The sequence below is a fragment of the Flammeovirga agarivorans genome (assembly GCF_012641475.1).
GTDB classification, from domain to species: Bacteria; Bacteroidota; Bacteroidia; order Cytophagales; family Flammeovirgaceae; genus Flammeovirga; species Flammeovirga agarivorans.
Map to the genome: position 1 here is coordinate 1 of NZ_JABAIL010000016.1, position 95,901 is coordinate 95,901.

The window sequence follows — 95,901 nt, forward strand, 5'->3', positions numbered from 1 at the left end:
AAAAAAAAAGCTGCACCCGTAAGTACAGCCCTTATATGAAGCGTTATGCGTTATTTCAAAGACTCTGAATGACCAAAGCACGAAGTACCGTGAATCGGACAGGAATCCATAAGCTTTAAGCGGTATGGGGTTGGAGTCGAAGTTGGGGAAGTTTCGAAATTTACCTCCTCATAAATTGGGGTAATTTTCTCTTCTTGTCTGTTATTTTCACACGCGCAAAGTAGGGTGATCGCAATAGTCACCGAGATAAGTTTTTTCACTGTTTAGTGTAGTTTTAAATAGTAGTACTTTAAAATATTTGTGTAATACAAAGATACAAATATTAGACCTACTACCCTAACCATTGTCATCAACATACGATAAATATTCTTCAGCGAAGTTGATTAACTCCTTATATGTGAATTGTTTGTGATTTTCATCGAGTACTGTAAAACTAAAAAAGCTCCTGAAGAAGTTCTCAGCAGTAACCTTTTCGTCAACTAGATTTGTGGAAAACTCCGCATCCTCTAGTCTGGGTGCTTTAATTAAGTCCCAAGCTTCAGTCAGTTCTTTAGTTTCTATAGACCCTTCTAATATCGATTGCTGTAGATCCTCTACTACTGCATCATCTTTTGAATGTTTTTTTATTTTAGAGAACGATTCTAACTGTGTTGGTGTAGCTACAGTTCTTAAAATATCTTGTGGGTTATCCGACTCTAGTATATCAAGAAAAGTATTTGTGGCTTTAAATATACGCCAAATGTAGGATTGGGCGATTTCGGTTACATGTGATAGATAAATCACAAATTGAGTAAAGCTACTAAACCTAGACCCTTCCTCCAGATATAATTTATCCCGCTTCACTATGTACATCATCTCTCCAATTTTTTTCCACGAAGCTTTATCTTTTTTGAGCATAGAGATGATTTGATTTTCTAGGGGTTTTAATCTAGACATATTTAGTAAGGTTATTTTGGTAGTAAAAAGTAGAGTGACCTCGTTCAATTCATCGATAAGTGGTACATAAAGATCACTCTACTTTGTGGAGTACCCAAGGTACAAAAAAAAGCATTAAGCTGCTACATTTGAAAACTTATTTACCTCCAAGGAACTCGTAAACGGCTTTATTTTACCCTCTACATAACTTGCTCCAAAGTAAAAGCCAAGGATCAACATAAAAGCTCCCCACATCGCAGCAACAGTTTGCGTTACGAAGCTCTCCTTCCCTGCAGGAATGTCTACAAAGATTAAAATATAAGTCACGAAAAAGACATTGAATCCAACAAGCAAAGCAAGGTATGCTGCAATATTCTTTGTCAACTTCGTTGCTTTATCGGCTTGGTTGATCAGTTCAGTCATTCTTCGTGCTGAATCTCTATCTTGAACTTCATACGAAACAATTTCTGACTCCTGCTCTTTGAGGGCAATTGCTATCTGTGCTTCTAGCTGTTCTCTATTAAAAGCATCCTGAGCTTTTTCGGCTTTTGTATAAACAAAGGTATCAGCTCCCTTGACTAATGTCTCAGCAATACCTTTAATCACGTTTAAACCAATAGGCATTTTGACTATAGTTTAAATTAAATATTAGCATAGTAATCTATGCGAGTTTGAGTAGTATTCTACTTTACGAACTAACTAGGTTTACAAAAGGCATAACCTCTGAAAGTTCAACTCCTTTTTTCATTGCTAGCATCACTACTTCATCTTTAAGCCTACGAAATTTTGAAGTAGGTTTTCTATGAGCGATAAAGTCAGTGATTGTTGCTTTTTTAGACTCAAGTTTACCCAAAACATGTACAGCTCCTTCCTGAATTATTAAGGTGTTGGCTGGAGGAAGTTCAATAAACTCCCCTACTGTTTCTCTTAAAATGAAGTTTCTATTGAATACAGAAATATTCGCAGGGACGTTCAGTTTTGGAACATACACCTCAAGTTCATATTCTGATTCTCTATAAATAGATTTTAGGTACATGGTTATACGATTAAAATAGTTTCTACGTAAATGTATTTAGTCGGGACTACATTCAGCCTCGAATATATTGTATTTTTATATCTGTAAAGTGCGTTGTGGTGATTTGATACTAAAGGGGCGCCATCTACTTCCAAGGTTGTGCTATACGATCCTGAAGAGTCGCCAACACTAGTACCTGGTAAGACTACTTTTCCAAGAACATCTGAGCTACCCCCAGGTATTTTGAATAAAGCTTCTCCTGCAACAAGTGGTTGTAAAAAATTTCCCGATACTTTGATTCTACCTCTAAGTAAAATAAAGATGCCATACTTTCTATACTTCAGTCCTGTTAGGTCTACTGTCGCATTCGAAAGAACTGCACTATTGGAGAAGGATGTCCAATTTGAATCAACAATTTTATTGTTTGCAATAGCTGACCATACTCCTGATGCAGTCGCTAAATCTGTACTTCTACTTGAAGATCCAATGTAACTTGATGGTGAATATCCAGAGTTTTTAGGATTGCCCGAAGCATCTGTTCCCATAAAGCTCCAATTTTTTCCAATAGCAGACTTGTTAAGCTTATTGGAATTTAATGAATTGTATACCTCGTCTATCTTTTCTGAGACAAGTCTTGAAGTAGGTATTCTTGTAGAGTTTGTAGAAAGGGATCCTGTATGAGAAATAGAAAAATCTGTAGCAACAACTTTTCCTGCTACTGAAGTGACTAGCTTGCCTCCCGCGTCTGGTATATCCGACTTTTTTACAGAAGTTTCTTCCAAAGAATTGATATGCTCGGTTAGTGTTTCCGCATACCTTTCAAGAGAAGAAACTCGATCTACTGCAGAACCTATAGCACTGTCTTGGGAAGTATTCTTATCTTCTGCGGTCTTCAGCCTATCACTTAAGGAGCTAGAGATGTCTGTGAGGTCTGAGATGTTCAACTCATTCGTTTTTACGCGATTTTCAATAGAGGAAACCTCGCTGTTGACTGAACTTAAATTTGTGTGCAGGTCATTCACCTTAGCAAACAGGGAAAGTTCCTCCAATGAGTGAAAGCATGGTTTTCGGTCCTTAATAAGATATGTTCCAAATGCACCTGAAGGAAGTTCCCCTACTCCAACGGTTACACTAGTAGCTACATCTACTTCACAAGTTTTTTTATAACCTACGTCTGGAAGATTAACTCCTGTAAGTTCCCTTGGATCCGCTACATTTTTATATGCTTCAGATTCAAAGTTAAATCGGGTAACTTCTAAACTGATATACACATCATCAGACCCTACACTTATGTTCGAGTCTTCAGCAAGAGCGATATAAACACCTTGAACCCAAAGTTTAGCTGAGTTAAAAGAAAGCTCTCCATTATTATAAACAATGGATCCTTCAGAAACCAAAATGCCAAGACCCTTATAATAATCATATAGTGGAGTCTTTATATTTTCGATCTCTCTATTAAGATCTTCTGCTAAGAAAATGTGAGGATGGGCTTGAAATACTGTACGTATTACCTGATCTGTTTTTGTATATGCTTTTGCTGACATAGTTTACCAATTTTTTTGTAAAGTAAAATTCGTAATAATTGAGAGGTGTATCAACAAAGTGTCCCGTTACGTCACAAGATACACTATTTATATACTTTTTTAAGTATATTGCTACAAAAAAGTAAAGGTATGAGTACTAAACATGTAATAGAAAGAATAAAAATAGCTCGTAAAATAAATAAACTTACGCAGAAGCAGATGGCTGAAAAGCTTGGCGTATCAGATACTACCTACAAGAAGATCGAGCTGGGGCAACAGAACATTGAAATATCAAGACTTACGAAAATTGCAGATATATTAAACCTAGATTTAACCGAATTATTTGCTGAAGTCCCTTCTAAAGTAATCACTTTTGTAAACCAAAAAGGTGGTACAGGAAAATCAACTCTAAGTGTGATTACTGCAACAAACCTTAAGGAAAGGCATCCTGAAAAACGTATTGCAATCTTAGACTTAGACTTTCAGAGTAGTTCTGAATTTGTTCATAAGATTTCCGAAAATCCCCTGGTAGAGGTTTTTAGAGTAGACATTCACGAATCAACCTCTCCTGTCGTTGACTTCTTAAATACATTAAAGAAAGTAAAGAAGGAATGTGAGTACGTGATTATAGATACAGCAGGATCCGTTGTATTAGCTCAGTTCATCTCAGCGGTACTTTCAGAAACCAATCTAGCAGTCGTTCCTCTTGAGCTGACAGACTTAACCGTTCATGGCACACTGCCAACAATCACTCTGATTGAAGATGCAGCTAGTAGAAGAAAAGAGCAGAGTAAGACTTTCAAAGCACTTGCTGTAGCTAATAAAATGAAAGCTAATGTAAGTGAGTTGAAATACCGTAAAGATTTAAAGCTTGGCGACCATATCGAGATGATGGATGCTTATTTAACATCTAAAGTAACTTATGGTAGAGATCTATCATTAGATCGAGCATTGACAAATAAGGAAGTGGAGGCATTTATAAACGAAATTGAGAGTTGGGTATGAAATCTTTAGGAAGATTAGATCGATTAAATAAGATAAAGGAAGATAGCTACGAGGAAAGTAGTGAGAAAATAAATGCACAGAAAGAGTTAAATAAACAAGAAGAAGAACTCATGTTAGTGCTTGGGGGAGCTTTCCCTCTGAACGTTGAGAAGATAACAATATCTACAGAACTAGAGAAGTACATAAGGCAGCAGAATGAGCTTGAATACATGGATTTTTTCGACTCTGTAAAGGTAGAGGGAGTTAGGGATCCAATTGTAATTTTCGAGGATCCTGAGTCTGGTGAAACTATCCTTGTTGACGGACATCATAGAGTAAAAGCAGCGAAAGAATTAAACATAAAATCACTGCTTGCAAAGAAGCTAAATGTAGGGTCATTTTCGGAGGTAAAACTATGGATGCTCAAGAACCAATTAGGTAGAAGAAACCTCACAGATGGGGAAAGAATTTTCTACGGATTAGAGGTAACTAAGAGTATTGCAGAATTAGCCAAAAAAAAGAAGAAAACCGCGTTTTTGGATACGTCAGTCGTAAGTGCAAATTTGCACTTATCGAGAGAAAAGAAAATTGACAGGATGCAAGTAGCAGCAAATTATGCTAATGTTTCAAGAAGACAGACCTTCAAATTCACAAAAATTCTCAACTCTGGAAAGGCCGATTTAATTAAGAAAGTAATGGGTGGAAAAGTGTCCATTCACAAGGCGTATTTGGAGGTGACAGAAGAGAATAAAGAGAAGAAAAAACCTACAAAAAAAGGACATGAAGAGTTAGATAAAATCACAGAGAAAATATATAACTCAATCAAGCCCTTTTTAAAATCTCATGATCCTAACGAGGTGCTAGAAAGAATAAAAGATTCTATTGCATAAAGTAAGAGCAGCATTGCTCAATACCCTCCTCTCTATAAGAATCCCATAAACTTTTTTTATCTGGGAAATCCTGAAGTAAACGACTATAAAGTAAGTCTACTAAATCTAGAGCTTGCTTGTAGTCGTTTTCTATTATTCTCTTTAACCCCCAAATGTGAGTTACTGAAGTCTGTCTGCTTTCTCTAAGCATATTTTCTAAAAACATTTCTTTTGGTCTACCCAATTCTGTAAATGTTTCGTACATGATGCCTTGCTCCGCGTAACACATTTCAATAATCTTAAATGGGTCTATTGGATTCTTCCCCTTCCAAGAACGATCTCCATAAAAGGGCTTTTTCATATAGGCTATAGATCTTGCGATATATTCTTTTAAATGCTCTTCATCCCAAAACGTAATGAAAGCTGCATTACATCCAATGCCTGCGTTAGCTCCTGTATACACTCCGTTATCTGCGTGTACATAGGTAAGATTAATTTTGTTGGTAGCTGATCTTTTAAACTTTTCGGGGTACTTGTCCCAAAAAATAAAATCAGCATCTATGAAGCTATCACCTTTAGAAGCTTTCTTATAAGCAAACAACTTACCGCAAGCCCAAAAAGTATTAGTGTCAATGTCTTTTGAATTTTCTTTGAAGTCCTCATACCAAGTTGTATCTATTTCGTCAAAGAGTTCCTGATCAAATTTTGAGGGGTCGTCAGTATGTAATACTACTCTACCGTTCTTCTTTCTCCAAGTTTGGGAAGAAAGAGCCAGACATAGTTTACCCCAAACTTTCCAATGCGGAAATTTTTTTCCAATGCCTCCTGCACAGACATCTCCATAAATTGTATATCTCCCTGTCATACTTAGATTAAATCGATTCCATAGACAATTGTATCATGCTCAAATATTTTAGGTACGGTGTATTCTTGAAATACCTGAAGTTTGTCCCCTTTGATGCATGCGAAACCTTTTGCTTCTTTAAAAATTTTGTAGTTAGCGATAAAGGCAATTTTTGTCGGAGAAAGTTGGAGTAGTTTTACATGTTTGTTTCCTCCGGCTACTGACTTTACGGGTTTTGGTAGATCTAACTCAAAGTAGTTAGTATAGTGAGGTAGATTTGGTAACTGTATTTTAATCATAGTATGAAAAATGCTAACCCCCAAAAGAGAGGGTTAGCAATTAGTTATTTAAGATTACCTTATGATGTAGGAATCCAAACTTTGTTCGGATTTCTTGAAGAGTACTCTGTAGTAGAGTATTTCACATCAACTGAATAATGCTTGATCTCGTTTACAGGTTCAATCCTGTGTGTCTCTGCGACAGGCAAGTTATTCATTACTGAATTGTTGAAGTTAAACGCACCATTCAATTGAATGTCGAACGTTTTAACCATACCAACATCTCTAAGAGGAAGGTCGCTACTTCTATAGTTAACACCATAGGTAACTTTTACTTCCATAGCAAAGAATCTGAACGCACCCGAATGGTAACCCGTAGAACTTGCTTTGAACATATTAGGTACTTTACCCAAAGTCTCAATCAGCTTGTGACTCGGAACTTGAGAGGCTAACATGTAATCATCTTTGAACTTTTCTAGTCCTTCGAATTTTACAGGAGTACCTAAATTCTGATAGCCACTAGTTGCTGTCATTGCTTTTAATTGCAACTCTATTTTGATAGGTCTAGTATAGACATATCTAATGTCAGGAACTTGGGTTGAAGGCCAAATCCCTAACATCTTCGCTAGAGCCTCTGTTCTAAAGCTGTTCGAATCATGATCAGAATACATATGAACTAAGTTCACTAAGGCTTCTTTTGAACCACCAATCGAGAATCTTGGTTCCGTAATACCTGCTCCACCAATCTGATTAGTGTTTTTAGTACGACCCATCAATTGAATGTAGACATGGCTGGCTCCAATGATAGAGTACGCAGTTAATGTTTTTGTATATTCAATAACTACTTTTGTACCGTTTCTAGTAGAAGAAGTGAAAGCAATAAAAAGCTCGTACTCCCCTGATCCAGAAACACCCGATTTTTGGAATTCAGCAAAGAAGAATGACCAAGCAGAATATGCCTGAATGTTTCTTGATGTTGCTTCTCCATTACCTGCATTCTCAACAAGAACTTTATCCCCACTGATATGCTTAAGGTATACTGTGATGTCTTTATCAAGTGCCGCCTGCTTCATTCCGAAAGGATCCATCGATGCACTTGGTAAAGGAATTTCTAATGAAACTCGATCTAAACCATTTGATGAATGGAAAGATCCATTGTAGCCCGAAATAAGTACATCTTGAGGAGTTTCAGTACCCACGATTTCAAATGAAGTCTGAACCGTATTAAATGTGAAATACTCGTTAAGACCATCAAAATCTTGTTGGTATAATCTAAGATAGATCTTACCTGCAGGAATGCTTTCTCTTGGCTCCAACTCAACACTATAATGTTTAGTGACATTTGAGTTACCCGCAGCATTAACCTTATTCGCAGGATTCCAATTTTTTTGATCTAACGACCACTCTACCTGAAAAAAGTCTGCGTTGATTTCTGTAGACGTACTCCACTTCAGCAACACATGGTCAGTCATGACATATGCATTAATTGACGAAAGAGTTACAGGAAGATCCGCAGGAACCGAGAAAAGGAATTCCTCATGCGTTGTAGACGTAGCACCCGAAGTATCTGCGGGATCAACAATCGTCCACTTAAAGTACATGTTCCAAGTCTCGCTAACAGGTTTAGATACAGATTTTACGATGTTCCAAGCATTTTCAAAATCGCACTCAGTATCCGAAGTTGGGTTTACATCTCCGGTAGCTACCACATCACCCGACTCATTTCTGTATTCAAAAATCAAGTTAGGTTTTAATAGGTTTGCAGCAGAATTCGCAGAAGCTTCAGAAGAAACACTGCCAAATTCATCCTGTCCATAGTCAATTGTAGGCGCCCCTTCTGATGCTGTATCCGAGTAGAACGTAGCACGGAATGAAGTTCTAAAAGCGGGGTTGGATTCCTGTTGGTAATACGGAGTATATACGAAGTGTCCCTCTAACGCAACTCCGTCACCTGAGAATGCAGCATCGACTAAATCTTCATCGAATCTAACTGTAAGCTTAGACTGACCTTCATTTGACTCTACTACACCATCAATGACTAAGCCTTCTACGCCAAGCCATGCGACAGTTTGTTTATTGGCATTGTAGTAGTCTGCATCCATACCTGATTGTAAACCATCAGTGACAAAATAGACTTTACCAAAAACGGAAATTGGGGCAAGGTTTGTCCCTTGTAATGTGACACTCGTACCCTTCATGAAGCTCACGCTTGTACCTGCGTGAAACGAAGGATATGCACCTAAGTCATCTCCTTGCTCAATGAAATCTCTAAGTGAATCTGGGGTAGAGGCATTTAGCTCTGAACCCGAAGTAATCGTTCTAAGAACGGGAATAATAGTAGACATGTTTGTTTTTGAAAGTATTAAATACTTAACGCTGTTTTAATGTTCGTTGCCTGTGAAGCATTAAGAACTCCTTCACTCTCTAGAGTATTTACTAAAGAAAGGAAGTCATCTTTTACGAATTTTTTATTGACAAGGGAAAGATCTGTGTACTGTGCTGAGTAGTCAGCATCGTATTCTAATCCCTTATTGTTCTGTGCATCTCTAACACGCATAGCAGTTGCGGAAATCTCTATGTATTTTGGATCTCCAGAGGCTACTTCTTTGATACCAACATATGCAGTACCCGCACCCCCTGTAATGATGCCTTCGTTTACTCCGTCAGTGGCACTTAGCGTAGCACCATTAAACGCATTGGCAATGATCTTTGCAGAGTATCCTAAAAGAAAGCTATCTGTAATTTCAAAACCATAGTCAGAAGAGCCGTCATGCTGTGTAGTAAAGTACCCCGAAAACGCTTCCGTAATAAAACCCGCATCATTGGTAAGCTCTGATGTAGATGAAGGAATTGAAGGTTTATCAGTCAAGTCATTATAGCTTGAGATACCTGGAGTATCTTTACCTACTTCAGTCCAATTTTCTGTGTTAGTCCACGAATCGTCTGAAAGGTCTGTACCTTCATATCTAAAAGTTGTGTAGGTATTGTCCGCATTTTTTACCGAAATCAAAACGCCATATCCTCTTTTTTGTAAGGGTATGTTATCTCTCTCAGTAGTACTAAATACAGACTTGTATCCTCCTTGCACATCCTCCGAACTAATAATTGGATAATCGCTATTTGCGTGTACAAGTTTTTCGGGAAATGGTAATCCACTCATCTTATTCAAACTCAAGTTTAGTCCCTACATTAAATGCCCCAGGAGCATTACTTTTGTATACTCTGTAGCTAGCAGTGACTCCATATGAATTTGTATAATCAAAGTCGCCTACTTTAGTAAAAGCTGAGAGTACCGGAGATGACCCGTCTTGAGTGACTTGAGATAAGTCTCCATAACTCGCGGGGTAGATATAATAAGTAAAATGGTCCCCTGCATCTTCAGTAGCTTGAGTACTATTGATCGTTAAGTTTTTAGAAGTTGCTAGGGATCTTGAAGTAGATATTCTATCAATCACCTCAGTAACTTCCGCATTTGTTGGTGATGCAGGAAGTGGGTAGTTTGTACCTCCAAAAAAGCTTCTTTGACGAATGCTAATAGAGAAAGTTCTCGATAAGTTATCTCCACGATCCCCTATTGCAGTCAATGTCCACGAAATTATCCCTGGAGTTAGGCTCTGAACTTTTGAGCCAACTAATGCTGTAAGTGAACGGTCAACATCATTGATCGGCTGACCACTAAAACCTGTACCCACTAGATTAAACGTAGTTGGTTCATTGCCTTCACTATCTACAACTGTAGTCCAAGAAGCAGACTGTACCGTAATTTCTACTCCAACCTCAAATACACTCCCCGACTCAGCGAAACTTACCTGAAGAGAAGAGAGTGACGGTTTAATGTATGGGGAAATCATTTCTCTAAGGATCGTCTCTAGTGTTGTGCCTGCAACAAAGGTTCTTCCTTGCGAAATATTTCCTACAGTAAGTGTTGCTGTAAGGTCTGCGGTAAGTTGTGCGTTTTGGATAATGTTTCCATCTCCGTCAACGTCTTGTGTGATGTCCTTCCAATTAAGAGCATCTTTCCAATCGGTATCAAGAATGTAATCAGGAAAAACGCCCGGAGCAGTTGGATGTTCTTTTTTGTCATCCCCCTCATATCGGTATGTTGCAGCGATCACTTTACCTTCCCCATCTTGGGATGCAACCGTAACTACTTGCCCCAATCTTCTTGCGTATTGGGGGATTAAATCACGTTCTGCAATAGACCCAACCGTAAAGGATGCCCCTGAAACACTTTTTGAATCTACAATCGGATAATTGTCATTCGAGTGTACAAGTTGATCTGGAAAACTTAAAGCCATTTTTAAAATATTTGTGTGTGTGTGACATGGGGGGTGTCATCTTATTACAAATTAACTTGTAAAAGTGCGGTGCATCAAGTCGTTTTGATTTTCAAAGCTGATTCAGTACTAAACACGCTAGGAGCGTTGGACTTATAAACGTGAAGCGTTAAAGGTTTTCCTTTGTACTTAAACTCTTTCATGCCTTCATACGTGAATGCCTTCAGTATATCTCCCGCGTAGTAGTTGTCTGGCTTTATTGCTCGAATGTCCGTAAGCATCGGTTCCGACTCGGAATACATAATGTAGGTAAAGCCCTCTGTGTGGGAGCTGTCAAATGATTCCAAAACCATCTCCTCCGTATTTTCTGCGATTAGTACGGAAGCATCGTCTAAAAATGTTTCGGGGTCTATTTGAACTCCCCCTTTGTAAAATACATGTGCCATAAATTTTATTTCAAAATTGATTGTATCAACTAATTTATTTTCTGAATAGGCTTTAATCGAAGAGTAGATAACTGAAGGAGTATTCCGAATAATTGTATGATCAAGACTTTCGGGACTCTGTACGTTAGAGAATAGTTCAGTACCTAACATAGCATCTACTCTATCCGGTAGATTGTAATTTCCGTCTGCGTTTAGCTGGTATACTAACTCGTCTAAGTAAGCCTCATATGAAACGGGATATACAAACTCATTTTGATTATCAATTGAAAAGCTTTTAATACCCATACTTCCGCCAATATTTTCTTCTATATCCGAGAAGTCATAAAAGTATCCTTCATAGTGGTATTGGTAGTCCGTGAAGTATAATTCAATTGTGGTATTGCTAGAAGTAAAAGGAAGAAAGTCTAATATGTTTTTTAATACATACTCTCTAAAGCTTTGACTGTTTGCAAATGGAGTAAGCATTGCAGCTTTAAATACCGAGTTTACACTATCATCAAGAGTGATATTAAAAAGACCATACTGACCGCTTGAAGGATCCCCAACATTCAGCGGTTTTGCTGATTCTTTATTTACTGAAGGAGTAATAAATGGATACCCCGCATACAGTTGAGACATATCAATTAAAACATCTCCGTCACTGATAGCTTTTAAGTACAGCTCAATGCCCTTCTTTGTACCTTTCAAACTCTGTATAGCAAAAAGATTGATGAAGAAATGTCTAAGTATTTCGGGATGTGTCTCTGAAGGAAGGTCTACATTTGAAGCATCTAAAATATACTTTCTCACATACTCAAAATTCTTTGTAAGAAATGGGTTTGTAATTGCCTGTATATTCGAAAGTACTTCTGCCTTCTCTAAATTCATCGCATCAAAAAGAGCGATAAATTTTGAGGTGTTTTGTATCTCAAGAATTTGTTCCGGAATGTAGTCCTTAATCTGCTTCATTATATTGAGATGGCTTTAATAGTTAAGTTACCTTTTCTAAATATTGTTTCTGTTGAAGATCTCTCAAAAGTCTCTTCATCTTCTTCAGCGTAAATGTCTGTCAGTAACTCAAACTCAGAGATTGAAAGATTACTGATAGCTTTATTATTTATGGAATCTATTGAGATATTGGTAAAGCCCCTCACTTTTGCTGCTAAGGCATTTCGGATAGTTGTAGCATCTACTCCAACACCATATCCTCCGTCAATATATCTTGCAATAGAATCCTTAATAACAATGGATGCAGACTTACAAGCTTCTTTAATATCTACAGAAGAAATGACATATAGAGTTACAGTTAAATCTTCTAATTCAACATACTCATTTTTTGAGGTGTAGAAGTCATACCCCGCAGGAATGAAGTCCGCGATTTCCGATAGTAGATTTTCTCTATCCTCTTCTGTAGCTTCTTCTGTGCTGGTCAGCAGTATTCTTACCGTTACAGTATTCAATACAATCTGTGCATTTGACTTTAAGATTTCGGGAATAGAGTTTACTAATATCTCACACGATTTTTTATTAGTTATTCCATTTCGAACACTAACACCAACAGCACAATTTTTTTTGAGGTCTGCTAGAGTTTCTTCTTCTGTCTGTTTAGTTGACGAGACTACTTGAATAAGGCTTAAATCTCTTTCTGAAGAAGGATTTGAAACTACAGATACATTTGAAGTCGGATCAACATAAGATACTCTATCGGGAGCCGTGAGGTAGTCTACTTTAACCAAGGAACCAATGTTAGGTCTTTGACCAAAAATGTTATCTCCAAAGTGTAGGTTATAGCTAGCTTCTGAACGAGGAAATGCAGTAAACACCTTTGAAGAAGCTTCGCCAAAAAAGTCTTCTAGAAAAGTCCAATTTTCCCCCTCGATCTCTACTGAGATTGTTTTATAATCAATATCCGTATCGGGCAAGAAAATTTCTTTTCCAAGGTATTCTGCAGAATACGTGTTGAACTCCCCTACTGAGAAAAACGCATTCATAGTTCTTGATACATTAGACTCGACTAGTTTTATTGGGTCCCGATTTACTGCAATCAACCCTAGATCATCTAGTGAAAGTCGCAGCTCTCCTTTTGGTATCAGGTATTCTTCGCCAGCACTAACCGTCATTGAGATATTTAAAATTACAGGAGAGTACCTTTTCGGTGTATGTCCGTAATATATCGATCTAATGAATGCTGTTGTATAGTCATTAGTATTATAGACTAAACTATTCGAAGCAAAATTATTTAGATACCAAAAATCCTTCTCACTGAATTGAGCAAAAATTTCGACAAGAAACTGACCAAAGTCAGAAGCACTCCTATCCGTCCACTCTGGAAAATGAGTATCTGCATATTCATGTGCTTTCTCTACTAACTGTTTTGAAGTGACCGAAGTTAAATTGGCAAGAGAAGGTTTTAAACTTAAAGTAGAGTAATCATATATTTGTTTGATTACCTCATAGTCAAGTTTTGATATTCTTGATATAAGTTCATTTTTAGTCATCCTACAGAGCTATTAAAAGTAAGTAATAAAGTGAAAGAGGAATTAATATGGATGCTCCTCCGATAGCAGTAGCAAGCAAGTCATACCAATCAAACACACCATAGTCAGCTTCGTTATACAGCTCCCTAAACAGGCCAGCAATAGCACTAACAGCAATCGCAAGGCAGTAGCTTGAAATTCCTTCAAAAATAAATGTCTTACTTGCTACGTATGTAATCAAAGCAATCGTAAATCCTGCAAGCAAGTGTAGTTGTTTATCTCTTTTTATCATGATATTGCTATAAATCCTTTTGTATTGCTTGAGTTATCCAACTCGGCTTTTTTGTATTTATATTGGAACACTGCACCATGTTCATTGAGGGATTCTTTGATGATTTTTACCTCTTCAAGTACTGCTCCCGTATGTTTGCTAATAATCTTTTGTAATTGATTTGCATACATTCCTGCTAAGGATTCACGGTTGGGATTTTGGAGAACTTCAGAAAGGTTTGGGACGACTTCATTAAAGTAAACTCTAACCTGGTCTGAAGAATGAAAAATAAATTTCACTCCGTCATCAATCTTACTTTTACCTTCTAGTAGATTAATCTTACCTCCCTTGATCTCGCAGTTGAAAGACATTCCTTTTCGTATCATAGAACATTGATTAGTTTATGTGTTTGAAGTGATACTTTCCATTTCGGATTTTTTAATGCTAAATCCATACAATGATTTATTGCTTCGGGGTCGGGGTAATTGCCCCTAAAATGAGGAGATAAAAAGTATAGGTTTGAATCAATCGAGGGGTTAGGTAGTGAGGAGTTTTTATGTAGGACATATCGTACTTCATCTACTCTAGTATCTCCTATTTTTTTAGCCAATACGTGTTCTGCGATTTTTGGACTTACGGCAACATAATCAATGCCTAAAGGAATAGGATGAATGCCGGAGGTTTCGATGCAGATAAAGTATCCATTTTCTTTAAGTATATGAATTAACTCATCATCTAACTGATCCAAAGGCTCTCCTCCTGTCAACACTAACTCTTTGCAGTTTATTTCTGACAGAATATTTAAGATCTCTTCAGCAGTACGTTCTACGCTGCTTTCAAAATTTGTATCACATTCTACTCCCATTTTCGCACATGCGAACTTTGTTAAGCATCCCGAAAATCTGATGAAGATTGAAGGGTGTCCCGTTCTTGCTCCTTCACCTTGTACCGAGTAAAATATTTCGCTAATTAGATATTTTTTCATGACTCTTATTTTTTTATTCTAGTTTTCCAATGCCGATTTCTGTGGTTGTCCCTGATTGTGCAGCTGCACTTCCCGTTGTAGCAACCGGTATTCCTTTATTGACTTTTACTGTTGCAGACTTTACGTATGTCTCGATGGCATTGGCTAGTGAAGAAGAGAACTTTTCTAAAGCATCCCCTTGCGAGTTACCGTCATCCATTTTTGACAATTCTGTCAGCAAACTTTTGATGTTAGTGGTGAGCGTTGATTTATCTAGCATTATTTTAGGAGTTTAGAGATGTTTACTTTTGCTTTTTCTATCGCTGTAATTGTTGTTGGTATTGGTGTTCCACTTACTCCTACAGGAGTGGTAACTTGTATCTTTGATATAATGCTGAGTACATCATCAAGCAAGGATTTTACAGAAACACTTCCCTCCGTAATACTAATCTTATCCGAGATAGAAACCTCCCTTGAATCCACACTAGCAGTTACCGTATCTTTCGTAAGTGATACTTTGGTTTTATCTCCCTTTCTAAGTTCGATACTCGATGGATCAATACCGATGCTGAATGTTTCTTCGACATCTTTGATCTCGATTTTTTTGTTTTCATCATCGATAGTTATGTTATAGTTACTTGTAAAAATGCTATTGGTCCCAGTAGTATTTTTGTTGTATAATGTTGAGTTATTTTTCGGGGTGCATCCAACAATTACAGGGGCGTTTGGATCTCCATCGACAAAGGATACATAGAAAAAAACTTCATTACCTATAGTGTCTAACCATTTCTGCGTTGGAGTAAAAAAGTGCGGAAATGAATAGGACATTCGAGCGTACACAACAATACCGCTTTCAAGTCGAAGCAGTAATTTTATACCCTCGCTTGATTCGAGTTGTTTACCTAAGAAGGTAGCTCGCAATACTCCGATCTGTTCATCTCCATGAAGCTCTCGCATTATCTTCTGAATTTTAATGTTGTAGTAAAACCTTCTTTATCGCAATTGTGTAGTACAGATACTAACAAAAAACGAGCATCCGTTGTGGTGTATCTTTGTGATGTTGAATCGTATTGAAGAATGCCTTTTACATTGTAGTACTTACCTCGCACTGGCCTAAAGTCTCCATCACATGTCGCCTCCACTTCAATACCGAAATATGGCTTTATCTTAAATCTTGCTCTTGTATCATAAGACCTCGCTCTTTTAAAAAACTTTGTCTGCTCTTCTTTAGTAAGGCCTCCTTCGGTATTTAATTTTCTTTCAACTTTTTTCTGCTCTTCATCAGAAAGACTTTTGTAATAGTCATTCAACTCATAGGTATAGTATTCGTTGATGTCTTTACCATTTTCGTCTTTTCTACTATATGTCCATGTAGTTAGCTCTTTCAGTTCTCCTTCATCAAAGTATGTAACCTTATTATTTCTAACTTTTGAAGCATCGGCAACATCATGTGATACAGAAACATTTCTGATCTGAATCTGATTTGTTGCTGAAGGCTCTATAGGTTCGAAGCTATCTAAACTCTCCCCCTCTCTAAGCATTACTCTGAAGAAAACTAAGTCACCACTTTCTTGCTTTGTACTTGCAACAACTCTTAAAAAGCTATCTCCATCTTCATTTTTTTCAATGTATAAATGGCAACCTAAATAGCTTACCAACTTATTAAGTAGTGCTTGGTCGGTAAGGTCTTTTTGAATTAAAGGAGCATCTAATGAAAATTCTAAATCACCAAGAAGCTTTAAGTCTGAGCTGTTTGTTTTAAGCCCCATACCTTCTGCGATATTTTTTAGTATTTCAGAGGCTTTTATTTTTTCTTTCTTAGCCCAAGTTCTTAGTGTATCTGATTCTTCTGCTGAAGGGTACGCTTCATAATGTACCTCTTGAGAGAAACCCTTTCCAACACATGTGACATTAGCCTTAGCTGTACCCGAATCACTTAACTCAAGATCTACAGCTCTGATCGTCCCCTTAAAAGCTTTTTTTCTGTACTGGGTCGTATCATTATTAGTGTATCCCCTTAACGTACCCAGCGAGAGTTCCACAGGCGCCATAGTCCTTAAACTTGCAATCGCAAACTCTCCTGTGACAGAAAAACTAGCGTGAACTAACAGATCTGCTTTGTAGTCGATATGTATTGATTTTACCGAATCGGAAAGATCTCTACCGTCTACAAATACCTTCCAATATGAATTAGAAAAACTCATTTATTGCTTTTTTCTTTGCTCTGCAAATGTTGAAAGACTAGAAAGCTTTCTTCTAATATTTCTCTTTCGAGTATCACAATACAGGATGCATTTTTCTACCCCCGTTGGAGACGAAAATATGCTTACTATCGTGCCTCTTTTATATTTACCCTTGGATGCGTAAAGAACTTTTTCTCCTACGCCAAATGTTTTTAATCTACTCATGTTAGTACAACTAGTTTTGGTATGTAAATTTTATCTCCCGCACTATAGTCATCAGGAAGTCTTGAATCATTACACTCTGCGATGATGTTCCATAAGGATTCATCGCTGTATTTAGTTCGAGCAACATCATATAAAGTTTCTCCATGAGACATTATATACTCCTCACTCTCCAACGCTTTCGCGTTTGGTTTTAGGGGAAAAATTGGAGTGTTGTTTAAATACACTCTAGAATCGTTTATGCTGTAGAAATCTTCACTAATCATTAAGCTTGATTATTATTTTGTATTGAATCATTTCCTGCGTACAGATCATTTGCTGATGTGCCTAGTGAACCTCTAGAAATTGAAATAGCAGCTATTGAAGTTTTAGCTAAAGAGTCTGGTTCTTTTGCCTCATCGACTCGGATTGTGACTGAAATTTTCGCTCTAACGGGGTATAGATTTTCATCTCTGAGTAAAACGTCTATGTCTAAGTCACTTATGACTCCTTCAACATGTATAGAATCCCCGTAGGAAAAAACAATACGTGGAGGAGGTGAGAATTTTCTAAAGGTGTAGAAGTCTCTTCCTTGGATTCCTGCAAAGGTTGGTCTTCCTCCTTCTTCCTGTATATCGGGTCTGATCAAAGAGTTGAAGAAATCTATATCGTCTTGCACACGCTGTACTGAAGATTCAGCAACAGGGGAATTAACGTTGGATCTAGCGTATGCTTTAGGCGAACTGCCTGAAGGTTTAATACTTAAATACCTTTCTGTTTCATCAACAAATAGAGTAAACGTTATCCTCCTCGATCCGCCATTTGTCCATGCGTATTTTAAATAGTTTCGCAAGGGGGATTCTCTATCTGTATAGGTCACTTCTTTCTTATCTTTCAAGTCTTCGGGGTTGAATTGAAAGACGTAATAAGAATTCAGATCTTTAGCTAAAGCAATAACTCCTCTAGGAACAAGTTTTAGCGTGTTGGTCCTAAGAGTGAAAGTATTTCTGCTTCCATCTTCGCCTTCAATGAAGTAAGGAGAGTTATTAGAAAAACCTGCTTGGTTTGATGCAATTGGATTGGGTGCAGTTCTGAAAAGCCTTTCCATCCACAGAAGATTATGATCTGCGGAACCGCCACCCGAAATATTACTTAATTTTGAAATGAGACTATCCGCCATATGCTACCCTAGTTTTCATGTTTTTCTCAAATTCTTTTAGTGCTTTTTTGATTACCATCTCCACTTCTGAAGAAGTAACTCCCGTTCCGCTAAAAGCTCCAGGTTCTATGTTGATGCTTACCTTATCTATTGCAGTACCTATCATAGTACCTCCTTCATTATTCGAGGCATTAGATTTGATCTCCAAGGCTTTTTTATTAACATCAACCCCTCTACTACCATCGCCAAAACCAAATAGATTTTTTGTATAATCAATCCCTTCTTGGGTTGTTTGATTTGTAGCTTCTAGTAAGGTTGCGTTGCCCTTCTTTCCTTCGAATTGTTTGTCCGTTTTCTCAACTACTTTTTGAACTGTAGATGTTCCGCCTTTTAGTTCAGAAAGCTTTTGATTTTTTGCTTCTTTTCGAATTTTAGAAAGTTCAGCTAAAGTGATTTCAGAGTTTGCTTTCAATGCCTGATTAGCCATAAGAGAGGCATAGGTTTCTGCCTGCTGATTTATAAGCATTGTGTCCGTTGCATTTGCGATGCTGGATCCCCAAGATGTCATCTTTTCTAACATCCAATCCCCCGTTCCTAAAATAAACTTTCCAAACTGAGTTCCTTCAAACCAATTCATCACTGATTTTAAGTTTTCAAACAGCTTGTCTATAAAAGGAAATGCATGATCTTTAAAGAGAAATCCCAAAGGGTTATCCTCACTCTCTAGGTAGTTCTTAATAGACTGCATTCCATTGCGGAACATCTCAGGAATACTTTTTATGAATGTCGAAATAAAGTGATAGGTTACTTTAAAATCGAGTACTAGTTGATCAAACCAAGACGAGAAAAACTTCCAAAGATTTTTTACAGACTCGGCAATCATATTCACCCCTAAAGCAAAGCTCTTATTTGACTTGTAGAAATTGTATAGCGTTCTTGAGAAGTGAGCGACCACTCCAATCAAAGCAGCCACAGCCCCTACTATCGGGAGTATTGGAGCAATAGCCGTCCATATAGCAGCACCAAACGATACAACTAAAGGAATAACCCCAAGAAGAGATTTTCCAAGAGACATGATGCTTCTACCCAAAGTACCTAATGATTTAACAGAGCCAACAGCAGCTTGTCTTATTGACATCTTTGAGAGTTTCCACATTTGAATACGCAGTACTCTAAATGCATTTGCTGTTGTAATAGACTGTAATCCTAAAGCACTTAATGAACGCTTCATTAAAGGGAACGCTTTTTTAGTCATAAGGTGAGATCCCAAAGACATGACATTGAAAAACTGCTTTGCCTGTAGTCCAGATACAACAAACCATTTGGCAAGCTTAAATCCATAAACAGCAAGTAGCCATTTACCAACTAAGGAAATTGCAGTCTTTATTTCAGAACCGTACTCTTGAAAAAACCACTTTACTTTTTCAACCCAAATTCCCGTTTTGATGATGAAGTTTCTGAGAAGATTATTAATGCCATCTTTACCTCCGACCAATGCAGAAAACTTGGATTCAGAGAGAAAGAACACTTTAGTTAATTCTCTAAAAAACGTCCAAGTAAGTTTAAATACACCTCCAATAGCTTGACCAAAACCTGTAATGATTCCTTGATTTTTTCTAAGGTATTCTAGAACATCCGTCAATGATTTTTTCACCATCTCTCCAAACGAGTCGGGGCTATTCACATCACCAAAAAGGGCTTTCATGAATATGCCTCCCATCGCCTTATATCTCTCTAATATTTGAGAAAGTGAACTTGGAATTTTCAGTGCAATTCTGTGGATTTCTTTTTGTTCGTGTAGGAACCCTCTAGTTGCTTCAGCTAGCTTTCTTGGATCTAAGTATTGCTGTTGTAAAAGTTCTCCATGTTTCGTAGCTCCTGCGATAAGCCCTTCAAGAGAAGATAAATCACCGGAAAGAATGTTGGTATAATTTTGAGCAGCTTCAGAAACACTAACTCCAAACACTTCTGACATATCAGAAATCATTCTTGAGTCCTTGTCTGAATAGTTGATTCCTTTTCTACTTAGTTCTTGAGCTATACCAATATGGTCTTCTACATTACCCGAAAAATTCCCTGATGCGATGTTTGACTGAATCTTAGCGTAAGCTGCACTTGCATTTTCTAAGGACCCAAAAGCCAAATATGCTTTTCGAGTTTGGGACTCCATCTCTGTTAAGTAGTTAACAAAGGCTTGTGTGCCAAGGTAAGCACCTCCGACATATGCAATGTAGTCGATCAACCCTGAAGTCAGATTTCGAAGTGATCCATAAGCAGCTCTTGTTGTTCCAATCAATCCTTTGTTTTCTCTAGAAAGGCCATTCACGGCATTTTGAGCAGCTTCAGCTTTTTCGGCATTTAAGCCAAGAAGTCTAGCACCTTCTAGTAAAGGATTTTTACCCTGTAACACCCAAATAGCAGCTTGTGTTTTTGCTATTGACTTGAGGTATTTTTTTGTTTTACCTGTTGACTCTAGTCCAAGCTGTTTATTCAACTTATCACTAAGCTTATCTACTTGCTTTTCAACATCTTTTATTTGCTTTTTTGCATCTGTCCAAAGCCCAGAAAAAGTAAAGCCTTTTTTGGCTGTGGAAGCCTTGACTTTACTTTTATTCATCATCTCTTCTAGATTTTTTGGATCAAGTGCGTTATACATAGACTTGTATGCATTCTTACTTGCTGCAGAAAGTTTCAATAACTTATCTGTTACTGTATCTACTACAGAGATGTTTTTAATATCTACCGCAAAATCGAAAATATTCATGACTACTGTCTGGTATTTGAGTTCTTGCTTTCCTCTTCCATTACCCGCAGTTCTTGTTGTAGAATAGACCTACGTGTTTTTGTAGGTAGAAGTAGAAAGTCTTTATATGAAGAAAAATTTAACCGCTTGAGAAACAAGTGGAACATGGAGTCAAAACTATACTCTTCAGTAGGCTTAAATAGGTGTATAACTCCCTTATAAATCTGATGATATACCTCATGTGCTTTTGAAGTACATAAAGGATTATCCGCAGAAATGCCCTTATTTAATAGATGATTGCTTATGAAGAGAATAAGTTTCCCGACTGTGCAGATACAGGAATCTGTTTACTCATTGAGCAGGCACAAGTGTCCTCATATGCGAAAGATAAAGCGGGGATTTCATCTCTTACGCAGTTACGGATCGCCTGAAGGTCTTTTCTGAAAATTTGATCAAAAACTTTTAACCCTTTTCTTTTGAAAAGCTCTGATGGAAGTTCACTAATAATTTCTCCTGAATCGCTGACTTGCTTAATACCAATGATACAGTTCATTGCTATTTTTCTCCAAAATTCAATGTCATCGTCATAGCTGTTTTCATGTTGAATACAGTCGCGTAACGTTGGGGCCCTAAATTCAAACTGATTAAAAGTGATGCCGTCTAGTTCTGGCTCAACAAGTTCTCCTCTTTTTTTAGGAGATTTGTAGACATACCCTTCTGTAAGTTTTGTAGTCAACACATCAAACTCGCCATCTGCCTCGTCAATTTTTTCATAGTCTTCTTCCGAGTAGTCTATCTTGTGTAAGTCTACATCCATCGCTAGCGTTTTCGTGCAGTACTTACAAATCACTTCTTGATTTTCCAATAAGTCCTCCCACAAGTGTCTATGAATCTCTAGGAGCAGTGTATTTGCAACAGCCATAGGCATCGCTAATACTACTTGAGGAATTTTCACATCCCCACTTTCCGCGAATTTCTTGCGAACTTCTTCAGCACTTGAATGCCTCCCTAATTGGGAACACCCCGCACTGATCACATTAGCGAACCAAGAAAACGGTTTTTCTGAATTTCGCTTAGTGAAGATTTTTTCTGCAGCACCATTAATTGGTAGAAGAGTGGCCTCCTCTACTCTATCGCCCGAAAACGAATAGGTTACGTCTAGTTTAATTGTTTTCATTATACTTAGTATTTGACCTTAACTAAACAAAGCTGAGAAAAAAAATGCGGGGCATCAAGATTAGTTCTCGTCAAAATGATCATCAGCAAAAGCACCGTACTGCATTTGAAACTTATCAGTTCCTTGCACATCGAATGTGGGGTACGTTCTAGACTTAAAAGCAAACCCTTCAAGAATGATAACTCTTAAAGGAATTCCATGATGTTTTTTTGTAAGTCTTCCTGTAAGTTTCAGTCCTTTTTGGCATGCTTTAACGATACCTGCCAATTCAATATCTTCAGCTGTACCTTCTTCTGTTCGAGCAAGTGAAAGCTCCCCTAAATCAAGGATCTGATTTACGAATTTTTTCTTCTTGTTAGTACCCGCGTCTACAGTCTCCACATGCTCCATTGTTTCTTGAAGACCTGAGAGTGTTTCAAACCTGTAGTTTTTACCACCGCCTAAGACATTGTCTAGTCCAAGTGCTGATAGAACTGCCTGAGTAGCCGGAGAAGAAGAAATTTCGGGAGAAAGAGATAGTTCTAAAAACCATCCATTATTCACCATCAAATCCGCTGGTTTTGTTGACATAAGCTTAAATGTATTTGTGTGATTAATGAAGAATACTGCCGACTAAATGCCGATAGCCGACAGCGATTTCTTGCAAGTTTATTTTTATGATACGTTTAGGACACCATCATTTCTATTCAATGAGATGTTAGCATACTCCAATACCTCCGTTGGAATCCAATTTATATCGATGTTCTTTTCTTTTCTACTTTGTCCCACAGGATTATTTTGTTCATCCGAAACAAAGATGTATGCTTCTTCAAATGGAATAGAGTTTTCTAAAGCCCCAAGCTCATATTGTCTCTTGAAAAATTGACGTAAAGAAGTCTTTGCTTGCCCTACCAAATCTCCCGAATTAGAGGTTTGAGATAGCCATTGATAGTTTTCATCAATGTAATTGAGATAAAACATCGTTTGTCGTCTAATGGAAATTGACTGATGCAATTCAGCTTTCGACTGACTTCTAGACGAGACAACAAAGAATCCGTTTTTGTTAGTGTGACCAATAAAGTTTACACCGTATGCTTCCAAATACTTTGTATGTTCTTTTCTATCAAATGATTTTGTATCTACAGTAATCGCATTGATCCTTGCACCAACTCCTCCAGGTACAATATGTGCGTGTCCTCCTTGATTTTTAGATAGATGGATATAGGCTGAACCAATAATTGAAGATGCTGAAGGAATAATCTTCTTATATTTTCCATCTTGGATCGTCATCCACCCCACATACACCGCAGTATTTGAAAGGGATTCTCCACTATTCAAAGCATCGTTATAGGCTATAAAATCGCTTTCTCTTGCATTTTTTGGAGTATTGCAAACAAAGGTTACTCTGCCGTTTTCTAGGGCGTAGGCATTGCCATATTGAGCCATTTCAAGAGTCTGTACATCCGATAGGACTATTTGTACATCTTGACCATCAAAGAGCTTGAATCCTTTTTTCTCGTCATTTTCTACTACTCCTTCATAATCTGCTTCTGTTGGAGTAACATACAATCCCCCCGTCAGCATTAGAGTAACCTTACTCGTTAATGTGTGTTCTGGAGAATTAGCTTCTAGTAGTACATACTTTGAGGATTCAGAACGCTCAGAAAGTTCAATCATGTCTGATGCATAAAGGGTATCTACCACTACACCATCCTCGTACACAACCATCGCCCACTCTGAGGGAGAAGGGTGATCCAAGATAGACTGACTTGGAGGAAATACATCAACCATTAGTAGATTGCCATGCTCTCCTGGTGACTCCGTTCCATTAAATGCTGAAGTAACGGTAAATACCTTCAAAGGATCTACAGTTGTATTTGCTACTGAAACTACTAAAGCAATTGCAGTATTTGCTTGCGTGTGACTTACTGTAAGTGTATTTTTTGAATACGCATACGTGTAGTCTTCAAATACAGCTACAGCATTAACTTTCTGAGAGGTTAGCCATTCTGAAAGTCTTTTCACAAAATTGCTAATTGACTCTCCTTTCTGAGCTACAACTTCATGGTCTGAAGAACCGTCATTGATGATAACTTTATCTCCTTCTTCTAGTGCAGAAAAAGAGTATTTTTTTGAGGCTAATTTATCCGCTTCAACCGCCTGCAGTTCGTCTTCTACAACTGCTTGATCATTAATTGGAGCAACCGTATATGATGCCGTTGCTGCAGTAGATCCCTCTCCCGCTAAACGAATACCATACATGGTAACGCCATACTGACCTGCGTGTTTGTACATTGCTTCTACTTGCACATCCGCTTTGGTTGGGGATCCGACCCCAAAAACTTCTCTGTCTTCAGAAAGGGAAGTAATTTCGATAGGGACATTTACCGGCCCTTTACTTCTCTGCATTATCATTCCAACATTATGCTTAGAGACTCCCGCTTTTGGGGACGTTGCATTTGAAATGCCTTCTTGGAGATTTAACCCCAGTAATTTTTTTGACATATCTATTTTAAATTGAAGGTGATTTAATATTTAAGTTGATGTTTACTATAGATGGAACAAACTCTTCAGGTTGGCTAGGAGCAACCCACAGGAATACCGTGAAGTCTGCCACATGTTCAAACACCCCATCCGTAGTGTCTAAGTCCCTATAGTTTACTGTATATCGGCATCGGCACAATCCATAGTACTTAGTTGAGTATTCAAACCATCCCTCGCTACCAAATTTTTGAAGAAAAACCGTCTTAACTTGTTGATTATCTTCGTAACTAGATGTTATCGATTTGACATCAAACTTATACTCTATGTAGTAAGGGGACTCTAACAGTAGATTATTTGGAAGAATTACCTTTGGTGCAATCGAGGGCATGTTATGATACATTGTAGAAGGAGCTTGACCTCTAGGAATAATAAGCAAGCTATTAGCACTATAATCTTCAGCCGTCAGATTTTTGCTATCTCCTTTTCTTGAAAACTTTACCTTCAAGCTGAGTTGCTTTCCGTCTCTAGTAGCATCAAAAGGTTCATCGTGATTTTGACCACAAAACTGACTTGAAAAGAGTGCATCCCCTTCTATGAATTCATGTATCATTTAATGTATTTTTTTAGTCGATTGGCAGTAGTTAGTAATGCACCTCCTGTTTTTGTTTTGGAGAGTGATCTAACTCCTTTCCATATTTTTGATTTTAGCTTTTTACCCTTTGGATCATTGTTTAACCACTTTTTAGCAGTTTTTCCAAGTGTATTAGAGGCACTACCTTGATCGTCTTTATAACCCATCGCAGCGCCAACAAAACTTCCCGCTTTTCTGCCAAGAGCCCCTTTCGCAAAACCTGTAACTGTCTTCTTATTTATAAAATGAGACTTGACTGTTTTCTTATTTCCACACTTCCTTTTGTGGGACCTTACGATTCTACCTTTTCTGTAGTGTGATTTTACTATAGTATTCATCAGCGTTTCTTTTTATTTTTCATAAGCATAGCCCACTTTTCTTTTTGGCTAGCTCTGGATGAATCATTTACATATTCGGCGCCCTTGGTTTGATTACCTGTACCAAAAACCTTTTCATGGGATTCTGGTAAGGTTGCTTTTTGAACACCTTTATTTATACTGCCAAGACTTGCAGGGGAACCCTTTGGTGGATCATATAAACTTTCGATCATTTTTTGAAAGTTGAAGTCTTTACCATTTGCTCTTGCATCCGTAAGCATATCCTGCAGGGGCTTTGTAGTAAATCCTTCTCCTGTATAGGCTACACCGGAATGTTTATTAAGTTGTGCTAATTCAGACATACGTCCTCTTGCACCAATGGACTTCGTTATGCTTGAATCACTACCTGGAAGTTTAATCTTTGTTTTTAGCGCGACAGGCATTGCTAGAATAATGTCAGTTTCTTTATCACGCAGTCTACCAAGGTCGTCCGTATAGGAGTTTGTAAAATTATTTGACCCCGCTATTTTTCTGAAGCTCCCTCCTGACGTAGTAAATTTATTATTGAACTTATTTATAGTACTGCCAATCGCATTATCAAGAGAGTGTCTATGTTTATAAGCCAAGCCACTACCAATAAGAATACCGCCAATCTTTGCTCCAAGTCTTAGGTATTTTTTATTCTTCTTTGTAAACTTTTTGGCATGAGAAAGTTTCTCATTCAAAGACTTAAATTGCTTACGAAAATGAGATCTAACTTTTACAGTTTTTCCTTTTCGATAATGTGATCTTACTACTATCATTAAGAGTTAAACTTTCTTCTAATTCTTCTTCCTCTAGCTTTCACTCTAGCATTAATTGTGATCGCAGGTTCATTATATTTAGCCTTCCATCTTTTAGACATTCCACTACTAAAATTTTTAGCATTAACTACAATTTGAGCTAGATGTTCTTTTGCTTTTACAGGCTCCGTAAACGCTAACTGATTATATTCTTTCAGTACTTTATCAGGGCTTTGTGTTGAGGAAACTCCTTTACTAAAAGCTCTTAGTGAAGACCTGCTAAGACCTTTTCTTGCACCATGAACAAATCCAGAATTAAATCCCCTGTCTGCTCCATATTTATAAGCCCCCGCTGTTGCTGCAGATAAGGCAAGTACTCCTGCTCCTGCTATACCAATAGCTTTTAGATGTCTTTTAAAAAAGCTTTTTTTAACGGCTCTTTTGTGTGATCTAATGATCTTACCTTTTCTGTAGTGGCTCTTAACTATGATCATCGCTTTCTTATTTTACGAGGCTTATTTCTTGCAGTCAGTCTTGCATCTTTTCTATTCTTGAAGATGTTGCCTACATAAGAGGCAGCTTCTGATCTATCCATCTTTCCCGACTTAACCGCAGCATTAATGGCTTTTACATTCTTCAAGTCATCTGAAGAAATTTTGCCTACTGAGTTTTTATAGCTAGAGATGTTATTGGAATCTAATCCAATTACTTTTTGAGCATACATATCAGAATTTCTTAAATACTTTCTTTTTCTGTACCCTCCGTCCATCCAAGTAAGGGAGTTGCTTGACTTACCTTTACTTGTGTTTCTTTTTGCTACCTGCTTACTGCCCTCCATTAGATGATCAGCGTTAGCTCCATCTCTTTTTAGGTTAATCCACCCTTTATTATAAGCTAAAGCACCCGCAGCTGCAGAACCAAGAATCGCTCCTCCAATTGCAAGCTTACCTTTATGCTTTTTTGCGAATTTTTTAGTAGCTGAAATTGCTGAACTAAGACGTTGTTTAGTCGATCTTTTGTGAGACTTAATGACAGCTACCCCACCTCCGCTTTTTTTACGGAAGTGGGATTTTACAATTACTGTTGCCATAGACTACTTCTTATTTCTTGAAGCTCTTTTCTTTTTAAGGTATGATAGCTTAGCACCTCGCGCTGCACCTCTAACTTTACCATACCCTGACTTAACATCGCCTGCGATACCTTTTGTCAGTCCACGACCCGCACCTTTTGCTGCACTTACAGCTGTACCAAATCTGCCTTTTCCTGCAGCCTTTGCAGAGAACGCACTAGAGAGTGCTTTACCTGATAATCCATATCTTTTGTTTGCACCGTAAGCTGCTGCACCTAAAGCTGCTGCTGCTCCGATACCGCCTGCAATTTTACGTTTGTGTTTACCTGCAAATGCTCCAGCTTTACCTACAGCACCTTTTGCTTTAGTATACATCCCTTTAGCTCTTTCTTTAAGGGATTTTTTTGAGCGTTTATGAGACTTAACAACAGACATCTTACCCGATGCGGATTTTCTGTAATGTGACTTAACCGTAGTTACCATTTTTTTATTATCGTTTAATTAGTTTTGAACCATACTTGACAGCATTTTTTGTGATGCCATCTATCGCTTTTCCTGTGACAACTCCACCAACAAGACCTCCAATTGGAGAGGCAACAAATTTGTTAGCACTCTTCCAGGCTTTGTTTCCTGCTTTCTTCAGTTTCGCTCGAATCTTTCCCCGTTTATGGGATCGAACTACACTAACTCCACCCGACTTGCTTTTTCTGTAGTGAGATTTTACTGTAATCATATTTGAGCTATCTAATTGCACTTCCTACCGTTGAAATACCTACACCTGCAGCCATTGCCTTTATTGCACGCTTTTCTTCTTTTGTGTAAGCATTCCATTTTGCTTTAAAGATGTTTTGCCCTGAATCCCTATTCTTTGTATAGCGCTCCTTATGTGCTTTTCTTGCATCGAGGTGTTGACCAAAACCTGCTCGGATAAAATTCTGGCCTTCTTTTCTTCGCTTCAGGTAGTACTTATTCAGCTCGTCTCTTTGTGCCATCCCTAGGTACGCACTACCACCCGCTGTAGTTAATCCTCCCACCACCTTTAGACCGGTAGCTACTCCTTTTCGGAAGTGGGATTTAATAGTTTTAGAATCTCTTTTGTGAGACTTTACAACAGAAACTCCACCGCCTTTATTTTTTCGATAATGTGATTTTACTGTAATCATCTGTGTGCTTTTTGTTTTTGTGCCTTAATTCCATCAGCTAGGATATTTATTCCATACTGACCATACTTTTTTACTGAAGGGATGACTGTATTATTTATCGTAGGAATCAGTTTACCTTTTCCGTGTGAGTATCCTAAACCAAGTAAAGCCCCTGTCTTTAGGTTGCTATAGAATCTCTTTCTCTTTTTTTCAGATTCAGAAAAAGGGTTGCCAATTACACGCGAAACAAAATGACTTCTGACAGTTGTTCTCTTGTGAGATTTTATGACTGAAACCCCACCTTTGCGTTTTTTACGAAAGTGACTTTTTACTATTGTCATTTTTTTCTTGTATTAAATATTCCCTTACCTATACTTTCAGACAATGCGCTTGAAAATTCTGATGGTAACTTTTTTATGTCATTGCGTAGTTTGACTCCACCAGCTCCTAAAGCAGCTCCCCCCAAAAGTGCTGCTGAATGTGTAAGCTTACTTTTATGTTTTTTAGCAAAGTCTGTAACTCGTTTTTTTAGTGATCGCTTATGTGATCTAACAAGCTTACCCCCACGGAAATGTGACTTGACCGTTATCATATTCGTAAGTGATTTTCATGTGAAACATTCGGGATCGATTGAGAAGGACTTTTTGAAGAAAATTCATCTCTTCTTTTTTGAAGCAAAGCACTTACATAAAAAATTCGATCTAGGAATTTTGCGTGAGGTAAGTGTCCTAAAATTGCTCGCTTTACAGGGCTAAATTTTCTAACAATAGAATGTCTAGATCTGAAGTGTGATTTAACTACACTAACTCCTCCTTTTTTCTTCCTTCTGTAATGTGCTTTTACTGTTGCCATTAAACCCCTCGTTTTACATACACCATCTTTCCAGATGCAGCACGAACTTTCTTACCCATTCCCTTGTTTGCTCTGGAGTAGCTTTTTACGTTTGAAGCTTTACGGGTATAACCTCGGACGGTTACTACTTTACCGTTTTTCATTTTTCGCTTGTGAACACCAACTTTGTTTGCTTGGCGTTTGTACATTCCGACTTTTTGCATGTCTATTTTCTTTTAAATCTTTGAGAAGTTTTTCAATGAGTACCCTTATATGTTGCATTAGATTGTAAAGTGATCAGCAAACAATTCTTTTGCGGACTGTTTTGATCCAGACTTTTTTCGCAACTTCTTCATGGCCTTCTTACCTTCTTTTGTATTCTTGCTCCAAGTGTCTGTTGGTTTGCTCATTTTCACTTTTTCAGAATCTACGATGTGACCCAATTCGTGCCTAAGAATCTTCCCAAAGTTCTCCCCGCTTTTGCCGATTTTATTTACATCCATGTTTAGCTCATGACTAACTGGCTTCATCTTTTTTTCATCGACTTTAGTAGCCACATGTGCAAGACTAGTACCCTCTGCCTTATGGTTTAGATTAACCTTTATAGGAGTTTGAATACCGTACTTGTTTTGAACTTCACGTACATGGCTTCTAACTGTAGCAAGTTTTCCGTTCTTCTTCTTGAAGTGAGATTTTACTCGAACAAATCTTCCCATTATTTTCTGCTAAGGGGCGTATTATTCTTAGGGTTCAACCCTAAAGCAACTGCATTTTCGAAGTGTGCTTTTAGCTCTTTCCTGACTACTTCTTCAAGTTGCTTTTTCATGTCGGGCAACGTTTCATCCAAAGTGGGGCGCCAATGGGGCATTCCATGTGGGCGTTGCTTAAAACCGTATTCTAATTGTAGTGCTAGCTTTGAGAGGGGTATTTTTGAACGGGGATGTTCGCCCTCTTTTATACCAACTGCATAAAATCCGTCAGTATCACTTTTGGTTACTTCTAGTGAGTTGATATAAGATTCTGTATCTATGAGGGGGGTATTGGATTCAGAACCTCTTGCTGTTCGCTTTTTTAGTGTTGATTCGTTAAGCTCATATCCAAACTTGTTGCTTTGGAGATTTGCTTTAAGTTGTTTTATGTATGCTTCAGCATTAAGTTTAGAGACTTCTTTAAGTCTATCTTGTAGCTCTTTAGGCAAGTTAGCTAGTTCATTGCGCTCTTTCAAGCTACTAGCTATTTTTTCAACTTCTTTTTTTTCGGATGCTTTAGAAAACTCTGTTTTAGTCGCCTCCGATTTCTTATGAAACGTTTCTTTTTCAGCTTTCGCTTCTTTTTTAAGTACTGTCTCTTTTGTACGAAAAAAGGTCTTTGTAAGCGATGAAGCTTTATCCAAAGACCTTTCCATATTCGAGAACAGTTTTTCAAGTGTGTGTAAAAAACTACTCATTGTATAACTGTTTATTACTTTCTAGTTCAATTCGAATAGCCAAGCAAGAATTATATAGTTCATCCTCTAAAGTGATTTTCGGGGAGAAGTACTCTTTACCTAAAAATTCAACTCTGAGGTTTTTATTGTCAAGGCTAGTTGACCCTATTATTCGGTTTAATTGTATAGGAGAAATCATGATGTCTGCTGTAGAACTTGAAAATCTACCTTCCTCCCTACGCTCCTCTTGCTGTGATTGTTTGTTATATAAACAATTTATCGTATACGACTTTTCTACTACTTCTACTTCTCCAATAAAATTTTTAAATCCATTTTCTGAAGGAAGTGCTTTTCGTATATGAAGACGAACAGAAAAAGGGGAATTTTCAACCTCCTTATGCACTCTTGATTGAAGTGCTAAAAACCGCTGTAGTGTGAGAGAGTTTGTTATCATTCGTTGAATATTGTATGCGATGGATCAAGAAGACCTCGTGTATAAGGAGAAAGCGTATATGGATACGAATCGAAATGAGCTAAATAATTCGAAGTCTTCTCTAATTGAGTATCACTAACCCTCAATACATCTGGTCTTAATGAAAAATCTTTATATCGTTGCTCAACTATACCTCTCAAATGCAATTGCAGTCTATACCAAAAGCTAGACTCATCACCAAAAACGTTTTCACTGCCAATTTTTTCTATTCTAGCAAAATCTTGCGATGAAGGATTTTCTGATAAAGATAGGTTGCCAATAGTAGCATTGACTGTCACATCCGTATTTACAGGATTTTGAGTTATTCCATTTTTTGTAACTGAAACATCTAATGACATTGTTGCTTTTTCTGCAACCCTTCTCTTCTCTAACAATCGATAAGCACACCAAGTAGCAAAGTGACCTACAGGAAAAAATCTACCAAGTTCGTCAAAGATTTCTTCTGTTGTAGTACTTAGTATCTGTACGTCATGCACTTCAATAAACCATGCTAATACTTCTGCAATCGTGCTTTCACTGAAGAAGTTTTTTTTATAAAAAGCATAAGGACTATCTATGCTAACATCAGATACTTGAACAAGGTCGCTACATAGATCCGTACTTGAATAAAAACTTGGCCCAAGAGACAGAACAATATCAGGAGCTTGAACAATGAGTACGTTTATCAAATCTATTACAGGAGTCTCAGGACTGAAATCCAGAATTAAATAGTCGCCACCCCCGTTTACAACTTTCAACATGTTGTCTGAGATTGTAAGAACACCTTCATTATGCTGTATATGTCCCAAATTTGTGACAAAACGATCATAAGAAAGTTCTCTTACTGATGTAATAAATTTCTGATACAACGTACTCATGTTTTATCTATCTGCTAATGATCTGCACATGTCCTGAATAAGCGAACACTGAAGCAACATTCGAAGGTAATATGACAGCTTTACCAACTTGGCTAGCTGTGATATTATAAGTCGTTTTACCCACAGTTGCCTTTAAAGGCTTGCGGACAAGAACCTCCGTTTCTCTTTTTACTTTAGGCTGTACAACTGCACTCACAGGGCTTGCAATTGGTTTAGCTTCGTTTGATTCAGGAACAACGGGAACTGTATCCATAGAGACAGCTTCCTGTGCTAGAATTTCACTTTCTTTTTCAGCAATTTCTTTAAGAAGAGTTTCCTCTTTCTTAGACTTGTTTGGTTCTTTTCCAAACAGCTCCACGTACTTATCGGTTACTTCTTTAGCGATACTCATGTGAATTAATTAGTTACAATTTTTGCGATGTTTTTTTCTTCGATCAAGCCCGTACCCCAGATAGCATACCAAGCTAGACTTTTGATTCTTCCGAAATCACTAACACCCGATTCACGAATTTGTGGCATTAAACCCCAAGCATTACCATAAGCATTCTCGCCAAAGATAACTGCTTCGGATACTCTGTCAGAAGGAGCCGTTACTCCATACTTCGTTGCATAAGCAGCGGGATCATAAACAGGCATTTGAGTTGTCTCAAGGAAGACTACACCCTCATAAGTGCCTATTTCACCTGAAAAAAGTTGACGTGTACCAGCATATTTATTCGCCTCGATCCATCTTGAATCCTCGCGTAATTGCCTTAACTGCCTTGGAGATGCGATACATACGTAGTACTCTCCATTGAACTTAGGGGCATCATTAGAGGCTAATAGTTCAACTGCATCTAATACAGAATTTGAATCAAAATTATCTGATCCCGATAGTGATGCAAGATCGGCTTTACCACCACCATACAATACGTTTGGTGTAGATGTTACAATATCTCTCAACTCACTATCTAGAGTTTTTGCCATATCGTTTGAAAGAGCAATAGTTGCCTCCTCAATCAAATCAAACATGGATACACGTAACTTAAACTCTGAGAGTGTTACTGCATTACCTTTCTCTTGAACCGTAATTCCAATTTCACTGGAACTAAGTGCTTGAGATGAAATTGTAGCGTGTTCATCCAATGTGCCACCACTAACGCCTAAATCATCAAAACGAGTGAAGATTACCTGCTTACCTGGTGCAGTCATTAAGTTTGTTTTCTCCTTAGCAAATTGAAGAAACTTCAGTCGTGGTTGTGCATGATATAAAAGCTCACGCGAGTAAACATCACGAACTGCTTGAGAAAGTACCGTACCATTTGTGCCTGGGCTTGTAGCGTTATACCCGCCTTGGATAGCAGAAGAATATGCTTGACCGTTACTATTAACGAAAGACATCTTAGATTAAATATTTGTGTGTAGAACTACCCTCCGTAATTCGCTGACATCTGCGCTCGTACTGATGCTAGAGCAGCTTCACGCACATTGGCGTATTCTGGAGAGTCCCCCCTCATACCTGGAGCGATCAGTTGGTTCTCGGTTGGTGTTGTGACAACGGACTGAACGGGCGGGTATGGGGCTTGCGCTTGAGGAGTCTGATACATTTGAGCAACAGATGGTTGCTGCGGTTGTTGTGGTTGAGCTACTGCTTGTTGTGTAGGTTGTGCAGTTGGCTGTACTCCTTGTTGCGGTTGTTGTGGTTGAGCGTTGTTGTACCTCGCTCTCGCCATTTTTGAGGCTTCAACTGAAGCATCGATTTCTTGAGGTGTTCCTCCCATGATCATTTCGGGAATGATCTGATCACCGTATTCTGAAATCTTTTGCTGTCGGTAGTTCTCAATCTGTTGGTGCTGTACTGACTGTAGCGTTTGAGTAAGTGGGGCTACTGTTGCCTGTAAAATATCATTTACTTTACTAGCTACGATTTGGTCCAAGTTTTGATTTGCAGCGGGGATTTGTTGTACTGTAGGAACAGTCTCTACCCCTTGCTGTGGTTGAGTCTGGTTGTGATTCTGAGGTTGTGGGGATTGAGGAGGCTGAACCTGTTGGTTAGTCGCAAGTTGAGATCTAAGATTGTTGACCGTATCATACATTCTATTTTTCTCTACTTGTCTTTGACTATTCAGATAAGCTTGAGCTTGATCTAAAGGAACAGCTTGGCCGTCGAGCATAATTGTTTGAACCTGTTGTGGCTGTGGCGGTGTTGGATTCTGTTGTGGTTGCGGAACTGTATGTGTCACGTTCTGCGAAGTGTTGCTTTGAATCTGTTGCTGAACCTGTTGGCTCGAAGCTGACGTTTGAACAGGGGTAGTCCCTGTAGTCTGTACAGATTGTGGTGGATTAGGTGTTGCCGTGGGTTGTTGTGCTGTATTTTGTGACATGCTTTTGACTAATTATGCTAAAAGATTATTTGTGATACTCAGTGTTCGGGTAGTGAACATTTGGGTTACGCAATTGTGCGTTCAATCGGCTTGATGCTTCAGGCTTAATGCTGTTTTCCATCATGTGCTGATTTCCCAAAGGAGCCTTTACGTTATTCACGAATGCTCCCGAAGTTTTTTTACCATCAGCTTTCACTTTTGCCGCAAGTGAAGAAGCTGCATCATATTCGTTTCTCATGACTTAAAATATTTGTGTGGATTTTTTAGTCTTATAATACAAAGCTGACTAGTAAATTGCAGACCGTCAACAAGAACTAAAAAAACCTTGCAAAAAAATTACAAGGCTTTAATGATCTTATATAAATTAACTTACTATGTTTATTCTTCTTGCGGGGGGGTTCCCGAGGATTCTAATTCCCTCTGTTCCACTAATTTTTGTGCTTCCAACTCTTTATTGAAAATTGCCATTTCTTTCTGTTGATCATTGGAAAGCTTGTTTTGTTTCTCGGCAACTTTAAGTTGTTCTGCATTTGTAAACTGAGTTTGTCGTATGTTTCTTTCTTCCTCAGCTATTCTTTGTCTGTGCTGCTGCTCTTCTTGATAATTCATTTGTCTAAGCTGCTGCTCCTCCTGTAAGCCAGCTTGGAATATTGCCATTTCTTTCTGCATATTTTGCTGCTCAATTTGCAGTTTGAGTTGCATTTCTTGTTGAACTTCCTGCATTTTCAACTGAGCTTGCTGCTGTATCTCCTGTAGCTTGATTTGTTGCCTTTGCTGAAGTTCTTGCATTTCAATCTGCACCTCAGTTTGTACCTTTTGCTGCATATTGGCTCTCTCCGCTTCTACTTCGGCCTCCGCTATCTTTTCATTTTTCCACTCTTGCATCACTTCTTCTGCGTTATTTACACCCAGATTATTCATGATTCTTTTCTTTGAATTGATTCCAAGTTGAAGCTCTGTTTGTGCAACTTGAACTTCTTGGATCTTATCTTGAGGGAAACCGTATTCGAAGACAGGCTCTATCTTATATTCATTTTCAAAAAGAACACTTTCTATAGAGTCTAGTTCTGCAATTGTTTTCTTGATATAGGGAACATTGCCCCCCATAATTCTCGAAATTTTGAAAGCTAATGCATTAAGACTTGCAATACCTTCAGCATAGCACATCCATTTTTGATCCGCTTCCTGAATAATCGGGTGATAGGTTAGCTTAAGAGCTGCTGCAGAAGTATTGGATATAGCTTGAATTTTTCCAAGCGAATTTTCGGGAACATTCGAAAGTTCATGCATCGACATTTTCAAACTATCTCTATAGTCTTTTGCTGCCGAAAGATCTACATCCAATCCCAAGTTAAATACCTGTGCTTCGGGCGGAAGTCCTGACCAAACTTTTCCAAGACCACGAACTAATCCTCCAACGCTTGCCCCTGTAACTACAGTCGTTGGGCTAGAGTGATAATCAATTATGGCTTTAATATCCAAGGACATTTCGTTATAAATCTTATTGATTTTTAGGATGTCGTTTGCATCGGATACTCCAAAATAGTGTCCTGCCCTCGGTCTATTTTTTATATGGACTATTGGTATAAATCCAAACTTATTCTCTGCCTCGCTGAATTCATACTTTTGGGGATTGACGTAAGAGGTATCTATTTGGAACCAAGTCTGAATCGTTTCTTTGGTAAACCTTGTAATCTTTAGTTTATAGTTGTTTTTGTTTTTTACTAAAGGCTGACGAATCATAAAAGCAGTTACATCGTCAAACTCCCCCTTATCAAATTCGGGGTAACAATGTCTACTATCTAATACAGAGAATTTTACATAATTCATGTCTGGGACCCATTGTGCCATCGCCCAAACATCTCCGCAAACACTTCCCATCTGAAGCAGTTCATGTGCAAAGATCGCTTTGCCTGTCAGTTTCCAATGTCGAAGTAAAAACTGTTCTGCTTTTCTCTCTATATCTTCATCCACTACATCAGTAGAGTACTTTGTCACTTTGAAAGAAAAACCATTTTTACCAAGAAGGTACATATTGATCTTATCTACAAAGGCTTTTACATAGTTAAAAGCAAGAAGTGTTTCGTTCAGATCTTTCCAATGTTCACCATTATAGAACTTCCAAAAAAGATTGTATCGTAAAATTCTTTTTGTTTCTGTTTCCGGTGCGCCCGCAATAAAAGTAGAACTTACATAATCACGAAGTATAGTGCTGCCCTCCTCATTAACCTTGTTATAAGGGTTGACAGTCACTTTCTGATTAAGTGCCATGTTTTAAAATATTTGTGTGGAAACCCTATACAGCTACTTTTGCCGATATAGCTGGGTGAGGGTTGTAATCGTTTAAATGAATTTGATTGAAATCTAAATCCTCGATGTTTGCGTTTTTTTCAATGTCAAGGGATAGTGTAGGTAGTTGCCGTTCTACTCTACTTAAGACTTCCTTAACCTGATTAATGTGATTGCTATAAATATGAGCATCGCCAATTGTGTGTATAAATTCACCGACTCCATACCCACAAATTTGTGCGATAACATGCGTAAGAAGAGCATAACTAGCGATATTGAAAGGAACGCCCAAAAAGAGGTCGGCTGATCTTTGGTATAATTGGCAAGATAGTTTTTTGTCTTTCGAAACATAAAATTGAAAAAGTAGATGGCACGGAGGCAAGGCCATTTCTTGCAAGTCCGAAACATTCCACGAAGATACAATATGTCTACGACTTTTAGGATCTCTTTTCAAATCATAAATCAATTTTGAAATCTGATCGTATTCGATACCTAAATTATCTCTCCAGCTCCTCCACTGCTTACCGTATATTGGTCCCAAGTCTCCAAATTCATCCGCCCACTCATTCCAAATACGTACACCATTTTCATTCAGATACTTTATGTTGGTATCCCCCTTCAGGAACCAAAGCAATTCATGAACGATGCTTTTCCAATGCAGCTTCTTAGTCGTCTGTAATGGAAATCCTTTATTCAAGTCAAAACGCATTTGATAACCAAAAACAGAAAAGCAACAAATACCCGTCCTATCTTCTCGTAACTCGCCATGCTCTAATACATGGCTTAACAATTTGTGATACTGCTCCATTATAATCCTTTCGCTACAGCTCTGCTATGTGAATCTACCATAATAGATTTTTGATGTGACAGTTCTGATTGAGTATAAAACACTTTAGCAAATTTTGAGGTATGTGTAATTGACTCTGCTTCTTCTACCCCCCTTGCCATCATGCATGTGTGTCTTGCCGAAACCATGACAGCAATTTCTCCATGTCCCAGTATCTTAGAAAATACATGATGAATAATCTTTGTTAGATTTTCTTGTGTGGTTGGTTGCTTTGCAAGGTATTGTATCAGTCTAGGTATTTTTGAAAGACCAAGTATCAATCCATTTTTTGGGTTGTATCCAAAACTAACTTTACCAAAGAAGGGCATAAAGTGATGCTCGCAGTAAGAGTAAAAACGAATATCCGATAGCATTACAAACTCAGCATTAGGTTCTTTAAATGCCGTTATTTTAGGTACTTTGGTAGGATCAAGACCGTGGACTAATTCATTGGTGAAGAACTTTGCTATTCGCTTCGGGGTATCTCTCAACCCTTCCGACTCTGCGTTTAAGCCAAGCGTTTGTATGATACTCAGTACAGATGCTTCTATCTTTTCTTGAGGAGAAATTTTAGTTTCTTCAGCAACGGGATTCTTAGCTTTTTTCTTTTTTGTTTCTTTCATTTTGTCGAGTTTTTAGAAGTAAATTAATATCAGTATCAGTACTTTCTAGAAAGAATCTAGACACTAATGCTAGTATCTCTGAGCAACTGTATGACAGCTCATAAAAATGTCTTCCCGTATTGTTTTTATACAAGAAGATAACTTTTGTGATGTAATCGCTTATAACTAAATCACTGAAAGTAATGCATACTTTCTCACTGTGAGAAGCTTTTGCACTTAATCTAAGTACAGTGTTTAATGCATATAATTCTGCAAGACATAAAACAACATCAACGAATAACCTTTGTAGCTGTTCTTTACCTTGGGCTTCGAGTATATTTTGATTTAAAACATCAAGCTCCTGCAGAACTTGTGTAGTATCTCTGAGATATGGTAGCCCCTTCATCAAATTCTGAAATTTGAAGGATAGATAATTGTTCCTTGGCATTACTTAATCCGTTTAAAGTTTGTAAGTTTCTGTTCTAAGTTTATCGAATCTCTGCAGGGGTACGATGCTTTGCGATCCACAAGCCTTTGACCTGATGCTTCGCTAAGATATTTCACACAACTTTCGATTCCCTTTTCATTGTATATTTTATAGCATTCTCTAAGTTCATCTAATGTCATGTTCTCTAGTTTATTCAAGTTCTTTGAATATCCTCCAATTTTGTTTTTGACATTACTGTTTAAATAGGGAGAGATAACGCGTTCTAGTTTTCTATACAATAAGTATTCTTGACATGTTGACATGGTATTAATGAGAAAGGTTTGAGTAAATAGATCTTGAATTTTGCAATTCAGCATAAAGAGGATTATCAACAACTTCAACTTGATAGTCACTGCTCTCAACCATGATACTATTGCCTGCAAGTACCATAAGTCCGAGAGAATCCACGTAGTCATCGAACGTTCCCCTGTCTTTTTCCAAGATCAAATAAGACCCCTCATACCTTTTCGTAACACCCTTCAGTTGGTCTTCAAATTTAGTGAATTCTTCTGAAGATCGTGTGGCTTTGTTAGCAGGAAATTCAATACGTCCACTTTCCATATCGTTTGATAAGGATACCCACATTTCGGATTTGCTTTGTTGAGTAAATGTGTAAGGAACAACCTCAACAACTTCCATCAAGGCATGCGTAAGTCGATCAACTACCGCTCGCCCAACTCCGGTATAATCCGCGTATAGGATACAAACTTGAAAAAGCTTTAATGCATCAAGCAGTGCGTAGTGCTGTTGCTCGTAGTCCATGTTTCCGAAATCGTACCATCGTAGGATCTCCTTTTTTCTGATAGGTAAAGCAAATTCTGATTCTCCTTCCTGGTCAACTTCCTTCACTCTAGCTATAGTAAGGACAGTAGATGCAGGATGTTTTGCAATGTCCAATCCTGCAACAACTACATCTCCATCATTTAAGTAGGAAGCCAAACCTTTACGACCATTAGCCATTTTCTTAAAAAGAGAGTCCGTTACAAACTGACCACTTTCTAACGCCCATTTTAACTCATAGTTTAGTTCAAATGCTTCAGTATCTCCCCTACGCTCTGCTCTCGCTTTTTCATTCAATACAGACTTTTCATAGAAGGAGTGCATTCTTACTTTCGTCTTCTCGTAAACTTCTTTTTTGTATTTTGAAACCTGTTTCCAATTGAATTCAAAATGCAATTTTAGTCTTGGGTCCTTAATTCTTGTAGACCTTTTTGAGTTGTACTGTATGTCATCCCAGAAATGGTTTTTAGTTCTACCTGTAGTACCAATTTTTACACAGCATCCACCAACAGCACTTAGCATTGGCATAATGGATTTATCTATTATCCATGTATCCACATCTTGAGCCTCGTCTATGAATGCGATTGAGAATGACTTACTTTCAATTTTTGATGTTTTACCACAACTCTGCCCTTTCATGAAACTACCATTTGATAGATTCAGATTTACCGAACTTGTATTCTCTACATCAATGTCGGGATCTGCCATGATCTCAACTGCCGACTGGCTATTGAGGGCTTTCATAATACGTTGGTAACTTGTAGAAACCTGTTCTTTTTGGGGTGCAAATAGTCCAACCATAACACCGTCTTTAAACTGTGAGAAGTATTCCGGTAGAATGTTAGCCATTGCAGGGAACAGCACTGTAATGGTGGGAACAAGAAAAACGATTGCCTCTGTCTTTCCTGCTTGTCGGCTGATCAAAACCGTAAAGGTTTCTCCATCAACCTTCAGAAGTGAATAGATTGCCCTGAAAACTATTAAGAACTGATAGTAATATAATTCGATACCCGTTAATGCCTTTCCGAATTCGATTATATTTAATATTAGTTGAATTAAGTCATCATCCGCCAGATTCTTTGCCGTATCCTCTAGCTTCTTTTTTGACTGAGCTTTCAGACGTACTCTATTGCCGCGAGCCGTCTTCATTTAAATTTAATTTAGATTTTAAATATTTGTGTGTTTCAGTGAGTTAAACCGTCCTTATCCGATTTATTCACCTAATTCAAATATAGAATAAAATTTAATATTATCCGAGTGTCATAATTTTTGTATATTGCTCGTATACTACATATTTCTAGTAATAGTAAGTTGCTATCAATAACCAAAAACTTACTATGAATATTATCAAATTAACAAGGGAACACTTTTAGAATGGGGTGTTCAAAGATTAACGAAAATGAACAAAATTGTTAGACTGTACGTGTACGAATCTGATCTACTCGACTCTGAATATATTCGAACAGAATTAGAGGAAGGCGTGCTACTTCGAATTAAAGAGTCTAAGCGACCAAGCACCGCATTTGCTTACGACCTTGTAATGCTTCAGTACGAACATAGAAGATATGATGTTTGTGCAACTAAGCAAGAAGATGGAGACAGATTGCTATCTTTCGAAATTTCAAATCATGGGATTAGAAGCAACAAAATGAAAACTAGTGACATTTTACAGTTCACTAAAAACTACTCGCACGCTAATTAACTGCGTACCTGTATGTTCAGGAAAAAATATTAAAAAAATTTTTCAGTTGTCTAGGGCAGCCGATCCCAGGCGCACGATGCGCGTTTAACGGGGGGGGGTCTTATTTAGGACACAAAAAAGCCATGCGCCGACTAAGGTACATGGCTTCTTTTATTTTTTAAGGAGCGCTTATTCAGTAACTACTTCTAGATCACCGCTAAATCTTATTTCATTCTTGCGCATCTGAAGATGTGAAGATTTAAGAGCGCTTATCAGTTCAAATGAAAGCGGGTTCTCTTTACCGCTTACTTCTTTAGTAAACTGATCTAGTCCAATAATACGCGCGGCATTTTCACCGCCATATCTGACACCAACTTGATTGATATTAAAGTCGTCATACTCTGGCGCGTCGTTAATACCGACTTGGTCGGCGCGCGAAACTACATCATGTTCGCAATGAACATCAGATACAGAAACCGCATATTTGATATGCATATTCTCTTTGGTTAGGTTAGCTACTTCTTTTTCTGTAAGCTCTCTGAGCGTTACCATTCTTAGCGCATTTCTGTACGCGTATACGAGGCACGCGTTTTTTGAGTGCGAATGTGAAGAGTCGCAGAACATCACGCTTTTAAAATTCTCATGCTCTTGTATGTGATGCATAAAATTATGCATCATAACTTCTTCCAACTGCGCTTCACTAAGCTCTTCAACGGGTACGCCATTATGGGCGCTTTTTAGCAATTTATCTTTAAAGACAATATCGGTTACTGCTACATTTCTGATCGAGCGCACTTGTCTCGATAAAATATCCGACTTTATTTGCTCTATATCGTTAGACTTTAAAAAATCATCTGAATACAGTTCTTTAGCTTGTTCATCTAAAGTTTTAGAACGGCTTTCTTGTGGTCGCGCTTCCATCTCTAGTGCGTACACTGACTCCAATGTATACTCCAAGGATTCGTTTTTAGCGCTAATAAATCTACTCTGCTTTGATATGGTTTCTTTCTTTTCGAAACAATTTCCAAAATAAGGGAAGACTGCTTCAGTCAACCACTCATTGAATACTTGTTTTTTTCCAGCTACTGTTTTTAAAGGAGCATCTTTCGCTTTTTCAATCGACCATAGGATAAAGATTGCGCTTACTGCTTTTGCTTTTAAATCTTTTAACAGTGGTTTGACTGTTTTGGTGAACTCACTTTTAGTTCTTTCATCAGGAGCAAGCGCTCCGAAGTCAGCTAATGCATCTGTAATAGATGCGTTGTTTAAATACTCAACAAGTCTAGTTTTTACTTGAATCAATCCGATTTTAGCGATGTATTTTTTATTGTTTTCCATAATACTAAGCGCAGTAATCAACTGCATATTTTTAAGTTTTGAGAAACGAGAACGGTTGATGATGTCGCGCTCGTCATTGGTGTTGTTGATCTTAAATGATCATATTATAATATAACAATTATCAACTAATACACAAATATTTTTTGAATTATTTTTATATTTTTTCATATAGTATATTTAATAAATATGGATAGTATATGAGACTAAATTTTAAATACAGTATACTAAAATCATTATTTAAACATACACTAAGCAACTTTTTGAAATTCACACACCTCACTCCGATGCATGTACTCGCGTGCTAAACTCCTTACCTTTAAATTGTACTTTTCTAATATACGCGCCTAGATTCCCTACACATCCTCAACAAAACAATCTTTCGTCAATCCTAAATTCCTCCAAATACATTTTATTCCTTCTCGCGGATCCACCTCCACCTCACCAAAGAATATTCTGTGATGCCTTTGCCCATATTCCCACACATGCGGGACAGCCTAAATGCTCCATACCTCCCATAACCTCCTAAAAATCAAGGCGTTCACTTCTCTCCCGCCTAACACACACGCAAATACACAAAGAGATAAAAGACTATTAAGAAGCACACTCACCCATTTCTCTCTCTATTTCACTGTTATTAATGCTATTTCCTATATAAAGCTATACCTTTTTCTCGCGCGAAAATTTTAGCCCCAACAACCGACTTATATAAGTTTCCTAGATTAAGGGCATAAAAAAAGACACAACTCATAGAACTGTGCCTTTTATACATGTGATTTTCTTAATAATTACTTCTGTGAACGTTAAGCATAACTTGCTATTGCCTTTATGTAGTCTACATCCTTCTTTTCCGCCAAATTTTTGACTGAAAGAAAAACACCGCTCAAGGAGCAATGCCTTTCTATTCTTGTTCATTAATCTTCATTAATCATCTATACCTTATAGGGGAGTCTATGGACTAACATTCTAGAACATCTTCCGTCTTCCCCTTTTGCTTTGGAGTGGTCCCACAAATACAAAATGAATATTACGCTGCTATCCTCAGTTTTTATATGGATAGTTGCACTCCTATTCTCTGTAAGAGTGTACCTTCTTTTTCCGCCAAATTTTTCTTCTTGTTTCTTTGTAGGCATGGCTAGGCCATCCTTATCCAAATACCACATCTCAGGATAACGTTCCTCGCGAGTCTGGTATGACCAAACATGCAAGGGCATCCCTGCGGGTTTTGTACTGATAAGATTTTTCATGTACTCGTATTGAGTACTAATTGTGCTAAATACTTTTGTTAAATCAATAACCTCTTTTGTAGTTGATTCCATAATGTTTTTTAAGTTTAATAATACTTAAATCTACATTGGGGATTCATGAAATCAATGCCTCTTATAAATTACTATTCAACCGTTTTATTTCTGTTTATTTTTGTCGTGAGTAGATTTTATTTAGTAGTTGGAATATTTATACATTAAAAGTTTTTAAAGCTTATACGAGCAAATATAAAAGCTTTTTCAAAATAATTATAATTATTTCTAAAAGTATAAAAAAAAGACACATTTCAGTGAAACATGCCTTTAAAGTAAAAGTATTACTCTTGTATAAGTTTATATAAGTCCTTCGTCTGCAAACGAGTAGTATCCTTGATCACTGATTACCAAGTGATCTAACACGGGTAGTTCTAGATATTTCCCCGCTGCTTTTATTTTGTTCGTAAACTGTATATCAGCCGAGCTTGGCTGAAGATTACCTGAGGGGTGATTGTGCACTAAGATCACCGAACTTGCCTGTGCGACAAGTGCGTGACCGAAAACTTTTTTGGGGTCTGCTGACGTTCCTGCAATACCACCAATGGATATAGTTTTCACCCCAATCACTTCGTTGGCTCTGTCAATTAAGATTATTTTTAGGGACTCATAAAAAGCTATGTCGTCCCCATAAAACGGGAGAATAATTCTATATCCGTCCTTAGATGTTCTAAGCCTTCCAAGTGACTTTTCTCTGTTTATCTCATAGGAGTATTTCAACTCCTTTATCATGAAGTCTTCCATTATGCTCTCTTTACCTTTAATGCTGTAGACAAGTTCTTGCTACATGTTTTTAAATCTTTTAGTGTACCTTCATTGATGCGATTTTTTCGCTTCAATGAGTCTTCGATTAGTCTGAGAGCGTGGGAGCCTCTATTTATGTATAGAGGGTTGGACTTCTTAAGTCCTTGGACAGCTGCTTTTGCCATTGCTATCCTTTTTTGGGCGATAACCTCTTGTAGAGGAGAAAATGCTTTCTTCATTTAATTTTAAGTTTAATATTTGTGTGTATCGTAATATTAAGCATATAGGGGATCTCGCAGCACACCTCTAGCAGATCTGAAAAGGCACAAAAAAAGGAAGCACAAAAGCACTCCCCTTTCTCTACTGATTTATCATGCCTAATAAATTTCTTTTGCTAGTTCTTCTAACTCTTTCGAGTTGAGGATTTGTTCAACTTTTTGATCGACCTCTTTTTGGGTCAACCTTTTTAGCTGGTCTATCATTTTCTCTGTTGACAGCACCTTTCCATTGCTAAGAATAAACTTGTCTTTTGACAGTGGTGATACAACCACTCCCCCATACTTAATTGATAGTGGGTACTCTTTGAACTGTAACTTCTCTCCATTAGGTGAGATTCCTAAATCTTTAAGTGTTCTTTTAAGTAGGCTTAATGCCTTATGTGCTTCAGGAAACTTTACCTCCAGACCATCTTCCACGTTTTTATCCTTAACTATTTCGGGATCAAATGCGTGATCATGCAAGGCACTAATCCAATCAGTATATTCCTGAGTAATTCCGTTGGTTGCAGCTTTTAGTAGTTTTGTTTTGTTTCCATACTGACTTCTGACGTTGCCATTTTTCTGAACCTGGTAACTGTTGCCATTGCTTGAGAGGTAAGACACCCCCTCATATAAACCATTAATTACTTTCGGGAATTTCGATACGATTCTCCCTGTTTCTAAACTTTTGTATACGGGCATTTCTTCATCAAATCGCCCTGTCCACTCTAAGTTGAGTGCGACCATTAATCGAAAGTTCAATTTTGGGAACTTTTGGCCTTCACGTTGGGAGACTATAGGTTGGGGTGACATTACCCCATCGTACCAAAGTGTTTCAATCTTATCCTTAATATGGGTTAGGTCTATAGCTTTTTTTCGTTTCTCATAGGTACGATTTACAAAGTAATACCGTTCCTCGATTCCGGTTTCTGTATGCTCCACCTCCAACACTCGCTTGTTGTGGCTCATGTTAAATCTAGGGTTATGTGGATCTGATTTAATCCTCTCGATTAAGTAATCCAATGTTTTGGCGGATTCTTTGTAATCAACTACGGCCTTTTGGTAGGCTGTTCTGTTGCAGATTTCAAGCTGTTTTTCAATCCTTTCGTCAGTAAAAGACTGAACTTCTTTTTCTAGTTTTAGTTTAAGGGCTAAGAGGCCGTTATCTGCCTCAAGATTCTTTTTCACTTCCATTTCGAAAGTGTTCTTAGGGGACTTTCCTTTTTTAAGATTTTCTTTTACTTCCTCTACTCTTCTTAGGTAATCCGTTACGTTCATGACTTTTAAATTTAAATTAAAATATTTGTGTGTTTCTATATATGTAAATGTAAGGGTCAATTTTTCACGTTGGTATGCCTAGGAAAACTCTGTAGAAGAACAAAAAATCACTCCACAAAGTAGAGTGACTTTAAGTAAAAAAATGCTATCTAGAACCTCACTACAGTAAGCACTTCGGAGTCAATAAATAACTCCTGTATTCTCATTCTTGCTTCTTGATAATTTGTATACTGTTCGGGGTGTATTAGTAAGTCCCCTTCCACGTTTTCAATTTCGTACTGAAACTGAGTTTTCTTTTGTGGAAATTTTAGGAGAATGACTCCTTTCCCCTTCAATTCAAACTCAAGGCAAAGACCATATCGCCTTAATTTTTTGTCTTTAATTTTAATACCAATCATAATTAACGGTTACTGACATATGAAACAATCACAAGGACTTCCTCGTTTTTATCGAAATTTTCTTGGACGTTTGGAATTAACGTCTTTCGGTAGACACTTCCCTTAGTAATAAACGAAGTGCTTTCTAAACTATAATTGAGGACTTTCTCCACAAACTCCTCTAGTAATTGAAGCCATCTAGCGTATGACTTCTCCATCGAGGTTTCCCACTGATTCGAGAACTGACGGGATAGTTCACAACTTACCCGCTCAGCTTCACTCTTAAAGCCTAGCTCTTTGGTATCCTTTCTCCAGTATTCTTCATTTTCGGAGAAATCATTATCATGTTCTAGGATTCCCAGAAACATGTCGGGTTTTTGGGGTAGCACAACTGTATTAATGATGTGCATTTTGCTATACCTCATGTTGTTTAATTTAACTCTATAATACGGGGGGTTACCCTGTCGATGTAGTTTTCAAATCCTTGGGTAAATGACTTGGTATTTGTATAAATCTCAACCCCTTCAACTTTAATATTAATTACAGATTCATTCGTACAGAACCCTAATCTAAAGTTAAGGGAGTCTTCATGCTTGACTTCTTTCCCAACAATTTCGCAGTTTTTTAAACTCCACCGTTCCATAAATACTAAGGCAACGATTTTATCTGCAGTTACCTCAAACTGATATGAATTTGGAGGGTTTTCAAAACATGATCCATCAAACAGCATGAGCATTTCCCCATACTTACTTCTTAATAGATCTATGTTATCAATTATAGATTGCATAAATGTTATTCTTATTAAAAATAACGATGTCCTTGTAGGACAGAGACGGGTTTAGTAGGTCATTGTCAACAGAAGCTATAACTTTATCTCCTTCTACTTTCAATACTCTAGTCCAAAATCTTTCTGCTTCATAGCAGATTTTCACTATATCGTGAACCTTTAAGTTATCAAGCTCTTCTTTATTTGGAGCTGAAAAGGTATCAGGATGTTTAATCCTTAAATCTTGTGCGTTTTCTGCACTTGTTCTTAAGTCAATCATTATTTTGAGTATAAAAAAAGAGTGCTTAATCAAGCACTCCTCTTTGCGTTTTATCTTATTTTATTGAGGTCTTTATATCCCTCATTTACATCAATTTCTATCCTATAATAGCCACTTTCTAGGGTTACCCACTCAGGCAGATTATCCTCGTAGTTATAATTCTTTGCCGTAATGTGATTCACCTCTTCGTCTCTTGCTGTATCCCAATACGTAGTTGGGAGAGTGTACGTGTGTGCGTACATTAGCTCAGAGAAGTTGTAAGTATTCGGAGTTAGATCCTTTAATATAAGAGTATAACTATCTTTCAAGGATTCCCTATCTTCTTCATGTCGAATTCTATCATGTAAAGAAGCAGTGTTGGACTCCCCCAGATTATCTACAGCGTATCCATCCTCAGCACTATAGAAAGTGTCAACCTCCGCATGCATATTAACCATAAAGAATACCTGGTATGGGGATGTGTTAGTCATCGTATCCTCGTAACTTGATACATATTCCTCAATTCCTGAAAAGGTAACTTCTAAAGTAACCTTCGAGGTGTCATAGTCAGCAAACGTTAGAGTGTCGTATACTTCAACCTGAACATATACTGTATCGGATACTGTTTCGGCCTCCGGTGTTAGGTTGTTTACTTCATCGCATGAGGGTAGAGAGAGCATGGCTGCTCCTGTCAGTAAAAGGGTGCTAATCAGCTTTTTCATTTTTCTTTAGTTTTTATTTAATGGGTATAAAGGTATAATAAAAATAGGTAATACATAAGTATCACCTATTTAATCTTTTTTTGGGTTAATTATTTTAGTAGGGTCTTGAGGATCTGCCACCTATGATGTGCTACAATATGATGGCTAATTAACTCTTCCATAAAAGAGCCTTTTTCCAGAAGCCACCCCCAATTCTCTTTAACTAAGGGGTCTGTTAGTACAATAGAAAATATCAAGATTTCTCCTGCTTGGTTATCCAAGTTTTCTAGATTTTTCTTTGCGAACTCTGCCAACCTCTTCTGATCATTCGCAAGATCTGACATTTGTACTTTTAGTTCCCAAATCATACTCAAGATGCTTTAACGATTCCTATTTTCAGGTTCCCTCTTTCAATAAGAATTTCACCAGAAATGTTGTCACCTAAAACTAAGGCATCCTTACTTGGCGAAAGGTTTGGGACCTCTACTAATTTTTGTCTGCCTCCTTGGTGTGTTACACCAATTTCAGCACTATAGATGTATGTAGGTTCTCCTCTTTTCCACGACTCATATTTACTCTGCATGAGTTGTACGGGTATAAAAGAGTATCCCTGATGAACGAGAGCTACAACAGGGAAATACTTCCCTGTAGCAAACTCTCCTTTCGGAACTTGATTGATTACTGTTTTTCTGTTGACATCAAAAGCTCGAATTATTATCCCGCTTTTTTTACGTCCGTTGATGTTTGTGTGAATACTTACCATTAGCTATATTTCTTTTTAAGAATCCTTTTGCAAGAATCCATGATTCTATTTATGTCCTCTTCTGATTTATGTGTGCAGATTAGTTGCACTATTAGACCTTCACTGAAAGAAAGTTCATTTTCTTCAATAAAGTCTTCAATATCCTTATCCTTAATAGTACTTAGCGCTACTTCAACTTCTTCAATTACCTCTTCAAACTGAACTATTGCTTGAGGTGCTTTAATTTCCTTTTCTAGCCAAATTTTTTGTTCTATGAACTCTGAATATCGAGAGATTGCGGGTCTTAGTCCTAGTGCTGATTTTTTTGGAATTCCTGAGTCTTCAGAAATCAGTTCTATGTAGGTATCCACTTCCCCACGGCCAATGTTGTCGAGAGTCCCCACGCTCTCTTCTGCTCGCTGTACATTATAAATATACTGCTGTGCTGTACTTGTCGATAGTCCTTGTGCTTTTAGATAGCTTCTGAATTCGTTCTTGAATTTCATTTTTAAGTTTAATATTTGTGTGAAAAAAATAAATTTGCCGTTCTAGTCCTGTTTTGGTTTGTACACTTCAACAAACTCTTCAAACTCCTCTAACACTTCTTGAATGTTATCATAGAAGTAGTTCATATCATATCGGGCATGCCAAAGCAATTCCCACATGTCTCTTTGGAATTTTTCGTTCACCTTTTTGGTTTTCTTCTTCGCCACATAGCAATCGAAGATGCTTTCAACCTTATTGAAGTAATCGTGGAGTTTTAAGAAGGGCTTTACCTTCTCTTCATCCATTTCTTTTACCGCTTTTTCTATTAGCGATTTTAATCCATCTCCCTCAAGCTTTTCCGTGAGGTCTGTCACTTTAGATTCTACAACATCATAGAAGACATCTACCTCAGCTAATGCCGTATGGTAGTCGCATCCTCTATGCTCTCGAATCTTATCAATAATCTCCTGCTTAAGCATATTTAAATTTAAGTTTTACATTAAGAGTTTTTTCTTAGTGTGATATATGTATTATAGTAGATCTAAATAAGTAAGATCTTCCTGTGATAACTTTATGCAGATTTTTTTAAGCATTCCACACCATTAATTACTGCCATAATTAAGCTCCTTGCCATGTTTACTTCAACAGCATTGCCGATGTACTTTTTCTTTTCCGTTTGGGTTCCCACCAGCTCATAGGATTCAGGAAATCCTTGTATTTTTTTCAACTCATCAATATTCAGCATCCTCATGCTAATGTCTTTGATTCCATAAGCCTGCATGAACCTCTTTATCTTCTGTGTATTGTCAGAATCCTTCGTGTCAATTTTTAAATGCTCACCTTCTTGTACTGAAACCAAGTACGGAGGCGCCTTATCCATTCTAGCAATAAGAGTAAAACAAGGGTTTTCTAAAGACTTCCCTTTGCTAGCGTATTGAGGGTTTAGTAGAAACTGAGCCTCTACTACATTGTACTTGGGTATCGTTGTGAGTGACCCACAGGGTTCGTCAACGGATTTCGGTCTTCCATTTCCAAATTGCTGATCAATAAAGATCATGCTATATCTATCCTTAGTTGTTATTGTTCCTGACGGAGAATCGATACTATGTGCGGATCCCTGTCCATAGTAGGAAGTCAGAAACGTAGTATCTCCTCCGGCTACGAACTTTTCTAACCCTAAATAGATGCGATTTAATGTTGACTCGGCTAGAGCCTTTTTTCTATTGAAGATAGAGTCCCCTCTAACATCGAGGTCTAAGACTTCTTTTACGGGTTTCCAAGGTTGCTTGTATCCTTCAAAAAGGTCACTTGGGTTTGGTCTTTTTGCATGTGTGGGTTGGGGAAAGCTTATCGGGAGCCCTTCTTTTACGAACTGTATAAACAATCTAGATCTAGACTGATATGCCCCATAGTCAGCCGAATTTAGTATTCGGGATTCCATTCGGTATCCCAAATTGCACACTTTTTTAGACCATCTTAAAAAGCTTCTTCCCTTAAATCTAGAGAGAGGTTTTCCATTTTCATCCAATGGCCCCCATGCTAAGAACTCTCTGACGTTCTCAACCATGAATATATTGGGCTGGATCTCCTCCAAGTAGGAGAACATATGTTCTGCTAAACTTCTTGAGTCCGCTTTTTTGGGTTTTCCACCTTTAGCGTTACTAAAATTCGTACACTCTAAAGAAGCCCAGAGACATATGAGAGCTGACGGGTCTTTTTTTCTTAAGTCCTTAGCCATAACTCCCAAAGCAGCGGATACGGCTAAGTCTCGAATATCCTCCGTAAAATGTCTTGCTCCTGGGTGATTTTTTGTATGAGACAGTATTGCGTTTTTGTCGTGATTCACACACGCAATTACATTTGCTCCTGCTAAGTGAGCGCCTGTACTCGTCCCTCCCGCACCGCAGAATAGATCGATGAAATACATATAATTTTAAGTTTAAAGTCCAAACACTTCCTCTTCACTCACTCCAAAGTGGTCTACAGCTAAATCTTGGATTTCGTCTAAAAGACCCAAAACACCGTCTAGCGTTTCTGCTGTATCTTTTTGGCTTTTATCCTTTGATTCGCCATAGGCCAGAATGACTTCAGATAAAGCCTCTTTTTGTTCTCTTAGTAAAGCAAAATCAATTTTTATTCCTCGGTCTTTTTCTAAAATCTCTCTTGTGGATTTTAACTCAGACTTAGATGTTTTCGAATGAGACTCCCCTGAATTGATCATTGAATTCAACAATCCAAGAGTGCTTAACGCCTGTACTTTTTCGTCAGATGATACAAGTAAAAATTTCATTGCTTTTCTTATTTGTTATATAGGCATAATAAAAAGGCTAACTAAAAAAGTTAGCCCTTTAGAAAAAAGTGTATCGGTATGATATTAAAATTCTAAAATGCTTTCTACATACTTTCCTTGGAAAGCAAATCCAATCTCATTAAAGTTTTTGTACTCCTCCTCGTCACATCGGGCAACAATGGCATTTACGCCAACTGCTTCGCACCTCTCAACTGCATTAGCTATGATTTCTTTATAAAAATCTGTATTGTCAGAAAGGTAGCAGAGTGTGAGCGTTGCTACGTTAGGATGTATGCCTAACAAGTAGAAACCAATTAATTCTTCTGAATAAAAGGCTGCATAAATAAAGTCACCATCTTCACACGAAATCTCCTCTTCTAGATAGGAGTTAAGTGTTTCAATATCGAGTTTTATGTATTCCATTGTGTTCATTCCTATTACCTTAGTCATTTTAGGTTAAGTTTAATTCGTAAATACTTCTTGGAGTTTCCTCAAATCTAATCCTTGTAAGTACTATTCCTTCAGGAAGCCTATTCTTAATATAGTTTGCTATATACCTACAGATTACCTCAGATGTTGGGGGTTGTTGTAACCAAACAACTTTTCCTTTCATCCCAAATCTTTTTCCTAAATATCTGTCCTGTAATGCTGCAAGCTCCTGCATGTAGGGATCATTCTCCTCAGCGATTAACGAGTGATCCAATTTTTCAATTACTTCTTTTACAATTTTTCCCGCATCGCCAAAGGGCATTTCTACACTATCAACTTCTGAGGTACTTTTCACCTCTACTTCTAAACTAGCGTTATGCCCGTGCAAGCTTGCACATGGATCTTCACCTTTCTTCATTTCAGCGAAAATCATATTAGCATGTGCAAAGCTTATACTATGATCGTATTTTTTAATTACTGACATTTTCCTCCACTTTTTTTGTAAAACTGCTTTCGAAAATCTGTTTAGAGATTCTAAGAGGATAATCATCTTCTTTACCCAAGTCTTTTACCAGATAGTCATCCTTAAATATTACGAGTGTAGGAAGCTCTTTCTGATAGAATTCGATCTTACCCGTTTTCTCAAAATATTTGAACTTTGCTTTATTTTCTGAGGTGTTCTTCACCGTCCCTTTTCCATAGAAAAACTCGATGACTTTTTGTGCGTTTTTCCCTGTCCACTGTATAGCGTTTACCTCTTGTGGATTTCTTACGTAAATGTCCATTATGATGCGTATAAAAAAATGAATGAAATGTCACCTTCTTTAGTGACCCTAATTTTGACTACATTTTCAAGGGGTAATTGCATAGAATCTTGAGTAGAAGTATATGCCCCCACATATCCATTCCCACCATCAACTTCAACTGTAGCTCCGTTGATGTTTGATAAGAGAACAGACTTAGCCCCTGTGCAATCCAACTCAACACCTCCATTCGCTGCTGTTGGAGAATTAATGCTGTTTTCATCACTCAACTTTGGTGTTAGTGATTTCACCTGAAAGGATTTGCTGTAGAATGTTTGTGTACCTGCTTCCATCTATTTGTTACGTTTTATTCTTTTTCTTTTTATAACTTCTTTAGGAGGATCCTTTTCCTCTGTAGTAATTTCTTCATGCGGAATTTCTTCTATTGATTCCGCTTTTTCGGGTAGTTCCTCCTCAGTCTTTTTACCAAAAAACGAAGCCAAAATACCGCCTGCAGGTTTCGAGGTTTCATCTTTGGAGGTACTGCTTGCCTGTATCGTCAGTGTTTGTCTATTCTGACCCATACGATCCGCTAAGTCAGCAAGCTTTGCCATACGATCAATTTCACCTGATAGTATCATGTCCGTTTTACCTCCATCGGTTTTCTCTGCTGCACTTTCAACTGCAATCCTCTTGGACTGTATATCAATAAGTTCTTTTATGATCTCTTTTGGTGAAAGTTCTTTCATGCTCTCACTTTCCCAGTCGAAGGCACATTCTGACGACTCCTCAAAATATGGGCAAGAGGTATTCATGTAGCATTTCACACAACTAATCCCGATTTCTTTGGCGGGAATTTTTTTGGTCCTCTTTACAGGAGCATCCCAAGTAGCACTCCATTCGAGCTGAGGTCTTGCCGATATTTTAAGAAGAAATTCCTTTTTACACTTAGACATGATGCTTGGATCACTACATCCTTCGCACTTGTCTTCATCTCCGAATTCTTCTAGCCTATTCTTCATGAAGCAGTTGCATATTATGTTTTTATGCATCAACTCCGAGTAGTGCATTGAGAGAGCTTTTACCCACTCTTCTACCTGTTCTTTTGTTTCTTTTGTAATCATAGTATTCCAAATAGCCTACAGAAAAAGTATATCAGCATTAGAGCTACAAAGTTTTTAAACAAAACCTGTACGAATTGAAGTACAAGAAATTTGATAATCTCAAAGCCTACACAACACGCGTAGACGATAACAAATCCGAAAAATGTGTATATAAGTGCTACCATATCTATCCTTATGTTTTTAGGTTTTCCAATGACTCCAAACTGTTCCCAGCTCTTTGTTTTTTATTCTAGCTCTCTTAGTCACCTGCTCTCTAAACGTCAGCCAACTTTGTGCGCCATAAATATTATTATGATATGCATTCCTTCCTTTTACCAATGTTTTGAGATCCATCGTTCCATTGCCCCAATTTTTTAGTTTATGCTTTTCTCTTTTTCTATAGTGTTTCATGTCGGGGTCAAGCCTTATAAAGTTTGTTCCATCCGCATGAAAGCTAACTCCCATCTGATCGGCCATTAGCCAAGATGAAGAATCCGCTGCAAAAGTTGGGAGATCAAAAGAAGGAAGTGTTTCCGTGTACCCAAACAGATGAATTGGTACATTGTATATTTTTTGAATTTGGTGTATCTGAGGAAGTAACTTTGTAATAGACATCCCAGAAGCAACTCCAACATAGTCGAAACTTCTAGCATACTCTTCAAGCCTTTTTAACCCATACCTATCTCCATGTATGCCTAAAGTATCCGCATGGGCTATAAAACAAACATTAACCACCTTCGAAAGTGGTCTAAAGTATTTCTCGTTCCATTCATCCACCACTTCTCTCCCCACATATCCGTCTAAGTCCATATTTGCAACAACATAAAGACATTCTGCATGATCGTAACACCACTGCACATACTCCTCAATGTATCCAATCCAAAAATTGGGATCATACCATTCCTCTTTCGCTTCATCTTGGTTAAAGAATGAGAATGCCCCTGAATCCGTCATAAACAGATTTTTCTTTGTTTCATCCTTCTTAAAGTCTGAGAATAATATTTCTGTAAAACCTTCTAGATTTTTTTTGATGTAATGGTAAGACACTAAGACTTCATGTATCCCACAACTCCACAGTTGATGAATACGCTGAATATTCGTAGATACAAAAAAGGTGACCCTATGTTCTACACATGGATCATAGATAAACTCTTTGGATTTATTTGAGCGAATCTTTCTTTCCTTTGCTACTATTTGTCTAGTGCTTTTTCGTACTCTTCCTGCCATTGATCAAAAAGTGAGAAAGTTGACATATACTCAAGTTGGTCCTTATATAAGGCTTCAATATGAGGTTTTACATCTTGATCGAAACAATCAATCCCTATATCATTATTAGCAAGTGCTACTGCTTTTCTTACACAGGCAGAACACTTACCACACCCCTTATCTGTAGTAGGGGCATAACAAGAAATGAGTTCAGAAATTTCTTTTTCTGTAACCACATTTTCCTCAAGACATAGGTTTAATGCTTCAGACTTGGACAAGTCCTTATGCGGGGAAATAACTTCGGGGGAGAACCCTTTCCAGTTTTCGGGTTTAGGTACATTGTAATAATATACCTTCATAAAGTTCTCTACAGCTTTGAGAATATCTTCGTTAGTGTCCCTAAAAAAGTCAAATACTGTAGTTCCAACAAAAACTTTTGGAGCATGCTCAAAAGCCTTGAGGAAAAAATAAATATTGCGAAGAGGAACATAATGGTTTGCCTCAGACTCCATCCTAAATGTATCATTGATCTTAAGATCTTCATTAGGGGCGTATATCTGATTACGTACTTGTTCCTGTTCTCTTTTTGAATAATCTACACCTACATTGAAGTGTAAAAGCGTGAGTGGTTCTAGTGATTCCCTTAATCGCTTTCTAAGCAAAAAAGAGTCAAAGCCTCCTGAATACAGAAGTACTTTAGGTTCATATTTGTGTGACATCGCTTAATATTTTTATGCAGCACCCCCTTATTGTTAGGGGGCGCTTTTAGCTTGTGGGTTAGTGCCTGCTAACCTTTAGCTCTTTGGGCTGTAGCACTTCTTTGAGATTTTACTTTTCCTGAAGCACCTTTTTTAGCACCTCCGGATTTTCTCGTAGTTCTACGTCCAACCGCTCTACCTCTAGATTTTGCCATCTTGTCAAAAAATTAAGGTTTACGTTTTCTCCTCTAGTTTGCTTAGAGGGCAGAAGTAGCTTGGATTAAACCAATTCGTTCTTTAAGCACCTTAGTACTAATTGCTACCTTTCCGTCTGAGACATTTGTGAAAGAGTGATTATAACTAAGCTTAACGCCTTTTGTATAAAATCTACCACTGGCCTCGATTACGGCTTTTATTTTTTGATTAAGCGCTCCTGCTCCTACGGAGACGAGGTTTACGCTTTCCTGCTGTCGAAGACCTTGCTCTATCGACTTTGCGAGCCTTTGTACGTTCGTCTGTGTTGATACTTTGATGATGTTTTGCATAGTGCATTTTTTCCTTTGTGTATAGTGCAATCAGTAATGCATCGCTCGTTTTCAAAGTTACCTTCAGATTTGTAAAGAACGAAATCGCCAAGGATTTTAATCTGTTTTTATATTTTGTTGTTGATTCAGTCTTACCCTTTTTGAGTTTAAAATGCTTCATCCAAGTAGCGGGTGTTTCAAAAATAACCCGTGCAAAAAGAGTATAAGCAATCAAACTCATTATACCTTTATTTTCACCAAAAGAGAACGCCTGCTTACTTCCATCGCGGGGCATCGAATGTACATTCTCCATGATACAAATATATTGCCCTCTTTCTAAGCGAGAATTTTCTTGAAAATCCTTTATAAATGCATATGCCTCTACTGCAGTCGTTGGGTTGGGATAAACTACCACCTCGTCATGATATATAATAGCCATCGCCCCACTCTTTCCAGGGTCAATTCCAACGAAAGCAATTTCCTCATTTTGTAACATAAGATCTAAATATTTGTGTGTATTTCTACTTTTTAAAATCGCTTTTATTTGCTTTGTATTTCTTCTCACATCGCATTTAAAATATAGTTAGATATATTTTCATTACTTAAGTTGTAAGTGACGTTACAAGGCAAAATATAAAGGAATAGCGGATTGAGGTATGCCGACCCTATCACACTACTTTTTTACTTCTTTTAGGTTATTAAACCAATAAGAAAAATCTTGCATAGAGTTCACCTGCAGCAATACATACTCAGGACATACCCTATTTAAAAAGGCTGAAGCTAAACGAACATCAATAAGAGCATTACCATATCCCCCTGTTTTCTTGTCCAAAGAAACGGATTTGGCTCCCGCTCTCTCCAACTCTCCAATAGAAAGGAATCCATTTTTCTTCCTTACTCTCTTAAAGATGTTCTCTAGATTTTCTCTAGTACTCTTTGATGACCTATTTTTCCTCTCAATAGCCAAAAAAAGATTCATAGTTTCCTTCAATCGGAACCATGAATTGAAAGAGGCTTTAGAGGCGTTTGACACCTCTAAAACTTCAACTAATCTAATTTTTTTAAACATTATTTCTTCTTCGGGTAATTTCCCTTGAAAGTACTTCAAAGGAGTGGAGGATTGAGCTATGCTTATCCTTCAACATTTCATATAAAATTTGAGTTTGGAGGAGTTCTCCCTTAAGCCCACTAACTACGGGGTCTGAATCCGCTGAAGCTTCTTTTTCTTTTACAGACTTCCCTTTCGCTAATATGATCAACGAAGCTCTTTTGGTATTATAATTATGCTCCTCTGACTGCAGTGCTGCCCTTGTCATAATCAATTGTGATTCGACAAATTCACGCCAAGCGTTATAGTTGCCTAACATGGAACCCATCTCGTCAGCAGAGAGTTCGTTTAAATCGGCAGGAAGGTGGGTAAACTCCCCTTCCGGTTTCGCTCTTTGAGTCGTTCCTAACAACTTCTTAAACCTGTTTACTGCTTCGGTTTTCATATAAGTTTAATATTTGTGTGTTTGATGCTAGGACTGATCCCAGCATGTGGTTCTGTAGGGACAGCTGCATGCCCTTTGGCTGTCGCTTACTTTACATTTGCGTTTACTTGGGAGGGTTTTACTTAAACCTTCATCAACAATTTTATTCATAGCTCGAACAAGATCCTTTCGTACAGGTCGAATAAATTCCCTGATTTCACTAGTATTCTTGTTGATGTACAAATAGATTATTCCATCAATCTGCTCTCCCTGTTGGATCAACTCATTTGCATAAAAAGAAGCTTGACCTTCATGCTTTTCAATAGGAGCATATTTTAGATGCTTTGTAGTAAAATCCCCGTGAGTTTTCACTTCTAAGACGTATCGTTTTTTACGCAGATTTACGATCCCGTCTGCTCTACCATCAACTTTTCGTTTTCGATTTCTTATCGGGTATTCCGCTGCTTCTAATATCCCTTGTTGACGTAGACACTCCTGAACATATAAATGAACAAAATGCCCTATATCGAAGGTCAACTGAAGACTTGCGGGAATCGGGTCGGGTAAATCCGAAAACTCCTCTTCGTTGATGTCATACCATAACTTTCTTGAACACCCGTCATGTAATTCTGACGGATGTACTTTATTTCTTTTTCGCTCTCCTCTCATAAGTACAGGAAGCATTGCTCCAAGGTGTTCATCAATCCTTTTGCCAAGAAGGATCTTTTGACCTAATCTGCGAGCTTCTATTCCCGCTTGCTTTTTTTCTATACTTAATTGAGAAATTCCGCGCTCTAAATATGAGCGTAGTGTTTCTGACCTTAACATAGTTAAAGATACTTATAATTATCTTGAATTCCTAATAGGTATTCAATTTCTTAGAGACTTCTTTAGTAAAGAATCTAATAAAGCTTTTGTAGAAGTCCCCAGACGAAAAATCTAAAAACTTACCATTTCCATACAGATAATTTGCAGCTCTAACAGGCCCAATTAAGACAGGAATAAAGGGTATCCCTTCTTTTCTTATCTTATCAACGGAAAGCTTTAATGCCTTCTCAGCATCTTCCGTTTTTAATTTACCTTCCAGTTGAACGGATACATCCGTGGGTTCCCCGTCACTGATTAGAATTAGAATAAAGTTCTGTCCAAATTCCTCCTCCATCAGCTTTTTGGTTTTAATCAGTGCATCCGCATCTGCATTTGATCCTTCGGGGTCTAGTTGAGGAATTTTTTTGAGAGTTTTTGTACCTCTAGTATAAAGCTCTCTCAATGTCGCTCCTCCAGAAACATGATAAGACTCTGCGGTATCATGCGCCCAAACACGAACTTCCATTTTTGGAACGGACTGTGCAGCCTTCGTAATACAAAGTGCTACTTCTTTTGCTACATCAGATCGGGTTCTTCCTCCTGGTTCTTCTAGTTTCATACTTCCACTATTGTCTACAAGGATTCCAACACCAACTACTCCCGTCTCTACGACTTCTTTTTGCATGTAGATAGAAGAAACTCCCGCCTTTACTTCTGCAATTTTTGAGCGATCCATTTTTCCCGTTCTTTGAGAATTACGAACATACTCCCTCGTTTCTGCTACAGCGTTTAATCTTCTAGAAAGGAATTGAGCATCTCCTCTAACTTCTGCAATAGCTCTGTTATACTGTCTATTGTCACATTCTTTACCCTCTACAACTACAACACCATCAATAGTTGAGTACTCCTTAAATGTGATATGTATGTGTTGTTTTTGCTCTTTAGGTTTTTCTGCATTATCTCCGCCTGTAGGTGAAGGAGATCCGCCTAGAGTTTCAACAATATCTTTGATATTCTCTGATTTATCCACTACATTTTCGAAACTATCCCCGTTTCCGGAGGTATCTCCTTCAGGTTTTGAATCTGAGTCTTTGTCACTGTCTCCCCCCTCGCCATCTTTTGAGTCTTCTGTTTCATCGCTATCCCCACTTCTATCTTTCTCTGTCTGAGATTCGCTGTCCCCTTCTCTATCGCTCTCTTCTTCGGGATTTTTTGAAGGTTTACTTTTTTTACCCTTGTCAGACACTTTTTTGTTACCGCTACTATTAGAAGAGTCAGAAGAAGCATCTCCCTCTGATTCTGAGGAGTCGCTGCTAGATTCATTATTTAAGTCTGAGGAATCCTCAAACTTTGACTTAATCCAATCAAAGGTTTTCCTTGAGTACTCGCAAACTTCTTCAAAGGTTTCGGGAAGTTTACCTTCTACGATTTTTTCAAATTCTTTGATTTCTGTTGCAAGTTCCTTCTCCATGATCGGGAGGATTCTTGAGGGATACCTTACCGAAAGGAATACAAAGTTTATAAGTTTTTCAAGAGGGCTTGACTCTCTATACTTATCCTTACACTTAGCATCATATCTGCCAAAGTAGTGTTCTTTTAACTTCTCGATGAACAAGTGGGTCCCAGGGTTTTCTTCTGTCATGATCCTTTCTATTCGTTCATCTTCAAAAATGTTTCGAAGATTCTGCTCCAAAGGATGCCTTGGCTTTGTCTTCTCTTTACCAATAGGAGTATAAAGACAGTGCGATGCTTCGTGAACGGTTAGTCCTAAAAATATATCTTGTAAGCCATCTACGAATAACCTTTTACTCGATTCTTTTGAGGGAGGTGATTCTAACGAACCTGTTCCAACCTGAATAGTGCTGCCGTCCGTAAAGGAATTATTCGAAAATTGATTTACAACAAGATTGGCCCTTACACCTAAAGAGCATAGTAAGGCTCTTGCCTTATCTTCCATTACGTTGACGAATAAATTCTCTTCCTTAGTATTTCGAACTTTCGAGTCTGAGGCAAATCGTTCTTTTACCCTTCTATATTTAACCGAGTTTTCTATAAGGTATGTAGAAAACGAGTCATGTCTATACTTTGAAGCCCATGCAGATACATACCCTTCTTGCTTATGCGTGAAGGAAGTTTCCTTTTCGCTTCTGTTGAAAATATCTCTCATAATTATGCTTTAAGTAGAAAAGTAGATCTTATTTGATCCTGTTCACCACCATCTCCTTTTTCAAAAAGAGGTAATACAACGGACTCTAACGACTCAATTAATGGAAACCCATCAGCAACCATTTCTGCAACCTGTTCGCTGTATCGAATAGATACAAAGGTTGATATACTATCACTTTGGTATAAGTCTCTTATTGCCTCAAATACACTCGCAATTTTTTGAGCTTCTTTTTCCTCTAGTGAAGGATATTTAGACATGAGGATTTTTTGTTCAATATCAGACTTGACATATTCTACCTCAAACAGTCGGAATCTATCAAGCAATGCTCGATCTATTTTATGTGTCCCTGAATAGTCTGCACCCAAGTTAGCTGTTGCAATAAATACTTTATCTGATACATCAATTTCTCCTGCATCTTCACCAAAAGCCGTATCCAGCTTCATAACTCCCGTTCCATCAAGTACAGGAAATAGAATGTTATTTGCCCCAGATGGCGCTCTACTAATTTCGTCTAGCAGTATTCCTTTTACATTAGGATCTTTTAGAGCCTTAACAAAAGGTGAATACTCAAATACTGACTCTCCATCTTTTATGATATGATTACCAATCAACCCAGAGATAGCATCTTGCATGGCTCCCATGTTGATGTATGCATACTCCATGTTTAGTTTTTCAAGAAGTAGTTTGGCTAACACCGTCTTTCCTGTTCCGGTATGTCCAACCAAGAGAGAATTTGCCTTTCTAGAAAAAGAGTGCACTAACCTCTTTTGTAAGAATTCATCTGCATAGTATTTATCATCCTCTACAGTGATCTTTTTAAATGCACTCCATTTCCTTTCTATGAATGTCTTTTTCTTTAGCTTTCTTCTAAAGGTATCTTTTACCTGCTTTTCAAGGGATTTATCTTTTAAGATTTCCTCATAAAACACAGATCTTGCATAAGATAATTTATCGGGGCCTTCTTTATCATACTCCAAATTCTTTGGGCTGTTTTTTACAAGGTAAAGTACCCCGCAGTAGTGTGATCCATCATTAGTAGATCCATCCTGCGTACTATGAAGGGTGGCTAAGAAAATAGCTTTTTCGTTTTTCTTCAAAAAATTTTCATCCTCAAATGCTGCTGTAAACTCTAGGTTTTTCTGAACGTCTCCTTCAAAATAAACTACGCGAGTTTGGTTTTTTGGGACGATATGTTCTCCTGCTTTTACATTTACGATAGTGGTAGCAACACCTCCAAAGTTGCACTGCACAGCTTCATCACGCATTGCAGTAAACGCCCCTGTATCCGTAGAAAAGGATACCGTTGAAAATTCTTGATTCATATTAATTTAAAATATTTGTGATTATATACTAGATTATAAAAAAGCTATCGAAGACAAGCATGCCTTATTTATCTCCGATTGATTGCCTAAAAAATTCTCTAACGTGTTTAGTTTCCAACACAGTTAGCTCTAAATCAAACTCCTCAAAGTACACGATCATTGCAGGTACTTGTCCTAGCTTCGTGCGTTTTTTGCACTTTAAAAAAGTATCCGCCTTAAGCGTGTAGCTTTTCTTGGAAGTAGTTTTAGCCTCTACAGAAACCATTTCGTTCTCTACATCATTTTCTGCGAAGGCTGCCCCAGAAGCGATAGTTTCTTTTGCCTTAAGCTGCTCTGCAAGTCTCTTCTCTTGTTTTCGAGATCGGCTAACCGTAGTTTCCCTAGGCTTGTTCATCCATTTTGGCCTCATAAGTCTTCAAGTTTTTGAGCATTAAAAAGACACTCCTATTGTATATGGGATCACATATACTTAGCCCCATGCCGAACAGTGTGTCTTTTTGATTTTATTTATTTAACTGCTGTAGTTTACCTAACTCAGTATTGTATTTATTAAGTACAATATCCTTTGAAGGCATTTCTTTTATAGAATGTTTTTTTACATCCTCAATAAGCATCTTTAAGTATGCTATTTCTTTTTCAATTGCTGCTTTCATGACCTTACTCCTTCGTATGTAACACCAATACACGCATGCTTGGAAGCTACTTCGTCAATAACCTCCATGACATCTTCCTTATAAGTTTTTGGTAGGATCAGTACTGCAAGATCAATTGCATCGTCAAGCTCCTCCTTACGAACTTTTGTGTATAAAAAAGTCTCTTTATTCTTCTTAAGGAAATTCTCTATATCCTCGTAAGAACGTTTGTTAATTTCTTTTCCTTCTTCCACTAGCAAAAAATTGGCTTCAAAGCCCTTATCTTTTACTACCGCTTTTGCTACAGTATAAATGTCGAATACGTCTAACAGTTTTCCTGTTAGGTTTGAGACAATGACGTTTTTCATATAAGTTTAATATTAATATTTGTGTGATTTAATAATTAGAAAGTTTAGCTAGACAGTGTATGCCTAGCCATTCTACTAAAGGGTGATTCCAAGTGCTTCGTAAACGTCTGCTACGATTTTTTCTAACTCCCCACTAGACTCCAACCAATCTGCGAACTTTAATTTACCTTGGCATTTTTTCTGCCCATCATATTGAAAGAATGCCCCTGATTGTTGTACAATACCTTCTTCCGCTGCTATTTCTATGATCTGCATTGTTCGGTCACATGTCCCGAAAGGAACGCGAGCATTGTCCGACAGTGATAAAAATATTCTACCCGAAAGGTGAGGTTTTGCAACTTTGTTTTTCTTGTTATGTATAGAGATTTCTTTTCCCAATACTTCTTCTTTCGATTTTTCGGGAGCTAATCCCTGCATTCGAAGAGATACCGACTTTGCAAAGGCAGCACCTTTACCGCCCTTAACTTTTTCACCGCCAAACATTCCCATTTCAGTGTAAGCACTGTTGATGAAAATAAGGGTCGTATCATCCCCTTCATTACGATTCAGTGCAGCTTGAAACTTTCTGAAACCTCTGTTCCAAAGACGAGCGGACTCACCTACGGTATTCTTTTCCATAGATTCATTCACTTCATTTACACCCCCAACAGCATGTATTGAGTCGAAGCAGACTAGCCCTACGCTGTTTGAAGAAAGGAACGTCTCAGTTATGTCAATAGCCTCGTCAGGCGAAGAAGGTACAATATGAATTAAGTGTTCGTTCCAAATCCCTTGCTTTTCACCCCACTCTTTTGAGTAGGACTTCTCAAAGTCTATAAGGACTACTACTTTGGTTTCAGCATCCTCTACTTCCGAATGGATTTTTTTAATGTCATATACTGTGCGGTCTTTTCTTCGACCTTTTCCCTTAATCAACTTCTTTTCAAAATCGATTTTTCTGATTCCATTGGGGATTCTATTTTTCCAATCAAACCTCTGGAACTGACTAATTATATTATAAGTCAACCATGACTTGCCCGAAGAAAAATCTCCGTACAGTTCAGTGATCCTATTGATAGCAACACCGCCTCCCAAAATTTTATCCACCGTTGGGATCATTGTAGGAATAAATTCCACCTTTGGAGTTTCTGTAGCTGGTCTAATGATCGTTGATCCTCCGTAACGTTCCGCTAACTCCCCGATTAATTCGTTTAATTCAGACATTGGTATCCTAATGATAGATTGATGATTTCTTGAATAGACAACTTAGGAGTCATAAGCTCCTCAACTTCTTGTTTAGATAGTGTGATTTCACGTTTACCATCTCCCCAATTTTTTACCACACCTCCGTCAGACTTCAGTGGAACCGAAAGTGCTATGGTAGATTCCATTGCCTCTTTCATTTCAAGTGATGCTTTCCAAACATCTTTTATTGGGACCTCTGCGATAATTTCATCATGAACAAACATTGTCATGAATCCATTATACTTTTTCATTACTTCCTCCACTTTGATAGTAGAGAGCTTAAATACACTACTCGCACTTCCTTGGATCAAAAAGTTAAAGGACTGTCTTAAAGCTCTGTTTTTATCTTCCTTATTGTGAAAGTTTAGTGGTCTTCTTCTACCAAACATGTCTTCAGCGAAACCCGCAGCTTTTGCAGCATCTTCAACTGATTTCCTTGTTTTAGAAATAGAAGGCATTTTTGCTAAGAAATTATTAAGGTAATTTTTAGCCTCAAGCTCAGTGATTCCGAGCGTTTCTGAGACAGATTTTGCACCCATACCGTACATAATGGCTAGCACAAGTGTCTTCGATTCAGATCTTTTAATGCCTATTTCGTCTGCTATTTCTTGGTAGATGTCCCTGTCATTTTGGTAGATTTCTGTGAGAAAAGGATCCCCAGAAGCGTGTGTAAGAATTCGGGGTTCAACTTGCGAAAAGTCGTATACAACCATCGCATACCCTGGTCGGGGTACAAATGCATCCCTTACAGGATATTCTTTGTGGTTTACTACTTGTTGTAGGTTTGGGTCTGAAGACGAAAGTCTTCCTGTTTCTACAATTGCCTGATTAAACTGGCAGTGTATTTTATCATTTACTATGTGATCGGGAAGTTTTGAATAAAATTTACTCCAAAGTGCTGCAAGATCTGCCCTTTGAAGAAGTAGGTCTAGAAGTTTGTGTGGGTGAGTTTTATTTAAATCTTTTAATACTGAAGCCTTAGTAGAAGGTTTACCCTTATCTGTTCTTGCGAGTATAGGAAATCCTAATCGTTGGTACAGTACTTCTGCAAGTTGGTCGCTCGATCCAATGTTAAAGTGAATGCCTGTAAGATTGTAGATTTGTACTTCAATTTTATCAAGACTCTCTTTTACTTTTTTACCCGTATTTTCTAGGAGCTGTCTATCTATGTATGCCCCTTTATCCAAAGCTTTTACTAGTATTTTAAGGAATGGTAATTCTATTTCTTCGTATAGCTTCACCTGTTTGGGGCTTAGTTTAGCAAGCCAAAAGTCCCTTAATGGTAAGATGTATTCTACATCATTTAATCCGTAATCAATAAAGATTTCCTCTGTAATCAGTGGTATGTCACAAACTTCTTCATCCTCAGAAAGCTCTAGAAAGTTATTCCAAAAATCTGTTAGGGTCGTTTTCCCATACTTCTCAACTACTAAGTCATATCGAGGACAGGGCCTTGTTACCGCTTTCCAATTTGTTGTTATAAAATCCCAACTGATCTTTTTTGATCGGGGCTTTCCTTTTGATCCGATGCCGAGTCCAAAAACTTCGTTTGACCTTTCTGTGCATTTTTCGTCAAGTCCCCAGATATGTGTTTTAGGAACTGATAAATCTTTATGAAGTCTCTCTTTTAATGCCTTTGTAAATATGGTTGCATCAGCTAGATATATGAGAATTAAAGTATCATCCTTCAAAATAGGATCAGACAAACCATTTACTTTTAAAACCCAAAGATCAAATTTTAGATTTTGACCAACAATTTTCATTTTAGGTAAAATAGGATTAAGCACTTCCTTTAGATCACGTAAGGTAATCTCTCCGAAAGTACTTTCTTTTGTAAGGATAGACCAACTCACCTTATTCTCTCTATCATGGAATTGTAAGCTTGTGATCTGTAGTCTATCAATCTTAGTTCCCAATGTCTCCGTATCAAAGCCTAAATCTTGAGATAAATCGACTTCCTTTGCGAATTTTTCTAATTGGGTTCGTTTCTTAATGACCTGTCTTCGCATCATATATTAATTTATAGGGTTAAAATATGTTAAATTAAACCGTTTCTACCCATGGATGATGTCGAGATGTTAGGTAAATAGTCGGGCGCTCCTTACTTTTGAAATAAGATATTTTGACTATTTAATACTTCTCGCAAGTGCATTGTACGACTTGACCTTAACATCTTGTAGTACTACATTTCCTTTGTGTAGATTATTTTAGGTTTAAAATATTTGTGTGGAAAACACCCTAGGAGGCATGCCGGCCATTTATCCTAGGGTGTTTTTGTATATATAGATTTAGTGATCAGATTACTTCCAATTCACCCCGATTTTTTCAAAATAAAACTTGATGTTTTCCTCTGTCGGAACTTTCATCATCTCTGCTAAAGGAGGAAATGCAGAAGGCTCATCGATAGGTTCCTGTGGGCGGTAACCTCTACGCATACTACCGCTGTATGCGACAGTATATGTATATTTCGTGTTAGTCTTCACCCCTGTTCTAGAATACTTGAAACAGAATGGAATTGGATCCCCATCTTCGTCAGTAAACTGAATGATTCTTTCTCCCGAATCTTCGTCAAGAACTGACTTCAAAGAGCCATGTAAATCTCCAAAAGCCCCAGAACTTAGAGCCATGTATTTTTCTGGGTAAACTCCTTGGTCAAGAAACTCTTTCGAGTCTTTATCCCACTCTCCACGGTGATCGCGGATCTTTATGAAAAATCGGGTACATGGGTAAATTAATTTCCCCTTCACTGCGGGATGCTCTGGACTAAGCCCACTGTATACGGTGTCCATCAAGCACTCTTCATGCGTTCCTTTAAAAGTTTGTCGTGGAAGGAATTCCTTTTGAAATCTTCCATTACTGTCTTTATAAGAAAACATAAACCCATCAACTGATAAGGGCATTTCTGGTTGGCATGTAATAACTGCCTGTGATTTGTTTGAGTGAGGGTCATCTGAGGATTGTAAAAACATTTCATAGATTTTTTCCTCAAATAGTTTGAAGAAGTGAGACTTCACTTTTGAGTTAACTAAGTCATCCCATGAATCTGTGTAACTCTCAGGTCTTTGGGGAGCTGAAGTTGTTGCTCTCCCTCTTCTTCTTGGTGTTGTCTTCGCAACTGTCGTCACTTCTGACGACTCACTTTTTCCTAAACTACGTCTTCTACGCATACTTATATTTTAAAATATTTGTGTGAAATTAAAGCCTAATTTTGCCGTAGGCTTTATGATATAAAGATAACTATAATTATCTTCAAAAACAAACTATAGGTTAAAAAAACGGAATGTCTTTAACCTCATTAAATTTGTTGGCAAAGTCTTGAGCATCTGTAAGATCGGTATCCTCTAACGTGAGAGAATACTCAAAATAATCGCTTGGGTTATTATAACATTCTAGAGCCTCTTCTTCGCTACAATCTCCTGGATCATTTGAAGAATAAATGGCAAACGAAATGTTTATGTGACTGTCTAACGCCTTGTATAATTTTTTTGCAGCACTTTCGCCTGCTATATCGTTGTCAAAAAACAAAACTACCTCTTCGAAATCTAGTAGTAGTAGTGCTTGATCTAAGGTGACTGAAGTTCCTAGAGTGGCTACTGCAGGAATGCCATATTGATCTAATCGCCAAACATCTGACTCCCCTTCTACAAGAGCGATTTTTTTAGCGTTAGATACCTTATCTAGATTGTATAGAAACTTTTTGCGTTCTAAAATTCCTTCTACATGAAATTCGCGATCTCCCTTAGCATTTATCCAACGAGTTTTTATAGCAACCACCTTGTTATTTTCAAAGTAGGGTATTGCGGTTACTCCTGTCGAAGCTTCTGCGATTAAAAATTTTCTTAGGGTCGTTCTTCGATAACCTCTGCTCAGGTACTCTTTCGATAACCTTCTGCAATCATGCAATAGGGGTTCTTTCTCTTGTATGACCTTGGCTACGTCTTCTTCTTCTTTTAAGTCTGTTACTATTTCGAAAGCTTCATAAGGCTCAACGCCTAAATGATCAAGAAAGCGGGTGAGTGTACCTGCTTCACCGCAACTAAAGCAGTTATACACTCCCTTCGCTGGATTAATGAACAAAGAACTAGAACCGTCTCCCTTTCCCCCTTCGCTAGAGTGATTTTCTCGGTGTATGCATTTACATCGAATTTCATTTCCCGCCAGCTTTGGGTTTAGGTCATTTTCTTCTAAAATTTCTTGTAGTCTACTCATACACCTCTTGTATATTTAAGGTTTGAGTTATGTAATCTTCAAGATCTTTATAACTCAACTCATGCTCCCTAAAAAATCTTTCTAAAGAAATTTTCATAACTTTTATAGACACCCTGGATTCATTTTGAATCAGTGTAGTGTATGCATTTATTATCTGCTCATTGGAAAGCCCTTCTGTATACATGCTTAAAATGTTTGGGTAATTTGGATAGTGCTTAAGTCCTGCTTTTGCTCAAGGAGATACTTTTCAATTTCCTCTTTGTCACTGTTTTGATATTTTGGAGGAATCGCACCTTCACAGATCAGCGATGCTATTGGTTCAATCCAAAATAGTGTAATTTTTCTCTGCCCCGTATGTGGCATAGGGCTTACCTTATATTTAATGTTCATCATGTCTTTTAAGTTTAAATATCCGTACTGAATACTATAATATTATAGCAGACAGCACGGAATAGTGGACACCTATTGTTATCTATGTCTTGTATTCTTTTCTACTTTTCGCAAGTTTCTAGCGATCTCACCTAAAGGGGCTTTTTTAAGTTCCCTTTGAAATGCAGAAAAAACTTTTGCAGAAGTGGCGGTAACCCTTGAATTACTGATCACAGCATTTCTTTGGAGAAGTACTCCAACCAATATTCCTATTGCCAAAACGACCATTGTTGGTTTGTATAATGAGGGATAGTAGTACACTAACCCTGCAGCAATGATCGCTACTAAGAGTACTAGTCCTGCAAAGAGTTTAGTAAGTTGATCATATGTATATCCTTTAACGCTGCTAGGGCGTTGAAATAATTCAGTCTGTAATGTTTCTCCTGACTCTCCGAACTCGGTTTCCATTCTCCCTGTATCCATAATTTTACTTGCTTTATATTGTTTTTTAAATCTGCTTTTAATTCCTCTAAAGTAGAGTACTCTCCAGCACTCCACCCTTCTAGTTGAGGATAGGATACTGTAAATTTCCTGCTAAAAGTGCGGACTACGAAGTAGTCAACTCCGTGTATGTTTCCTTTATCAAAAACTTCGAATTCTTGCATTCGAGTACCCCTATGCACTACTCCACCGACAACTCCCGTAATAGTGGAGGATTTCACATGCTCTTTAGTTCCTTTTTTCGGATATTTTGGGTAGCTAACCCTTTTAGGTAATTTCATAATAATTAGAATGTTACATGTGGAATTGCTGATCCTGAAGGGTCTGCTGAATCTTCTCCTTCTTTATATCCAAATTTCATGTCTACAAGATCAAGTTCGTACTCGCATGAAAGTTCATCCCCATCTCGTGTTTTTGCAGACTGAAGTCCGAAAGAATTTCTCACCTTCATTTCTGGTGTTTGATACCCCACTAAAAGAACATCAGCATCTTGAACTAACGCATCTGAGAATGCTACCGCCTTTTGTGCATCGAATGACGAATCAAATTTCTTTGATCCTTCGCCCTCTCTGTTCATTTGGGTAGTGTACACAATCGGTACATCAATTTCCTTAGCCATAATTTTCAAATCTCTTGAAATCGCTAGGATGTGTTCGTGGGTTGAATTTCCTCTAACTTTTCTAATCGCTTTTGCCTGGTATAAACCATCAATTAAAATGATAGAAGGCTTCCTTGCTAATGCAATCGCTTTCATTTCAGCAAGTGAAAAAACCTTATCCGCTACTAAGATTCGAGACTTTTTAGCGGAGATTCTCAAATACCTTGAGTAGGTTCTCTCTTCTGCTTTAGTAAGGGTTGCCTTGCTCAGTCTGTGATAGCTGACCTTTGAAAGCATAGAATCAAACCTTCTAATGATTTGGTCAAAAGTTAATTCTAGCGAAAACACTAAAATGTCCCCGTCTATCACTTCACCCTTTGCATTTGTATAGGGAAGTATTCGGTCAATTTGAACCATATGTTCGCAAGCAAGAAATGTCTTTCCTAAACCTGGTCGTGCAGCAATGCCATATACTTTTCCACGCTCCCATCCATGAAAAGCATCATCTAAGTGTTTGTGGCCTGTCGGAAGATAACGAATACCCTTATTGGACTTTGCCTCCGTGTATTCATCAAATCTTGAGTGCGAATTTTTGGATAAAGCTTCTATCGCTGAGTCCTGTGAAAAATTCACACTCTCAAGGATAGATGCCAATCCTTCTAGCTGCTTGGTAGTATCCTTTTCTTTAAGGATTTCAGGAACCCCTTCTCTTAAAGTTCTCGATAAAAAGTCCTGATGTATTTGGGTCCTTAAAAAAGCGTAAGCTTCCTTACCGTAGTAGGTTTGCTTTTCGACCTCTGCTAGAAAACTATCTGAAGGTAAACTACTATGTGTAGCGTAGTACTTCCTAATAGCTTCATACGCGATTTTTTCGTGAGGTAAAAGCCATTTTGTAGGTAAGGCGGAAAACTCCTGTAAAGAGTCTTCCACCAATACTTTTTTAAGATAAACTAAAGCATTTATCCTCATGATTTCAATCGTTTAAAATACTCGAAGTTTTCTTTAGAGATGTTTACGCGATAATCTTTGCCTCTAAGTCTACGCTGAACTGTAGATTCTAATACAAGAGATTTAAAATCCCTAGAATACTTTTCATGCAAATTTTCGGGCGAAAGGTTAGAAGTAAAGTGAGTTACCAATCCTGCTTGAACTCTAGTTCTCAAAAGACTATCAAGTGCTTGAAGAGAGATTCCTTGATTGTCTTCATACTCTTTCCCCAGATCTTCAATTAGCAAGTGCCAACATCTATGAGCCCTTTTGAAGCGCTCAAAGTTTACATTGTCTGTTGTATTTCCCCAATTGGCGGTCTTAAGTGTCATGATGTCTTGTGCGGAGATCATCATGATTCGCTTATCCCCAGGAAACTTTTCATAAACTTCTTTTAAAAGGGAGGTCATCAAATGAGTTTTACCTGTACCGTTATCACCCCATAGGAAAATTCCTACGGGGCGTTTCACAGTTTGATCTAAATTGTCTAGGTAAGGTGTAAAGAAGTCTTCAAAAAACTCCTCATTTGAAGGGTGAACATAAAAGTCTTCAAGAGACTTCATGACATAACTTTTCGGTATTCCCCAGACTTCGAAAAGGTTATTTTTGAGCTTTTCTTCGTACATACTTTTTTCCTCTTTCTGAACTCGATTTAAATCCTTCAGTATCTTTATTACTGTGTGCTGTGCTTCTTCTTCTTACGCGTTTTTTGGTAGAAGCTGAAGTGCCTGCTCTAACATGAGCTTCCACTTCTTTTGAGACTAAAAACAGTTTATCGATATTTAAAGGTTTAGAAGGCCAATACGCCTCATTGCTTTTAAGGAATTCATTCAGCATTTTAAAAAACAAAACCTTGTCTTTAATTCTCTTGAAGAGCTGCTTAAACTGACCTCTCTGTTTCATTGTAGGATTCGAAACTGTAGAGTCGCCAAGGAGGAGTGCAATGTAACCCAGTGTTGCATCGAAAAATTCTGTTTGTTGGATATATGCTATGTCCTTTGTAAGGATTGTAGCACACGCCAACATACTATTTGGTAATGCCCCGATGTTCTTATTGTACTCTTGCAATATCTTATGGAGGTAGGGAACCTCTTGTTTTGAGATCGTCTTTCCCCCAGAATTTAACGGAGATATGCTATCACTAGTACTATCATAGTAAGCCATCATCCACCCGTCTTCATGGCTTTTTACAAGCCCTTCTGCTTCAAGAGCAGTCATGTGTGACCCAAATTCAGGAATGATTTCTTCCATATCGTCACAGCACACAACCTCTGACTTTCCGATCAGAGTTGTAAAGCTTAATGCAGTGTAGAAACTGCGGATAAGCTTCGAATCCTTTGGGGACGGTAGAGTTTTAAACTCGTATAAAAGATTAAAGTTCTTAGCCATATCTATCCTATGTTATTGTCACTGTCATATTCCCTTGAGGAGTCTAGCCAACCATCTATGTGTTTTGCTAAGTGTTCCTCAAGAGTAGTTTTTACGAGATTAGAACAAACTTCTGCTGATTCAGTAGCTTCAAGAATATCCCTTTTAGTAGGATTTATCGGAAGCGTAATGCTAAGTTCAGAGGAAAATGAATTATAGTTCCCTAAGTTTTTAGTGAACTTTTGAGAAACAGTGACCGTTCTTTTTGGGTCCCCTACAGCACTGACCGTACTAGGATTCTCTACAGAATTTGTAGATGCCTGCTCTTTTTGAGCGCCAGAAGTTCTTCTTCTGCGTGGAGCTTTTTTTTCAGCCATTTCCTATAATTTTAAAGGTTATACAATCGTCTTTCATTATTAAAAGCCTTCACTAAGTCAGCTTGGACATGTGCACTTTTTATATCGAAAGACCTACCATACTTATCACGAATCACTTTGACTCGTTTTATTAGATAGGTACTATACAACTTTGCATGAACACTGCTGCTACCTAATTTTAACATTAAGTTTGATTGAGGAATAAGACCTTTTTTTAGATAGTTTCTTAGTGTCCTTGTAGTTACACCTAACGAGTATGCAAGTACGTGAGGGTAGTAACAATAAATAGCTTTGCCATTCACCATTACTACCTTTGGTTTTTCCTGAAATTTCATTTACTATTTCGTGGTCAATCGCTTCGTGGTTTTTTCTTCGAAAAGCTCCTCTGCTTTTTCTTGTGATATATCCCCTCGATTTAACAGACCCGTAATAGTCTTAGCATTGACTTTGTAAATTGGATCACCTAAAATTTTCTTTGAGAATTGCGGAGAGAATTCCGCTAAGATTTTCTCAACAGCTCCCTCTGCGAGAACTAAAGATGTAGAAACAGATTCAACTAATACCCCTGAGTCAGTTTTTAGTACCATGCCCCCTTTGCCATCCGTCTGGCCGTGATCCTCAATGATTGTGTTTATGGAAGGCCTCAGTTTAGCGATTTCTGCTTTGAGTTTTTTCTCCTCTTCTTTAAGGGCGAAGAAGTCTAATAAAATGCCCTTTTCTTTCTCAGTCATTTTGATCAAATATTTGTGTGAAAAAAATAAAAGGCTACTCCATGCCGAGAGTAGCCTCTAGTGTGTTACTTCAATTAATCCTCTTCTGCAGGGATTAAGTAATTTAGATTTTTACAGTTCTTCGAATCGAGAGTGACTTCCTCGTCCATTCCAACAAGCTTTACTACGTTTTTGCGGGCTTTTTTGCCTACAACTTCACCAACACAAACTTCCCCTTCGAACTCAATCTCAATAAGGTCATCCTTAGCTAGTGCTGAAAGGGTCGTCTCCTCTCTGGCAACATCGTTCATGTCGATACCCAGAGTTTCTTCTACCAGCTTAAAGTAGTCTTCATCCGTCATTCCTTCTTCGACTTCAGAATCTTCTTCACTAGTTTTTGCTTCTACATTCCCCAAAAGCATGTCAGCCATTTCAAACTCTGATGTTTCCTCGTCTTCAATTTGAATGATCTCGAAAAACTTGTCTTCATCAACTACAATGGATGCCTCAAATTGTTGGAAGATTTCTGTTGCAAGTGTCTCCCAATTATCGTCCGATGCCTCAAACGTTTTTGCAATTTCATCTGCAAGCTCTTGCTTTACGTCCCCTTGTTGTTTTTTAGTTCTTCTGTTCGAAGATGGCTTAGCCTTCTGATTCTTTGTTGTTTTCGCAGGCGCCGTCTTTTTAGTTGGTGTTTTAGGTTTCTTTTCCTCTTTAGGAGCTGACTCTGTAGGTGCGTTTTCAAGGTGAGGTACGTCCATAAGAGGTAAGTAGATTACTCCCTCATCATCTTGGATCGTGTCGATTGATACGCCCGATTGGAATACTGCTGTAAGGTTTGAACGAAGAGTTAATTTTCCCTTTTTCATTAGATCAAAATATTTGTGTGAAACATGCACTAACTTTTAGTGCTTTAAATTATTTATATAAGTCATTATAGTTTTTACATCGAAGATGCCGCTTCCTATGTAAACTAAAGTAAATTTTAAAAATATAGAGAGAGGTTTCTCACGCCTCTCTCACACCAATGTTACTTTAAAAAAACGTATTATGATCAAATAATGCTTTTATTATTATAGTAACGAGAGCAAGATATATAATTCCTAGCTTAAATTCTACTATTACTATTTACAATAAGATTATTTACAGATTAAATCCTTAGAAAATTACCTAATTATACTTACCTGTCTTTGCTACCTTTGGTAAGTATTTTAATGACTTGTAGTACATTCCTGTATGTAAATCATTTTCCCCTATAGGTATCCAAATTTCAGGTTCCTTTTTATTACTATATTTCCTTAGTATTCTTCCTCCCGCCTGCTCTGGATCTCCAACAACAGACAAAAAGATTAAGGTATCAAGCCGTGGTATATCTAAACCTTCAGAAGCAATTGTATCTATCCCAAAAATAATTCTGGCTTCCTTTTCTAACTGCTCCTGTAATCGTGGTGATTCCTTAATTTTCTTATACGTCTTAGATGTTAGCAGTATTGGGTCAAGTTCTGACACCTGATTAAACAAAGCCTCTAATTGAGCTATCCTTTTACCAAGGACTAATATAGCCCTTCCTTCAGTATGTTTTTTCCTGATTAATTCTAGAAACTCATTATTCCTTTCCTCAAAGGATCCCATCGCAGTCTCTAAATGTACGTATTCTAATCTTTTTTGAAATATCTTATTCAACGATAGTAGCTCTTCTGTCCCTAGTGATTCATCATTCTCACTTCTTATGCTTTCTTCATCGTTAGAACAATAGATAATATTTTCTTTGTAGGTGTGGATACCTGGGATATTAAAGTTCTCTACCTGACTTACAAAATCCTTACTGAATTTACCTGCAAAAACAACCTTATTCTTTGGGGTAAATGTGTGTAGTGTAGCCTTTTCAGATTCAGGTCTGCCTTCAGTAATAATTACATCCTGAAAATGTTTAATAATTTGCTCCTCCATCCCGTCAGACCTTCTTAGAGTAGCAGTTAGTCCTAATCGATACTTCATTGGAAGCTTAAAGAAGGATGGAAGTAGTGTCTCACACCCTGTTCGGTGCATTTCATCAAATACAACTAACCCAAATGAGTTTACCCAGGTATCTTTCGGATTAAATCTACTCTCAAAAAGATCATAGGTCATCACAACAATATCATAGGCTTCAACTATTGAGTTAATTGTATTTTTTTTACTAGCTAAAAGTTTTGTACTAGCTATAATGCCTACTCCTTCTCCTAGAAACGTATTTATTGAATCTAAAAATTGATCGGCAAGCTGTACTTTAGGAACTAATATAAGTGTCTTTTGCTGTAGCTTTGAGATCGTATAACATGCTGAAACAGTTTTACCAAAACCACACTCGGCAACAAGTATTAAGTCTGTTTTTGTACGATATGATTTAAGCAGTTTCGCTAAGGGAGGTTCTTGGTTACTTCGAAGAGTAGCGGTAAAATTGTATGATGCATGAACAGATTTTGTCAAGTCGAAATCTATTTGATTTGAAAACCTATGCCTCAGCCCTCTCGGTACTAGCATATGATCCTCCAGATCGATGAAATTCTGACGAACTTTAAATGAAGTATAGTCTTTCACGGTTTGCGAAAGCTCCTCCACTAAACTCTCATCATAATTCACGTAGATTGATGACTTAACATAACTCAACATATTCACTCCCTTTTTTTGCTAAAATTTTGTTCAATGTTCAATTTACGAACTTCTGCTCGTTTTTTCAACATTGTTTCGCTTTCGGATAAACTTACAAAATTAGAAGTACTAAGGTTGGGTTGACATTGTTTTAGTTGGTTTGTCACTGATCTTATAGCATCTAAGATTCCTTGTTTTTTTAAAGGAAGGGGTAATTCATCCACTCCGCTTCTAGTCAAACTTCGTAGGTTTCTGTCGGTAAGTTTTTTGTGAGCATTCACCCACTTTTCAGCTTCTTTTTTTGTGGAAAACACTTCTAGTTCCTGGTTAAAGTGTGCCACGTAGAATTTGTATGAACAAGAATTCATCTTCTCATGTTAGTTTTTAAATTTAATTTAATGTCTTACAATTACTAACATTTTGTAATTATTTACAAATAGTAACAAGACTTTTATAGTTCTTTTTTTATAAAAAATATCACTAAAAGTTCCATATCCTTTACTTTTTATAAGCATCTATAACAAAAAAGTATATATTTGCTATACTATTTGGTTAAACTTAAAAACGTTTGATATGGACTTGTTGAATAAAAAAAGGTCAGTAAGGTTAAATGAATACAAAAAAGAATTCCAATCTGTACCCTTTGATCTGCTCTATCGCCCTATCTACAATGCATCCAGCATTGCAACTTATGTATTTCCTCTATTCTCCTTTTCGTTAGCTGCGTATTATCTGACAACACGCATGCCTTTCGAATCCCCAATATTTGCAGCTGTACTTTCTATTCTATTTGCAGTATTTATCGAATTCTTAAAAGGTAAGAGTATCACGTATTTCTTTAAAAGTTTTTATAGAAAAACAGATACAACCGCCATCGGTGTATTAGCCTCTACCCTACTCTGCATGTCAATTGCTGCAAGCTTTTTTGGAGCTATCGACCTAAAGAAAGATACCGATGTAAAACATAAGGAGTTTGTTGAAAATCTAAACACAAAAAGACTAGCTCTTGCTGAAAAACAAATGCATGAAAGACGAAGATTGCAGACTGAGTATGAAAAGTTCGTAGAAGCAAATACCGTATACTTTGGTAAAGACGATAATGGAAAGAAAAAATTTGGTCTAAACTCAAGATCTATAAAAACCTCTAACGCCTTCCAAAAACGAATTTCTGACCTTCAACAAAAACATGAAAAATCCTTACAGGAGCTTACAGAAACTAATAAAGTTCTTATAAGTGATTCTAAAAACGACCTAACAGAATCTATAATAATGTTTGCTATAATAGCACTGCTTATTGATCTCTTTATAGCAACATCAAATTGGTTCCGAGTTTACTACAAATACAAGTCTGCTGAAGAATTGATCTTTGAAGAAAAATTTGGTAAAGAGTTGGATGAAGAACCTCTGGAGCCGGATCCTGAACGAATGCCAACAGTAGGGGAAGTTTCCTTACAAAATGAATCTGCAAAAGTAATCTCTATAGTCAATGATTTGAGAAAGGGAATAACACACAATAAAACACTGATGGAAAAGCACAAAACAAACCCACGAACAATAGCAAGAGCAAAGAAATTTGTAGCCTCATAAAAAGTAATAGGAGAGTGTAATTACTCTCCTTTTTTATTGGATTTGAAGATTATTATAGTTATCTTGAAATGTAATAATTCATAAGAATGGAAAACGAATTTCTAAACATACTTGGTAGTCTTTGGGGTACAGATATAGCCTATCAAGAAAGCCCTGAAACTACAAAATTGATCCTAAAAGCGATGGAGAAAGCATTCGCTTTGGGAAGACAGGACAACTTCATACAAGTAGATCTACAAACTCCTAGTGAGTTAATACCCGTGCTTGCGAAAATATCGCATCTCTCCAGCTTAGGAACCTCAGAGTATTATGAGGTTGTCTATTACTCAGAGTCGGGATGGAATTCTTACGCAGGAAGTAAAACCTTTGACGATGGGGAAAAAGTTCTGTCTTGGAAGTATTGTACATAGAATTAATAAATAGTCAGAATAAATCTATCAGTAAGGGAGTAGTCACTACAAGGTTTTAAACCTTTCAGAAATTTTCTGATCCCTTACTAATCAAAAACTAATAAGATGAAGAAGGTAAGTTTTAACATAAGCCCACCTGTACCTTGCACAGAAGAGCAGTTTCGAGAGTGGATTGAATACAACTTGGGAGCGATTGCTTCAATAAGTCTAGATAATCCATTGTCAGATTTTGAGTTGGAGGTGACTAATTACCTACAAATTGAAATAGATTAAGCTATGATTGAAGAACTATTAAGCAGTAACCTATCTCGATTGAGTATAGCTGCAAATCTCGATGTAGAACAAGTAACTCTCCGTTTAAAAGCTGTCTTAGAAAATAGAAAGTTAGTTGCAAAACAGCTACTTAATCTTACTCACAATGAGGAGGAACAAATAAAGCAGCTCTCCGAAATTTTAAAGTACCATGATGTTACAATATGTAAACTACTTGGGATGAAACCTTAAGTCTTTAACGTGGAGCAATGCAAAAAAATAAATACCTGGTATGGTGGAATTCAATGGCTGACAAGTCAGAATAGAAATACTACTGAAAGACACCCTAACCAATTAACCGAAACCGAGATTCAAGAGATTTATAAACTACGTTTTAGAAATTGAATATGATAAAGCTTTACAGATACACCCAAGGAAATGTCCTGAATTCTGAATTTGGTTTTCCGGATATTTCTAAACCTATCCTCAGCGAGTTTGAGGTGATCACAGAAACAGATAAGGGATATTGGATTAAGCCCTATAAGAAAGACGATGGAATAACCTTCACATCTGGAGTTTACTTCTTCAATAAAAAATGGGTCCCAAAAGAGGGTGTTAATCTTTTTGCCTTTACAGAAAAAAATAAAGCAATGTTCAATTTAAAAAAACGAACAGAGAAAAGAATTAAAATTTTGCAAAGGCAGATGTTGCTTTCAAAGATGACTTTAAGGATGGTTGAAAATGAAAGTGTTTAGGGTAAATAAAGAGAGTGCGGGAAGGTACGTTCCTCAGATGCAATTCAAATTCAGAGGTAGATATAAAAATATTCTACGAAAAAGCGGGGAGATTGCATTCAGAACATTTAAAGAAGCTGACTTATTTCATAAGAAATTGAACTACGAAAAAGTTCAAGAACAACTAAAAACAGCTATACTAGTCGATTAAATGCTATGGATAAAAAAGATAATACAGCTAATAAATCTAGTGTATTAGATAATAACCTATCAACTGATACGCATCGATGGGTTTGTGAAAAAGAGGGTAAAATACTAATACGCGGGAGTTGGAGTAATAGACTTCAATGCAATGGGTGTGGTAATTGGTGCTTTGTCCATTCAGCTAGTGATGGAAAGTATTATTGCGGTGAGTGTAAAACTACAGCGGTAAAAGAGGGGGATGCGATACTCTGGTAATATGTAATTAGCTTGGGTATTTAAGTTATAAAAAAGTTTAGGTAAATTTTATAGACCATGCAAGGAAGAGTAAAGTTAGACAAGACCCAAAAACATACCATGTGGGATTTAACTAAAGACGAAAAGGAGTTACAGAAATCCTATGAGGGGAAACCTTATCAACGAGTCCAATGTAGCTTATGTGTTTTTGAATACACACACTGTAGAGATAGACACTTAACCTGTAAAGAAAAGGGGGGGTTTTGGACATAATTGTAGTTAGTATTGAGTATAAAAATTTGTTTTTTACATGAAAATAGAAACTAATAAGAACGGAGAAATAATACTAAAAGAGGTTTATTCTAGTATAGGATTAGAGTCTGACAACAAAGAACTTCTTGACATTTGTATGAGAGATTCGGGTTTTGAGTTTAAGTACAACGGACAGTTGTACGAAGCCAAACAGGGTAAAGTTAGAAAACTAAAAGGGCAATTAGATACTGCTAGTGATAGTTCAGAACTTGCTAAAGCTAAAGAAGAGCATGACCAATACAAGAATCTGTGGGAACAAATTCAAGAAAGTTTAGATGAAATGAATGAAAATCACACTTTAAAATCTGATTCAGCTTTAATTGATGATATAACCGAATTTGGTAGGGGCGTTATGGAAATTCATAGCGCGGATTTAGAGCGATTAATAAGAGAAAAACATCTATTAGAAGAAAAGGTAAACTCCTTAATAGAATTGATAAATACTAAAGAAGCAATTGAAGAATATTCTGAAAACATAAATGAATGCAGAAAAGAATTACTTTTATCAGCTATTTGTCAATATACAAAACGCAATACGCAGAAAGAAATACAAGAAGTTGAGAAATGGATAGAAACTGATTTCAGAAAGTAATTGTGGCTAACGATTAGTATATGAAATGTGGAGCAAAGCGGAATTAAATAATGAAATAATGAGCGACTATAAAATAAGCGTAACACCTGAGACTTTTCCTAATGGAATGATAAAGCTAACATTTACCTCTAATGGTGGTAAGTTTGGTACTGATGAATTGCTAGATGTTATTAAAATGACACCTGAGCAACTATTGAATATACTGCAAGCGAATGAAGCCACTACGAGCGAAAACAAAGCATTGGATATAGATATTGTTAGCAACTATGATAGTTACAACTATCAATATCATAAAGATTTAGAAGAATGTGTTGGCAAGTTATTAGATTCAATAGATAAAGGTAAAATTTCGCAACGTGCTGTAATGGGATTAAGGATATTAACCAACAGAAAGTAGTTGCTAACATTAAATAAATACATTGCACAATTACCTAAACTAACTATGAGCATTAAATTTATAGACCTTTTTTCAGGAATCGGAGGGTTTCACCAAGCCCTCAAAGAGCTGGGGCATGAGTGTGTTTTTGCTTCAGAAATTGACTCCCATGCAGCAACGATATATAAAGAAAATCATCAACTAGAACCTGCGGGAGATATTACTAAAATTCATGCAAGTAAAATTCCAACACATGATCTTTTATGTGCGGGATTCCCTTGTCAATCCTTCTCCGTCTCTGGTAAACAAAAAGGATTTGAGGATACTAGGGGAAATCTATTCTTTGAGATTACAAGGATTTTAGAACACCATAGCCCGAAATTTTTTTTACTAGAAAATGTAAAGAATATCATCACGCATGATAAAGGGAAAACATTTAATACGATCATCAACACCTTAGAGGGCCTTGGGTACAAAGTATTCACAAAGCTGATTAATGCATCTGAATTTAAAACAGGACAGGCAAGAGAGCGGGTATATTTTGTAGGTATTCGAAAGGATATTTCTACAAAGAAATTTAGCTTCCCGAAAAAATTGGGATACAAGTCCGTGCTTGATGTTGTAGAAAATTTACATGAAAAAGGGATCAAAAGAGAGGACTATCTATTTTCAGCTAGCAGCTTAACTCTAGGCAATTCAGTTATAGAAAAACCCCGTCAAATAGGGATTGTCAATAAAGGAGGACAGGGGGAAAGAATCTACGATGCAACCGGACAAGCTATCACCTTATCCGCGTCTGGGGGAGGTGTTGGTGCAAAAACAGGGCTGTACCTAATAGGAAATTCAGTGAGAAGGTTGACTACAAGAGAGTGTGCAAGACTGCAAGGCTTCCCTGAGCATTTCATTATTGACAAAAAAGAGTCTCAAGCATACAAACAATTTGGGAATGCAGTATGCGTACCTGTTGTGAAAAGTATACTAAAAAACCTCTTAAACTAGGTCTAAGAGGTTAGTTGGAACAAAATTATTGTATTGTGAATCTATGTTTTTTTAACTAATTGCCAATGTGGTTTATCCCATCCCGTTGATCCCCAGAAGCCACCCCATTCGAGTACATAACTTCCGGTTTTCCCTTCTGCTACCATATTGGCCCAGACCGTAAACATGCATTGAGCAAAATCGAAGAAACCTTCAATAAACTTATATGTTCCCTTACCATTTACGTAAGGAATAACATCTATCGCAAGCCCTGATTGATGATAGCTTTTATCTTCATACCCATCTAATTCACTATTTCCCTGTTGGAAAATTTTAAACTGTTCTTCAGCCGAACGTTTACCTCCCCAAAGTGGAATAGTCATATCACAATGCCCTTTACGGTACATCATAGCTAACGCTCTGTCGGTAAGTTCAATTAGTAAGCTGTCTACACCTGCTCTTCGCTTATTGGAAGTTTCTCCGAAAATGTACATAAGAGTTACTTTAGATTGTCAATCTTGGTTTCTATCCTGTTTAGCTGAGTGACCAGCATTGCTACTACCGTTTTATCCGCCTTTTTTTGCTCAAGACTATTTTCAGCTTCCTTAATCTCTAATCGTATTAAAGAATCCTGAGCTTTTAAGTCTAGAACGTCTGCCTGAATATCCTCGATTTCAGTTTTCATTACAGCAAGGGCTCTTGAGTATCCCAAATACCCTGTTGTAATCGGAGCAATGATTGAAATGATAATAGCAAATATTGAGATGTATTTCTCCTTCAACATCTACTATTCTTTGGAAAAGAAGCCCTTGGCGTAGAGTAAAATCACAGATGGTATAGATTTACCCTTTCCGACTGTATGTTTAAACAAATAGTTTAATCCATAAATGAGTACCATGACCGCAACTGTCCAAGGCGACAATGCAAGAATCTGGTTGAACAACTCGTCTGAAACTCCTGTCATAGAAGAACTCACAGAATCCTTTAAGTCAGAAGCGAATGTACTAACCCCAACTACAAAGAGTAGGAGCGTACATAGTAGCATTTTTATCAAGCGCATATTTATAGTATTTGACCTTAACTAATTCAAAGGTGTGTAGGATAATGTAGACCGTCAAGCTACTAGCTACTTTTTTAGCGCAACTTTTTTGAAAAAATAAAAAATAGATTGAAAGAGTAAACTTTCACCTGTCCGACTGTGGTAAATTTATTTGAAAGAATACAGAAGATAGGAAAGAGAAAGAGCAAAGCGATCCTTAAAAGATAAAAAATCTACCTACTCTTATAGTTAGTATTATTAATAGATTATAGTTTATTATAGTATTATTATAGATCCAACAATTGCGCTATTGAGCATAACAATCATATTGTCAGTTTTTTAAACCCCTATTTTAAGCGTTTTTTCAAAAAGTGATTGTGGGAGATTTGGGATAAATGTATGGGTAATTCGGGGGTAATGTGTGGGTAATTCGGGATAAATTTATGGGAGAATTGGGATATACTTGTGGTGAATTTGGGGGAACTAGTAAAAACTATGGGGAATTTGGGATGAAAAAAACACAATTTGTATTATATCGCCCTGTTTTTGCACTTTACCCTGTGAATAAGTGCCTATATTTATTTATAGTGTTAAAATATATAAAAATTAGTGTGGGAAGGATACACTCTTTTACATAGTATTGAAGTTTTAATCCCAATTTACCCATACTAGTACTATGTAAATACCTCATATTTTATACATAGTTTATTTGAGTTCATTTTTATGTAAACCTCTATTGCATTATACATGTATAGAACTTATATTTGCTTACGGCAAATACAGAAAAACCCACACAAATATTTTATGAACAAAAAGACTTACACCTTACCTAAAAAGCGAGGTGCGCAGAGTAATCAACTATTACTAGGCAGTTTTGAATCTACAGCAATACAACGTGATTTATTCTACATTCTTTTATCAAAAATGACAGATAAAGATGTAGCTGGTACACAGTATCAATTCGAAGCCCAAGAAGTAAAGGAGCTGAGAGGAAGTGCTTCTAATTCACTTTCTTCAAGACGAATTTATGATGAACTACTAAAGTTCTCGAAGATTGATATAAGGATCACTCACAACTCAGTGAAGGGAGAGCGTGATGAAGAAATCATAAACATACTAGAATCAGTTAGAATGCAAGAGGAAGGAAAACGCAGAGTTAAGATTACTGCGGAGGTCACCTCAAAGGCAAGGAAGCATCTTTTAGAATTAGCCGACCATTTTACCACGTTAAGTTTAGAAGTACTACTGAATCTTAATGGAGCTTACACCAAAAGACTTTATGAAATACTTTCAAGGTTTAAGTACAAGTTCGATAAAGGGGAACCTGTATACTTTAGAAAATCGCAGTTATTAGGGTATTTCGGCTTACAAAACAAAAAAAGTTATGTAAACAACTCGGCAGAATTCAAGCGATCAGTGCTTGATAAAGCTATCAAAGAGTTAAATGAAAATGAACTTACTTCAAGCCTCAAGTTTAAATTCGAAACGGTCAGTAGTGGTCATCATGCAGGTTTTAATGAAACGGGATTTATGTTTTCCCAAGGTGTTGAAGAAAAGCAAGTTTCGGAGGAGCAGAAGATGGGAAAAATCGCCTCTGAAAAATCTAGTGTTTACTTCAATGAGATCACTTCTAGGATGTCGGAGAATTCATTCTACCTTACCCGGATGGCAAAGCTCGATCTTTCGCCAGCTTGGATGAAAGTACTAAACTATTCACTAAAGCTTTTTAGAGAAGATTTAAAATTACACAAAGTAAAAGTAACTAACCCTTCAGCGGTTGATGCTATTTTTATTCAAGAATTTTTAGACACTTTCTATGAAGGGGACCTAGATCTTGAACTAGTGACCGAAGGGTATACTATCAATGCTAAAGTAAGTAGTAAACTAAATATCAAAAACTATAAACCTAAAAAGGCTGTGGTAGAAGAATCCACGCCTAGAGATGTCTGGCTAAACTATTTAAAAGTAAACTATAAAATCATTTTAGATATAATGGGAGAGACAAAAGCGTTAGAGCTGGTTCAAAAGTCCTTATACAACAATGAGGGTAAAAGTGCGAAGGTACGAGAAGAGCTTGAGAAGCTAAAAGTCACCTTGTCAAGTTTTCAATAGTTTGTAACTTTGAACAAAACAAACTTCACTCAATTTTTTAAACACTTCAAGCTATAACTATTTAATGCAGACTTTACTTATCATTTCAACGCTGCTGCAGATAATTAACTTTAATTTCCTGAGCGGGGACGATAACGTCCTAGCCGACAGTGGATACCTTGCTTTTAAAAGAAGGGATTACACGCTTTCCGCAGATCGGTTTGAGCAACTTAAAGGTCAGGGTAAAAATCCTGCAACGAAAGGTTTTGCCTCCTATTTCTTAAATCACTTATACTCAAAAGAATTCTTACAGCATAAAAGAGCTTTAAAAGAAAATCATGATTCCAGGTATTTTTTCGACCTAAGTCCTGATTCTACGAGCAGATACGGATACATGTCGCACCGGAATAAAACATCTACAATACGTACCTATATTTATTTAGGGATGTTTGATAGTGCAGAATATAGTGCAATAACGGATTTTCAAGCTGCTTATGTAAGAAAGGATTCCTCCCTTATGGATGATCTAGTGAATAGACTCTCCTGGCTATTCTATTTAAGGCGAGAATTTCACTTTTCTAAACAGCTCTCCGATGCAGAAATAAAGTACCTGGCAAAACATAGAAATAGTACTCATGGGGATTTTATATCCACTTTTGTAGAGACAGATACTTTAACCGAAAAAACCGCTGAAGAGTTGTATAAAAAAACAATTGTGTACTATGATTCAGTCGGTGGCCTAAACAAATGCCTTTATATCTACCACTATGCAAATTTTAAGTTTCATAGAAAAAGGTACGCAGAAGCAACAAAGTATGTAGACGAGTACTTAAAGGAAGCAAGAGCGTATCAAAATAAGCATTGGAGAGAGTTTAGTACAGATGAAGAGTACATGAATAACTTTTATTTTGCAAGAGGTCGGATGCTTAAAAGTAAGCTACATGCATTGGAGGGAGAGAAAGAAAAAGAAGGAGAAGAACTTCATAAAGCCCTAGATGAAGTAAACTTTGCTATTAGAACAAAATTCCTTAGACCCTACATTCTAAAAGGTAGAGTACTTCGGGCAATCATTAAGTTTAACTATGAAAATAATATTCCATATGAATCTTATTTCGACTCTCTTGCTTTGAATACAAGTAAGATAGATGAATTCAAGTATAGCTTATCGCACATTAAAGATTATGAACACTTTCAAGTCAACTACTATAAAGGGTATTATAGTAAATCCGTTACAAACGTAGATTCCCTTTATTGGAGAAGCTATGAAGAATTCAAGAAGACACAGAACCATAAGGTATTTGAGAAAGACCTACTGAACTCCGTAAACTCAGAAAAAGAGTTCCAAGACGTTTTAATTGCACATTTTTCAGAAAGGTATAGGGAAACAAATGACGAAGACTATTTACTAAAAGTATTAGAGATTATTGAAAATACTAAATCTATAGTGCTGTATAGAAGACAGTCTATGATGAAAAAGGTATCCGTTGATGATTACCTCTTTAGCGAAGATCCCTTTAAATTTAGAAAGCAAGTGCAGAGTTATAAACTATTAGATCCTGAAACTATGCGATCTTACTTTAAAGAATACTTTTACCGAAAGGGGATCGATTATGTTTCTTATTATTTGGGTCCTTCAAACACGCTATACATAATTACTTACAATGGAAAGTTTCAACTAGAAAAAAAGAAGCTTTCAGAGGATGATGTATTAGCCATTAAAGAATTCTCTTCTACTCTTTTTGAAAGCAACTACTTCATAAGTCAAGGGTTTAATGACTTACGTAAAAGGGTAAGTACAATATTTACTTCAAGCAAATTTTTTAATGAAGGAGAGGGGAGATTGATGGTATCGGCAGATCGAATTAATGCTGCAATACCCCTAGACATTCTCACATTAAATGATGGAACAGGATTGATTGAAAAGTATAGCGTAAGTAATTCCTTCTCGATACATCACCAATATGAACTCTACCAAAGAGAAGAAAGAAGTTCGGGCAATCTGGCTATTTTAGGTATTGCTCCCTTCGCAGACAAGGATCTTATATTTTCTGAACAGGAGGTGAAAAATATAGCTACAGAGGTTTTGATCAATCAACAGGCAACAAAGAATAACATCCTAGCCAAAGCTCCATATTTTAATGTTCTACACTTTGCTACACACACGACAATTGACCAAAAAAGTCAGGGAAATTCTAGGATTCACCTTTTCAAGAATGACTCAGTAGATGAAAATTTTTCATTCAGAGAAATCGAAGAGTTAGACTTTTCTAAACATGCTCTCATATCTGTTAGTTCTTGCTACTCAGCTAATGGTAACTACATGGATGGTGAAGGTATTATGTCCTTCCAAAGAGCATTTGCTTACTCAAAAGCTCCTTCTATTTTAGCGGGTCTTTGGAAAGTAAACGATAAAGCATCTCTATTTATCTCTGACCGATTTTTTGACAACCTCAAAAAAGGGTATACCAAAGATGTTGCATTACAAAGAGCAAAGCTTGACTTCTTTGAAGAGTTTCCAACCTTAAAACAAAACCCAATTTTCTGGGGATCCCTAATTATATCTGGTAATATAGATTCTTCTAGTAAATCCTCTTACATCCTAGAATTACTTATTGTGATTGCTTTTTTAGCTACGATAGTTATGTTCAGAAGGAAAAAACTAAAGCCACAAAGCATAGGATAGCTAGTCCTCCTGGTAAATGTTCATTAAATCATCTTGGGACCTATGTTTTAAGTAGTGTTCTTCCGTAGTTGTGATCGAACTATGCAATAAAAGAAGGGAAGTTTTACGTAATCCAAACTTTTCTATACTATTGTATGCAAAAGTGTGTCTTAAATTGTGCAAACTAATCGTTTTTCTACTATCAAAAGTTGAATTTCTTAGGTTATTTTCTTCTAAAAATTTAGAAAACTTTTGAGAAAGATTGTTAGAAGAATATGGAAGTATTTTATCAGAAGATATTGCTGTACAATGTGCTTTCAAAATACCCTTTATTTGAGGTGGGATTGGTAACTTTTTTCTTTTGTTATATCCCTTTGCAATTATATGAATAATGTTGTTTTCAAAGTCAATATCTTTTTGTCTTATAGAAACCATAGAAGCAGCTCTAAGTCCCATCTTAGAACCTAGATCTAAAATAAGGTGTGTTTCAAAATCAGCAACCTCATACATCTTTTTTAAGTGTGCTTCTTCTATAGCGAATCTCTTTATTTCATCTTCACTATCTTCCTTCCTTGGAATTGATAAAATCTTGTCTGCATCCTCAACATAATTATTGTGGTACTTGCAAAATCGCGCAAAAGATTTGAGGTGCTGTAAGTAGGTGTTATATGTACTAGGTTCAATCTCCAGAGAATCAAGCCACAGTAACATAGCATCTGCATTAATATTACCATCACTTACATTCATATACCGTTTAATGACACGAACAGCATTAGCCGTTGAAGGGGTGTCTCTGTTGAGTTTTGAGTGTGACTTTAAGTAAGCACTAAAAGGGGCAGAAAATTGATCGTCATAGACTTTCTCATAGTATTTTGTGTTAGACACTCTAGTAATGTTCCGACTTCGTAGGAAGGATAAATATCCACTAATATGAGTATTGAAATTATTGGCAACAAGCTTTCTTAGTCGTACCTCTCCAGAGCTGATTTCATTACTCTCATGCAAGTGCTTTAAATAAGATCTATATCTATCGAAATGGCCTACCTCACCACCGTGAAACTTACAGCAGTAGTTTAGGAATAAAGTAAGATTTCTGTTAACCTTTTTCAGCCTATTTTTATCTGCAGTTGTGAGGTCAAATGAGACAATGTATTTCTTGTACATCTGAACTACTAGTTTGACTCCAAGGACATGAGCTGTGGATAAATCCTGTTTTTTCTCTAACATTCGTCTTACTTTATTCCGTAATAGGTTATTTTTCTAAAATATAACTTATGCAGTTATTGCGATTTTATCAAGTAAATCTCTCGAAGGGTTTTGGAGTGAATACTCAAAGTGGTCGTTGAGAATTTCTTCAGTAATCTGTAAACTAACATAATTATCAAATGAAATTAATCGTCCTTCCTCACCAGTCACACGATTGAATTCTCTTGCTTCTATAATGACCTTACTCGATGGATTTTCTTTCTCAACATTTCGGATCGCACGTACCGCCCTTTTTTGGGCTGAATTGTAGCTATACACTATAGAAGAGTAGCCATTGTACAAACTCCAATTTAGGGGAGTTCCATGACTGTCATAAAGAGTTAACTTGTATTCGGGCATATAGAGGTAAGGTCTGATAGAATACCTTTCACCGGAAAATTTTCTAACTACCTTCCAACAATGCTTCGCACACAATTCTACAATTGTTAGGTCAAACTTACTTTTTGGAGAATACCTGACTCTCACTGTATCTCCAAGAATGGGTTTAGTATACACCTCCATAGCTCTTACATTTTATAGAACAGTAAGAATATTTCTTCGTTTGAAGAGTCAAATTCTAGGTAGAAGTTGATTACATCTAACTTATGTCTATCCACAAGCTTTAATGCTAGATGTTGTGCCATACCTTCATCTGATGACCAAATTCTTGAAAATAGTTTTAGTACATGACCATACATTTCGTCTTCATTTCCTTCAAATGAATTGATGTACTGTTGTAGTTGTTGTACACATTCCAAAGCGTACTTTCTTTCATTGACAATTCCCATGTTTTTTAGGTTTATATTAAGATATAAGTATATTGAATTCAGAGTATAGATAATCATCTAACTCCGTATCATAAATGATACTTTTAAACACAGGTTTAACTTCCCCATATTTATCCAGCCATTTATCATTTACAAAATACTTTGTTTTATTACGTTCAATAACTTTCCCCGTCAGGTATCGATCTTCACCAACTCGCTTAAAGTGAACTCGCGATCCCGCAGGAAGTTTTTTTGGTTTTTTACAAAAACCTAGTTGTCTTTGTTGTGATCTATACCTACTTCTTGCGTTTAAAAATTCGGGATGATGTAACATAGACTCCGACTTAAGAATCACATTACCTTCAAGGTTACAAAAGTTGCAACCAATGCCCTTACACTCAGGACATTCAACTTCACAAGAACTTATTTTCTCTCGGTTAGGAGAAAAGTTTGGACTATAATTATCTAAAAATACTTTTGAAAGACCTACGGGGTAGGAAACATTCCCAAAACTGTCATATTCCATTAATAGATTACTTCTACTAAAGCTGTTGGATGAAGCGTTTCTGTCTGTTAAGTATACACCACTTCTTTCATTTGGTTGCTGTTTTACATGTGTACATTTCTCCGATACAAATTCTTTTAGAGACTGTAAACTATCAAATTCAAACCCTTTTCTTAATAGAGAAATTATTAAAGCTTTATCTAAATTGTCGATATTTCCCGCGTATTTTTTCCTGTGTAAGTGTTCAAAATTCTTAAGAAGATCCATGATTAATTTTAATATTAATTCTTTTTATTTTATAAATTTATTCTTTCTCAAAAACTCAAAATCATCTTCATAGAAATCTCTATTAATATTTGATTTAATTTTTCTCAAAGCTTTCTTGTGATTTCTCTTTAAAAGTTTAGATATGTCTCGAACTAGAGCAGTGAATGGGATTGGAGAAATTACAGATAAAATAATGATTTGAATCCCTTTTGGTGGACCCACGCCTTCTTCATAGTGCGTTTCTACTAGGTATGCGCCGTAAATTGTGGAAATCACTTGGTACACGACTAATGCCCAGAATTCCATTGGATAAGGTGTTTGCATAGATTTTTAAAATTATTTGTGTGTGATTCTTCAAAATTAAAGGGTAATTCTTCACCCATTCTTGCCGTAAATGAGTGATACATCTTTAATAATTTGGTTGATTCAGTAGACTCTTCTACAAACTGATTATAGTCTAGACCATAGACAACACCTACAACAAACATTAATTCAGAGAAGTTTAGCTCTCGAAATACTTCTGTCATCCATTTTGGAGCAGTTACTTTAGAAGCTCTTGTGGTTATTGAATTTCTGTGAATTATTTTCATTTCGTTGTACTGTCACTATGTATGTAGTTACAAAGTACAACATTTTTATGACAAAAAAAAGGAACTAAAGATTAATCTGTTCCTTAAATTCGACTTGAAGACTTCTCAGATTGTCAAAGGAAATATCCCTAAGCCAATGTTCAGGTTAACGCTATCGTTTCCGGAGAAATCAACAAATCTAGAACCACGGGATTCGGTTCCCTTGATTCGTGAAAACTAAATTAGTGTATACAAATTAAAAATACAATCAAAGTATTAATATTCATTTAATAAATTTCATTAAATCAAGGATTTATTTCTTTAGAAGTCTCCTTTGTTAAATGCTTAACAACAAATAGTGTAATAAAACATTTATGTAGGCTGTTATAAGAATCTACATCTACTTCTGTTTCCTGAAGCATCTCTTTCAAGTCCTCTTCAGTACCTCCATAGTACTTAAATGCAGTAGACAATTTTTGATACACATACTCGTCATAGAATTCATGCAATTCTCCATACACCTCAGAAAATAGTGTCATAGCACATCTCACATTCTCTGGGTTATCTATGTTTACAAAATAAAGGTCAAAGTACTTATTGTAAATGTATAGTGTTTTGTCTTTAATGATTTCATTCACTACCAAGTCATACGAATTGGCTAACTCTTTATCTTTCACCATAGACGGAGTAATACCATGAAGACTTTGTGCATCCGTCCAATCACTTAAGCCATACCGTGCTTTAGTGAACATGTTAAGGTGTATTACTCCATTGTTGTCTATGAGTGAAATTTGTAATGCTGAATTAGGGTACTCGTCAAGTCCTGTCGTAGCAGTTTCTAACACAAAGTACTCTGCTTTATTTATTGCTTCTCTGTTGAACTGAAAATCCTCGAGAATTTCTTTTTGTCTAATTACACTTTGTTCGGCTTCTTTATACTCCTCCTCCTTTCTCTTTTCTAAAGATTCTCTCTGTTTAGCGGTTTCTTTCATCGCCTCCTCATACTCTTTGTATAGACGTTTTTCCCAAGCTCGGCTACCATTTTCGCTTCTTTTCACCCTCTTCTCCAGGTTATCCTTTAGAGCTTCAGTCAAGTTCTTCTTTTTGATAACAGACTCAACATTAGACTTTAAGTAGCAATGAAAGGTTGAACCACCCATACCGCTCCTTTCTCCATCTCTCTTTAAGTACTTCTCTTTAAAGGATTTTGTAAATCCAAGATCATACACCTCTTGGGCGCTATAGAAATAGAGCTTACAATAGTGTTCGAATAAGTTACGCTCATAAGTCAGGGCAGGAAAGTACTTAACGGGATTTTTATCATAATCCTTTTTCGCTTTTTTTACTTTACTGTCAGTCCCCAACTTTAGAGCCTTTTTAAACTCAGGATATACAAGAAAATATTTCATGGATGCACATATTTAAATTTTGATTTAAATATACTCTCAAAGAACGTAAGCTAGATACGTTCAAGTTTAAGATGCACTTTTTTTGCTATATCGTTCCCTCCTTTTCTTAAGATATTCCGCATAACGGTTTGGGTCTGATTTTAGACGTTCAATAAATCGAATACTACGTTCTCTTTTCTGCTTTTTACTCAAAGAACTATCATACCGCTTACTGGCCTCCTTCCGCTTTTCTCGGTAGATGGGGTCTGTAGCATATCGAGTTCTATGGTACTCCTGCAATCTCTCTTTTGTTGACTGCTTTGCATAATAAGTTTTCTGATAAGATTCTCGCTTTTCAACGTATTCGGGATTAAACTTATTTTTTTGGTAATACTCCCTAGCTTTAAGGTTTCTCACCTCTCGGTTTTCTGCATTGTACTTTTTCTGATAGATTTTTATTTTCTCTTTTTTACAAGGATCACAACACTTGTTTCGGCCTTGGATTGGAGAATTACACATATCACATCGTCTAGTCTGTACATCACTATGTTTGCTTGAATTCATGGTAGTAAGGCAAAGAAGAAGTTACGCTCCCCTTCTCTGAGTAAAAGTTATGATAGTTAGAACTATAAACTAATGATAAAGTCAGTTTATAAAGAAAAAAAGTATAGGGTGTAATATAAGAAAAAACCCCTTTATACAATGCATAAATGGGGTTCTAATTAAAGCTAGCTTTCTATTTAGTGCTTTTTAAAAAGTCTTATCTCTATTCTTAGTTATCAAGGTTTTGAAGTTCTCTTTTTACCTCTCCTAGTACAGGATGATCCTCAACGTCATTACTAGTCGCGTCAATTCTCATATTCTTGATAAGTGTCTGCGATTCTCCTAAATAATCCAAAAACTTTTCATCACCAATTATATCCTCTTCTTGCTCCATTGAAAATTCTTTAACAATACCCTCAATGTTTTTATACTCTAAGATTAGATACTCTGCAATTGCATTAAGGACTTCGGTCATTAAAGTTTCTGTTTCTTCTATTACGTCTCCGTATGAAATATCAATACCTATTTTTGTGCCGTCACTAAGGGTAATCGCACTGATTTCTCCCCCTGGCCCTGTTGCTTTTGGATATTCTCTTGTAGCGTACTCGTCAATAGTCAAGTCTTGATTAGCTGCATAAAGTAGTACCTGTTCTTTTGTTTTTAAAATCATAGTAATTCCGTATTTAAAGTCTACTTATTTACTTTTTGAAAGCTCTTCAGCCATCTCAAAAACATTATCTTTCTCCCAAGCATCTGTTATCCAAAGGTTCAAAGCGTAAGTTTCTGTAGCCGATAATTCAGCTAGTTTATTGCAAAGGCTTTTAACATCGATTTCCCACTTGTCACCAAGGTTTTCGTATGTTTCAGCATCTTCAATCTCCATAATGATATATCTAATGTCTGTTAGTGTATGTGCAGGATCGTGTGTTAAACCCATACCTCCATCATTTTTTACATCAAGAATTGCACAGAGTTCATTTTTCTCAAATTTCCCTTTTAGATTATTCAAGGCTACTTGATTCAACCTTTCTAACACACGAAGCTGTGAGGGTACTTTATACATACGAGTGCCAAACTCTTGAGAATCCTCGGCAGCTGGGTTGTTGATAATAGGTGTCATGTGATTATGAAACCAAGCAATTAAGTTAGAAACCCCTGTTCCTTTTTTCTCAAAGTACTTCTCTAAGAAATCACTTACTTCTTGACTTACTCTTACGGATATTGATACGTCTTTCATCTTATTATTATTTAGTTGCATTACAAATGTAATACACATGTAATAATATTACAAGCATTATGTAATCAAAATGATTTCGATATGTAATAATTATGCTATCAAATTAACTTGTCCGATAGTTTTCTGAACTTTGTTTTTAAGTAATACTCCCTCCTGTATGCTCTATCTTTTTCAAGCAATACTGGATCAGATTTTACTTTCTCTCGTCTCCTTTTAGCTTGCTCCCTTCTCATCGCTTTGTACTCTTCGGTATCCTTATTCTTTTCTCTATATTTTTTCCCCGCAAGAAGCTTTCTTTCCTTAAATTCTGCATCATTTGCGTATCTGCTATTAGTACGCTCATTTATTTTATCTTTATTCTCACGCTTTGTCATGTATTTTTCTTGAGACTTTTTTCGGTTTTCTCTATACTCTTGGTCGTCAGAATGTCTTTGGTGATAGTCGCGCTGATAAGCATTTATTTTCTCCCGATTCTTTTTAGCGTATTGTTTATGGTACTCTTTGAGGTACTGCTTTCTTTCCTCCGATCTGTTTATACAATTCACCTGGGACTCTCTCCTTTTTCGTCTAAAATCAGGATCGTCCGCATTAAGGTGATACTGCTCTCTTGCGTAGTCCCTAATTTTCTGTCTATTTTTTTCGCGGTATTTTGCTGTATACTCTTTTCTTCGACTGCTCTTACAAGAAGCACAGATACGCACCCTTGGTTCTGTTATTTCAGTATCACAGTATTTGCAAGTTTTAGTTGTCATAGTAAGCTTTTTGTTTAAGTTTAATTTGCTTTGACTCATTAGAAGTCTTTATTTTTCCGTCTTTAATTATATAGTACAAGGACTCCATGTAGATTAACCTCATAGCTTCCATCAAAGTATTACGGTATGCTAGATAGATCAAGTTCTTAGACCTAAATAAACAGAAGTATTTAGAGGGGTGTTTGGTAGACTTAATGAGAAGTTTACCCATAGAGACATTCATGTTATCTTCTGACTTTATTGGTCCCATAGTATTAGTTTAAACTTTATGTATTCCGTACATAATCTTACCCCAGCTGCTAGTTTCTCTTTTTTCGATGACATTTGGAAATCTATAATTGATTCCATTTTTGCCTCGTTGCATTACTTTAAATTCACCAGCTACAATGCCTAAGAAAAATTCTCCGGCTTTAAGATTATTTTTGTTCCCTTTACTAATAACAAATATATCGTCTTTTTTCATATTCCAAGCATTTATGTCAATACTCATGCGTACAAAAAAAGTATCATTTCCCCTTTCAATTATATCATCAGCGGAAACTTTTAACATAGATTCGGGTATTTCGTTCATCTGTATTTATGGTTATTTATTAAACAATGATACAAATGTAAACAATAAAAATTTAGGCAAATAAAAAGAGAGGAAAAATCCCTCTCTATTTATAATAAACCCAAAAACTATTCTTTTATCCTTGTGTTTCTTTATCAATAACCTTAATACTGTAAATCTCAACCTAAAATTGCAGTCCGTAAAGTTTTTTGTAAAAAAAAAAGCTGCACCCGTAAGTACAGCCCTTATATGAAGCGTTATGCGTTATTTCAAAGACTCTGAATG

125 protein-coding genes are annotated in these 95,901 nt (G+C 37.0%); 15 read left to right on the forward strand and 110 right to left on the reverse strand.

Annotation, left to right across the window (positions count from 1 at the left end; genetic code table 11):
• Nucleotides 1-336: 336 nt before the first annotated feature.
• The 4 genes from HGP29_RS26800 to HGP29_RS26815 all read right to left on the reverse strand — a co-directional run bounded on the left by HGP29_RS26800 (nt 337) and on the right by HGP29_RS26815 (nt 3,474).
• A complete protein-coding gene (locus tag HGP29_RS26800; protein ID WP_168885553.1) occupies nt 337-936 on the reverse strand; it encodes a hypothetical protein in 600 nt (199 codons plus the stop codon).
• A gap of 114 nt (nt 937-1,050) precedes the next feature.
• Entirely contained in the window at nt 1,051-1,539 is a 489-nt protein-coding gene (locus HGP29_RS26805; protein WP_168885554.1) for a hypothetical protein, read from the reverse strand.
• Nucleotides 1,540-1,603: 64 nt separating this feature from the next.
• Nucleotides 1,604-1,951, reverse strand: a complete 348-nt coding sequence (locus HGP29_RS26810; RefSeq protein WP_168885555.1) for a hypothetical protein — start codon at nt 1,949-1,951, stop codon at nt 1,604-1,606.
• Nucleotides 1,952-1,953: 2 nt separating this feature from the next.
• Nucleotides 1,954-3,474: a hypothetical protein gene (locus HGP29_RS26815; RefSeq protein ID WP_168885556.1), complete on the reverse strand. Its 1,521-nt coding sequence runs from the start codon at nt 3,472-3,474 to the stop codon at nt 1,954-1,956.
• 129 nt (nt 3,475-3,603) lie between these two features.
• Here HGP29_RS26815 and HGP29_RS26820 point away from each other — a divergent pair, with 129 nt between their 5' ends.
• Both HGP29_RS26820 and HGP29_RS26825 read left to right on the forward strand, forming a co-directional pair.
• The gene (locus HGP29_RS26820) at nt 3,604-4,458 is read left to right on the forward strand and encodes an AAA family ATPase (RefSeq protein ID WP_168885557.1); all 855 of its coding nucleotides are present in this window, start codon (nt 3,604-3,606) and stop codon (nt 4,456-4,458) included.
• Complete coding sequence (locus HGP29_RS26825) at nt 4,455-5,327, forward strand: ParB N-terminal domain-containing protein (protein WP_168885558.1); 873 nt, start codon at nt 4,455-4,457, stop codon at nt 5,325-5,327. Before HGP29_RS26820 ends, HGP29_RS26825 begins: the two co-directional genes overlap by 4 nt.
• Here HGP29_RS26825 and HGP29_RS26830 read toward each other — a convergent pair.
• The 42 genes from HGP29_RS26830 to HGP29_RS27045 all read right to left on the reverse strand — a co-directional run bounded on the left by HGP29_RS26830 (nt 5,317) and on the right by HGP29_RS27045 (nt 40,812).
• Nucleotides 5,317-6,171, reverse strand: coding sequence for a hypothetical protein (locus HGP29_RS26830; protein ID WP_168885559.1), 855 nt, complete (start codon nt 6,169-6,171; stop codon nt 5,317-5,319). The two genes, HGP29_RS26825 and HGP29_RS26830, sit on opposite strands and share 11 nt — an antisense overlap.
• A gap of 2 nt (nt 6,172-6,173) precedes the next feature.
• Complete coding sequence (locus HGP29_RS26835; RefSeq protein ID WP_168885560.1) at nt 6,174-6,449, reverse strand: hypothetical protein; 276 nt, start codon at nt 6,447-6,449, stop codon at nt 6,174-6,176.
• Nucleotides 6,450-6,508: 59 nt separating this feature from the next.
• Complete coding sequence (locus HGP29_RS26840; RefSeq protein WP_168885561.1) at nt 6,509-8,773, reverse strand: hypothetical protein; 2,265 nt, start codon at nt 8,771-8,773, stop codon at nt 6,509-6,511.
• 17 nt (nt 8,774-8,790) lie between these two features.
• Nucleotides 8,791-9,588: a hypothetical protein gene (locus HGP29_RS26845; RefSeq protein WP_168885562.1), complete on the reverse strand. Its 798-nt coding sequence runs from the start codon at nt 9,586-9,588 to the stop codon at nt 8,791-8,793.
• A 1-nt stretch (nt 9,589) separates the two neighbouring features.
• Nucleotides 9,590-10,726, reverse strand: coding sequence for a hypothetical protein (locus HGP29_RS26850; RefSeq protein ID WP_168885563.1), 1,137 nt, complete (start codon nt 10,724-10,726; stop codon nt 9,590-9,592).
• 74 nt (nt 10,727-10,800) lie between these two features.
• A complete protein-coding gene (locus HGP29_RS26855; protein WP_168885564.1) occupies nt 10,801-12,099 on the reverse strand; it encodes a hypothetical protein in 1,299 nt (432 codons plus the stop codon).
• Entirely contained in the window at nt 12,099-13,628 is a 1,530-nt protein-coding gene (locus HGP29_RS26860) for a baseplate J/gp47 family protein (RefSeq protein ID WP_168885565.1), read from the reverse strand. Before HGP29_RS26860 ends, HGP29_RS26855 begins: the two co-directional genes overlap by 1 nt.
• Before the next feature lies 1 nt (nt 13,629).
• A complete protein-coding gene (locus HGP29_RS26865; RefSeq protein ID WP_168885566.1) occupies nt 13,630-13,899 on the reverse strand; it encodes a hypothetical protein in 270 nt (89 codons plus the stop codon).
• Complete coding sequence (locus tag HGP29_RS26870) at nt 13,896-14,264, reverse strand: hypothetical protein (RefSeq protein WP_168885567.1); 369 nt, start codon at nt 14,262-14,264, stop codon at nt 13,896-13,898. The genes HGP29_RS26865 and HGP29_RS26870 overlap by 4 nt, the downstream gene beginning before the upstream one ends.
• Nucleotides 14,261-14,863 carry a 7-carboxy-7-deazaguanine synthase QueE gene (locus HGP29_RS26875; RefSeq protein WP_168885568.1) on the reverse strand — a complete coding sequence of 201 codons (603 nt, stop codon included), beginning with the start codon at nt 14,861-14,863 and terminating at the stop codon, nt 14,261-14,263. The genes HGP29_RS26870 and HGP29_RS26875 overlap by 4 nt, the downstream gene beginning before the upstream one ends.
• Nucleotides 14,864-14,876: 13 nt before the next feature.
• Complete coding sequence (locus HGP29_RS26880) at nt 14,877-15,083, reverse strand: hypothetical protein (RefSeq protein ID WP_168885569.1); 207 nt, start codon at nt 15,081-15,083, stop codon at nt 14,877-14,879.
• A 38-nt stretch (nt 15,084-15,121) separates the two neighbouring features.
• On the reverse strand, nt 15,122-15,670 hold the full coding sequence (locus tag HGP29_RS26885) for a hypothetical protein (protein ID WP_168885570.1): 549 nt from the start codon (nt 15,668-15,670) through the stop codon (nt 15,122-15,124).
• 128 nt (nt 15,671-15,798) lie between these two features.
• Entirely contained in the window at nt 15,799-17,046 is a 1,248-nt protein-coding gene (locus HGP29_RS26890) for a hypothetical protein (RefSeq protein ID WP_168885571.1), read from the reverse strand.
• Nucleotides 17,047-17,512: 466 nt separating this feature from the next.
• A complete protein-coding gene (locus HGP29_RS26895) occupies nt 17,513-18,406 on the reverse strand; it encodes a CIS tube protein (protein ID WP_168885572.1) in 894 nt (297 codons plus the stop codon).
• On the reverse strand, nt 18,396-21,149 hold the full coding sequence (locus HGP29_RS26900; protein WP_168885573.1) for a hypothetical protein: 2,754 nt from the start codon (nt 21,147-21,149) through the stop codon (nt 18,396-18,398). The genes HGP29_RS26895 and HGP29_RS26900 overlap by 11 nt, the downstream gene beginning before the upstream one ends.
• 280 nt (nt 21,150-21,429) lie before the next feature.
• Nucleotides 21,430-22,305, reverse strand: coding sequence for a hypothetical protein (locus HGP29_RS26905; protein WP_168885574.1), 876 nt, complete (start codon nt 22,303-22,305; stop codon nt 21,430-21,432).
• 60 nt (nt 22,306-22,365) lie between these two features.
• Nucleotides 22,366-22,875 (reverse strand): hypothetical protein, encoded by a 510-nt coding sequence (locus HGP29_RS26910; RefSeq protein ID WP_168885575.1) that lies wholly within the window; start codon nt 22,873-22,875, stop codon nt 22,366-22,368.
• Nucleotides 22,876-22,959: 84 nt separating this feature from the next.
• Nucleotides 22,960-24,789 carry a hypothetical protein gene (locus HGP29_RS26915; protein ID WP_168885576.1) on the reverse strand — a complete coding sequence of 610 codons (1,830 nt, stop codon included), beginning with the start codon at nt 24,787-24,789 and terminating at the stop codon, nt 22,960-22,962.
• 7 nt (nt 24,790-24,796) lie between these two features.
• Nucleotides 24,797-25,378, reverse strand: a complete 582-nt coding sequence (locus HGP29_RS26920; protein ID WP_168885577.1) for a hypothetical protein — start codon at nt 25,376-25,378, stop codon at nt 24,797-24,799.
• Nucleotides 25,375-25,737, reverse strand: a complete 363-nt coding sequence (locus HGP29_RS26925) for a hypothetical protein (RefSeq protein ID WP_168885578.1) — start codon at nt 25,735-25,737, stop codon at nt 25,375-25,377. The genes HGP29_RS26920 and HGP29_RS26925 overlap by 4 nt, the downstream gene beginning before the upstream one ends.
• Nucleotides 25,737-26,519 (reverse strand): hypothetical protein, encoded by a 783-nt coding sequence (locus HGP29_RS26930; RefSeq protein WP_168885579.1) that lies wholly within the window; start codon nt 26,517-26,519, stop codon nt 25,737-25,739. Before HGP29_RS26930 ends, HGP29_RS26925 begins: the two co-directional genes overlap by 1 nt.
• Nucleotides 26,519-26,992: a hypothetical protein gene (locus HGP29_RS26935; RefSeq protein WP_168885580.1), complete on the reverse strand. Its 474-nt coding sequence runs from the start codon at nt 26,990-26,992 to the stop codon at nt 26,519-26,521. The genes HGP29_RS26930 and HGP29_RS26935 overlap by 1 nt, the downstream gene beginning before the upstream one ends.
• Complete coding sequence (locus tag HGP29_RS26940; RefSeq protein ID WP_168885581.1) at nt 26,989-27,588, reverse strand: hypothetical protein; 600 nt, start codon at nt 27,586-27,588, stop codon at nt 26,989-26,991. The genes HGP29_RS26935 and HGP29_RS26940 overlap by 4 nt, the downstream gene beginning before the upstream one ends.
• A 3-nt stretch (nt 27,589-27,591) precedes the next feature.
• Nucleotides 27,592-28,050 (reverse strand): hypothetical protein, encoded by a 459-nt coding sequence (locus tag HGP29_RS26945; protein WP_168885582.1) that lies wholly within the window; start codon nt 28,048-28,050, stop codon nt 27,592-27,594.
• A gap of 7 nt (nt 28,051-28,057) precedes the next feature.
• Nucleotides 28,058-28,300 (reverse strand): hypothetical protein, encoded by a 243-nt coding sequence (locus HGP29_RS26950; RefSeq protein ID WP_168885583.1) that lies wholly within the window; start codon nt 28,298-28,300, stop codon nt 28,058-28,060.
• Between the two features lie 7 nt (nt 28,301-28,307).
• Nucleotides 28,308-28,730, reverse strand: a complete 423-nt coding sequence (locus HGP29_RS26955) for a hypothetical protein (protein ID WP_168885584.1) — start codon at nt 28,728-28,730, stop codon at nt 28,308-28,310.
• Nucleotides 28,727-29,050, reverse strand: coding sequence for a hypothetical protein (locus HGP29_RS26960; RefSeq protein WP_168885585.1), 324 nt, complete (start codon nt 29,048-29,050; stop codon nt 28,727-28,729). The genes HGP29_RS26955 and HGP29_RS26960 overlap by 4 nt, the downstream gene beginning before the upstream one ends.
• A gap of 247 nt (nt 29,051-29,297) precedes the next feature.
• Nucleotides 29,298-29,561 carry a hypothetical protein gene (locus HGP29_RS26970; RefSeq protein WP_168885587.1) on the reverse strand — a complete coding sequence of 88 codons (264 nt, stop codon included), beginning with the start codon at nt 29,559-29,561 and terminating at the stop codon, nt 29,298-29,300.
• Nucleotides 29,561-29,749 carry a hypothetical protein gene (locus HGP29_RS26975; RefSeq protein WP_168885588.1) on the reverse strand — a complete coding sequence of 63 codons (189 nt, stop codon included), beginning with the start codon at nt 29,747-29,749 and terminating at the stop codon, nt 29,561-29,563. The genes HGP29_RS26970 and HGP29_RS26975 overlap by 1 nt, the downstream gene beginning before the upstream one ends.
• Before the next feature lie 72 nt (nt 29,750-29,821).
• Nucleotides 29,822-30,256: a hypothetical protein gene (locus HGP29_RS26980; protein WP_168885589.1), complete on the reverse strand. Its 435-nt coding sequence runs from the start codon at nt 30,254-30,256 to the stop codon at nt 29,822-29,824.
• On the reverse strand, nt 30,256-30,987 hold the full coding sequence (locus HGP29_RS26985) for a hypothetical protein (protein WP_168885590.1): 732 nt from the start codon (nt 30,985-30,987) through the stop codon (nt 30,256-30,258). The genes HGP29_RS26980 and HGP29_RS26985 overlap by 1 nt, the downstream gene beginning before the upstream one ends.
• On the reverse strand, nt 30,980-31,420 hold the full coding sequence (locus HGP29_RS26990; protein ID WP_168885591.1) for a hypothetical protein: 441 nt from the start codon (nt 31,418-31,420) through the stop codon (nt 30,980-30,982). Before HGP29_RS26990 ends, HGP29_RS26985 begins: the two co-directional genes overlap by 8 nt.
• On the reverse strand, nt 31,417-32,316 hold the full coding sequence (locus tag HGP29_RS26995; protein WP_168885592.1) for a hypothetical protein: 900 nt from the start codon (nt 32,314-32,316) through the stop codon (nt 31,417-31,419). The genes HGP29_RS26990 and HGP29_RS26995 overlap by 4 nt, the downstream gene beginning before the upstream one ends.
• 7 nt (nt 32,317-32,323) lie before the next feature.
• Nucleotides 32,324-32,674, reverse strand: coding sequence for a hypothetical protein (locus HGP29_RS27000; RefSeq protein WP_168885593.1), 351 nt, complete (start codon nt 32,672-32,674; stop codon nt 32,324-32,326).
• Nucleotides 32,675-32,712: 38 nt separating this feature from the next.
• Nucleotides 32,713-33,696: a N4-gp56 family major capsid protein gene (locus tag HGP29_RS27005; protein WP_168885594.1), complete on the reverse strand. Its 984-nt coding sequence runs from the start codon at nt 33,694-33,696 to the stop codon at nt 32,713-32,715.
• 26 nt (nt 33,697-33,722) lie between these two features.
• Nucleotides 33,723-34,538 (reverse strand): hypothetical protein, encoded by an 816-nt coding sequence (locus tag HGP29_RS27010; protein ID WP_168885595.1) that lies wholly within the window; start codon nt 34,536-34,538, stop codon nt 33,723-33,725.
• Between the two features lie 166 nt (nt 34,539-34,704).
• Entirely contained in the window at nt 34,705-34,917 is a 213-nt protein-coding gene (locus HGP29_RS27015) for a hypothetical protein (protein WP_168885596.1), read from the reverse strand.
• Nucleotides 34,918-35,057: 140 nt separating this feature from the next.
• Nucleotides 35,058-36,950, reverse strand: a complete 1,893-nt coding sequence (locus HGP29_RS27020; RefSeq protein WP_168885597.1) for a phage portal protein — start codon at nt 36,948-36,950, stop codon at nt 35,058-35,060.
• A 25-nt stretch (nt 36,951-36,975) separates the two neighbouring features.
• A complete protein-coding gene (locus HGP29_RS27025) occupies nt 36,976-37,776 on the reverse strand; it encodes a thymidylate synthase (RefSeq protein ID WP_168885598.1) in 801 nt (266 codons plus the stop codon).
• A complete protein-coding gene (gene folE, locus HGP29_RS27030; RefSeq protein WP_168885599.1) occupies nt 37,776-38,417 on the reverse strand; it encodes a GTP cyclohydrolase I in 642 nt (213 codons plus the stop codon). The genes HGP29_RS27025 and folE overlap by 1 nt, the downstream gene beginning before the upstream one ends.
• A complete protein-coding gene (locus HGP29_RS27035; protein WP_211093432.1) occupies nt 38,389-38,802 on the reverse strand; it encodes a hypothetical protein in 414 nt (137 codons plus the stop codon). Before HGP29_RS27035 ends, folE begins: the two co-directional genes overlap by 29 nt.
• Before the next feature lie 348 nt (nt 38,803-39,150).
• Entirely contained in the window at nt 39,151-40,812 is a 1,662-nt protein-coding gene (locus tag HGP29_RS27045; RefSeq protein WP_168885602.1) for a phage terminase large subunit family protein, read from the reverse strand.
• A gap of 250 nt (nt 40,813-41,062) precedes the next feature.
• On the opposite strand from HGP29_RS27045, the gene HGP29_RS27050 reads away from it, so the two are divergent.
• On the forward strand, nt 41,063-41,365 hold the full coding sequence (locus HGP29_RS27050) for a hypothetical protein (protein ID WP_168885603.1): 303 nt from the start codon (nt 41,063-41,065) through the stop codon (nt 41,363-41,365).
• A 168-nt stretch (nt 41,366-41,533) separates the two neighbouring features.
• Here the strand turns inward: HGP29_RS27050 and HGP29_RS27055 are convergent, their stop codons facing one another.
• The 3 genes from HGP29_RS27055 to HGP29_RS27065 form a co-directional block, all read right to left on the reverse strand.
• The gene (locus tag HGP29_RS27055; RefSeq protein ID WP_168885604.1) at nt 41,534-42,709 is read right to left on the reverse strand and encodes a hypothetical protein; all 1,176 of its coding nucleotides are present in this window, start codon (nt 42,707-42,709) and stop codon (nt 41,534-41,536) included.
• 902 nt (nt 42,710-43,611) lie between these two features.
• A complete protein-coding gene (locus HGP29_RS27060; RefSeq protein WP_211093433.1) occupies nt 43,612-43,893 on the reverse strand; it encodes a hypothetical protein in 282 nt (93 codons plus the stop codon).
• A 384-nt stretch (nt 43,894-44,277) separates the two neighbouring features.
• Nucleotides 44,278-44,721: a JAB domain-containing protein gene (locus HGP29_RS27065; RefSeq protein ID WP_168885606.1), complete on the reverse strand. Its 444-nt coding sequence runs from the start codon at nt 44,719-44,721 to the stop codon at nt 44,278-44,280.
• A gap of 75 nt (nt 44,722-44,796) precedes the next feature.
• Here HGP29_RS27065 and HGP29_RS27070 point away from each other — a divergent pair, with 75 nt between their 5' ends.
• The gene (locus HGP29_RS27070) at nt 44,797-44,964 is read left to right on the forward strand and encodes a hypothetical protein (protein WP_168885607.1); all 168 of its coding nucleotides are present in this window, start codon (nt 44,797-44,799) and stop codon (nt 44,962-44,964) included.
• A gap of 134 nt (nt 44,965-45,098) precedes the next feature.
• Here HGP29_RS27070 and HGP29_RS27075 read toward each other — a convergent pair whose 3' ends face one another.
• From HGP29_RS27075 to HGP29_RS27285, 45 genes are all read right to left on the reverse strand, one after another.
• Entirely contained in the window at nt 45,099-46,256 is a 1,158-nt protein-coding gene (locus tag HGP29_RS27075; protein ID WP_168885608.1) for a hypothetical protein, read from the reverse strand.
• 149 nt (nt 46,257-46,405) lie between these two features.
• Nucleotides 46,406-46,654, reverse strand: coding sequence for a hypothetical protein (locus tag HGP29_RS27080; protein WP_168885609.1), 249 nt, complete (start codon nt 46,652-46,654; stop codon nt 46,406-46,408).
• 2 nt (nt 46,655-46,656) lie between these two features.
• Nucleotides 46,657-47,058: a hypothetical protein gene (locus HGP29_RS27085; RefSeq protein ID WP_168885610.1), complete on the reverse strand. Its 402-nt coding sequence runs from the start codon at nt 47,056-47,058 to the stop codon at nt 46,657-46,659.
• Between the two features lie 5 nt (nt 47,059-47,063).
• On the reverse strand, nt 47,064-47,420 hold the full coding sequence (locus HGP29_RS27090; RefSeq protein ID WP_168885611.1) for a hypothetical protein: 357 nt from the start codon (nt 47,418-47,420) through the stop codon (nt 47,064-47,066).
• Complete coding sequence (locus HGP29_RS27095) at nt 47,404-47,679, reverse strand: hypothetical protein (RefSeq protein ID WP_168885612.1); 276 nt, start codon at nt 47,677-47,679, stop codon at nt 47,404-47,406. Before HGP29_RS27095 ends, HGP29_RS27090 begins: the two co-directional genes overlap by 17 nt.
• A 50-nt stretch (nt 47,680-47,729) precedes the next feature.
• Nucleotides 47,730-48,338 (reverse strand): hypothetical protein, encoded by a 609-nt coding sequence (locus tag HGP29_RS27100; RefSeq protein ID WP_168885613.1) that lies wholly within the window; start codon nt 48,336-48,338, stop codon nt 47,730-47,732.
• 131 nt (nt 48,339-48,469) lie between these two features.
• Nucleotides 48,470-48,727, reverse strand: coding sequence for a hypothetical protein (locus HGP29_RS27105; RefSeq protein ID WP_168885614.1), 258 nt, complete (start codon nt 48,725-48,727; stop codon nt 48,470-48,472).
• Nucleotides 48,728-48,729: 2 nt separating this feature from the next.
• Complete coding sequence (locus tag HGP29_RS27110) at nt 48,730-49,122, reverse strand: hypothetical protein (RefSeq protein WP_168885615.1); 393 nt, start codon at nt 49,120-49,122, stop codon at nt 48,730-48,732.
• A complete protein-coding gene (locus HGP29_RS27115; RefSeq protein ID WP_168885616.1) occupies nt 49,122-49,607 on the reverse strand; it encodes a hypothetical protein in 486 nt (161 codons plus the stop codon). Before HGP29_RS27115 ends, HGP29_RS27110 begins: the two co-directional genes overlap by 1 nt.
• Before the next feature lie 42 nt (nt 49,608-49,649).
• A complete protein-coding gene (locus tag HGP29_RS27120) occupies nt 49,650-50,066 on the reverse strand; it encodes a hypothetical protein (protein WP_168885617.1) in 417 nt (138 codons plus the stop codon).
• Between the two features lie 92 nt (nt 50,067-50,158).
• Nucleotides 50,159-51,514, reverse strand: coding sequence for a DNA cytosine methyltransferase (locus HGP29_RS27125; protein ID WP_168885618.1), 1,356 nt, complete (start codon nt 51,512-51,514; stop codon nt 50,159-50,161).
• A gap of 12 nt (nt 51,515-51,526) precedes the next feature.
• A complete protein-coding gene (locus tag HGP29_RS27130; RefSeq protein ID WP_168885619.1) occupies nt 51,527-51,877 on the reverse strand; it encodes a hypothetical protein in 351 nt (116 codons plus the stop codon).
• Nucleotides 51,878-51,961: 84 nt separating this feature from the next.
• Nucleotides 51,962-52,327: a hypothetical protein gene (locus tag HGP29_RS27135; protein ID WP_168885620.1), complete on the reverse strand. Its 366-nt coding sequence runs from the start codon at nt 52,325-52,327 to the stop codon at nt 51,962-51,964.
• Nucleotide 52,328: 1 nt separating this feature from the next.
• Entirely contained in the window at nt 52,329-52,790 is a 462-nt protein-coding gene (locus tag HGP29_RS27140) for a 6-pyruvoyl trahydropterin synthase family protein (RefSeq protein WP_168885621.1), read from the reverse strand.
• Entirely contained in the window at nt 52,777-53,091 is a 315-nt protein-coding gene (locus tag HGP29_RS27145) for a hypothetical protein (protein ID WP_168885622.1), read from the reverse strand. The genes HGP29_RS27140 and HGP29_RS27145 overlap by 14 nt, the downstream gene beginning before the upstream one ends.
• Nucleotides 53,091-53,402, reverse strand: a complete 312-nt coding sequence (locus tag HGP29_RS27150) for a hypothetical protein (protein WP_168885623.1) — start codon at nt 53,400-53,402, stop codon at nt 53,091-53,093. The genes HGP29_RS27145 and HGP29_RS27150 overlap by 1 nt, the downstream gene beginning before the upstream one ends.
• Nucleotides 53,403-54,173: a hypothetical protein gene (locus tag HGP29_RS27155; protein ID WP_168885624.1), complete on the reverse strand. Its 771-nt coding sequence runs from the start codon at nt 54,171-54,173 to the stop codon at nt 53,403-53,405.
• Between the two features lie 180 nt (nt 54,174-54,353).
• Nucleotides 54,354-55,379 (reverse strand): hypothetical protein, encoded by a 1,026-nt coding sequence (locus HGP29_RS27160; RefSeq protein ID WP_168885625.1) that lies wholly within the window; start codon nt 55,377-55,379, stop codon nt 54,354-54,356.
• Entirely contained in the window at nt 55,343-56,077 is a 735-nt protein-coding gene (locus HGP29_RS27165; RefSeq protein WP_168885626.1) for a 7-cyano-7-deazaguanine synthase, read from the reverse strand. The genes HGP29_RS27160 and HGP29_RS27165 overlap by 37 nt, the downstream gene beginning before the upstream one ends.
• Nucleotides 56,078-56,145: 68 nt before the next feature.
• Nucleotides 56,146-56,271 carry a hypothetical protein gene (locus tag HGP29_RS29035; RefSeq protein ID WP_262889552.1) on the reverse strand — a complete coding sequence of 42 codons (126 nt, stop codon included), beginning with the start codon at nt 56,269-56,271 and terminating at the stop codon, nt 56,146-56,148.
• A gap of 42 nt (nt 56,272-56,313) precedes the next feature.
• A complete protein-coding gene (locus HGP29_RS29140) occupies nt 56,314-56,592 on the reverse strand; it encodes a stage V sporulation protein S (RefSeq protein ID WP_394354076.1) in 279 nt (92 codons plus the stop codon).
• The gene (locus HGP29_RS28955) at nt 56,480-57,145 is read right to left on the reverse strand and encodes a RuvC family protein (RefSeq protein ID WP_235958356.1); all 666 of its coding nucleotides are present in this window, start codon (nt 57,143-57,145) and stop codon (nt 56,480-56,482) included. The genes HGP29_RS29140 and HGP29_RS28955 overlap by 113 nt, the downstream gene beginning before the upstream one ends.
• A 108-nt stretch (nt 57,146-57,253) precedes the next feature.
• Entirely contained in the window at nt 57,254-57,649 is a 396-nt protein-coding gene (locus tag HGP29_RS27175; RefSeq protein ID WP_168885628.1) for a hypothetical protein, read from the reverse strand.
• Nucleotides 57,642-58,040, reverse strand: coding sequence for a hypothetical protein (locus tag HGP29_RS27180; RefSeq protein ID WP_168885629.1), 399 nt, complete (start codon nt 58,038-58,040; stop codon nt 57,642-57,644). Before HGP29_RS27180 ends, HGP29_RS27175 begins: the two co-directional genes overlap by 8 nt.
• A gap of 60 nt (nt 58,041-58,100) precedes the next feature.
• Entirely contained in the window at nt 58,101-58,880 is a 780-nt protein-coding gene (locus tag HGP29_RS27185) for a PD-(D/E)XK nuclease family protein (RefSeq protein WP_168885630.1), read from the reverse strand.
• Nucleotides 58,881-58,911: 31 nt separating this feature from the next.
• On the reverse strand, nt 58,912-60,330 hold the full coding sequence (locus HGP29_RS27190; RefSeq protein ID WP_168885631.1) for a vWA domain-containing protein: 1,419 nt from the start codon (nt 60,328-60,330) through the stop codon (nt 58,912-58,914).
• A 698-nt stretch (nt 60,331-61,028) separates the two neighbouring features.
• Nucleotides 61,029-62,348, reverse strand: a complete 1,320-nt coding sequence (locus tag HGP29_RS27195) for an AAA family ATPase (protein ID WP_168885632.1) — start codon at nt 62,346-62,348, stop codon at nt 61,029-61,031.
• Between the two features lie 64 nt (nt 62,349-62,412).
• Nucleotides 62,413-62,757 carry a hypothetical protein gene (locus tag HGP29_RS27200; protein WP_168885633.1) on the reverse strand — a complete coding sequence of 115 codons (345 nt, stop codon included), beginning with the start codon at nt 62,755-62,757 and terminating at the stop codon, nt 62,413-62,415.
• Nucleotides 62,758-62,851: 94 nt separating this feature from the next.
• A complete protein-coding gene (locus tag HGP29_RS27205; RefSeq protein ID WP_168885634.1) occupies nt 62,852-63,001 on the reverse strand; it encodes a hypothetical protein in 150 nt (49 codons plus the stop codon).
• Nucleotides 62,998-63,348, reverse strand: coding sequence for a hypothetical protein (locus tag HGP29_RS27210; protein WP_168885635.1), 351 nt, complete (start codon nt 63,346-63,348; stop codon nt 62,998-63,000). The genes HGP29_RS27205 and HGP29_RS27210 overlap by 4 nt, the downstream gene beginning before the upstream one ends.
• Before the next feature lie 75 nt (nt 63,349-63,423).
• The gene (locus HGP29_RS27215; RefSeq protein ID WP_168885636.1) at nt 63,424-64,551 is read right to left on the reverse strand and encodes a P-loop NTPase family protein; all 1,128 of its coding nucleotides are present in this window, start codon (nt 64,549-64,551) and stop codon (nt 63,424-63,426) included.
• Entirely contained in the window at nt 64,539-66,584 is a 2,046-nt protein-coding gene (locus tag HGP29_RS27220; RefSeq protein ID WP_168885637.1) for a DNA polymerase, read from the reverse strand. Before HGP29_RS27220 ends, HGP29_RS27215 begins: the two co-directional genes overlap by 13 nt.
• Nucleotides 66,585-66,872: 288 nt before the next feature.
• On the reverse strand, nt 66,873-67,739 hold the full coding sequence (locus tag HGP29_RS27225; protein WP_168885638.1) for a hypothetical protein: 867 nt from the start codon (nt 67,737-67,739) through the stop codon (nt 66,873-66,875).
• Nucleotides 67,740-67,839: 100 nt separating this feature from the next.
• Nucleotides 67,840-68,781: a toprim domain-containing protein gene (locus tag HGP29_RS27230; protein WP_168885639.1), complete on the reverse strand. Its 942-nt coding sequence runs from the start codon at nt 68,779-68,781 to the stop codon at nt 67,840-67,842.
• A gap of 186 nt (nt 68,782-68,967) precedes the next feature.
• Complete coding sequence (locus HGP29_RS27235) at nt 68,968-69,174, reverse strand: hypothetical protein (protein ID WP_168885640.1); 207 nt, start codon at nt 69,172-69,174, stop codon at nt 68,968-68,970.
• Between the two features lie 75 nt (nt 69,175-69,249).
• Complete coding sequence (locus tag HGP29_RS27240; protein WP_168885641.1) at nt 69,250-69,633, reverse strand: hypothetical protein; 384 nt, start codon at nt 69,631-69,633, stop codon at nt 69,250-69,252.
• A gap of 304 nt (nt 69,634-69,937) precedes the next feature.
• Nucleotides 69,938-70,882 (reverse strand): DnaB-like helicase C-terminal domain-containing protein, encoded by a 945-nt coding sequence (locus HGP29_RS27245; RefSeq protein ID WP_168885642.1) that lies wholly within the window; start codon nt 70,880-70,882, stop codon nt 69,938-69,940.
• A gap of 332 nt (nt 70,883-71,214) precedes the next feature.
• Nucleotides 71,215-71,799 carry a DnaA ATPase domain-containing protein gene (locus tag HGP29_RS27250; RefSeq protein ID WP_211093434.1) on the reverse strand — a complete coding sequence of 195 codons (585 nt, stop codon included), beginning with the start codon at nt 71,797-71,799 and terminating at the stop codon, nt 71,215-71,217.
• A 37-nt stretch (nt 71,800-71,836) separates the two neighbouring features.
• Nucleotides 71,837-72,487, reverse strand: a complete 651-nt coding sequence (locus HGP29_RS27255) for a hypothetical protein (protein ID WP_168885644.1) — start codon at nt 72,485-72,487, stop codon at nt 71,837-71,839.
• Nucleotides 72,488-72,627: 140 nt separating this feature from the next.
• The gene (locus HGP29_RS27260) at nt 72,628-72,981 is read right to left on the reverse strand and encodes a hypothetical protein (RefSeq protein ID WP_168885645.1); all 354 of its coding nucleotides are present in this window, start codon (nt 72,979-72,981) and stop codon (nt 72,628-72,630) included.
• Between the two features lie 11 nt (nt 72,982-72,992).
• Nucleotides 72,993-73,316 carry a MerR family transcriptional regulator gene (locus HGP29_RS27265; RefSeq protein WP_168885646.1) on the reverse strand — a complete coding sequence of 108 codons (324 nt, stop codon included), beginning with the start codon at nt 73,314-73,316 and terminating at the stop codon, nt 72,993-72,995.
• A gap of 3 nt (nt 73,317-73,319) precedes the next feature.
• Complete coding sequence (locus HGP29_RS27270) at nt 73,320-73,712, reverse strand: hypothetical protein (protein WP_168885647.1); 393 nt, start codon at nt 73,710-73,712, stop codon at nt 73,320-73,322.
• Between the two features lie 74 nt (nt 73,713-73,786).
• On the reverse strand, nt 73,787-74,560 hold the full coding sequence (locus HGP29_RS27275) for a hypothetical protein (protein ID WP_168885648.1): 774 nt from the start codon (nt 74,558-74,560) through the stop codon (nt 73,787-73,789).
• 301 nt (nt 74,561-74,861) lie between these two features.
• Nucleotides 74,862-76,343, reverse strand: coding sequence for a DEAD/DEAH box helicase (locus HGP29_RS27280; RefSeq protein WP_168885649.1), 1,482 nt, complete (start codon nt 76,341-76,343; stop codon nt 74,862-74,864).
• Between the two features lie 2 nt (nt 76,344-76,345).
• Nucleotides 76,346-76,663: a hypothetical protein gene (locus tag HGP29_RS27285; RefSeq protein WP_211093435.1), complete on the reverse strand. Its 318-nt coding sequence runs from the start codon at nt 76,661-76,663 to the stop codon at nt 76,346-76,348.
• 232 nt (nt 76,664-76,895) lie between these two features.
• Between HGP29_RS27285 and HGP29_RS27290 the strand changes: the two genes are divergently transcribed.
• From HGP29_RS27290 to HGP29_RS27330, 9 genes are all read left to right on the forward strand, one after another.
• Nucleotides 76,896-77,909 (forward strand): hypothetical protein, encoded by a 1,014-nt coding sequence (locus HGP29_RS27290; protein WP_168885651.1) that lies wholly within the window; start codon nt 76,896-76,898, stop codon nt 77,907-77,909.
• 86 nt (nt 77,910-77,995) lie between these two features.
• Entirely contained in the window at nt 77,996-78,319 is a 324-nt protein-coding gene (locus HGP29_RS27295; protein ID WP_168885652.1) for a hypothetical protein, read from the forward strand.
• Between the two features lie 105 nt (nt 78,320-78,424).
• Nucleotides 78,425-78,592 carry a hypothetical protein gene (locus HGP29_RS27300; protein ID WP_168885653.1) on the forward strand — a complete coding sequence of 56 codons (168 nt, stop codon included), beginning with the start codon at nt 78,425-78,427 and terminating at the stop codon, nt 78,590-78,592.
• A 3-nt stretch (nt 78,593-78,595) separates the two neighbouring features.
• On the forward strand, nt 78,596-78,823 hold the full coding sequence (locus HGP29_RS27305; RefSeq protein ID WP_168885654.1) for a hypothetical protein: 228 nt from the start codon (nt 78,596-78,598) through the stop codon (nt 78,821-78,823).
• A gap of 155 nt (nt 78,824-78,978) precedes the next feature.
• Nucleotides 78,979-79,326, forward strand: coding sequence for a hypothetical protein (locus HGP29_RS27310; protein WP_168885655.1), 348 nt, complete (start codon nt 78,979-78,981; stop codon nt 79,324-79,326).
• Complete coding sequence (locus HGP29_RS27315) at nt 79,313-79,516, forward strand: hypothetical protein (RefSeq protein ID WP_168885656.1); 204 nt, start codon at nt 79,313-79,315, stop codon at nt 79,514-79,516. The genes HGP29_RS27310 and HGP29_RS27315 overlap by 14 nt, the downstream gene beginning before the upstream one ends.
• A 537-nt stretch (nt 79,517-80,053) precedes the next feature.
• Nucleotides 80,054-80,647: a hypothetical protein gene (locus HGP29_RS27320; protein ID WP_168885657.1), complete on the forward strand. Its 594-nt coding sequence runs from the start codon at nt 80,054-80,056 to the stop codon at nt 80,645-80,647.
• A gap of 58 nt (nt 80,648-80,705) precedes the next feature.
• A complete protein-coding gene (locus HGP29_RS27325) occupies nt 80,706-81,044 on the forward strand; it encodes a hypothetical protein (protein ID WP_168885658.1) in 339 nt (112 codons plus the stop codon).
• Nucleotides 81,045-81,089: 45 nt separating this feature from the next.
• Nucleotides 81,090-82,022, forward strand: coding sequence for a DNA cytosine methyltransferase (locus HGP29_RS27330; protein WP_168885659.1), 933 nt, complete (start codon nt 81,090-81,092; stop codon nt 82,020-82,022).
• Nucleotides 82,023-82,063: 41 nt separating this feature from the next.
• On the opposite strand, the gene HGP29_RS27335 is transcribed toward HGP29_RS27330, so the two are convergent.
• The 3 genes from HGP29_RS27335 to HGP29_RS27345 are packed head-to-tail and all read right to left on the reverse strand — an operon-like array spanning nt 82,064 to nt 83,046.
• Nucleotides 82,064-82,495: a M15 family metallopeptidase gene (locus HGP29_RS27335; RefSeq protein WP_168885660.1), complete on the reverse strand. Its 432-nt coding sequence runs from the start codon at nt 82,493-82,495 to the stop codon at nt 82,064-82,066.
• Between the two features lie 5 nt (nt 82,496-82,500).
• Complete coding sequence (locus HGP29_RS27340; protein ID WP_168885661.1) at nt 82,501-82,785, reverse strand: hypothetical protein; 285 nt, start codon at nt 82,783-82,785, stop codon at nt 82,501-82,503.
• A 3-nt stretch (nt 82,786-82,788) separates the two neighbouring features.
• Nucleotides 82,789-83,046 (reverse strand): hypothetical protein, encoded by a 258-nt coding sequence (locus HGP29_RS27345; RefSeq protein ID WP_168885662.1) that lies wholly within the window; start codon nt 83,044-83,046, stop codon nt 82,789-82,791.
• A gap of 798 nt (nt 83,047-83,844) precedes the next feature.
• Between HGP29_RS27345 and HGP29_RS27350 the strand changes: the two genes are divergently transcribed.
• The gene (locus tag HGP29_RS27350) at nt 83,845-85,152 is read left to right on the forward strand and encodes a replication initiation protein (protein WP_168885663.1); all 1,308 of its coding nucleotides are present in this window, start codon (nt 83,845-83,847) and stop codon (nt 85,150-85,152) included.
• Nucleotides 85,153-85,216: 64 nt separating this feature from the next.
• Nucleotides 85,217-87,814, forward strand: a complete 2,598-nt coding sequence (locus HGP29_RS27355; RefSeq protein WP_168885664.1) for a CHAT domain-containing protein — start codon at nt 85,217-85,219, stop codon at nt 87,812-87,814.
• Here HGP29_RS27355 and HGP29_RS27360 read toward each other — a convergent pair whose 3' ends face one another.
• The 13 genes from HGP29_RS27360 to HGP29_RS27420 all read right to left on the reverse strand — a co-directional run bounded on the left by HGP29_RS27360 (nt 87,815) and on the right by HGP29_RS27420 (nt 95,637).
• Entirely contained in the window at nt 87,815-89,020 is a 1,206-nt protein-coding gene (locus HGP29_RS27360) for a tyrosine-type recombinase/integrase (RefSeq protein WP_168885665.1), read from the reverse strand.
• A 45-nt stretch (nt 89,021-89,065) separates the two neighbouring features.
• The gene (locus HGP29_RS27365) at nt 89,066-89,560 is read right to left on the reverse strand and encodes a hypothetical protein (protein ID WP_168885666.1); all 495 of its coding nucleotides are present in this window, start codon (nt 89,558-89,560) and stop codon (nt 89,066-89,068) included.
• A gap of 5 nt (nt 89,561-89,565) precedes the next feature.
• On the reverse strand, nt 89,566-89,826 hold the full coding sequence (locus tag HGP29_RS27370) for a hypothetical protein (RefSeq protein ID WP_168885667.1): 261 nt from the start codon (nt 89,824-89,826) through the stop codon (nt 89,566-89,568).
• Nucleotides 89,827-89,842: 16 nt separating this feature from the next.
• Nucleotides 89,843-90,577, reverse strand: coding sequence for a hypothetical protein (locus HGP29_RS27375; protein ID WP_168885668.1), 735 nt, complete (start codon nt 90,575-90,577; stop codon nt 89,843-89,845).
• A gap of 24 nt (nt 90,578-90,601) precedes the next feature.
• The gene (locus tag HGP29_RS27380) at nt 90,602-90,883 is read right to left on the reverse strand and encodes a hypothetical protein (RefSeq protein ID WP_211093436.1); all 282 of its coding nucleotides are present in this window, start codon (nt 90,881-90,883) and stop codon (nt 90,602-90,604) included.
• A complete protein-coding gene (locus tag HGP29_RS27385; protein WP_168885670.1) occupies nt 90,865-91,167 on the reverse strand; it encodes a hypothetical protein in 303 nt (100 codons plus the stop codon). The genes HGP29_RS27380 and HGP29_RS27385 overlap by 19 nt, the downstream gene beginning before the upstream one ends.
• A gap of 284 nt (nt 91,168-91,451) precedes the next feature.
• The gene (locus tag HGP29_RS27390) at nt 91,452-92,555 is read right to left on the reverse strand and encodes a 3'-5' exonuclease (protein WP_168885671.1); all 1,104 of its coding nucleotides are present in this window, start codon (nt 92,553-92,555) and stop codon (nt 91,452-91,454) included.
• Between the two features lie 66 nt (nt 92,556-92,621).
• Nucleotides 92,622-93,098, reverse strand: coding sequence for a hypothetical protein (locus tag HGP29_RS27395; RefSeq protein ID WP_168885672.1), 477 nt, complete (start codon nt 93,096-93,098; stop codon nt 92,622-92,624).
• A gap of 208 nt (nt 93,099-93,306) precedes the next feature.
• Complete coding sequence (locus HGP29_RS27400) at nt 93,307-93,747, reverse strand: hypothetical protein (RefSeq protein ID WP_168885673.1); 441 nt, start codon at nt 93,745-93,747, stop codon at nt 93,307-93,309.
• 24 nt (nt 93,748-93,771) lie between these two features.
• The gene (locus HGP29_RS27405; RefSeq protein WP_168885674.1) at nt 93,772-94,314 is read right to left on the reverse strand and encodes a hypothetical protein; all 543 of its coding nucleotides are present in this window, start codon (nt 94,312-94,314) and stop codon (nt 93,772-93,774) included.
• A 98-nt stretch (nt 94,315-94,412) separates the two neighbouring features.
• The gene (locus tag HGP29_RS27410; RefSeq protein ID WP_168885675.1) at nt 94,413-95,066 is read right to left on the reverse strand and encodes a phage tail tape measure protein; all 654 of its coding nucleotides are present in this window, start codon (nt 95,064-95,066) and stop codon (nt 94,413-94,415) included.
• Nucleotides 95,056-95,316, reverse strand: coding sequence for a hypothetical protein (locus tag HGP29_RS27415; protein WP_168885676.1), 261 nt, complete (start codon nt 95,314-95,316; stop codon nt 95,056-95,058). The genes HGP29_RS27410 and HGP29_RS27415 overlap by 11 nt, the downstream gene beginning before the upstream one ends.
• Nucleotides 95,317-95,325: 9 nt before the next feature.
• A complete protein-coding gene (locus HGP29_RS27420; protein WP_168885677.1) occupies nt 95,326-95,637 on the reverse strand; it encodes a hypothetical protein in 312 nt (103 codons plus the stop codon).
• Nucleotides 95,638-95,901: the final 264 nt, after the last annotated feature.

What these genes read in the sequence shown, in the direction of transcription:
- HGP29_RS26885 (WP_168885570.1), bottom strand. Translation starts at nt 15,670, where the DNA reads ATGTCCTATTCATTTCCGCACTTTTTTACTCCAACGCAGAAATGGTTA.
- HGP29_RS27360 (WP_168885665.1), bottom strand. Translation starts at nt 89,020, where the DNA reads ATGTTAGAGAAAAAACAGGATTTATCCACAGCTCATGTCCTTGGAGTC.
- HGP29_RS27385 (WP_168885670.1), bottom strand. Translation starts at nt 91,167, where the DNA reads ATGAAAATAATTCACAGAAATTCAATAACCACAAGAGCTTCTAAAGTA.
- HGP29_RS26865 (WP_168885566.1), bottom strand. Translation starts at nt 13,899, where the DNA reads ATGATAAAAAGAGATAAACAACTACACTTGCTTGCAGGATTTACGATT.
- HGP29_RS27415 (WP_168885676.1), bottom strand. Translation starts at nt 95,316, where the DNA reads ATGGGACCAATAAAGTCAGAAGATAACATGAATGTCTCTATGGGTAAA.
- HGP29_RS27305 (WP_168885654.1), top strand. Translation starts at nt 78,596, where the DNA reads ATGATTGAAGAACTATTAAGCAGTAACCTATCTCGATTGAGTATAGCT.
- HGP29_RS26815 (WP_168885556.1), bottom strand. Translation starts at nt 3,474, where the DNA reads ATGTCAGCAAAAGCATATACAAAAACAGATCAGGTAATACGTACAGTA.
- HGP29_RS26800 (WP_168885553.1), bottom strand. Translation starts at nt 936, where the DNA reads ATGTCTAGATTAAAACCCCTAGAAAATCAAATCATCTCTATGCTCAAA.
- HGP29_RS27390 (WP_168885671.1), bottom strand. Translation starts at nt 92,555, where the DNA reads ATGAAATATTTTCTTGTATATCCTGAGTTTAAAAAGGCTCTAAAGTTG.
- HGP29_RS27130 (WP_168885619.1), bottom strand. Translation starts at nt 51,877, where the DNA reads ATGAAATTTTTACTTGTATCATCTGACGAAAAAGTACAGGCGTTAAGC.
- HGP29_RS27105 (WP_168885614.1), bottom strand. Translation starts at nt 48,727, where the DNA reads ATGATTTGGGAACTAAAAGTACAAATGTCAGATCTTGCGAATGATCAG.
- HGP29_RS27080 (WP_168885609.1), bottom strand. Translation starts at nt 46,654, where the DNA reads ATGATTGGTATTAAAATTAAAGACAAAAAATTAAGGCGATATGGTCTT.
- HGP29_RS27315 (WP_168885656.1), top strand. Translation starts at nt 79,313, where the DNA reads ATGAAAGTGTTTAGGGTAAATAAAGAGAGTGCGGGAAGGTACGTTCCT.
- HGP29_RS27230 (WP_168885639.1), bottom strand. Translation starts at nt 68,781, where the DNA reads ATGAGTAGACTACAAGAAATTTTAGAAGAAAATGACCTAAACCCAAAG.
- HGP29_RS26945 (WP_168885582.1), bottom strand. Translation starts at nt 28,050, where the DNA reads ATGGTAACTACGGTTAAGTCACATTACAGAAAATCCGCATCGGGTAAG.
- HGP29_RS26910 (WP_168885575.1), bottom strand. Translation starts at nt 22,875, where the DNA reads ATGTCAACAAAACCAGCGGATTTGATGGTGAATAATGGATGGTTTTTA.
- HGP29_RS27220 (WP_168885637.1), bottom strand. Translation starts at nt 66,584, where the DNA reads ATGATGCGAAGACAGGTCATTAAGAAACGAACCCAATTAGAAAAATTC.
- HGP29_RS27175 (WP_168885628.1), bottom strand. Translation starts at nt 57,649, where the DNA reads ATGTTTAAAAAAATTAGATTAGTTGAAGTTTTAGAGGTGTCAAACGCC.
- HGP29_RS27155 (WP_168885624.1), bottom strand. Translation starts at nt 54,173, where the DNA reads ATGATTACAAAAGAAACAAAAGAACAGGTAGAAGAGTGGGTAAAAGCT.
- HGP29_RS27025 (WP_168885598.1), bottom strand. Translation starts at nt 37,776, where the DNA reads ATGGAGCAGTATCACAAATTGTTAAGCCATGTATTAGAGCATGGCGAG.
- HGP29_RS27165 (WP_168885626.1), bottom strand. Translation starts at nt 56,077, where the DNA reads ATGTCACACAAATATGAACCTAAAGTACTTCTGTATTCAGGAGGCTTT.
- HGP29_RS27275 (WP_168885648.1), bottom strand. Translation starts at nt 74,560, where the DNA reads ATGAAAAAGGGAAAATTAACTCTTCGTTCAAACCTTACAGCAGTATTC.
- HGP29_RS26985 (WP_168885590.1), bottom strand. Translation starts at nt 30,987, where the DNA reads ATGAGTAGTTTTTTACACACACTTGAAAAACTGTTCTCGAATATGGAA.
- HGP29_RS26805 (WP_168885554.1), bottom strand. Translation starts at nt 1,539, where the DNA reads ATGCCTATTGGTTTAAACGTGATTAAAGGTATTGCTGAGACATTAGTC.
- HGP29_RS26935 (WP_168885580.1), bottom strand. Translation starts at nt 26,992, where the DNA reads ATGATCATAGTTAAGAGCCACTACAGAAAAGGTAAGATCATTAGATCA.
- HGP29_RS27215 (WP_168885636.1), bottom strand. Translation starts at nt 64,551, where the DNA reads ATGTCTGAATTAAACGAATTAATCGGGGAGTTAGCGGAACGTTACGGA.
- HGP29_RS26875 (WP_168885568.1), bottom strand. Translation starts at nt 14,863, where the DNA reads ATGAAAAAATATCTAATTAGCGAAATATTTTACTCGGTACAAGGTGAA.
- HGP29_RS27225 (WP_168885638.1), bottom strand. Translation starts at nt 67,739, where the DNA reads ATGCGTAGAAGACGTAGTTTAGGAAAAAGTGAGTCGTCAGAAGTGACG.
- HGP29_RS27005 (WP_168885594.1), bottom strand. Translation starts at nt 33,696, where the DNA reads ATGTCTTTCGTTAATAGTAACGGTCAAGCATATTCTTCTGCTATCCAA.
- HGP29_RS27065 (WP_168885606.1), bottom strand. Translation starts at nt 44,721, where the DNA reads ATGGAAGACTTCATGATAAAGGAGTTGAAATACTCCTATGAGATAAAC.
- HGP29_RS26890 (WP_168885571.1), bottom strand. Translation starts at nt 17,046, where the DNA reads ATGAGTTTTTCTAATTCATATTGGAAGGTATTTGTAGACGGTAGAGAT.
- HGP29_RS27015 (WP_168885596.1), bottom strand. Translation starts at nt 34,917, where the DNA reads ATGAGAAACGAATATGATGCAGCTTCTTCACTTGCGGCAAAAGTGAAA.
- HGP29_RS27120 (WP_168885617.1), bottom strand. Translation starts at nt 50,066, where the DNA reads ATGCTTAAGCAGGAGATTATTGATAAGATTCGAGAGCATAGAGGATGC.
- HGP29_RS27115 (WP_168885616.1), bottom strand. Translation starts at nt 49,607, where the DNA reads ATGAAATTCAAGAACGAATTCAGAAGCTATCTAAAAGCACAAGGACTA.
- HGP29_RS27395 (WP_168885672.1), bottom strand. Translation starts at nt 93,098, where the DNA reads ATGAATTCAAGCAAACATAGTGATGTACAGACTAGACGATGTGATATG.
- HGP29_RS27250 (WP_211093434.1), bottom strand. Translation starts at nt 71,799, where the DNA reads ATGAAGTCTCTTGAAGACTTTTATGTTCACCCTTCAAATGAGGAGTTT.
- HGP29_RS27195 (WP_168885632.1), bottom strand. Translation starts at nt 62,348, where the DNA reads ATGAATCAAGAATTTTCAACGGTATCCTTTTCTACGGATACAGGGGCG.
- HGP29_RS27205 (WP_168885634.1), bottom strand. Translation starts at nt 63,001, where the DNA reads ATGAAAGCAGCAATTGAAAAAGAAATAGCATACTTAAAGATGCTTATT.
- HGP29_RS27210 (WP_168885635.1), bottom strand. Translation starts at nt 63,348, where the DNA reads ATGAAAAACGTCATTGTCTCAAACCTAACAGGAAAACTGTTAGACGTA.
- HGP29_RS27255 (WP_168885644.1), bottom strand. Translation starts at nt 72,487, where the DNA reads ATGGAAGAAATCATTCCTGAATTTGGGTCACACATGACTGCTCTTGAA.
- HGP29_RS27405 (WP_168885674.1), bottom strand. Translation starts at nt 94,314, where the DNA reads ATGAAAGACGTATCAATATCCGTAAGAGTAAGTCAAGAAGTAAGTGAT.
- HGP29_RS26915 (WP_168885576.1), bottom strand. Translation starts at nt 24,789, where the DNA reads ATGTCAAAAAAATTACTGGGGTTAAATCTCCAAGAAGGCATTTCAAAT.
- HGP29_RS27050 (WP_168885603.1), top strand. Translation starts at nt 41,063, where the DNA reads ATGAACAAAATTGTTAGACTGTACGTGTACGAATCTGATCTACTCGAC.
- HGP29_RS27330 (WP_168885659.1), top strand. Translation starts at nt 81,090, where the DNA reads ATGAGCATTAAATTTATAGACCTTTTTTCAGGAATCGGAGGGTTTCAC.
- HGP29_RS27075 (WP_168885608.1), bottom strand. Translation starts at nt 46,256, where the DNA reads ATGAACGTAACGGATTACCTAAGAAGAGTAGAGGAAGTAAAAGAAAAT.
- HGP29_RS26860 (WP_168885565.1), bottom strand. Translation starts at nt 13,628, where the DNA reads ATGACTAAAAATGAACTTATATCAAGAATATCAAAACTTGACTATGAG.
- HGP29_RS27060 (WP_211093433.1), bottom strand. Translation starts at nt 43,893, where the DNA reads ATGCCCTTGCATGTTTGGTCATACCAGACTCGCGAGGAACGTTATCCT.
- HGP29_RS26810 (WP_168885555.1), bottom strand. Translation starts at nt 1,951, where the DNA reads ATGTACCTAAAATCTATTTATAGAGAATCAGAATATGAACTTGAGGTG.
- HGP29_RS27345 (WP_168885662.1), bottom strand. Translation starts at nt 83,046, where the DNA reads ATGCTACTATGTACGCTCCTACTCTTTGTAGTTGGGGTTAGTACATTC.
- HGP29_RS27055 (WP_168885604.1), bottom strand. Translation starts at nt 42,709, where the DNA reads ATGCAGTTGATTACTGCGCTTAGTATTATGGAAAACAATAAAAAATAC.
- HGP29_RS27125 (WP_168885618.1), bottom strand. Translation starts at nt 51,514, where the DNA reads ATGTATTTCATCGATCTATTCTGCGGTGCGGGAGGGACGAGTACAGGC.
- HGP29_RS26995 (WP_168885592.1), bottom strand. Translation starts at nt 32,316, where the DNA reads ATGAGTACGTTGTATCAGAAATTTATTACATCAGTAAGAGAACTTTCT.
- HGP29_RS26950 (WP_168885583.1), bottom strand. Translation starts at nt 28,300, where the DNA reads ATGATTACAGTAAAATCTCACTACAGAAAAAGCAAGTCGGGTGGAGTT.
- HGP29_RS27320 (WP_168885657.1), top strand. Translation starts at nt 80,054, where the DNA reads ATGAAAATAGAAACTAATAAGAACGGAGAAATAATACTAAAAGAGGTT.
- HGP29_RS27235 (WP_168885640.1), bottom strand. Translation starts at nt 69,174, where the DNA reads ATGATGAACATTAAATATAAGGTAAGCCCTATGCCACATACGGGGCAG.
- HGP29_RS27380 (WP_211093436.1), bottom strand. Translation starts at nt 90,883, where the DNA reads ATGGAATTCTGGGCATTAGTCGTGTACCAAGTGATTTCCACAATTTAC.
- HGP29_RS27410 (WP_168885675.1), bottom strand. Translation starts at nt 95,066, where the DNA reads ATGACAACTAAAACTTGCAAATACTGTGATACTGAAATAACAGAACCA.
- HGP29_RS27260 (WP_168885645.1), bottom strand. Translation starts at nt 72,981, where the DNA reads ATGGCTGAAAAAAAAGCTCCACGCAGAAGAAGAACTTCTGGCGCTCAA.
- folE (WP_168885599.1), bottom strand. Translation starts at nt 38,417, where the DNA reads ATGAAAGAAACAAAAAAGAAAAAAGCTAAGAATCCCGTTGCTGAAGAA.
- HGP29_RS27310 (WP_168885655.1), top strand. Translation starts at nt 78,979, where the DNA reads ATGATAAAGCTTTACAGATACACCCAAGGAAATGTCCTGAATTCTGAA.
- HGP29_RS27100 (WP_168885613.1), bottom strand. Translation starts at nt 48,338, where the DNA reads ATGCTCTCTCTACCCTCATGCGATGAAGTAAACAACCTAACACCGGAG.
- HGP29_RS26920 (WP_168885577.1), bottom strand. Translation starts at nt 25,378, where the DNA reads ATGATACATGAATTCATAGAAGGGGATGCACTCTTTTCAAGTCAGTTT.
- HGP29_RS27020 (WP_168885597.1), bottom strand. Translation starts at nt 36,950, where the DNA reads ATGGCACTTAATCAGAAAGTGACTGTCAACCCTTATAACAAGGTTAAT.
- HGP29_RS26840 (WP_168885561.1), bottom strand. Translation starts at nt 8,773, where the DNA reads ATGTCTACTATTATTCCCGTTCTTAGAACGATTACTTCGGGTTCAGAG.
- HGP29_RS27240 (WP_168885641.1), bottom strand. Translation starts at nt 69,633, where the DNA reads ATGGATACAGGGAGAATGGAAACCGAGTTCGGAGAGTCAGGAGAAACA.
- HGP29_RS27350 (WP_168885663.1), top strand. Translation starts at nt 83,845, where the DNA reads ATGAACAAAAAGACTTACACCTTACCTAAAAAGCGAGGTGCGCAGAGT.
- HGP29_RS26825 (WP_168885558.1), top strand. Translation starts at nt 4,455, where the DNA reads ATGAAATCTTTAGGAAGATTAGATCGATTAAATAAGATAAAGGAAGAT.
- HGP29_RS29035 (WP_262889552.1), bottom strand. Translation starts at nt 56,271, where the DNA reads ATGGCAAAATCTAGAGGTAGAGCGGTTGGACGTAGAACTACGAGAAAA.
- HGP29_RS27085 (WP_168885610.1), bottom strand. Translation starts at nt 47,058, where the DNA reads ATGAGGTATAGCAAAATGCACATCATTAATACAGTTGTGCTACCCCAA.
- HGP29_RS27190 (WP_168885631.1), bottom strand. Translation starts at nt 60,330, where the DNA reads ATGGAGAAGGAACTTGCAACAGAAATCAAAGAATTTGAAAAAATCGTA.
- HGP29_RS26940 (WP_168885581.1), bottom strand. Translation starts at nt 27,588, where the DNA reads ATGGCAACAGTAATTGTAAAATCCCACTTCCGTAAAAAAAGCGGAGGT.
- HGP29_RS27355 (WP_168885664.1), top strand. Translation starts at nt 85,217, where the DNA reads ATGCAGACTTTACTTATCATTTCAACGCTGCTGCAGATAATTAACTTT.
- HGP29_RS27110 (WP_168885615.1), bottom strand. Translation starts at nt 49,122, where the DNA reads ATGGTAAGTATTCACACAAACATCAACGGACGTAAAAAAAGCGGGATA.
- HGP29_RS26845 (WP_168885562.1), bottom strand. Translation starts at nt 9,588, where the DNA reads ATGAGTGGATTACCATTTCCCGAAAAACTTGTACACGCAAATAGCGAT.
- HGP29_RS27185 (WP_168885630.1), bottom strand. Translation starts at nt 58,880, where the DNA reads ATGTTAAGGTCAGAAACACTACGCTCATATTTAGAGCGCGGAATTTCT.
- HGP29_RS26905 (WP_168885574.1), bottom strand. Translation starts at nt 22,305, where the DNA reads ATGAAAACAATTAAACTAGACGTAACCTATTCGTTTTCGGGCGATAGA.
- HGP29_RS27045 (WP_168885602.1), bottom strand. Translation starts at nt 40,812, where the DNA reads ATGAAGACGGCTCGCGGCAATAGAGTACGTCTGAAAGCTCAGTCAAAA.
- HGP29_RS27150 (WP_168885623.1), bottom strand. Translation starts at nt 53,402, where the DNA reads ATGGAAGCAGGTACACAAACATTCTACAGCAAATCCTTTCAGGTGAAA.
- HGP29_RS27265 (WP_168885646.1), bottom strand. Translation starts at nt 73,316, where the DNA reads ATGAAATTTCAGGAAAAACCAAAGGTAGTAATGGTGAATGGCAAAGCT.
- HGP29_RS26975 (WP_168885588.1), bottom strand. Translation starts at nt 29,749, where the DNA reads ATGTACAAACGCCAAGCAAACAAAGTTGGTGTTCACAAGCGAAAAATG.
- HGP29_RS27135 (WP_168885620.1), bottom strand. Translation starts at nt 52,327, where the DNA reads ATGACTAAGGTAATAGGAATGAACACAATGGAATACATAAAACTCGAT.
- HGP29_RS27200 (WP_168885633.1), bottom strand. Translation starts at nt 62,757, where the DNA reads ATGAGGCCAAAATGGATGAACAAGCCTAGGGAAACTACGGTTAGCCGA.
- HGP29_RS26925 (WP_168885578.1), bottom strand. Translation starts at nt 25,737, where the DNA reads ATGAATACTATAGTAAAATCACACTACAGAAAAGGTAGAATCGTAAGG.
- HGP29_RS27290 (WP_168885651.1), top strand. Translation starts at nt 76,896, where the DNA reads ATGGACTTGTTGAATAAAAAAAGGTCAGTAAGGTTAAATGAATACAAA.
- HGP29_RS27325 (WP_168885658.1), top strand. Translation starts at nt 80,706, where the DNA reads ATGAGCGACTATAAAATAAGCGTAACACCTGAGACTTTTCCTAATGGA.
- HGP29_RS26855 (WP_168885564.1), bottom strand. Translation starts at nt 12,099, where the DNA reads ATGAAGCAGATTAAGGACTACATTCCGGAACAAATTCTTGAGATACAA.
- HGP29_RS26990 (WP_168885591.1), bottom strand. Translation starts at nt 31,420, where the DNA reads ATGATAACAAACTCTCTCACACTACAGCGGTTTTTAGCACTTCAATCA.
- HGP29_RS27335 (WP_168885660.1), bottom strand. Translation starts at nt 82,495, where the DNA reads ATGTACATTTTCGGAGAAACTTCCAATAAGCGAAGAGCAGGTGTAGAC.
- HGP29_RS26980 (WP_168885589.1), bottom strand. Translation starts at nt 30,256, where the DNA reads ATGGGAAGATTTGTTCGAGTAAAATCTCACTTCAAGAAGAAGAACGGA.
- HGP29_RS26960 (WP_168885585.1), bottom strand. Translation starts at nt 29,050, where the DNA reads ATGACAATAGTAAAAAGTCACTTTCGTAAAAAACGCAAAGGTGGGGTT.
- HGP29_RS27400 (WP_168885673.1), bottom strand. Translation starts at nt 93,747, where the DNA reads ATGATTTTAAAAACAAAAGAACAGGTACTACTTTATGCAGCTAATCAA.
- HGP29_RS27300 (WP_168885653.1), top strand. Translation starts at nt 78,425, where the DNA reads ATGAAGAAGGTAAGTTTTAACATAAGCCCACCTGTACCTTGCACAGAA.
- HGP29_RS27070 (WP_168885607.1), top strand. Translation starts at nt 44,797, where the DNA reads ATGCGATTTTTTCGCTTCAATGAGTCTTCGATTAGTCTGAGAGCGTGG.
- HGP29_RS27295 (WP_168885652.1), top strand. Translation starts at nt 77,996, where the DNA reads ATGGAAAACGAATTTCTAAACATACTTGGTAGTCTTTGGGGTACAGAT.
- HGP29_RS26895 (WP_168885572.1), bottom strand. Translation starts at nt 18,406, where the DNA reads ATGGCGGATAGTCTCATTTCAAAATTAAGTAATATTTCGGGTGGCGGT.
- HGP29_RS26955 (WP_168885584.1), bottom strand. Translation starts at nt 28,730, where the DNA reads ATGATTACAGTAAAATCACATTATCGAAAAAATAAAGGCGGTGGAGTT.
- HGP29_RS27375 (WP_168885668.1), bottom strand. Translation starts at nt 90,577, where the DNA reads ATGGATCTTCTTAAGAATTTTGAACACTTACACAGGAAAAAATACGCG.
- HGP29_RS27370 (WP_168885667.1), bottom strand. Translation starts at nt 89,826, where the DNA reads ATGGGAATTGTCAATGAAAGAAAGTACGCTTTGGAATGTGTACAACAA.
- HGP29_RS26830 (WP_168885559.1), bottom strand. Translation starts at nt 6,171, where the DNA reads ATGACAGGGAGATATACAATTTATGGAGATGTCTGTGCAGGAGGCATT.
- HGP29_RS27035 (WP_211093432.1), bottom strand. Translation starts at nt 38,802, where the DNA reads ATGAAGGGGCTACCATATCTCAGAGATACTACACAAGTTCTGCAGGAG.
- HGP29_RS26870 (WP_168885567.1), bottom strand. Translation starts at nt 14,264, where the DNA reads ATGATACGAAAAGGAATGTCTTTCAACTGCGAGATCAAGGGAGGTAAG.
- HGP29_RS26970 (WP_168885587.1), bottom strand. Translation starts at nt 29,561, where the DNA reads ATGGCAACAGTAAAAGCACATTACAGAAGGAAGAAAAAAGGAGGAGTT.
- HGP29_RS26835 (WP_168885560.1), bottom strand. Translation starts at nt 6,449, where the DNA reads ATGATTAAAATACAGTTACCAAATCTACCTCACTATACTAACTACTTT.
- HGP29_RS27420 (WP_168885677.1), bottom strand. Translation starts at nt 95,637, where the DNA reads ATGAACGAAATACCCGAATCTATGTTAAAAGTTTCCGCTGATGATATA.
- HGP29_RS27160 (WP_168885625.1), bottom strand. Translation starts at nt 55,379, where the DNA reads ATGGCAGGAAGAGTACGAAAAAGCACTAGACAAATAGTAGCAAAGGAA.
- HGP29_RS26900 (WP_168885573.1), bottom strand. Translation starts at nt 21,149, where the DNA reads ATGAATATTTTCGATTTTGCGGTAGATATTAAAAACATCTCTGTAGTA.
- HGP29_RS27140 (WP_168885621.1), bottom strand. Translation starts at nt 52,790, where the DNA reads ATGTCAGTAATTAAAAAATACGATCATAGTATAAGCTTTGCACATGCT.
- HGP29_RS26930 (WP_168885579.1), bottom strand. Translation starts at nt 26,519, where the DNA reads ATGATAGTAGTAAGATCACATTATCGAAAAGGAAAAACTGTAAAAGTT.
- HGP29_RS27280 (WP_168885649.1), bottom strand. Translation starts at nt 76,343, where the DNA reads ATGTTGAGTTATGTTAAGTCATCAATCTACGTGAATTATGATGAGAGT.
- HGP29_RS27365 (WP_168885666.1), bottom strand. Translation starts at nt 89,560, where the DNA reads ATGGAGGTGTATACTAAACCCATTCTTGGAGATACAGTGAGAGTCAGG.
- HGP29_RS27270 (WP_168885647.1), bottom strand. Translation starts at nt 73,712, where the DNA reads ATGACTGAGAAAGAAAAGGGCATTTTATTAGACTTCTTCGCCCTTAAA.
- HGP29_RS26850 (WP_168885563.1), bottom strand. Translation starts at nt 10,726, where the DNA reads ATGGCTTTAAGTTTTCCAGATCAACTTGTACACTCGAATGACAATTAT.
- HGP29_RS26820 (WP_168885557.1), top strand. Translation starts at nt 3,604, where the DNA reads ATGAGTACTAAACATGTAATAGAAAGAATAAAAATAGCTCGTAAAATA.
- HGP29_RS27090 (WP_168885611.1), bottom strand. Translation starts at nt 47,420, where the DNA reads ATGCAATCTATAATTGATAACATAGATCTATTAAGAAGTAAGTATGGG.
- HGP29_RS27145 (WP_168885622.1), bottom strand. Translation starts at nt 53,091, where the DNA reads ATGGACATTTACGTAAGAAATCCACAAGAGGTAAACGCTATACAGTGG.
- HGP29_RS27095 (WP_168885612.1), bottom strand. Translation starts at nt 47,679, where the DNA reads ATGATTGACTTAAGAACAAGTGCAGAAAACGCACAAGATTTAAGGATT.
- HGP29_RS27340 (WP_168885661.1), bottom strand. Translation starts at nt 82,785, where the DNA reads ATGTTGAAGGAGAAATACATCTCAATATTTGCTATTATCATTTCAATC.